109 protein-coding genes, 14 tRNA genes and 4 rRNA genes (2 of these 127 only partly in view) are annotated in these 115,343 nt (G+C 44.5%); 52 read left to right on the forward strand and 75 right to left on the reverse strand.

Annotated features, from left to right (window positions below):
• Both GZK95_RS12560 and GZK95_RS12565 read right to left on the reverse strand, forming a co-directional pair.
• Nucleotides 1–583 carry the 5' portion of an MJ1255/VC2487 family glycosyltransferase gene (locus GZK95_RS12560; protein WP_075713413.1) on the reverse strand. The gene continues 464 nt to the left of window position 1, outside the view, so the window shows 583 of its 1,047 coding nt (coding positions 1–583); the start codon lies at nt 581–583; its stop codon lies off the left edge, out of view.
• Complete coding sequence (locus GZK95_RS12565; RefSeq protein WP_075713411.1) at nt 584–1,114, reverse strand: phosphatase PAP2 family protein; 531 nt, start codon at nt 1,112–1,114, stop codon at nt 584–586.
• A 504-nt stretch (nt 1,115–1,618) separates the two neighbouring features.
• Here GZK95_RS12565 and leuA point away from each other — a divergent pair.
• The 5 genes from leuA (at nt 1,619) to GZK95_RS12590 (ending at nt 7,437) form a co-directional block, all read left to right on the forward strand.
• Nucleotides 1,619–3,166 carry a 2-isopropylmalate synthase gene (leuA, locus tag GZK95_RS12570; protein WP_075708880.1) on the forward strand — a complete coding sequence of 516 codons (1,548 nt, stop codon included), beginning with the start codon at nt 1,619–1,621 and terminating at the stop codon, nt 3,164–3,166.
• Nucleotides 3,167–3,246: 80 nt separating this feature from the next.
• On the forward strand, nt 3,247–4,338 hold the full coding sequence (gene leuB / locus GZK95_RS12575) for a 3-isopropylmalate dehydrogenase (RefSeq protein WP_075713409.1): 1,092 nt from the start codon (nt 3,247–3,249) through the stop codon (nt 4,336–4,338).
• Between the two features lie 191 nt (nt 4,339–4,529).
• Nucleotides 4,530–5,930, forward strand: a complete 1,401-nt coding sequence (gene leuC / locus GZK95_RS12580; RefSeq protein WP_075708916.1) for a 3-isopropylmalate dehydratase large subunit — start codon at nt 4,530–4,532, stop codon at nt 5,928–5,930.
• Between the two features lie 12 nt (nt 5,931–5,942).
• Nucleotides 5,943–6,545, forward strand: a complete 603-nt coding sequence (gene leuD, locus GZK95_RS12585) for a 3-isopropylmalate dehydratase small subunit (protein WP_075713407.1) — start codon at nt 5,943–5,945, stop codon at nt 6,543–6,545.
• 109 nt (nt 6,546–6,654) lie between these two features.
• Nucleotides 6,655–7,437 carry a DUF547 domain-containing protein gene (locus GZK95_RS12590; protein WP_075708877.1) on the forward strand — a complete coding sequence of 261 codons (783 nt, stop codon included), beginning with the start codon at nt 6,655–6,657 and terminating at the stop codon, nt 7,435–7,437.
• 323 nt (nt 7,438–7,760) lie between these two features.
• Here the strand turns inward: GZK95_RS12590 and rrf (GZK95_RS12595) are convergent.
• From rrf (GZK95_RS12595) to GZK95_RS12670, 16 genes are all read right to left on the reverse strand, one after another.
• Nucleotides 7,761–7,876: ribosomal RNA gene (gene rrf / locus GZK95_RS12595) — 5S ribosomal RNA — on the reverse strand.
• Nucleotides 7,877–7,894: 18 nt separating this feature from the next.
• A tRNA-Thr gene (locus GZK95_RS12600) sits at nt 7,895–7,970 on the reverse strand.
• A gap of 101 nt (nt 7,971–8,071) precedes the next feature.
• Nucleotides 8,072–8,188: ribosomal RNA gene (gene rrf / locus GZK95_RS12605) — 5S ribosomal RNA — on the reverse strand.
• 93 nt (nt 8,189–8,281) lie between these two features.
• Nucleotides 8,282–11,173, reverse strand: a 23S ribosomal RNA gene (locus GZK95_RS12610).
• Between the two features lie 304 nt (nt 11,174–11,477).
• Nucleotides 11,478–11,553, reverse strand: a tRNA-Ala gene (locus GZK95_RS12615).
• Between the two features lie 42 nt (nt 11,554–11,595).
• A tRNA-Ile gene (locus GZK95_RS12620) sits at nt 11,596–11,672 on the reverse strand.
• A 64-nt stretch (nt 11,673–11,736) separates the two neighbouring features.
• Nucleotides 11,737–13,286, reverse strand: a 16S ribosomal RNA gene (locus GZK95_RS12625).
• Together the 16S, 23S and 5S rRNA genes with 3 tRNA genes alongside form the textbook arrangement of a ribosomal RNA operon.
• A 478-nt stretch (nt 13,287–13,764) precedes the next feature.
• Nucleotides 13,765–15,021 (reverse strand): HD-GYP domain-containing protein, encoded by a 1,257-nt coding sequence (locus tag GZK95_RS12630; protein ID WP_075709059.1) that lies wholly within the window; start codon nt 15,019–15,021, stop codon nt 13,765–13,767.
• A gap of 109 nt (nt 15,022–15,130) precedes the next feature.
• Nucleotides 15,131–15,532 carry a VOC family protein gene (locus GZK95_RS12635; RefSeq protein WP_075709057.1) on the reverse strand — a complete coding sequence of 134 codons (402 nt, stop codon included), beginning with the start codon at nt 15,530–15,532 and terminating at the stop codon, nt 15,131–15,133.
• A gap of 70 nt (nt 15,533–15,602) precedes the next feature.
• The gene (locus GZK95_RS12640) at nt 15,603–16,601 is read right to left on the reverse strand and encodes a LacI family DNA-binding transcriptional regulator (RefSeq protein ID WP_075716031.1); all 999 of its coding nucleotides are present in this window, start codon (nt 16,599–16,601) and stop codon (nt 15,603–15,605) included.
• 101 nt (nt 16,602–16,702) lie between these two features.
• Entirely contained in the window at nt 16,703–17,443 is a 741-nt protein-coding gene (gene chbG, locus GZK95_RS12645; protein ID WP_075716030.1) for a chitin disaccharide deacetylase, read from the reverse strand.
• A gap of 32 nt (nt 17,444–17,475) precedes the next feature.
• Nucleotides 17,476–18,798 (reverse strand): 6-phospho-beta-glucosidase, encoded by a 1,323-nt coding sequence (locus tag GZK95_RS12650; protein ID WP_075716029.1) that lies wholly within the window; start codon nt 18,796–18,798, stop codon nt 17,476–17,478.
• A gap of 12 nt (nt 18,799–18,810) precedes the next feature.
• The gene (locus tag GZK95_RS12655; RefSeq protein WP_075709053.1) at nt 18,811–19,119 is read right to left on the reverse strand and encodes a PTS lactose/cellobiose transporter subunit IIA; all 309 of its coding nucleotides are present in this window, start codon (nt 19,117–19,119) and stop codon (nt 18,811–18,813) included.
• A gap of 33 nt (nt 19,120–19,152) precedes the next feature.
• On the reverse strand, nt 19,153–20,487 hold the full coding sequence (locus tag GZK95_RS12660) for a PTS sugar transporter subunit IIC (RefSeq protein WP_075709052.1): 1,335 nt from the start codon (nt 20,485–20,487) through the stop codon (nt 19,153–19,155).
• 106 nt (nt 20,488–20,593) lie between these two features.
• Nucleotides 20,594–20,899 (reverse strand): PTS sugar transporter subunit IIB, encoded by a 306-nt coding sequence (locus GZK95_RS12665; RefSeq protein WP_075709051.1) that lies wholly within the window; start codon nt 20,897–20,899, stop codon nt 20,594–20,596.
• A 266-nt stretch (nt 20,900–21,165) separates the two neighbouring features.
• Nucleotides 21,166–21,846, reverse strand: coding sequence for a serine protease family protein (locus GZK95_RS12670; protein WP_139315091.1), 681 nt, complete (start codon nt 21,844–21,846; stop codon nt 21,166–21,168).
• Nucleotides 21,847–22,146: 300 nt separating this feature from the next.
• Between GZK95_RS12670 and GZK95_RS12675 the strand changes: the two genes are divergently transcribed.
• Complete coding sequence (locus tag GZK95_RS12675) at nt 22,147–23,076, forward strand: Gfo/Idh/MocA family protein (protein WP_075709049.1); 930 nt, start codon at nt 22,147–22,149, stop codon at nt 23,074–23,076.
• An 84-nt stretch (nt 23,077–23,160) separates the two neighbouring features.
• Here GZK95_RS12675 and GZK95_RS12680 read toward each other — a convergent pair whose 3' ends face one another.
• The gene (locus tag GZK95_RS12680; protein ID WP_075709048.1) at nt 23,161–23,601 is read right to left on the reverse strand and encodes a MarR family winged helix-turn-helix transcriptional regulator; all 441 of its coding nucleotides are present in this window, start codon (nt 23,599–23,601) and stop codon (nt 23,161–23,163) included.
• A gap of 473 nt (nt 23,602–24,074) precedes the next feature.
• Between GZK95_RS12680 and GZK95_RS12685 the strand changes: the two genes are divergently transcribed.
• Together GZK95_RS12685 and metC are read left to right on the forward strand one after the other, a co-directional pair.
• Nucleotides 24,075–25,307 carry a dicarboxylate/amino acid:cation symporter gene (locus GZK95_RS12685; protein ID WP_075716027.1) on the forward strand — a complete coding sequence of 411 codons (1,233 nt, stop codon included), beginning with the start codon at nt 24,075–24,077 and terminating at the stop codon, nt 25,305–25,307.
• Between the two features lie 22 nt (nt 25,308–25,329).
• A complete protein-coding gene (gene metC, locus GZK95_RS12690; RefSeq protein ID WP_075709046.1) occupies nt 25,330–26,520 on the forward strand; it encodes a cystathionine beta-lyase in 1,191 nt (396 codons plus the stop codon).
• Nucleotides 26,521–26,815: 295 nt separating this feature from the next.
• On the opposite strand, the gene GZK95_RS12695 is transcribed toward metC, so the two are convergent.
• A tRNA-Leu gene (locus GZK95_RS12695) sits at nt 26,816–26,900 on the reverse strand.
• 190 nt (nt 26,901–27,090) lie between these two features.
• Here GZK95_RS12695 and GZK95_RS12700 point away from each other — a divergent pair.
• Entirely contained in the window at nt 27,091–27,567 is a 477-nt protein-coding gene (locus GZK95_RS12700) for an RDD family protein (protein ID WP_075709045.1), read from the forward strand.
• A 59-nt stretch (nt 27,568–27,626) separates the two neighbouring features.
• Here GZK95_RS12700 and luxS read toward each other — a convergent pair whose 3' ends face one another.
• The 24 genes from luxS to pncC form a co-directional block, all read right to left on the reverse strand.
• The gene (gene luxS / locus GZK95_RS12705) at nt 27,627–28,154 is read right to left on the reverse strand and encodes an S-ribosylhomocysteine lyase (protein WP_075716026.1); all 528 of its coding nucleotides are present in this window, start codon (nt 28,152–28,154) and stop codon (nt 27,627–27,629) included.
• Between the two features lie 17 nt (nt 28,155–28,171).
• Nucleotides 28,172–28,783 carry a transglycosylase SLT domain-containing protein gene (locus GZK95_RS12710; protein ID WP_075716025.1) on the reverse strand — a complete coding sequence of 204 codons (612 nt, stop codon included), beginning with the start codon at nt 28,781–28,783 and terminating at the stop codon, nt 28,172–28,174.
• 2 nt (nt 28,784–28,785) lie between these two features.
• The gene (gshA, locus tag GZK95_RS12715) at nt 28,786–30,354 is read right to left on the reverse strand and encodes a glutamate--cysteine ligase (RefSeq protein WP_075716024.1); all 1,569 of its coding nucleotides are present in this window, start codon (nt 30,352–30,354) and stop codon (nt 28,786–28,788) included.
• Between the two features lie 123 nt (nt 30,355–30,477).
• Complete coding sequence (locus GZK95_RS12720) at nt 30,478–33,336, reverse strand: M16 family metallopeptidase (RefSeq protein ID WP_075716023.1); 2,859 nt, start codon at nt 33,334–33,336, stop codon at nt 30,478–30,480.
• A 9-nt stretch (nt 33,337–33,345) separates the two neighbouring features.
• Entirely contained in the window at nt 33,346–33,807 is a 462-nt protein-coding gene (locus GZK95_RS12725) for a YqaA family protein (protein ID WP_075709040.1), read from the reverse strand.
• Complete coding sequence (locus GZK95_RS12730; RefSeq protein WP_075716022.1) at nt 33,801–34,751, reverse strand: NADP-dependent oxidoreductase; 951 nt, start codon at nt 34,749–34,751, stop codon at nt 33,801–33,803. The genes GZK95_RS12725 and GZK95_RS12730 overlap by 7 nt, the downstream gene beginning before the upstream one ends.
• Before the next feature lie 144 nt (nt 34,752–34,895).
• A complete protein-coding gene (locus GZK95_RS12735) occupies nt 34,896–36,026 on the reverse strand; it encodes a sodium ion-translocating decarboxylase subunit beta (protein WP_075709038.1) in 1,131 nt (376 codons plus the stop codon).
• Nucleotides 36,027–36,035: 9 nt separating this feature from the next.
• Nucleotides 36,036–37,817 carry a sodium-extruding oxaloacetate decarboxylase subunit alpha gene (gene oadA / locus GZK95_RS12740; protein ID WP_075709037.1) on the reverse strand — a complete coding sequence of 594 codons (1,782 nt, stop codon included), beginning with the start codon at nt 37,815–37,817 and terminating at the stop codon, nt 36,036–36,038.
• Between the two features lie 29 nt (nt 37,818–37,846).
• Nucleotides 37,847–38,101 carry an oxaloacetate decarboxylase subunit gamma gene (locus GZK95_RS12745; RefSeq protein ID WP_075709036.1) on the reverse strand — a complete coding sequence of 85 codons (255 nt, stop codon included), beginning with the start codon at nt 38,099–38,101 and terminating at the stop codon, nt 37,847–37,849.
• A 439-nt stretch (nt 38,102–38,540) separates the two neighbouring features.
• Nucleotides 38,541–38,617: transfer RNA gene (locus tag GZK95_RS12750), tRNA-Arg, on the reverse strand.
• A gap of 54 nt (nt 38,618–38,671) precedes the next feature.
• Nucleotides 38,672–38,748, reverse strand: a tRNA-Arg gene (locus GZK95_RS12755).
• 52 nt (nt 38,749–38,800) lie between these two features.
• Nucleotides 38,801–38,877: transfer RNA gene (locus GZK95_RS12760), tRNA-Arg, on the reverse strand.
• A 54-nt stretch (nt 38,878–38,931) separates the two neighbouring features.
• Nucleotides 38,932–39,008 (reverse strand) — tRNA-Arg (locus tag GZK95_RS12765).
• Between the two features lie 52 nt (nt 39,009–39,060).
• Nucleotides 39,061–39,137 (reverse strand) — tRNA-Arg (locus GZK95_RS12770).
• Between the two features lie 69 nt (nt 39,138–39,206).
• A tRNA-Arg gene (locus GZK95_RS12775) sits at nt 39,207–39,283 on the reverse strand.
• A 68-nt stretch (nt 39,284–39,351) separates the two neighbouring features.
• Nucleotides 39,352–39,444 (reverse strand) — tRNA-Ser (locus tag GZK95_RS12780).
• A 28-nt stretch (nt 39,445–39,472) separates the two neighbouring features.
• Nucleotides 39,473–39,549, reverse strand: a tRNA-Arg gene (locus tag GZK95_RS12785).
• 64 nt (nt 39,550–39,613) lie between these two features.
• Nucleotides 39,614–39,706 (reverse strand) — tRNA-Ser (locus GZK95_RS12790).
• 184 nt (nt 39,707–39,890) lie between these two features.
• Nucleotides 39,891–40,088: a carbon storage regulator CsrA gene (gene csrA / locus GZK95_RS12795; RefSeq protein WP_004415691.1), complete on the reverse strand. Its 198-nt coding sequence runs from the start codon at nt 40,086–40,088 to the stop codon at nt 39,891–39,893.
• 93 nt (nt 40,089–40,181) lie between these two features.
• A complete protein-coding gene (locus tag GZK95_RS12800) occupies nt 40,182–41,369 on the reverse strand; it encodes an aspartate kinase (protein WP_075706943.1) in 1,188 nt (395 codons plus the stop codon).
• Nucleotides 41,370–41,523: 154 nt separating this feature from the next.
• Nucleotides 41,524–44,106 carry an alanine--tRNA ligase gene (gene alaS / locus GZK95_RS12805; RefSeq protein WP_075715367.1) on the reverse strand — a complete coding sequence of 861 codons (2,583 nt, stop codon included), beginning with the start codon at nt 44,104–44,106 and terminating at the stop codon, nt 41,524–41,526.
• A 339-nt stretch (nt 44,107–44,445) separates the two neighbouring features.
• Nucleotides 44,446–45,837, reverse strand: a complete 1,392-nt coding sequence (locus GZK95_RS12810) for a tyrosine phenol-lyase (RefSeq protein WP_075706947.1) — start codon at nt 45,835–45,837, stop codon at nt 44,446–44,448.
• 1,404 nt (nt 45,838–47,241) lie between these two features.
• Nucleotides 47,242–48,282, reverse strand: coding sequence for a recombinase RecA (gene recA / locus GZK95_RS12815; protein ID WP_075707075.1), 1,041 nt, complete (start codon nt 48,280–48,282; stop codon nt 47,242–47,244).
• A 190-nt stretch (nt 48,283–48,472) separates the two neighbouring features.
• Complete coding sequence (gene pncC / locus GZK95_RS12820; RefSeq protein WP_075715366.1) at nt 48,473–48,964, reverse strand: nicotinamide-nucleotide amidase; 492 nt, start codon at nt 48,962–48,964, stop codon at nt 48,473–48,475.
• 303 nt (nt 48,965–49,267) lie between these two features.
• On the opposite strand from pncC, the gene mutS reads away from it, so the two are divergent.
• The 9 genes from mutS to yacG all read left to right on the forward strand — a co-directional run bounded on the left by mutS (nt 49,268) and on the right by yacG (nt 57,944).
• Nucleotides 49,268–51,844, forward strand: coding sequence for a DNA mismatch repair protein MutS (gene mutS / locus GZK95_RS12825; protein WP_075715365.1), 2,577 nt, complete (start codon nt 49,268–49,270; stop codon nt 51,842–51,844).
• Between the two features lie 230 nt (nt 51,845–52,074).
• Nucleotides 52,075–52,491: a pilin gene (locus GZK95_RS12830; RefSeq protein WP_075706953.1), complete on the forward strand. Its 417-nt coding sequence runs from the start codon at nt 52,075–52,077 to the stop codon at nt 52,489–52,491.
• A complete protein-coding gene (gene pilB, locus GZK95_RS12835) occupies nt 52,491–54,170 on the forward strand; it encodes a type IV-A pilus assembly ATPase PilB (RefSeq protein WP_075715364.1) in 1,680 nt (559 codons plus the stop codon). Before GZK95_RS12830 ends, pilB begins: the two co-directional genes overlap by 1 nt.
• Nucleotide 54,171: 1 nt before the next feature.
• Nucleotides 54,172–54,975, forward strand: a complete 804-nt coding sequence (locus GZK95_RS12840) for a type II secretion system F family protein (protein ID WP_083626249.1) — start codon at nt 54,172–54,174, stop codon at nt 54,973–54,975.
• Nucleotides 54,972–55,394: a type II secretion system F family protein gene (locus GZK95_RS12845; protein ID WP_083626247.1), complete on the forward strand. Its 423-nt coding sequence runs from the start codon at nt 54,972–54,974 to the stop codon at nt 55,392–55,394. Before GZK95_RS12840 ends, GZK95_RS12845 begins: the two co-directional genes overlap by 4 nt.
• Nucleotides 55,395–55,441: 47 nt before the next feature.
• On the forward strand, nt 55,442–56,311 hold the full coding sequence (locus tag GZK95_RS12850) for a prepilin peptidase (protein ID WP_075715363.1): 870 nt from the start codon (nt 55,442–55,444) through the stop codon (nt 56,309–56,311).
• 1 nt (nt 56,312) lies between these two features.
• Nucleotides 56,313–56,921: a dephospho-CoA kinase gene (coaE, locus tag GZK95_RS12855; RefSeq protein ID WP_075706961.1), complete on the forward strand. Its 609-nt coding sequence runs from the start codon at nt 56,313–56,315 to the stop codon at nt 56,919–56,921.
• Between the two features lie 33 nt (nt 56,922–56,954).
• On the forward strand, nt 56,955–57,695 hold the full coding sequence (gene zapD / locus GZK95_RS12860; protein WP_075706963.1) for a cell division protein ZapD: 741 nt from the start codon (nt 56,955–56,957) through the stop codon (nt 57,693–57,695).
• 54 nt (nt 57,696–57,749) lie between these two features.
• Complete coding sequence (gene yacG, locus GZK95_RS12865) at nt 57,750–57,944, forward strand: DNA gyrase inhibitor YacG (RefSeq protein WP_075706965.1); 195 nt, start codon at nt 57,750–57,752, stop codon at nt 57,942–57,944.
• Between the two features lie 323 nt (nt 57,945–58,267).
• Here the strand turns inward: yacG and rplS are convergent, their stop codons facing one another.
• The 5 genes from rplS to ffh form a co-directional block, all read right to left on the reverse strand.
• Complete coding sequence (gene rplS / locus GZK95_RS12870) at nt 58,268–58,621, reverse strand: 50S ribosomal protein L19 (protein WP_038173824.1); 354 nt, start codon at nt 58,619–58,621, stop codon at nt 58,268–58,270.
• A gap of 42 nt (nt 58,622–58,663) precedes the next feature.
• Entirely contained in the window at nt 58,664–59,407 is a 744-nt protein-coding gene (gene trmD, locus GZK95_RS12875) for a tRNA (guanosine(37)-N1)-methyltransferase TrmD (RefSeq protein ID WP_075706967.1), read from the reverse strand.
• A gap of 25 nt (nt 59,408–59,432) precedes the next feature.
• A complete protein-coding gene (gene rimM, locus GZK95_RS12880) occupies nt 59,433–59,981 on the reverse strand; it encodes a ribosome maturation factor RimM (protein ID WP_075715362.1) in 549 nt (182 codons plus the stop codon).
• Between the two features lie 27 nt (nt 59,982–60,008).
• The gene (gene rpsP, locus GZK95_RS12885; protein WP_005593968.1) at nt 60,009–60,257 is read right to left on the reverse strand and encodes a 30S ribosomal protein S16; all 249 of its coding nucleotides are present in this window, start codon (nt 60,255–60,257) and stop codon (nt 60,009–60,011) included.
• Nucleotides 60,258–60,468: 211 nt separating this feature from the next.
• Nucleotides 60,469–61,851, reverse strand: a complete 1,383-nt coding sequence (gene ffh / locus GZK95_RS12890; protein ID WP_075706971.1) for a signal recognition particle protein — start codon at nt 61,849–61,851, stop codon at nt 60,469–60,471.
• Nucleotides 61,852–62,033: 182 nt separating this feature from the next.
• Between ffh and GZK95_RS12895 the strand changes: the two genes are divergently transcribed.
• Entirely contained in the window at nt 62,034–62,828 is a 795-nt protein-coding gene (locus GZK95_RS12895) for a cytochrome C assembly family protein (RefSeq protein WP_075715361.1), read from the forward strand.
• A 127-nt stretch (nt 62,829–62,955) separates the two neighbouring features.
• Nucleotides 62,956–64,230: an HlyC/CorC family transporter gene (locus GZK95_RS12900; protein ID WP_075706975.1), complete on the forward strand. Its 1,275-nt coding sequence runs from the start codon at nt 62,956–62,958 to the stop codon at nt 64,228–64,230.
• 86 nt (nt 64,231–64,316) lie between these two features.
• Here the strand turns inward: GZK95_RS12900 and rpoS are convergent, their stop codons facing one another.
• The 11 genes from rpoS to folB form a co-directional block, all read right to left on the reverse strand.
• Nucleotides 64,317–65,300: an RNA polymerase sigma factor RpoS gene (rpoS, locus tag GZK95_RS12905; RefSeq protein WP_075706977.1), complete on the reverse strand. Its 984-nt coding sequence runs from the start codon at nt 65,298–65,300 to the stop codon at nt 64,317–64,319.
• Between the two features lie 73 nt (nt 65,301–65,373).
• Nucleotides 65,374–66,294, reverse strand: coding sequence for a peptidoglycan DD-metalloendopeptidase family protein (locus GZK95_RS12910; protein WP_075715360.1), 921 nt, complete (start codon nt 66,292–66,294; stop codon nt 65,374–65,376).
• A gap of 2 nt (nt 66,295–66,296) precedes the next feature.
• Nucleotides 66,297–66,923, reverse strand: coding sequence for a protein-L-isoaspartate(D-aspartate) O-methyltransferase (locus GZK95_RS12915; protein ID WP_075706981.1), 627 nt, complete (start codon nt 66,921–66,923; stop codon nt 66,297–66,299).
• 2 nt (nt 66,924–66,925) lie between these two features.
• A complete protein-coding gene (gene surE / locus GZK95_RS12920; protein ID WP_075715359.1) occupies nt 66,926–67,684 on the reverse strand; it encodes a 5'/3'-nucleotidase SurE in 759 nt (252 codons plus the stop codon).
• A complete protein-coding gene (gene truD, locus GZK95_RS12925) occupies nt 67,681–68,727 on the reverse strand; it encodes a tRNA pseudouridine(13) synthase TruD (RefSeq protein WP_075706985.1) in 1,047 nt (348 codons plus the stop codon). Before truD ends, surE begins: the two co-directional genes overlap by 4 nt.
• Before the next feature lie 33 nt (nt 68,728–68,760).
• Complete coding sequence (gene ispF / locus GZK95_RS12930) at nt 68,761–69,240, reverse strand: 2-C-methyl-D-erythritol 2,4-cyclodiphosphate synthase (RefSeq protein ID WP_075715358.1); 480 nt, start codon at nt 69,238–69,240, stop codon at nt 68,761–68,763.
• Nucleotides 69,241–69,243: 3 nt separating this feature from the next.
• On the reverse strand, nt 69,244–69,951 hold the full coding sequence (gene ispD, locus GZK95_RS12935; RefSeq protein ID WP_075706989.1) for a 2-C-methyl-D-erythritol 4-phosphate cytidylyltransferase: 708 nt from the start codon (nt 69,949–69,951) through the stop codon (nt 69,244–69,246).
• 1 nt (nt 69,952) lies between these two features.
• The gene (gene ftsB / locus GZK95_RS12940; RefSeq protein WP_075706991.1) at nt 69,953–70,234 is read right to left on the reverse strand and encodes a cell division protein FtsB; all 282 of its coding nucleotides are present in this window, start codon (nt 70,232–70,234) and stop codon (nt 69,953–69,955) included.
• 108 nt (nt 70,235–70,342) lie between these two features.
• A complete protein-coding gene (locus GZK95_RS12945; RefSeq protein WP_075715357.1) occupies nt 70,343–71,146 on the reverse strand; it encodes an undecaprenyl-diphosphate phosphatase in 804 nt (267 codons plus the stop codon).
• A gap of 24 nt (nt 71,147–71,170) precedes the next feature.
• A complete protein-coding gene (folK, locus tag GZK95_RS12950) occupies nt 71,171–71,653 on the reverse strand; it encodes a 2-amino-4-hydroxy-6-hydroxymethyldihydropteridine diphosphokinase (protein ID WP_075715356.1) in 483 nt (160 codons plus the stop codon).
• The gene (gene folB, locus GZK95_RS12955) at nt 71,650–72,003 is read right to left on the reverse strand and encodes a bifunctional dihydroneopterin aldolase/7,8-dihydroneopterin epimerase (protein WP_075706997.1); all 354 of its coding nucleotides are present in this window, start codon (nt 72,001–72,003) and stop codon (nt 71,650–71,652) included. The genes folK and folB overlap by 4 nt, the downstream gene beginning before the upstream one ends.
• Before the next feature lie 157 nt (nt 72,004–72,160).
• Here folB and plsY point away from each other — a divergent pair, with 157 nt between their 5' ends.
• Nucleotides 72,161–72,784: a glycerol-3-phosphate 1-O-acyltransferase PlsY gene (gene plsY / locus GZK95_RS12960; RefSeq protein WP_075715355.1), complete on the forward strand. Its 624-nt coding sequence runs from the start codon at nt 72,161–72,163 to the stop codon at nt 72,782–72,784.
• Nucleotides 72,785–72,865: 81 nt separating this feature from the next.
• Here plsY and GZK95_RS12965 read toward each other — a convergent pair whose 3' ends face one another.
• Nucleotides 72,866–73,684: an alpha/beta fold hydrolase gene (locus GZK95_RS12965; RefSeq protein WP_075715354.1), complete on the reverse strand. Its 819-nt coding sequence runs from the start codon at nt 73,682–73,684 to the stop codon at nt 72,866–72,868.
• Between the two features lie 73 nt (nt 73,685–73,757).
• Nucleotides 73,758–74,774, reverse strand: coding sequence for a tRNA (adenosine(37)-N6)-threonylcarbamoyltransferase complex transferase subunit TsaD (gene tsaD / locus GZK95_RS12970; protein ID WP_075707003.1), 1,017 nt, complete (start codon nt 74,772–74,774; stop codon nt 73,758–73,760).
• 460 nt (nt 74,775–75,234) lie between these two features.
• Between tsaD and rpsU the strand changes: the two genes are divergently transcribed.
• From rpsU to GZK95_RS13005, 7 genes are all read left to right on the forward strand, one after another.
• Entirely contained in the window at nt 75,235–75,450 is a 216-nt protein-coding gene (gene rpsU, locus GZK95_RS12975) for a 30S ribosomal protein S21 (protein ID WP_001145625.1), read from the forward strand.
• Between the two features lie 25 nt (nt 75,451–75,475).
• Entirely contained in the window at nt 75,476–75,919 is a 444-nt protein-coding gene (locus GZK95_RS12980; RefSeq protein WP_075707005.1) for a GatB/YqeY domain-containing protein, read from the forward strand.
• A gap of 138 nt (nt 75,920–76,057) precedes the next feature.
• A complete protein-coding gene (dnaG, locus tag GZK95_RS12985; protein ID WP_075715353.1) occupies nt 76,058–77,821 on the forward strand; it encodes a DNA primase in 1,764 nt (587 codons plus the stop codon).
• A 98-nt stretch (nt 77,822–77,919) separates the two neighbouring features.
• Nucleotides 77,920–79,782 carry an RNA polymerase sigma factor RpoD gene (rpoD, locus tag GZK95_RS12990; RefSeq protein ID WP_075707009.1) on the forward strand — a complete coding sequence of 621 codons (1,863 nt, stop codon included), beginning with the start codon at nt 77,920–77,922 and terminating at the stop codon, nt 79,780–79,782.
• Nucleotides 79,783–79,925: 143 nt separating this feature from the next.
• Nucleotides 79,926–80,001, forward strand: a tRNA-Ile gene (locus tag GZK95_RS12995).
• A gap of 98 nt (nt 80,002–80,099) precedes the next feature.
• Complete coding sequence (locus GZK95_RS13000) at nt 80,100–81,191, forward strand: site-specific integrase (RefSeq protein WP_075715352.1); 1,092 nt, start codon at nt 80,100–80,102, stop codon at nt 81,189–81,191.
• A 256-nt stretch (nt 81,192–81,447) separates the two neighbouring features.
• Entirely contained in the window at nt 81,448–81,861 is a 414-nt protein-coding gene (locus GZK95_RS13005; protein ID WP_075714524.1) for a hypothetical protein, read from the forward strand.
• A gap of 240 nt (nt 81,862–82,101) precedes the next feature.
• Here the strand turns inward: GZK95_RS13005 and GZK95_RS13010 are convergent, their stop codons facing one another.
• From GZK95_RS13010 to GZK95_RS13020, 3 genes are all read right to left on the reverse strand, one after another.
• The gene (locus GZK95_RS13010; protein ID WP_075713722.1) at nt 82,102–82,533 is read right to left on the reverse strand and encodes a hypothetical protein; all 432 of its coding nucleotides are present in this window, start codon (nt 82,531–82,533) and stop codon (nt 82,102–82,104) included.
• A 1-nt stretch (nt 82,534) separates the two neighbouring features.
• Nucleotides 82,535–83,368, reverse strand: a complete 834-nt coding sequence (locus tag GZK95_RS13015) for a TIR domain-containing protein (RefSeq protein ID WP_075713720.1) — start codon at nt 83,366–83,368, stop codon at nt 82,535–82,537.
• Nucleotides 83,369–83,501: 133 nt separating this feature from the next.
• The gene (locus GZK95_RS13020) at nt 83,502–84,137 is read right to left on the reverse strand and encodes an AbiV family abortive infection protein (protein WP_075713718.1); all 636 of its coding nucleotides are present in this window, start codon (nt 84,135–84,137) and stop codon (nt 83,502–83,504) included.
• Nucleotides 84,138–84,364: 227 nt separating this feature from the next.
• Here GZK95_RS13020 and GZK95_RS22100 point away from each other — a divergent pair, with 227 nt between their 5' ends.
• From GZK95_RS22100 to GZK95_RS22415, 15 genes are all read left to right on the forward strand, one after another.
• A complete protein-coding gene (locus GZK95_RS22100) occupies nt 84,365–84,529 on the forward strand; it encodes a hypothetical protein (protein ID WP_170296239.1) in 165 nt (54 codons plus the stop codon).
• Between the two features lie 893 nt (nt 84,530–85,422).
• Entirely contained in the window at nt 85,423–85,662 is a 240-nt protein-coding gene (locus tag GZK95_RS13025) for a MerR family transcriptional regulator (protein WP_075713716.1), read from the forward strand.
• A gap of 1 nt (nt 85,663) precedes the next feature.
• On the forward strand, nt 85,664–86,008 hold the full coding sequence (locus GZK95_RS13030) for a TraK family protein (RefSeq protein WP_075713714.1): 345 nt from the start codon (nt 85,664–85,666) through the stop codon (nt 86,006–86,008).
• 258 nt (nt 86,009–86,266) lie between these two features.
• On the forward strand, nt 86,267–86,629 hold the full coding sequence (traJ, locus tag GZK95_RS13035) for a conjugal transfer transcriptional regulator TraJ (protein ID WP_075713712.1): 363 nt from the start codon (nt 86,267–86,269) through the stop codon (nt 86,627–86,629).
• Nucleotides 86,630–86,634: 5 nt separating this feature from the next.
• Nucleotides 86,635–87,078: a relaxase/mobilization nuclease domain-containing protein gene (locus tag GZK95_RS13040; RefSeq protein ID WP_225623936.1), complete on the forward strand. Its 444-nt coding sequence runs from the start codon at nt 86,635–86,637 to the stop codon at nt 87,076–87,078.
• A gap of 275 nt (nt 87,079–87,353) precedes the next feature.
• Nucleotides 87,354–88,328, forward strand: a complete 975-nt coding sequence (locus tag GZK95_RS13045; protein WP_232061563.1) for a thymidylate synthase — start codon at nt 87,354–87,356, stop codon at nt 88,326–88,328.
• Nucleotides 88,329–88,394: 66 nt separating this feature from the next.
• Nucleotides 88,395–88,952: a P-loop NTPase family protein gene (locus GZK95_RS13050; RefSeq protein WP_151148793.1), complete on the forward strand. Its 558-nt coding sequence runs from the start codon at nt 88,395–88,397 to the stop codon at nt 88,950–88,952.
• Complete coding sequence (locus GZK95_RS22285; RefSeq protein WP_232061564.1) at nt 88,942–89,325, forward strand: nucleotide kinase domain-containing protein; 384 nt, start codon at nt 88,942–88,944, stop codon at nt 89,323–89,325. Before GZK95_RS13050 ends, GZK95_RS22285 begins: the two co-directional genes overlap by 11 nt.
• Nucleotides 89,326–89,478: 153 nt before the next feature.
• Nucleotides 89,479–89,964 carry a nucleotide kinase domain-containing protein gene (locus tag GZK95_RS22290; RefSeq protein ID WP_232061565.1) on the forward strand — a complete coding sequence of 162 codons (486 nt, stop codon included), beginning with the start codon at nt 89,479–89,481 and terminating at the stop codon, nt 89,962–89,964.
• A gap of 30 nt (nt 89,965–89,994) precedes the next feature.
• The gene (locus GZK95_RS13060; RefSeq protein WP_075714212.1) at nt 89,995–90,486 is read left to right on the forward strand and encodes a TIR domain-containing protein; all 492 of its coding nucleotides are present in this window, start codon (nt 89,995–89,997) and stop codon (nt 90,484–90,486) included.
• A complete protein-coding gene (locus GZK95_RS22395; protein WP_269472831.1) occupies nt 90,480–90,782 on the forward strand; it encodes an Nmad2 family putative nucleotide modification protein in 303 nt (100 codons plus the stop codon). The genes GZK95_RS13060 and GZK95_RS22395 overlap by 7 nt, the downstream gene beginning before the upstream one ends.
• Before the next feature lie 4 nt (nt 90,783–90,786).
• A complete protein-coding gene (locus GZK95_RS22400; protein ID WP_269472843.1) occupies nt 90,787–90,933 on the forward strand; it encodes a hypothetical protein in 147 nt (48 codons plus the stop codon).
• Nucleotides 90,899–91,144 carry a hypothetical protein gene (locus tag GZK95_RS22405; RefSeq protein ID WP_269472832.1) on the forward strand — a complete coding sequence of 82 codons (246 nt, stop codon included), beginning with the start codon at nt 90,899–90,901 and terminating at the stop codon, nt 91,142–91,144. Before GZK95_RS22400 ends, GZK95_RS22405 begins: the two co-directional genes overlap by 35 nt.
• Before the next feature lie 60 nt (nt 91,145–91,204).
• Nucleotides 91,205–92,125 (forward strand): SIR2 family protein, encoded by a 921-nt coding sequence (locus GZK95_RS22410; protein WP_269472833.1) that lies wholly within the window; start codon nt 91,205–91,207, stop codon nt 92,123–92,125.
• Between the two features lie 16 nt (nt 92,126–92,141).
• On the forward strand, nt 92,142–92,648 hold the full coding sequence (locus GZK95_RS22415) for a hypothetical protein (protein WP_269472834.1): 507 nt from the start codon (nt 92,142–92,144) through the stop codon (nt 92,646–92,648).
• Between the two features lie 354 nt (nt 92,649–93,002).
• On the opposite strand, the gene GZK95_RS13075 is transcribed toward GZK95_RS22415, so the two are convergent.
• Nucleotides 93,003–94,370 carry an NCS2 family permease gene (locus GZK95_RS13075; protein WP_075713235.1) on the reverse strand — a complete coding sequence of 456 codons (1,368 nt, stop codon included), beginning with the start codon at nt 94,368–94,370 and terminating at the stop codon, nt 93,003–93,005.
• A gap of 357 nt (nt 94,371–94,727) precedes the next feature.
• Between GZK95_RS13075 and GZK95_RS13080 the strand changes: the two genes are divergently transcribed.
• The 6 genes from GZK95_RS13080 (at nt 94,728) to GZK95_RS13105 (ending at nt 101,548) form a co-directional block, all read left to right on the forward strand.
• A complete protein-coding gene (locus GZK95_RS13080) occupies nt 94,728–95,171 on the forward strand; it encodes an exoribonuclease R (RefSeq protein WP_075707013.1) in 444 nt (147 codons plus the stop codon).
• A gap of 324 nt (nt 95,172–95,495) precedes the next feature.
• Complete coding sequence (locus tag GZK95_RS13085; RefSeq protein ID WP_075713237.1) at nt 95,496–96,566, forward strand: TRAP transporter substrate-binding protein; 1,071 nt, start codon at nt 95,496–95,498, stop codon at nt 96,564–96,566.
• A 516-nt stretch (nt 96,567–97,082) separates the two neighbouring features.
• Nucleotides 97,083–99,038, forward strand: coding sequence for a PTS mannitol transporter subunit IICBA (locus GZK95_RS13090; protein ID WP_075713239.1), 1,956 nt, complete (start codon nt 97,083–97,085; stop codon nt 99,036–99,038).
• A 105-nt stretch (nt 99,039–99,143) separates the two neighbouring features.
• Complete coding sequence (locus GZK95_RS13095) at nt 99,144–100,292, forward strand: mannitol-1-phosphate 5-dehydrogenase (protein WP_075713241.1); 1,149 nt, start codon at nt 99,144–99,146, stop codon at nt 100,290–100,292.
• 48 nt (nt 100,293–100,340) lie between these two features.
• Nucleotides 100,341–100,871 (forward strand): MltR family transcriptional regulator, encoded by a 531-nt coding sequence (locus GZK95_RS13100; RefSeq protein WP_075707021.1) that lies wholly within the window; start codon nt 100,341–100,343, stop codon nt 100,869–100,871.
• A 38-nt stretch (nt 100,872–100,909) separates the two neighbouring features.
• Nucleotides 100,910–101,548, forward strand: a complete 639-nt coding sequence (locus GZK95_RS13105; RefSeq protein ID WP_075713243.1) for an HAD family hydrolase — start codon at nt 100,910–100,912, stop codon at nt 101,546–101,548.
• A gap of 48 nt (nt 101,549–101,596) precedes the next feature.
• On the opposite strand, the gene GZK95_RS13110 is transcribed toward GZK95_RS13105, so the two are convergent.
• The 3 genes from GZK95_RS13110 to GZK95_RS13120 all read right to left on the reverse strand — a co-directional run bounded on the left by GZK95_RS13110 (nt 101,597) and on the right by GZK95_RS13120 (nt 106,202).
• On the reverse strand, nt 101,597–102,730 hold the full coding sequence (locus GZK95_RS13110; protein ID WP_151148789.1) for a porin: 1,134 nt from the start codon (nt 102,728–102,730) through the stop codon (nt 101,597–101,599).
• An 815-nt stretch (nt 102,731–103,545) separates the two neighbouring features.
• On the reverse strand, nt 103,546–105,378 hold the full coding sequence (gene glmS, locus GZK95_RS13115) for a glutamine--fructose-6-phosphate transaminase (isomerizing) (protein ID WP_075707027.1): 1,833 nt from the start codon (nt 105,376–105,378) through the stop codon (nt 103,546–103,548).
• A gap of 62 nt (nt 105,379–105,440) precedes the next feature.
• Entirely contained in the window at nt 105,441–106,202 is a 762-nt protein-coding gene (locus GZK95_RS13120) for a DeoR/GlpR family DNA-binding transcription regulator (protein ID WP_075712903.1), read from the reverse strand.
• A gap of 461 nt (nt 106,203–106,663) precedes the next feature.
• Between GZK95_RS13120 and pykF the strand changes: the two genes are divergently transcribed.
• Complete coding sequence (gene pykF / locus GZK95_RS13125) at nt 106,664–108,076, forward strand: pyruvate kinase PykF (RefSeq protein ID WP_075707031.1); 1,413 nt, start codon at nt 106,664–106,666, stop codon at nt 108,074–108,076.
• Nucleotides 108,077–108,245: 169 nt separating this feature from the next.
• A complete protein-coding gene (locus GZK95_RS13130) occupies nt 108,246–108,905 on the forward strand; it encodes a GntR family transcriptional regulator (RefSeq protein WP_075707033.1) in 660 nt (219 codons plus the stop codon).
• A 26-nt stretch (nt 108,906–108,931) separates the two neighbouring features.
• Here the strand turns inward: GZK95_RS13130 and GZK95_RS13135 are convergent, their stop codons facing one another.
• Both GZK95_RS13135 and GZK95_RS13140 read right to left on the reverse strand, forming a co-directional pair.
• On the reverse strand, nt 108,932–109,627 hold the full coding sequence (locus tag GZK95_RS13135) for an oxidative stress defense protein (protein WP_075707035.1): 696 nt from the start codon (nt 109,625–109,627) through the stop codon (nt 108,932–108,934).
• 97 nt (nt 109,628–109,724) lie between these two features.
• The gene (locus GZK95_RS13140; RefSeq protein ID WP_075712901.1) at nt 109,725–110,621 is read right to left on the reverse strand and encodes a LysR family transcriptional regulator ArgP; all 897 of its coding nucleotides are present in this window, start codon (nt 110,619–110,621) and stop codon (nt 109,725–109,727) included.
• Between the two features lie 122 nt (nt 110,622–110,743).
• Here GZK95_RS13140 and GZK95_RS13145 point away from each other — a divergent pair, with 122 nt between their 5' ends.
• Nucleotides 110,744–111,373 carry a LysE/ArgO family amino acid transporter gene (locus GZK95_RS13145; RefSeq protein ID WP_075712899.1) on the forward strand — a complete coding sequence of 210 codons (630 nt, stop codon included), beginning with the start codon at nt 110,744–110,746 and terminating at the stop codon, nt 111,371–111,373.
• An 80-nt stretch (nt 111,374–111,453) separates the two neighbouring features.
• Here the strand turns inward: GZK95_RS13145 and mscS are convergent, their stop codons facing one another.
• From mscS to epd, 4 genes are all read right to left on the reverse strand, one after another.
• A complete protein-coding gene (gene mscS / locus GZK95_RS13150) occupies nt 111,454–112,320 on the reverse strand; it encodes a small-conductance mechanosensitive channel MscS (RefSeq protein WP_075712897.1) in 867 nt (288 codons plus the stop codon).
• A gap of 351 nt (nt 112,321–112,671) precedes the next feature.
• Nucleotides 112,672–113,748, reverse strand: a complete 1,077-nt coding sequence (fbaA, locus tag GZK95_RS13155; RefSeq protein ID WP_075707043.1) for a class II fructose-bisphosphate aldolase — start codon at nt 113,746–113,748, stop codon at nt 112,672–112,674.
• A gap of 156 nt (nt 113,749–113,904) precedes the next feature.
• The gene (locus tag GZK95_RS13160; protein WP_075712895.1) at nt 113,905–115,065 is read right to left on the reverse strand and encodes a phosphoglycerate kinase; all 1,161 of its coding nucleotides are present in this window, start codon (nt 115,063–115,065) and stop codon (nt 113,905–113,907) included.
• A gap of 151 nt (nt 115,066–115,216) precedes the next feature.
• Nucleotides 115,217–115,343, reverse strand: the final stretch of a protein-coding gene (gene epd, locus GZK95_RS13165) for an erythrose-4-phosphate dehydrogenase (protein ID WP_075707047.1). It continues 899 nt past the right edge of the window; the window shows 127 of its 1,026 coding nt (coding positions 900–1,026); its start codon lies beyond the right edge, outside the window — the gene reads right to left on this strand; it ends in the stop codon at nt 115,217–115,219.

Genomic DNA, 115,343 nt, shown 5'->3' on the forward strand with positions numbered 1-115,343 from the left:
CACTAATGTCATCAATATTCTCGAAAGGCAGATAGACCAATACTGATGTATCCGACTCAACCTCTTCAGGCTGAGTGTGTACGATCGGCGGTAAAATCGGCTGATCAAAGTGGTGCCAATGCAAGCCTATGTTTCGGCGACTGGGTGCAAAATAACGAATTACGCACTTATCAATCCAACTCGCCCCACGCAATGGAACAGAGTAACGAAAGGCGTTTTGATGACTAATGCTAATCACCGTTTTGCCCTGCCGCTTGGCGGCCCACGCGGAAACCGGCTCAAAATCATTGAGGATAAGATCGTACTCAGACAAATCTAACTGCGTCACCTCTCGCCAAAAACAACTTAGGTTGTTACTCATTACCGTTTTAAAATAGCTCACCTTTCCCTTGTCAGCAGTAAACGTTAGCCCACGACAGAGCTGGTAATCACCAAAAGGATCCATGGCAAAATATTTGTTGGCCTCGCGCCCAGAAAAAAGAAAATCAATCGCTATCCCGCGTTGTTTGAATGCGGAACACATCGCTCGCGCTCGCGCGATATGCCCATTGCCAGTGCCTTGAACACCATAAAGAATCTTCATCTATTGCACTCCTAACCAATGCAATGATGCACTCGCACAACTCAAACCAAGCAACGCACCAAAAACAATATCCGTAAGAAAATGTACACCTAATAAAATGCGCGACAGAGCAATTAGCCCTGCCCACATAAAGGCGAATTCTGTCACGCTAGGGTAAAATTGACTGAGTAACGTCGCGATGAGGAACGCAGCCGCAGTATGCCCAGAAGGCAGGCTGTAACGATCGGAAGGCGTGATAAATGAGGGAATCAATGGACTAAGCTCAGTTGGGCGCCGACGCTTAAATAGATTTTTACTCAACCAGTAGATCGGTAGCTCAAGCATAAAAGCCAGCACTCCAGCAAGTAAAAACCGCTGACCAACCTCACCATCTAACCACCATGCCAATGTCCCTATTACCAAATACAAGTGTCCATCTCCTGTATGGGATATCGCTCGGCTAACGCGAGAAATGGGCTGACTGAAACGGTTTTGCAGACAAAAAAGTGAAAAGGCCAAATCAAGCTTGGCAATCGATTCCATTGAGCGCATGCACTATCTCCGCTTTTATTGCACTAGCGATAAAGTTAGAAGAGAACAATGACAGCGCGGTGACGCTTTCGCGTGATTCTGATGACATTTTACTCAAGCATCCGCTTAGGGCTTAGTGATAGATATCGCTAATACGTACCCACTGAGCAATTGATAATAAGCTAGCGATAAATGTCGCACTGCACTGATGAGTGGAAAAAAAATAACCAATTTTGTCATTTACGGTTGACTCATCATGCTGAGTACGGTACTAATTCTATTAACTTAAATATGTGGATTCATTAACTCTCATAGGAAGTAGTTAACAATGACAATGCATTTCTCTATTCTGCTGAGCCTCCTCCTGATCGTGAACACATCGCGCGGGTAGGCTGTGGAAGAGAAATAACCACACGGAATTACAAAAAACCCGCAACAGATTGCGGGTTTTTTTATGTTCAAATACAGGAAGTAAACGTTTAAATCCCCGTAGCAAGCGGATAAACGACGGATAAGGAAGCAATTATGAACGATCAAGTCATCGTCTTCGATACCACTTTACGTGATGGCGAACAGGCATTGTCAGCCAGTTTGACGGTAAAAGAGAAACTGCAAATCGCCTATGCCTTAGAGCGTCTTGGTGTTGATGTGATTGAAGCCGGTTTTCCTGTCTCCTCACCGGGTGATTTCGAGTCCGTGCAAACTATCGCACGTAATATCAAAAATAGCCGAGTTTGTGCATTATCTCGTGCAGTGCCTAAAGACATCGATGCCGCGGCAGAAGCATTAAAAGTCGCCGATGCTTTTCGCATACATACCTTTATTTCTACCTCTACTGTACATGTACAAGACAAGCTAAGACGCAGTTACGATGACGTCGTTGAGATGGGCGTCAAAGCCGTCAAACACGCTCGCCAATATACGGATGACGTTGAGTTTTCGTGTGAAGATGCTGGTCGAACACCAATCGATAATCTTTGTCGCATGGTCGAAGCGGCGATCAACGCAGGCGCAACTACTGTGAACATCCCTGATACCGTCGGTTACACTGTTCCAAATGAGTTTGGCGGCATCATCGCGACTCTATTTAATCGTGTTCCGAACATCGACAAAGCAATCATTTCCGTGCATTGCCATGATGACTTAGGGATGTCGGTTGCAAACTCTATCGCTGCAGTTCAAGCGGGGGCTCGTCAGGTAGAGGGAACCATCAATGGTATTGGTGAGCGTGCGGGTAACTGCTCGTTGGAAGAGATTGCGATGATCATCAAAACTCGCCAAGAGTTGCTAGGGGTTCATACCGGTCTAAAACATGATGAAATTCATCGCACCAGCAAGCTCGTCAGCCAGCTATGTAACATGCCTATTCAAAGCAACAAAGCCATTGTGGGTGCCAACGCTTTTAGTCACTCATCTGGAATTCACCAAGATGGCATGCTTAAAAACAAAAATACCTATGAGATCATGACGCCAGAGTCAATTGGTCTTAAAAACCAAGCCCTTAATCTAACCTCTCGCAGTGGTCGCGCTGCTGTTAAAAGCCATATGGATGGCATGGGCTATAAGGAAGATGAGTACAATTTAGATGCCCTGTATGCAGACTTCTTGAAACTAGCAGACCGTAAAGGACAAGTCTTTGATTACGACCTAGAAGCGCTAATGCACTTCTCTAACCTGCGTGAAGAAGATGACTTCTATAAATTGAACTATCTAAGCGTTCAGTCAGGTAGCGTGATGGCGACAACCAGTATCAAAATTCAATGTGGTGATACCGAGAAGAGCGAAGCCGCGGTAGGCAATGGCCCCGTCGATGCCCTTTACCAATGCATTTACCGCGTGACGGGTTACGACATTGTTTTGGATAAGTTCGATCTAACCGCCAAAGGCGAAGGTGAAGATGGTTTGGGTCAAGCCGACATCATCGCTAACTATAAAGGGCGTAAGTACCATGGTACTGGTGTCTCGACCGACATCGTCGAAGCTTCAGGACAAGCATTGCTGCACGTAATCAACAGTATCCATCGTGCAGATGAAATTGAACAAATGAAGCAAAAGAAGATTGCCACTGTATAGGGTGACAAACAAACACTGCCTATAGCGGTGTTTGAATAAATTAAAAAAGCAGCACAACGCAAAAAAGTTAAAGGACGACCATGACAGACAAGAGATACAAGATCGCAGTACTAGCTGGCGATGGGATTGGCCCAGAAGTAATGGTACAAGCTAATAAAGTGCTTGATGCCATCGAAAAGAAACATGCCATTCATTTCGAACGCGAAGCGCACGATGTGGGCGGGATAGCAATTGATAACCATGGCACACCTCTACCTGACAGTACGGTCAAAGCCAGTGAAGCAGCCGACGCAGTCCTATTTGGTTCTGTCGGTGGGCCGAAATGGGAGCATCTGCCACCCAATGATCAACCTGAGCGTGGCGCCCTGCTACCTCTGCGTAAACACTTCCAGCTATTTTGTAATCTGCGCCCGGCACAAATCCATTCGGGCCTAGAAGCCTTCTCACCTTTACGCGCTGACATATCTGAACGTGGTTTTGATATTGTCGTGGTACGTGAGCTAACCGGTGGTATTTATTTCGGCCAACCTAAAGGGCGTGAAGGCGAAGGGGCAAATGAAAAAGCCTTTGATACCGAGGTTTATCATCGTTTTGAAATTGAGCGCATCGCAAAGATTGCTTTCGAATCTGCTCGCCTACGTCGTAAAAAAGTCTGCTCAATCGATAAAGCTAACGTACTACAAAGCTCTATTCTATGGCGTGAAGTGGTTGAAGAAATCGCCAAAGATTACCCGGATATCGAGCTTTCACATATGTACATCGACAACGCGACGATGCAGCTTATCAAAGATCCTGCGCAATTCGATGTGATGCTATGTTCCAACATCTTTGGTGACATCATTTCCGATGAGTGTGCAATGATCACTGGCTCAATGGGTATGCTTCCCTCGGCCTCTCTAAACGAAAGTAAGTTCGGTTTGTACGAGCCTGCTGGCGGCAGCGCACCTGATATCGCAGGCAAAAATATCGCTAACCCAGTCGCGCAAATCCTATCTGCAGCACTGATGCTACGTTACAGCTTAGGTGAAGAAGCCGCAGCTCAAGATATTGAAGCAGCGGTAAGCAAAGCCCTAGCAGCAGGTGAACTCACCGCAGATCTCGCTGGCAATAAACCGGCGCTGTCGACCTCTGAGATGGGCGATAAGATCGCAAGCTACATTCTAAATTCATAATCAAACACAACAGAATAATTAAAGTCGTTAGACAATACACTGAAGCCAATGCCTTAGACATTTCCTCTAAGTCATTGGTGCTGCAACAAGGCAGCGATATCAATCAAACCCGGGAGCTGAGCACACTCAATGACCGGAAGGATTAAAAGAGCTAACGCGGTTGCAGTGACAAGGACGACGGGGAAAAATAAATGGGCAAAACATTATATCAAAAAGTCTACGACGCACACGTTGCTGTCGCAGCGGAGGGTGAAAACCCGATTTTGTATATCGACCGACATTTAGTGCATGAGGTGACCTCACCACAAGCATTTGATGGGCTACGCGAGAAAGGACGTAAAGTACGTCAAGTGAGCAAGACCTTTGCCACTATGGACCACAACGTATCAACCACAACCAAAGATATTAATGCTTCCGGTGAAATGGCGCGTATCCAGATGGAAACGCTGTCTAAAAACTGCGAAGAGTTTGGCGTTACCCTTTACGATATCAATCATAAATACCAAGGCATTGTGCATGTCATGGGACCAGAGCTAGGCATTACTCTGCCAGGTATGACTATCGTCTGCGGTGACTCACACACCGCCACACACGGAGCTTTTGGTTCACTGGCATTTGGTATCGGTACATCAGAAGTTGAGCATGTACTAGCAACACAGACGCTAAAACAAGCTCGTGCCAAAACCATGAAAATCGAGGTACAAGGCAAAGTTGCTCCGGGTATTACGGCGAAAGATATCGTGTTGGCGATTATCGGTGAAACAACAGCCGCTGGCGGTACAGGCTATGTGGTTGAGTTCTGTGGTGAAGCAATTCGTGACTTAACCATGGAAGGCCGTATGACTGTATGTAATATGGCGATCGAACTGGGCGCAAAAGCGGGCCTGATTGCACCGGATGAAACCACCTTTGACTACGTTAAAGGGCGTAAATTTGCACCAACTGGAGCAGATTGGGATGCTGCGGTTGAGTACTGGCAAACCCTACGCACTGATGAAGATGCTGAATATGATGCGGTCGTCACTTTGCAAGCTGCCGATATCAAACCTCAAGTCACTTGGGGAACCAACCCGGGTCAAGTTATCGCAGTAGATGCACCGATTCCCGCGCCAACAAGTTTTACTGATCCAGTTGAAAAAGCTTCAGCTGAAAAAGCACTGGCTTACATGGGTTTGGAAGCGGGTAAATCCCTGTCTGACTACTCTGTCGATAAAGTGTTTGTTGGCTCTTGCACCAATTCACGCATTGAAGATATGCGTGCCGCCGCCGCGGTAGCAAAAGGGCGTAAAGTCGCCTCTCATGTTCAAGCGCTGATCGTGCCAGGTTCAGAACAAGTTAAAGCGCAAGCGGAAGCGGAAGGTCTAGATACCATCTTTAAAGACGCTGGTTTTGAATGGCGCTTACCAGGATGCTCAATGTGTTTGGCAATGAATAACGACCGCTTGGGGCCTCATGAGCGCTGTGCTTCCACCTCAAACCGCAACTTTGAAGGTCGACAAGGGCGTGATGGTCGTACCCATCTAGTGAGCCCTGCGATGGCCGCTGCCGCTGCGATTGCGGGTCACTTTGTTGATATTCGTGAATTGGACTAAGGAGAATCAAACATGTCAGGTTTTAAACAACATACTGGTTTGGTTGTCCCATTGGATGCAGCCAACGTCGATACCGATGCCATCATCCCAAAGCAATTTCTACAGAAAGTATCGCGCTTAGGTTTTGGTAAACACCTATTTCATGACTGGCGTTTTCTTGATGACGCGGGTGAACAGCCAAACCCTGAATTTGTAATGAATGCACCACGCTATCAAGGCGCTTCAATTTTACTTGCCCGTGAAAACTTCGGCTGTGGTTCTTCTCGTGAACACGCCCCTTGGGCGCTCGCTGACTACGGTATTAAGGCGATGATCGCCCCAAGCTTTGCCGATATCTTCTACGGTAACTCAATCAACAACCAAATGGTACCGGTGCGCCTAACCGAGCAAGAGGTCGATGAGATTTTCCAATTTGTTGACGCCACCGAGGGTGCGCAAGTAGAAGTGGATCTGGAAGCCAACGTGGTTAGAGCAAATGGCAAAGAGTACGGTTTTGAAATCGATAGCTTTCGTCGTCACTGCTTGCTCAATGGTTTAGACAATATTGGACTAACCCTGCAGCATGAAGAGAAGATCGCTGAGTATGAGAGTAAAATCCCGAGCTTTTTAGCTTAAAAAATACCTCTAAAGGTTGGCAATCGCCAACCTTTTTTATCTCATTTGAAATATTTGTTTCTTGGTATAGGTCTAATAGATAACGTGTTCAAAACATAGAGTAATATCGATGCCTAGATTCGCTATTGTCACCCTTGCGCTATTTTCACTACCACTGTACGCCGCACCAGAGGCGAAACTTTGGAGTTATTGGCAACAAAGTAATGAAAGCAATTCTACCGAGATCTCCCATCAAGCTTGGCAAGAGCTCCTCAATCGCTATATCTCTGAACAAGGTGAACACAACCTTTTTGCGTACAAAGCAGTTACGCAAGAAGATAATGCAAAGCTCGACAACTACTTAAACCAAATGGCCCAAGTAAACCCACTGCAATACTCGAAAGATGAACAGTATGCCTATTGGGTTAATCTCTATAATGCGATTACCGTTGATCTTATCTTAGAAGCATACCCAGTGAGTTCTATCACCAAGTTGGGTGGTCTATTTAGCTTCGGACCTTGGGACGAAGATGTGATTACCATCAACGGTAAAACGATCACCCTTAATGATATTGAGCATCGAATTTTGCGCCCTATCTGGCAAGAGCCCCGCACTCATTACGCGGTTAACTGTGCCAGTTTAGGTTGCCCTAACCTACAACAACAAGCGTTTAGCGCCGATAACACTGAGCAATTACTTGAGAGTGCCGCAATAAGCTTTATCAACAGTAATAAAGGCGCTCAGGTTGAAGGCAACAAGTTAGTCATCTCTTCAATTTATGATTGGTTTGGTAAGGACTTCGCAATTGATGGTGGAGTAAGGGCGCATATAGAAAAGTATCGACCAAGTCTAACAAACGCACCTGACAGCATTGATTATGAATACAACTGGTCGCTGAACGAAAAACGTTAACGACTAAAACGAAAAAGCCCCGACCTAATGGTGGGGACGCCTAGTCCAGGGCTCTAAAATATTACCTGGCGATGTCCTACTCTCACATGGGCGGTGCGATGGTTCGACACTTCGACGTTTCGCAAACACACTCTACCTTTCCAAGTTCTAACTCACTAAAACGAGAAAGCCCCGACCAAAAGGTCAGGGCTCTAAAATATTACCTGGCGATGTCCTACTCTCACATGGGCGGTGCGACGTTTCGCAAACACACTCTACCTTTCCAAATTTTAACTCGCTAAAACGAGAAAGCCCCGACCAAAAGGTCGGGGCTCTAAAATATTACCTGGCGATGTCCTACTCTCACATGGGGAAGCCCCACACTACCATCGGCGCTACTTCGTTTCACTTCTGAGTTCGGCATGGAATCAGGTGGGTCCAAAGCGCTATGGTCGCCAAGAAAATTCTTTTTTGTAACTGGTGCTGATACCCAGAATCGAACTGGGGACCTCATCCTTACCAAGGATGCGCTCTACCGACTGAGCTATATCAGCACACAAAATCTGTGTCCTAGGGGACTAAAAAAGCCCGTTCTTGCAAACGGGCTTTTTTAACTGTTGTCTTCACCTTTAAAAAGGCAAAAACCAAAATTAAAGCCTGGCGATGTCCTACTCTCACATGGGGAAGCCCCACACTACCATCGGCGCTAATTCGTTTCACTTCTGAGTTCGGCATGGAAATCAGGTGGGTCCAAATCGCTATGGTCGCCAAGCAAAATTCTTTAATTCGGAAAGCTGTTTTTGTGTTCTCTACACAATCAAGTTTTGTTCTTTCTTTGAGTCCATCAAAACCCCTTGGGTGTTGTATGGTTAAGCCTCACGGGCAATTAGTATCAGTTAGCTCAATGCCTCACAGCACTTACACACCTGACCTATCAACGTCGTAGTCTCCGACAACCCTTTAGGATACTTAAAGTATCAGGGAGAACTCATCTCAAGGCTCGCTTCCCGCTTAGATGCTTTCAGCGGTTATCGATTCCGAACTTAGCTACCGGGCAATGCGTCTGGCGACACAACCCGAACACCAGAGGTTCGTCCACTCCGGTCCTCTCGTACTAGGAGCAGCCCCTTTCAATTCTCCAACGCCCACGGCAGATAGGGACCGAACTGTCTCACGACGTTCTAAACCCAGCTCGCGTACCACTTTAAATGGCGAACAGCCATACCCTTGGGACCGACTTCAGCCCCGGGATGTGATGAGCCGACATCGAGGTGCCAAACACCGCCGTCGATATGAACTCTTGGGCGGTATCAGCCTGTTATCCCCGGAGTACCTTTTTATCCGTTGAGCGATGGCCCTTCCATACAGAACCACCGGATCACTATGACCTACTTTCGTACCTGCTCGAATTGTCATTCTCGCAGTTAAGCGGGCTTATGCCATTGCACTAACCACACGATGTCCAACCGTGTTTAGCCCACCTTCGTGCTCCTCCGTTACTCTTTGGGAGGAGACCGCCCCAGTCAAACTACCCACCGGGCACTGTCCGTAACCCCGATTAGGGGTCGACGTTAGAACATCAACACTACAAGGGTGGTATTTCAAGGACGGCTCCACACATACTGGCGTACGTGCTTCAAAGCCTCCCACCTATCCTACACATGTAGGGTCAATGTTCAGTGCCAAGCTGTAGTAAAGGTTCACGGGGTCTTTCCGTCTAGCCGCGGGTACACTGCATCTTCACAGCGATTTCAATTTCACTGAGTCTCGGGTGGAGACAGCGTGGCCATCATTACGCCATTCGTGCAGGTCGGAACTTACCCGACAAGGAATTTCGCTACCTTAGGACCGTTATAGTTACGGCCGCCGTTTACCGGGGCTTCGATCAAGAGCTTCGACCTAAGTCTAACCCCATCAATTAACCTTCCGGCACCGGGCAGGCGTCACACCGTATACGTCATCTTACGATTTTGCACAGTGCTGTGTTTTTAATAAACAGTTGCAGCCACCTGGTATCTGCGACTCTCAATAGCTCCATCCGCAAGGGACTTCACCGTCAAGAGCGTACCTTCTCCCGAAGTTACGGTACCATTTTGCCTAGTTCCTTCACCCGAGTTCTCTCAAGCGCCTTGGTATTCTCTACCCGACCACCTGTGTCGGTTTGGGGTACGATTCCTTACAATCTGAAGCTTAGAGGCTTTTCCCGGAAGCATGGCATCAATGACTTCACTACCGTAGTAGCTCGACGTCGTGTCTCAGCCTTAAAAAAGAGCCGGATTTACCTAACTCTTAAGCCTACGCACTTGAACCGGACAACCGTCGCCAGGGCCCACCTAGCCTTCTCCGTCCCCCCATCGCAATTGTAAGAAGTACGGGAATATTAACCCGTTTCCCATCGACTACGCCTTTCGGCCTCGCCTTAGGGGTCGACTTACCCTGCCCCGATTAACGTTGGACAGGAACCCTTGGTCTTCCGGCGAGGAGGTTTTTCACCCCTTTATCGTTACTCATGTCAGCATTCGCACTTCTGATACCTCCAGCATGCTTTACAACACACCTTCAACGGCTTACAGAACGCTCCCCTACCCAATAACTAAAAGTTATTGCCGCAGCTTCGGTTTATAGCTTAGCCCCGTTACATCTTCCGCGCAGGCCGACTCGACTAGTGAGCTATTACGCTTTCTTTAAATGATGGCTGCTTCTAAGCCAACATCCTAGCTGTCTAAGCCTTCCCACATCGTTTCCCACTTAGCTATAATTTGGGACCTTAGCTGGCGGTCTGGGTTGTTTCCCTCTCCACGACGGACGTTAGCACCCGCCGTGTGTCTCCCGGATAGTACTTACTGGTATTCGGAGTTTGCAAAGGGTTGGTAAGTCGGGATGACCCCCTAGCCTTAACAGTGCTCTACCCCCAGTAGTATTCGTCCGAGGCGCTACCTAAATAGCTTTCGGGGAGAACCAGCTATCTCCGGGGTTTGATTGGCCTTTCACCCCTAGCCACAAGTCATCCGCTAATTTTTCAACATTAGTCGGTTCGGTCCTCCAGTTGATGTTACTCAACCTTCAACCTGCCCATGGCTAGATCACCTGGTTTCGGGTCTATATCCAGAGACTGAACGCCCAGTTAAGACTCGGTTTCCCTACGGCTCCCCTAGATGGTTAACCTTGCCACTGAATATAAGTCGCTGACCCATTATACAAAAGGTACGCAGTCACAGGACAAGCCTGCTCCTACTGCTTGTACGTACACGGTTTCAGGTTCTATTTCACTCCCCTCACAGGGGTTCTTTTTCGCCTTTCCCTCACGGTACTGGTTCACTATCGGTCAGTCAGTAGTATTTAGCCTTGGAGGATGGTCCCCCATATTCAGACAGGATAACACGTGTCCCGCCCTACTCGATTTCACTGAACACACATCGTCAACTACGGGACTATCACCCTGTATCGTCGGACTTTCCAGACCGTTCGTCTAACGTGTATAAAGCTTAAGGGCTAGTCCAATTTCGCTCGCCGCTACTTTCGGAATCTCGGTTGATTTCTTTTCCTCGGGGTACTTAGATGTTTCAGTTCCCCCGGTTTCGCCTCGTTATGCTATGTATTCACATAACGATACTTACTTATGTAAGTGGGTTTCCCCATTCGGAAATCCCAGACTCAAGTGGCTTTTACTGCCTAATCTGGGCTTATCGCAAGTTAATACGTCCTTCATCGCCTCTGACTGCCAAGGCATCCACCGTGTACGCTTAGTCACTTAACCATACAACCCGAAGGAGTTTCGAGTTGATGTTCAAATCACCAAAGTTGTCTGCAATTTTTATACATGATGCAGACTCGATTTTGCCGGACTCAAATATTTCTTTTGCTTTCTAAAAGCGAAAACAAAAGCCAAGAACACTTGAATGTGTTTTTGTGTATTCAATAAATGAATACTTTGAGAACTTTACAAACAACAATAAATTGTTGTTTTGTCAGCTTTCCCAAATTGTTAAAGAGCTAGATTTTACTTTCTACTTAAAGAAAGAAACCATTTTTAAGAACACTTAATCAAATGTGCTTAGAGATGGTGGAGCTATGCGGGATCGAACCGCAGACCTCCTGCGTGCAAGGCAGGCGCTCTCCCAGCTGAGCTATAGCCCCATCAGGTGTTGATACTGTGTGCCAATTCCTTGGGATGGGAATTGGTGGGTCTGAGTGGACTCGAACCACCGACCTCTCGCTTATCAGGCGAACGCTCTAACCACCTGAGCTACAGACCCAGTATCGTCTCTTAATTACAAACCGTATCAATCTGTGTGAACACTCATCGCAATAATCATCGTATAAGGAGGTGATCCAGCGCCAGGTTCCCCTAGCGCTACCTTGTTACGACTTCACCCCAGTCATGAACCACAAAGTGGTGAGCGTCCTCCCGAAGGTTAAACTACCCACTTCTTTTGCAGCCCACTCCCATGGTGTGACGGGCGGTGTGTACAAGGCCCGGGAACGTATTCACCGTGGCATTCTGATCCACGATTACTAGCGATTCCGACTTCATGGAGTCGAGTTGCAGACTCCAATCCGGACTACGACGCACTTTTTGGGATTCGCTCACTTTCGCAAGTTGGCAGCCCTCTGTATACGCCATTGTAGCACGTGTGTAGCCCTACTCGTAAGGGCCATGATGACTTGACGTCGTCCCCACCTTCCTCCGGTTTATCACCGGCAGTCTCCCTGGAGTTCCCGACATTACTCGCTGGCAAACAAGGATAAGGGTTGCGCTCGTTGCGGGACTTAACCCAACATTTCACAACACGAGCTGACGACAGCCATGCAGCACCTGTCTCATAGTTCCCGAAGGCACCAAAGCATCTCTGCTAAGTTCTATGGATGTCAAGAGTAGGTAAGGTTCTTCGCGTTGCATCGAATTAAACCACATGCTCCACCGCTTGTGCGGGCCCCCGTCAATTCATTTGAGTTTTAATCTTGCGACCGTACTCCCGGCGGTCTACTTAACGCGTTAGCTCCGAAAGCCACGGCTCAAGGCCACAACCTCCAAGTAGACATCGTTTACGGCGTGGACTACCAGGGTATCTAATCCTGTTTGCTCCCCACGCTTTCGCATCTGAGTGTCAGTATCTGTCCGGGGGGCCGCCTTCGCCACCGGTATTCCTTCAGATCTCTACGCATTTCACCGCTACACCTGAAATTCTACCCCCTCTACAGTACTCTAGTCAGCCAGTTTCAAATGCAATTCCGAGGTTGAGCCCCGGGCTTTCACATCTGACTTAACTAACCACCTGCATGCGCTTTACGCCCAGTAATTCCGATTAACGCTCGCACCCTCCGTATTACCGCGGCTGCTGGCACGGAGTTAGCCGGTGCTTCTTCTGTCGCTAACGTCAAATCCATACGCTATTAACGCATGAACCTTCCTCACGACTGAAAGTACTTTACAACCCGAAGGCCTTCTTCATACACGCGGCATGGCTGCATCAGGCTTGCGCCCATTGTGCAATATTCCCCACTGCTGCCTCCCGTAGGAGTCTGGACCGTGTCTCAGTTCCAGTGTGGCTGATCATCCTCTCAGACCAGCTAGGGATCGTCGCCTTGGTGAGCCCTTACCTCACCAACTAGCTAATCCCACCTAGGCATATCCTGACGCGAGAGGCCCGAAGGTCCCCCTCTTTGGCCCGTAGGCATTATGCGGTATTAGCCATCGTTTCCAATGGTTATCCCCCACATCAGGGCAATTTCCTAGGCATTACTCACCCGTCCGCCGCTCGCCGCCCATAGACGCACCCGAAGGATTGTTTATGTCGCTGCCGCTCGACTTGCATGTGTTAGGCCTGCCGCCAGCGTTCAATCTGAGCCATGATCAAACTCTTCAATTTAAGATTTTGTTCGACTCAATGAATACTGAACATTACATAGTAATGTTTGAATTGACTGTGCTGCTATTTCTAGCAATGGTCACTTCGTTTCATTGAAATCTAATTTGAAGCCTAAGCTTCTAATTTGGATTATCATCAACGAGTGCCCACACAGATTGATAGGTTTGAATTTTTAAAGAGCTTGCTTTGAAAGTTTCTCTCAAAGCGGAGGTGAATTCTAACGAGATAATTGAAAGAGTCAAATACTTTTTTCAATTTATTTTCTCAGAAGCTTTCACTTCCCTGACTATCGCTGAAGCCTTGTGGCGTCTGCCCTGTCAGTGGAAGCGCATTATAGGGAGCTTAAATTTATTGGCAAGCCCTATTTGCATTTTTTTCCACAAAAAATGCTTAACTGAGCAATAGTTAAACAGCAACTAGTTTACACCCACATTAACCTCAGGTTACTCAGTGCTTATGCACAAAATCCTGTGTATAACTAATCTTCGCTATCAAAGAAATATGAAATTCTCGCTCGAGGATTTAGGTACTCTTTTACTTTATCAGGCAGTTTATTGGGTAAAACTGCGTTAACTATCTTTATCTCTTTTTGCGCGAGGTCGATAATTGGTGCCTGTGCTCTTGGCACAGATGGATCGTAAACCAGTACATTAGGGTAAAGTAGATTCGCTGAGTTAACCGAAATCACCATACCCACCATATTATTCGACAGTTGAACAACCGTACCCGGTGGATAGACCCCCATAAACTTAATTAATATGCTCAGATTCTCACTGTTATAGAGATGCTTGCAGTTCTTATATAAATGAGACAATGCGATGTACGGGATTTTTTGCTTTGCGACAACTTGGTTATGGCAAAGCGTGTCGTAAGCATTTGCTACTGCAACAATCTGTGTAAAACAGTCTATCTGATCCCCTTTCAAACCCGCCGGATACCCTGAGCCATCAATTAACTCGTGATGGTTCGCGATGACAGTTAATGCGCTTTCTGGAAAACTCTCAATATGTTGAGCCAACTCCAGGCCATACTTGGTATGCAATTTCAGATAATTGCTTTCTGGTTCTGTAAGAGGAGTGGTCTTGCGTAAGATAGCTGTGGGTATTTTGACTTTACCCATATCATGAAATAGAGCCGCAAATGCCAACTGCTTAATCGCTTCGGCATTCATCTTCTTGGCTTTACCAATCAACATGGATAAAACCGCTACGTTAAGCGAATGAAAATAAATATCTTCAAACTCACTTTTGCCGTTCATCATATGTAACGTGACATCTTCGTCGGATAGCAGTCTGTCAACAATGTCTTCAACTAGCAGTGTCGCTTCATTAACCGCCTGTTCAGGTCGATTACGAATCTTGGTCATCACTGCTCGCATTCGGGCAAGGGAGCGCTCAAACTCTTTCTCACAGTCAACTACGCGTCTACGATAAGCACTCATTGTCTCAATGCGCTGAAGTTTCTCTTCCCACAATTGATTGGCACGCTTATCCATTGCTTCATTGGTTTCTGCTTCAATAGCCTCTACGACCTCTTGGACAGGAAGAGGATCCGTATCGCTTTGCTGCATGTTTACGTAGACGTACTTAATTCCCAAGTGACGAATGATTCGCACTTGTTCATGACTTTTGATTTTGAAGCTATTAAAAAGGAAAGGGTGATCGTTCCATTTGACTGGCAATCTGACATGCAAGCCAGGTTGAATACGATCGACCGTGATCTTGATACTTGCCACGCTTGTAAAACTATCCATCAACCAAAACGTGGCACATTCTAGGTTATCGACTGACTAAATTCATCTCTATATCTTATAAGTGAGACGAAAAGTCGGTTTATTCCATAAATTAGTGGTCACAATGGAGCATCCAACGCACACCAAACTGATCCTCTACTTTCCCAAATCTTGCCCCCCAAAAAGTATCAGCAAGTGGCATCATGATGTGTCCACCATGGGAAAGCTTATCAAACAAGCGCGCTTGTTCGTCGAGATTATCCATCACTATGGACAGTGCGACATTATTACCCGCGACCTCATTAACGACCATACCGTCTGACAACATCAACTTAAGACCAAAAGCTTCAATCTCAGAGTGCATGATCCAATTGGGGTTTGCCCCCTCGATGGGTTGGGGCGCATCGCGAAAGTACTGCTTGGTTAAAACCACGCCTTCAAAACAACGGGTATAGAACTCTAACGCTTCTTCGCAGCGCCCTGCAAAAAAAAGATATGGTGTTAACTGATACATAGCTTCCCTCAAACTCGTTGTTTTAAATAAGGATAGCTAACTCTCAGTAGAAGTAATTAGGACTTTAGTCCTAACTCAAATAGCGATCAGCCTTACCCACGACTAGTTGCGGGGTAAACTCATGTGTGTGCTTTTTGCCATTACCCGCGAGTAAATCCATCAAAACCTGTACCGCAGACTGAGCCATATCGTTAATTGGGAAACAAACGGATGTCACGGCTGGGTATAGCTCCTTGCACCGCTCGACACTATCAAAACTGACAATAGAAATATCTTCTGGCACCTTAAGACCTTGCTCATGCAAATACTGCATGGCCCCCACCGTCATTTCTTCGCTACAAGAAAAAATGGCGGTCAGTTCGGGGTGTCGTTCAAGCAACTTCTCAGTCGCCTCATAGCCACTTCGAGCCCCATAGTTTCCCTCTTCACACCATGACTCGTTGACGACAATACCTGCTTGAGACATTGTATCGAGATAACCTTGCTTACGCTGCAAACTATTCTCACGACATGTCGGCCCGGTAATACAACCAATTAATCGATGATTCTGCTGCAATAAATGAGTAACTGCCATTGAACTTGCAGTATGGTGGTTAAAACCAATGCAGCGCTCCTCAAGGCTTGGAACGACTCGGTCTAACAATACGAATGGAGGGTGTTGCTTGGCAAGTTCAACTAAATCGTCATCACTTAAATGGCGGCTATGAAGAATATAGCCATCACAACGTAAATCATGAAAACGCTCTATCGCATCTCGCTCCCCCTGTTTAGAGTGATGCCCCTGAGCTGTAATTAAGAATTTAGCGTGTAGATCAAGTTCACTTTGAACCTGCTCCATCATTGCGCCAAAAAAGCCACCCGTGTAGTAGGTAACCAGTAACCCCATCATATTGCTTGAAGATGTCGCTAAAGAGCGAGCTATCGCGCTAGGACGGTAGTTTAACTCGGCCATTGCCTGTTCAACTTTCTTACGCGTTTCCTCTTTAAATTTCCCCTCACCATTAATGATTCTTGAAACTGTTGAACGGTTTACGCCCGCAAGCGCCGCAACATCTTTGATTCTAGCCATATAACCTTCATGAAAAATGAGTGAAAGAGAAAAAAAGCTGCCAGTAACTAAACGTTAGGGGGAAATGAAACTGACAGCAGTTATGATACACAGAGATAGTGCTACGAATAAGTAAGAGCAGAGTAATCCGTGACTTGGATATCACGCTCGACTAAGAATGAGATGAACTCTTCTGAGGTTAAGGTTTGCAGTTCTTGCTCCCTCGGAGCAAGATAACTACTCATTGCTCTTAGTTGGGCATCGACCTGAGCTGGATGGCACATCACCTCCAAGACATCACATTCCTTTTGATACTCTAACATTAACGCGACAGCATCTTTCACTGTGGTTTTATCATCATAAAATTTTTCGGTGAATTGATAGCGCACCGTGCTTTCTTGGTCGTTAACCAAACCAATACCACGCAATGGCACACCATAATGCTTTGCAACACGCATCACGACTGGAGCAATTTGTGGATGCGTGTGGGCATGATGATGACCATCAATATGACTCAAGGTCAATCCAAGCGCTAAGTAGTGCTCAACTTGAGCGACAACTTCAGCGTGGATTTCGTCTGGGTCAAAATCGCGCTTTTGCCAAAATTTAGGAATCGCGGGGAAAAGACCATGCTCATCAACGATTGTACGACCATTTGTTAGCGGCTTACCTGCGGTAAATCGCAGATGCAGTCCGATTTTCAGGTCAGGCATACTAGCAGCCAACTTTACCGCATGCTTTTCTCCTGGCATATCAACCATAAAGGTTGTAGAACGAACAACGCCATGACGGAAAGCGGCAGCCACTCCATTGTTCACCCCTTCCGTTAAACCAAAGTCGTCAGCATTAAAAATAACTTTCATCTTTTCCCCAACTACGTTTCCTAATTATTACGCTACAGCGTAGTAAGCCTAAACTGAGGTAGATACTCTGCGTTTTCACGTAAAATATCGTTCAGGATCGCCTTGGCACGTTTTATATCCGGAACCAATGGATTATTCGCCAATGCCATCAAAGCTTTGTCGTAATCACCAAACACAGCAGCATCAATAGTTAACTGCTCATAAGCTTTAACTTGATGAAGCAAGCCCAGTACGTTTGCTGAAAGTTGACCAACTGATACAGGCTTCGCCCCCCAGTTGCCCACAACAGCACTACACTCAATGACTGCATCATCGGGAAGTGTGTTAATCGCGCCGTTATTTGGAACATTAACGACATGGATTCCGTTGCGGTTGTTATAGATGGCATCGACTAAGTTAAGTGATGCATCTGAATAATAAGCACCACCTCGCTCCTCAAGCTCTTTTGGCTTAACATCAAGATTCACATCTCGATAGAGCTCAAACAGCGCTTCCTCCGTCACCATAACCTGTTCAGCACGCGTACCTTTTTCTGTCGCACTCTCCTTTTCTTCCGCTAGCATCGCATCTGTTTGATAGAAGTAACGATGGTACGGACATGGAATGGCACCCAAGGCTTTTAGGAAGTCCGGATCCCACGGCTCTTCAAAAATATTCTTCATACTGAAGTTGGCACCATCACCCACTTTTTCGATGACAGTTTCGGTAATGTCCTCACCATTTAACCACGCTTTATGTACCCACACTAAATGGTTTAGCCCGGCAAACTCTAGCTGAAGTTCTTGCGGTTCACACGCCATCATTTCAGCAACCATCATACGCATTGATACAGGAACGTTACATAAACCAATGCTCTTTACTTTGGTATGCTTGTTGACTGCCTCGGAAACCAAACCTGCCGGATTAGTAAAGTTTAACATCCAAGCATTTGGCGCCAGTTCCTCAATATCTCGACAGATATCAAGAATAACAGGAATGGTTCTTAACGCTTTGGCGAAACCTCCTGGCCCGGTTGTCTCTTGACCAATAACATCGTACTTAAGCGGAATACGCTCGTCACTGGCGCGAGCTTTTAAACCTCCGACACGAAACTGCGTCATTACAAAGTCAGCCCCTTTGATAGCCTCACGGCGATCTGTACTGGCTTTGACAATAATATCCGCGCCAACTTTGTTAACCATACGCGTCGCCAACGCGTGAATTATCTCGAGTTTTTCTTTACCTGCGTCAATATCCACTAAGTGAATTTCTCGTACAGGCAAAAACTCGCGACGCTTAATGACACCTTCAATAAGCTCAGGTGTGTAACTACTACCACCGCCTATGATGGCGAGCTTTAGTGCACCTCTTGCCATATTACCACTCCACTATCCAACAGACTTTTGATGTAAGGCGACGATTTCCGTCGCCAGTTCGTGGGCAAGAATGGTTGTCATGAGGTGATCTTGCGCATGCACCATAACCAAAGTCATTGGCACTTTACCTTGACCTTCGTCTGCTTCAATTAGCTGAGTCTGCATCAAGTGCGCTTTATTTAAACACTCTTTTCCAAGTGCTAGTTTTTCTTGTGCTTGGTCGAAATCATCTTGTCGAGCTAACTTCAGCGCTTCATAACATAGGCTTCGTGCTTCACCTGCATTACAGATAATTTCCATCACAACCATTTCTTGGTCCATGTTTCCTCCCGAAAAATAAAACTAAAATTTTAATTATGCTGTTACGCCTTGACCTGACACTTCTTGCTCTGCTGGCTTGTCTTTTGTTGCACCTTCTTCTTCCTCAAGAATCTGTTTCTCAAACATCTTGAAGAATGGTAGGTACAAGAAGATATCTAAAATAATCAATGCAATAACCAGTAATACCGGTGCGAATGTCCAACCGCTACCCCACGATGCACCAATAATGGCAGGTGTTGTCCATGGTGTGGTTGCAACCCCCATCCCTACAAATCCCATGTGCACAGCAAAGTAAGCGATGGTTGCATTAAGCATCGGTACCAAAACAAATGGCAGGAACAATGTTGGGTTTAAAACTAAAGGTGTACCAAAAATAACCGGTTCGTTGATCTGGAAGAAACCAGGCACCACACTCATTCGACCAATACTCTTCAAGTGAGCTGAGCGACTAAATGCCATCAACAGTACTAAGGCCAAAGTTGCACCCGAACCACCGATGAAAATGTAGAAGTCCCAGAAAGGTTGAGTGAACACGTTTGGAATAGGTTCACCCGCAATAAAGGCTGCGGTGTTCGCACCAATGTTGGTAAGGAAGATTGGCGATAGCAAACCAACCACAATTGCCGCACCATGAATACCCGCAAACCAAAGTAGTTGACACAAGAGAAGAGCGCCAAGAATCGCTGGTAGAGAATTTGATGCACTGACCAAAGGCTTAAACGCTTCCAGAATCAAGTCAGGGATCAACATGCCAAATTGCGCTTGCACAAAAATACTCAGAGGATAGAGCGTGACAAACACAGCGAGAACTGGCAACAGTACTTCGAATGAGCGCGCAATAGCCGGTGGAACCTGCTCAGGCATACGAATGGTAATATTGTTCTTTTTCATAAATCGGTATAGTTCAACCGCAAAGAAACCACACAGCACGCCAGTAAACACACCTGTACCACCCATATGTTGGGTTGGCAGTCCACCATCTTTAAGTGGTGATGCCACGAGTAAGTAGCACATCAGTGAAAGCGCAGCACTTGTAATACCATCCATCTTGTAGGCTTTAGCTAAGCTGTAGGCCACGCCCAAGGAGATGAAAATCGTCATAATGCCCATCGTCATATTGAACGGCATCATAATGGTATCAAAATGAGTAGAGGCAAAATCTAACCACGCGCGTCCAAATGCATTCTGCGTATCTGGGTCAAATGGTGGGAAGGCGAAAATCAATATAAAACTACCGACGATAATAAAAGGCATTGCGACGATAAAACCATCACGCATTGCTCTTACATGGGGTTGGTTACCCACTTTTATTGCCAAGGGTGCTATATGTTTTTCGACAAATCCTAATATCGAATCATAAAGCTTCATAGTGTCCATCCTTATTTTTGGCACGAAAAAGCCTGCACCATAAGAGTGAAAATTATGGTGAGATTGCTTTGTGCTTAATATTTAATTTTTAGTTTTTTGGAATAATTTAATTAATGAGCGATAACGCTTGATCAAGCACCGCATCACCTTTCATCATTCCATAATCTTGTGGCGAGATAGCCGCAACATTCTTACCGTGCTCATCCGCAACCTTCTTCAGTTCTTCAAGTTGAAAACGTACTTGAGGTCCAAGCAAACACACGTCGTATTCTTTGATAGCATCATTGAAAGCATTCACAGCGAGAGCCTCTATATGGCACTCTAAGCCACGGCTTTCTGCTGCTTGTTCCATCTTTCTAACTAGCATGCTCGTAGACATACCAGCGCTACAACAAAGTAAAATCTTTTTCATCACCCAGCTCCGTTATTGGTTATTTATCAACCTGACAGAACTGTAGCAAAAATGTGCAGAACAAAAAAGCGCAACCGGTTGCATCAAGCGTGAACACAATCCCATTTTTTGACATTTAAGTGTTTTTCATCGCTATAAAGGAGATCGGAAATTCGGTGAAATATAAAGAAAACTCATTTACTAATGAGTATTAATTTGCCGCAGTTTATTAAATTACAACTTCATCAATAATAAGCAGAGTCATTATTTTAGAAAGGGTTATATTGTCATCTATTCCTATTTTGAATATTGCGCTTCATAGCTTCAGTGTCGAGCAAGAAATCAGTTGAGAGCAGGGCTTGGCTTTGCCCACTCGATTGTTGGGTAGACGCATAAAACTCAGCCAGTTCATCTATCAGCCACCCTCGAACGAATAACAGCGGCACAAACAATGATATGCGTTCTGTTTCTATCTTGGTTCCATCTTGCAGGCGTACTTCATACACTTTTGCCGAAATAATCCCAACCAACTCTGAATTCGAATTATAAACGCCACCGCCGCTCATTCCTGATTGAACTGGTGCATCAGCAATACTCGCAGGGCACTGTTCAAACAGCTCATGGCCGGGTAAATAGATATCACGGTAATATTGCCCTTCTCCTATCAATGTATTGCCAAACATATCTTTGCCTACGGTCATCACGCTTTGGTATGAATAAATAATGCCAAGGGTTGGCAGAGGTTTAGTGCGATTGTCTTGCTCAATTAGCGCCAAATCACAGTGAGGGTGATAAGCAATAACCCGACTGTAATCGAGCTCTGCGACATGCTTGGCCGTCAGGCTAACTTCGGACGTTAGTGGTACGCTAGTACCATGACCACCAAATACATAAGGGATGCCGATTGGCAAATAGTGGACAAAGGGAGCATCACTACCTGCTTGCGCGAGCTTTCCATTTGAACTCACGCAACCCTGTAGAACTAACAAGATAACCAAACTCGTAAGGTGAAGAACATTCATCAATATAGAGATCTAGATCACAATACATCTTAAAACCCTAGTTAATGACCGATTAATCAACAAGGTGAAAACCAATTTTTATCCCATTAACTAATGTGAGGTAAATCAATTAGCGGATACATCGATTCAACGATTGCAACTAACTAATGAGTAATTGATTACTTATTTGTGACTAATTCGAGGTTTCTCAGTGACGGGAATATGCATGATTTACTCTCCTGTAAGAACAAGATTGAGGCAGTAAAAATGAAAGTAGCACTGATTGGTCTAGGAGATATTGCAACCAAAGCGTATCTGCCCGTTCTTAGCCAAATACAAGATATTGAACTGATCCTATGTACTCGCAATGAGCAAGTACTAACAGCACTTGCTCATCAATACCGGATAAAGACGTTCGTCAGCGATTACAAGAAGCTTATCGCTCTTAATATCGATGCGGTGATGGTTCATTCTGCCACCTCAACACACAGTGAAATCGCGTCATTTTTCTTAAGTCATGGCATCGCGACCTTTGTCGATAAACCTCTAGCGGATCGATATCAGCATGTAGAAATGTTATATGAACTGGCAGAACGGCATCAGGTTCCGTTGTATGTCGGCTTTAATCGACGCCATATCCCACTTTACAATCATCACCTACCGACCCTGCAGCAAGGAAATATTGCAGATATTTTGAGCTTTAGGTGGGAGAAAAACCGCTTTCAATTACCGGGTGAACTGAATACTTTTATCTTTGATGACTTTATTCATCCATTAGATAGCGTCAACGTAACAGCAAAATCAACCCTAGATGATGTGTATGTCACCACACAGCGCCAAGGCAATCAATTAGCTCGCCTTGATGTGCAGTGGCAACAAGGACAAACCCTACTCCATGCCTCAATGAATCGGCAATTTGGGATCACCACCGAACGGGTACAAGTGTGTTTAGAAAACCAAGTTTATGAGTTTGACTCTTTCACATCGGGCGTGAAATTAAGCGAAAGTAAGCAAGAAAAGATAGCGGAGAAAGATTGGACGCCAATGCTAAAGGGGAAAGGTTTTCATAGCATGATGGATGATTGGTTTAGTGTCGTACGCAATAACAAACTCGATAACCAAGTTGTTCAGCGTAACCTCGCAAGTCATCACTTAGCTGAGTTGTTGTATCAGAAAATACGAAAAGAGATCGCTTAAAAACCAAGAGGTCGCATTCAAAACGACCTCTTCATTAATTGAGTTATCGAGAAAATATTACCATCCTGATAAGCCTTAGAAAAATTATAGCTTAAAGATAGTCTTGAGAATTTCGTTTGCCTTATGCAGATCTTCATCAGTGACATTACTCAATCGGTCTTGATAACGAGAATAAGCCACAAGGTCTTTTTCTCTATGGTGCTCGTAAACCACCATTCCTTTTTCCGTTAATATGAGTCTTTGCTTACGTTTATCTGCTGGGTGCTCCGTTCTATCAATCAGCCCTAGCTCAGCAAGCTTATTTAGAGTCTGGGAAATTGCCCCTTTGGTTTTGTAGGTAACAGCTACGATATCTGATGCAGTAACGATGTCATGTCTACCGATATAATCAATGATATGCACTTCATGAACCAGCAAATTATCTTCCGTTCCATACGGTCGACTGACCTTGCCATACGCTGAGATTTTATCTGCCACAATATTAAGCGTATCCATTAATTGGCTAATTTCTGTTAGGTCCTTCATCGAAGCTCACTTTTTATTAATTTTCAGTAATATAAGTCGTTATCCACGCGACTTCAAGACAACTAATTGGGTCGACTACAAGTATAAATCCTTTATCTCGTAAGCCCTGTCGTTACTTACATTATCGATAAATATCACCTATACCGAATGTTTTCGCTGGCAATGTAAAGCTTTTCTCCACCAGCGGCAATCTTTCCTCATAGCACTCTGCGAAAATCACTTTTGCACGTTCCTTTGCTCCCATTGCGAAAGCTCATTTAATGTTAACAACAGTCGCTCAACAATTAACCAGTGTTAATATTAATCATCAGTACTGTAACCAGCCACATGTTACCCCGATCACGCTTTGCGGGTTTATTTAGATTTCTATCACTAATTGCTTATTCATGCTTTGCTGAATTAGTTTAGCGACTGTACCATTTTAGTGTAGTCACTAAACCATTTTAGTCTTATAACAAAATGAGTAAAAAATTATGTGGAAAAAACTAGAACCCTACCGTTCATCAATAGTACTGCTACTTGCGCTTGTTGCGGGGGCAACACTTGGCATCGTTTCTCCTGAACTTGCGCTAAAAGTTAAGCCTATCGGCCAAATTTTCTTAAACCTTTTATTTATGATCATCGTGCCTCTAGTCGGTATTAGCGTAATGTCATCAATTGCTGAGATGACTGACCTTAAAAAGCTAGGCAAGCTACTAGGTTTGGTACTGATCGTCTCTATCACGATGGCGGCAATTCCTGCCCTTGGCATCATTGGTGTCGCTTCTATTTTCGATCCAGCGCAAGGCGTTGTCATCGACCTAAATGAGAAATTCACTGGTGGTCAAGGTGGCATGGACTTCGTCAGCATGTTCACCACTAACGACTTTGTCGGTCTGCTATCTAAATCAAATATCTTAGCTTTGATCATTATGTCGGTACTTGGCGGTATCGCGATTGGCCAAGCAGGTGAACGCGGTAAGGTAATCGCTGAGCTACTTAAGAGTGCCAACGAAGTTGTAATGAACATTGTGGGCCTCATCATGAAAGGGGCACCATTAGGTCTTGGTGCATTCTTCGCGGCAACTATGGCAGAGCAAGATACTGAGCTATTGAGCACTTTTGCTAGCGCATCTATTTTGTTCTTCGTTACTGCTGCAATTTACTTTGTGATTGGTTCAATTGTGTACTCGTACATTGGCGGAGGCGTGAAAGGCGTTAAAGCTTTCTGGAAAAATGCAGCTGAGCCTTCAATCACAGCTCTCGGAACCTGCTCTTCTCTGGGAACTCTGCCTGTCACTATTCGTGCAGCAAAGAACATGGGTATCAAAGAAGAGATCGCCGATATCTGTCTACCATTGTTGGTCAACCTAAACAAAGGTGGCGTAGCGATGATTGCAGCACTGAAGATCGTATTCATTTATGCCGTACTAGGCATGCCATTCACCTTTGATGTGTTCATCACCACAATGATTATTGCCATCCTTTCGGCAATCATCGTCGGCGGTGTACCTGGTGGCGCTTTCCTCGGCGAAATCTTTATCGTCACTACGCTCGGTTTACCGTTAGAAGTGATTCCTATGCTAGTGGTGATCGGCACCATCACCGATGCCCCAGCAACCCTACTCAATGTGATTCACGACCTAAACGCGACGCAAATTGTCGAACGTTTCATGGGTAAAAAAGACTCGCAAACCCAAGAAAATCCTCAAAAGCAATTAGCATAATCAATATTAAGAGACAAATCCTATGACTAGTAAAAATATGGAAACCAAATTAGTAACAGCAGGCCGTAAACCTCGTTTTCTGCAAGGTTCTGTAAACCCTGTTATTCAACGTGCATCGTCTCTGGTATTTGAAAGCGTTCAACAGAAAAAGCATGCAACTGCCAATCGCGCCAAAGGTGAACTGTTTTATGGTCGCCGCGGCACCCTAACCCACTTTGCATTCCAAGATGCAATGTGTGAATTAGAGGGCGGCGCGGGCTGCTATCTATATCCATGTGGTGCTGCGGCTATCTCTAACGCTATCTTAGCGTTTGTAGAGTCCGGCGACCACGTTGTAATGACCGGCGCAGCCTATGAACCAACACAAGACTTTTGTAATGTTGTCTTAAAAGATCTCGGTGTTGAAACGACCTACTATGACCCGACTATTGGTGAAAAGATCGCAGAACTTGTTCAACCAAACACCAAAGTAGTATTTCTCGAGTCACCAAGCTCGGTCACGATGGAAGTACAAGATATTCCAGCGATCGTTAAAGCGGTAAGAGCAATCAATGAAGAGATCATTATCATGATCGATAATACTTGGGCTGCTGGTATCTTATTCCCTGCACTAGAACATGGCATCGATATTTCGATCCAAGCGGGCACCAAATATATCGTAGGGCACTCGGATGCAATGCTTGGTACGGCGGTAAGTAACCAACGTTGTTGGGATCGTCTAAGAGAACGCTCTTACCTTATGGGACAAATGGTTGATGCCGATACTGCCTATGTCGCATCTCGTGGTTTACGTACAATGGGAATTCGCCTAGCTCAACATGAGAAGGCCAGTATTGAAGTAGCGAAATGGCTAGCAGAACGTCCAGAAGTGGCAGTGGTCAATCACCCAGCACTACCGAGCTGCAAAGGGCATGAATTTTATGTTCGCGACTTCAAAGGTTGTAATGGTCTATTTAGTTTTGTACTAAACAAGAAGCTATCTTCAGAAGAGTTAGCGTTGTACTTAGACAACTTCGAGCATTTCTCTATGGCCTATTCTTGGGGTGGTTTCGAGTCATTGATTCTAGCCAACCAACCTGAAGAGCTTAATGCAATTCGCCCAGCAAACCCTGTTGATTTCGAAGGAACCTTGATTCGTATCCATGTTGGTTTAGAAAACGTTGGTGATCTTATTGAAGATCTCGCGGCTGGCTTTGATCGCATTTACAAATAATCGCAACACTCTCTAGACTAAATGCCCAGACTTCGTTCTGGGCTTTTTTACATTCCTTTCAACCTGAAAGTCAGTGAGAACTAATAACACAGGCACTCCTGACGCCACTCCGGGTTGGAATTCACAAACCTCAGATACAACAAAGCCCCGACTTTCATCGAGGCTTTATCGTATAAATAGGGTACCGGTGGGCGACTTGACTGGGCAGGCACTCCTGACGCCACGCTGGGTTGGAATTCACAAACCCCAGATACAACAAAGCCCCGACTTTCGTCGAGGCTTTATCGTATAAATATGGTACCGGTGGGCGGACTTGAACCGCCACGCCCGAAGGCAACGGATTTTGAATCCGTCGTGTATACCAATTTCACCACACCGGCATCTTAAGGCTGTTGCCTCTTGATGTTTGGCATTATACGTAACAATGCGTAACGTGCAAGTGCAAAAGACTGAAACTATTATCGTTTGCTGATAATTTCGCCACAAAGCATTAAGCTGTGCGCAAGCTCTCTTTTCACAACGGGAGTGAACTATTATCCTGACGCCTATTTTCCATCTTGAGTGACGAGTATGAGCAACCAACAGCCACTTCCACCAGCGGGTCTAATGCGCCGCCTTGGGGCTTTGTTTTATGACAGCCTGATTATTCTTGCAATTGAAATGATGGCAGCGGGCGTCGTTATTGCAGTATTGCACGCGCTTATCGCCATGAATCTATTTGACGTTGCACCCTATGTTGATGTGAGTGATCTTCTTACCAAGCATCCAATATGGAGTCCGATCTATACTTTCTATCTTGCTGCTGTATGGATTTATTTCTTTGTTTACTTTTGGACAAGAGCAGGCCAAACGCTAGGAATGCGAGCATGGAAAATCCAAGTACGCAATTTACAGGGTGGTCGAATTACAGTGACTCAAGCACTAATTCGACTCGCAACGTCTGGTTTTGGTCTGGCAAACTTTACCGTGCCACTTGACCCACAAAAACGTGGTTTTCACGATATTTGGGCAAAAACCCAAGTCGTGGTATTACCCAAAGTGCAATAAACCAGTAATCACAGTGACAAAAAAGGAAGGCATCTGCCTTCCTTTTATTTGTTCAACACTTACTTGTACTGATCAACACGCAGTTCTTTCAACATCGCTTCTGGCAAAGCGAGCTCATCATTTTTGTTAACCGAGATACCCGCAGCAATAATTGCCTGTGCGATTTGCTTAGCTTCATCTAATGAGTGCATCGCTGCTGTACCACATTGATACTCGTTAAGTTCAGGAATCTTGTTTTGATCTTCGACCTTGAGTACATCTTGCATTGCCGCAAGCCAAGCTGCTGCAACTTGCTGTTCGTCAGGTGTACCAATCAAACTCATATAAAAGCCGGTACGGCACCCCATTGGTGAGATGTCGATAATTTCTACACTATCACCATTCAAATGATTACGCATAAACCCAGCATATAGGTGCTCTAGCGTATGAATCCCTCTCTCAGACAAGATATCTTTGTTTGGTGCGGTAAAGCGTAAGTCAAAGACCGTGATGGTATCACCTTTTGGCGTCGTCATGGTTTTGGCGACTCGAACCGCTGGTGCATTCATACGTGTGTGATCAACAGTAAAGCTATCTAGTAATGGCATCATCCCTCTCTTTCTGGCTAGAAAAACCAGCTTCTATTATTTTCCAACTCTTGTCGGCACTGTTTAAGCTGCCAACCATAATCCTTTGCTTGTTGCTCCACTTTTCGTGCCACACGAATCAGTGAAGGCTTGCCTTGATAGGTTTTACGTTTATAACCACCTCGGCCTTCGTGATACGCCAAGTATTGGTTGTATGGATCCCACTTTGAGATACCTAATTGTTTTTGTGTCTCGGAGGTATACCAACCAATAAACATTAACGAATCATCAAAACTGGTGCGAGAGCCGCCATGATCGGTCGCTCTTTGAAAGTCTTCCCATGCCGGATCTTGTGCTTGCGCATAACCATATGCGCTACTGACGCGTCCCCAAGGAATAAAACCTAACAGGTAATCTTTTGGCGGTCTAGCGTCGTGTCGAAAACTACTTTCTTGTTTTACAAACGCCATTGCCACATTTATTGGCGTGCCCCACTCTTCTTGCATATCCACTGCATCACTGTACCAATCAGGGTTTTGACGAAATATGGAACAAAGATTACTTTGATCTGAAGGAGGAGACGTAGCGCAGCCACCTATACTGGCTGCACTAATGAGTAAAGCGAGTTTTAGAATCCTTTCTTTGGTCATAATTACGCTTTTAAATAGGAGAAATAGTCAGTAAGAAAGTCATCAAAACTGAGTGTATCCGCTTCTTCTTGTGCTCGCTGATCGGCTCTAGAACGCGCAACCTCGGCTTCCATCTTCTCTTGAGAGTACTCACGGTAATGATGTGCTAGATGCTGCTTGATATATTTGCGCCCGAGAGAACGACCAAGATTCCCTAGCCCTTCATGTGCTTTGGTGTCAGCCAATACTTGACCAGATAAAGTCAGCTCTGGGTTGTCTATCCATCCCTTCAGCTTGTCACAAACTGCTTGATATTCATTACCACCCAGCACTTGGTCCATCTTCTCTGCCACTAGAGTCAGCTCAACAAACACGCGTTTTGCCCACTCTTGCAGAGTCAGAACTTCGCCTTTACAACCAATCTGCAGTTCAAGACCCACTTTACGACCTTCAAGTACCACCTTATTCCAGTTTTCACGCCAGCAAGCTTGCTCGCAGAAATCCATCGGCTCAGAGTCACTCAACGCTGCCCAAGTCAAAAACAAGTCAAGGAAGCGAACTTGGTCTTCATTAATGCCAATCGCACTATATGGGTTCACATCAAGCGAACGAACTTCAATATACTCTACCCCGCCACGAGTTAAGGCTTCTGACGGCTTTTCACCTTTTTGCGTTACACGCTTAGGGCGAATAGGGGCATACAACTCGTTTTCGATTTGCAGCACATTGCTGTTCAGTTGGCGATATTCTCCATCAACTTTGACACCGATTTTGGCAAACTCTTCTGATGGCAAACGGATCGCACCGTTTAAGCCCTCTAGATACTCTTCAATGCTGTTGAAACCAATTTTAAGTACACTTTGTTCACTACTGGTGTAACCGAGGTCGCTTAATCGTAACGAGGTCGCTTGTGGCAAGAAAAGCGTCTTACCAATGTTTTCAAACGGCAACTTAGTTTCTCTTCCTTGGATAAAGGAGGAGCACAAAGCCGGTGATGCGCCAAAGAAGAATGGGATCAACCAGCCAAAGCGGTAATAGTTGCGAATCAAAGCAAAGTAGCCCGCTGACTTCGTCGCTTGGCGTTCTTCTTCATCTTGCTCACCATGCAAAGCATCCCAAAATGCATCAGGGAATGAGAAGTTAAAGTGCACTCCAGAGATTATCTGCATCAAACTACCATAGCGGCGTTTCAAACCTTCTCGGTAGAGGGTTTTCATTTTGCCTGAGTTCGATGTGCCGTATTGAGCTAGGTTGATAATGTCCTCATCTGAAACGTAGCATGGCATCGACAACGGCCACATTTTCTCACCGTCTAACTGAGTTTGTGTGAAGTGGTGAATATCTTCTAGCTGTGCCAGTAGAGTATCGATATCTTGTGATACAGGAGTAATAAATTCCAATAACGACTCGGCAAAGTCTGTGGTAATCCAGTTATTGGAATATGCGGAACCTAAACCTGCAGGATGTGGGGTGGTCGCCAGATTCCCACCTTGTTTGTAGCGAAGGGTTTCTCGTTCTACGCCGCGCCCAAAGTTCTTAAATACTTTAGGATCACGGGCAACTTTCTCTAAACGCGCAGCAAAATCTGTCAAAACGGAGTCGCCTTAATCTGTGGTTCATCACTGCATAGTCAAATCTATGCGGTGCGAACTGGCTTAATACATACTGTAGGGCGATATATACCGCCCTACTAACATGCTCTCTTTATGTGTCCTTTACTGGACAATTTCAAGCTGTTTGATAGGAATCTGTAACGATTCCAGCTGTGGTTTTAACTTTTTAGCATCACCAACAACAACTATTTGGTAATCTTCTGGATTAAACCACTTCTTCGCCAACGCATCTAGTACATCCTTGTTGACCGTTTCGACAATTTTGTTCCTTTGTTGTAGATAATCCTCATCTAAACTGAAGGTCAAAATACTTCCCAGTAGCTGGGTCTTCTGTGATGGCGTTTCATACTTGAGCGCATCTTGTTGACCGACCGCCAAACGCATAAAGCTCAACTCTTGGTCAGTCATGCCTTGTTCACTATACTGTTGCAGCTCTTTTTGCATCTCAATAATCGATGGAACGGTTGCATCGGCACGAACCTGAGCAGAAAAGATCACCGCGCCAACTTCGCGGTTAGACGCAAGGTAGCCACTTGCCCCATAAGTGTAGCCTTTCTCTTCACGCAAATTCTGATTCAGGCGGCTATTAAAGTTCCCTGCTAAGTTAAAGTTGGCGAGTTGCGTTAGGTACACTTCACCGGTTGCGTCAAATGGTAGCCCTTGGCGCACCATACGCACAACGCTTTGAGGCGCTCCAGGCTTGTCGACTAAGTAGATAGCCTGACCCGAAACTGGTCTCACTAATTGCGGGCTTAATAACGGGGGTACATCACCTTGCCATGCTTCGATGGAGGCTAACTGCGCAACAATATCATTTTTGGAAAGATCGCCAACCACCACAATTTGTGCACCTTGCGGGGTGTACTGCTTGTGGTAGAAATCTTTGACATCTTGCAAAGTTAAGTTGCTGATAGACTCCACACTACCATCGCTCGGGCGCTGATAAATCGAACCGGCAAACAACACTTGTCTCGTCGCTTGCGATGCCAACCAACTCGGTTGTTGATGTTGATACACCATTCCCTCTAGCATCTGTTTTTTCACGCGTGCGAAATCTGCTTCTTTGAACGCAGGCTCAAATAGCACTTCATTCACGATAGCCAGAGTTTGTGGCAAGTTCTTTTCTAAGCTCGCCAACGAAATCGTCGTGGTGTAATTGCCAGCATTTATCGACACACTGCTACCCAATTTATCCAGACGAGCCTGAAGCTCTTCAAGCGTCGACTGTTGCGTCCCTTCTTGCATCATCGCAGCCGTAAGGTTAGCAATTCCCTCTTTGCCTGAAGGCGCATAACGCTCTCCGGCTGGCAAACGAATATCCAATTGCACTGTTGGCGTTTCATCGCTAACGGTGCCTAACAACTCTGCACCATTATCAAAGTAGACTCGGTAGAGTTGTGGCATCTCCGCCTGTACGGCCTCGGCCACTTGCGGCATGATTGAACGATCGAAGCTATCCACCGGGCGGCGGTAGACAAGATCACTGTCTTTCACCTTCTGGTACTCTGGTAAGGTGCGCTTTGGGGTCGTGAAATTGCTCGGCTGCACAGCCATCTCTAATTTGCCACGCGGAACCACACTTAACGTCACTTTGTGGTGACCATTAATGTACTTCTTATAGGCTGCCATTACTGATTCTGGCGTTACCGCACGAATACGTTCTAGCTGACTCTGCAATCGGTCAGGCTGACCAAAAAACGTTTGATTGGCAGCGAGCTGGGAAACTTTGCCTTTGACACTTTGTAGCGCGAACACTGCCGATGACTCAGACATACCCGTAATTTGGTCAAGACGCTGTTGGCTAATACCTTGCTGTTCAAAGCCATTCAAAATCTGCATCATCTCTTGATACAAAGGTTTTAACTGCCCTTTCTCGCCCGATGGAGCCATGGCGTAGATGTAAAAATTACACGCCAACTCAGAACAATCTTGGAAAGCACCCGCATCGACCGCTTTTTGTGTTTTGACCAATTTTTGATACAGCAATGAGTTCGCACCGCTACCCAATGATGACGCTAATGCATTTAACGCCATTTCATCTTGGTGACCGCTGTACTGCGTTGGCCAGCCAATCAGCACCATAGGTTGCTGAATACGATCTTGTAAAGTGATGTACTTATCTTCGTTGAGTATTGCTGGCTGCTTAGGTGCTTGCTCTACTTCTGGACCACGAGGAATCGAACCAAAATATTTGCTTACCCATTCAAGAGTTTGATCGACGTCGATGTCCCCGCCGATAGTCAGTACTGCATTGTTTGGACCATACCAACGTAAGAAAAATGCTTTGAGATCATTAACGTCCACACGATTGAGATCTTCGATATAGCCAATGGTTTGCCATGAATATGGGTGACCTTCTGGGTACATTGCTTCACCCATCCGCTCCCACATCAAACCATAAGGGCGATTGTCGTAGTTTTGCGCCCGCTCGTTTTTCACCGTATCGCGCTGAATTTCAAACTTACGTTGAGAAACTGCATCAAGCAAAAAGCCCATACGATCAGATTCCAGCCACAGCATTTTCTCTAACTGGTTAGCAGGAACCGTCTCAAAATAGTTGGTACGGTCGCGGTTAGTGGTCCCATTTAAAGAACCACCAGCCTCAGTGATTAAACGAAAATGTTCTTGGTCACCAACATGTTCACTACCTTGAAACATCATGTGCTCAAAAAAGTGCGCAAAGCCCGACTTACCAATGTCTTCACGGGCAGAACCGACATGATAGGTAACGTCAACATGAACAAGCGGATCTGAATGATCCGGGGAAAGAATAACCGTCAACCCATTATCAAGTGTGTATTTACTGTAGGGGATGGTCGCTTTGCCAGCGACAGAGTCCACCTCTTCAACCAGTTTGACACCATGAGGAAGAGAGGAGAAAAACGGGGCGGAATAATCGAGATTCGAGGTGCAACCAAACAATGCGGTAAGAGAAACGGCACCAAGTAGAAACTTTCTCATCGTATTTCCTTAGAAAAAACCGTAGAACAAAGCAGCAAGTAAAGCGTAACGGCACGCTTTTCCAATAAGGATCAACCAAAAGCTTGGCCAAAACCTCATTCGAAGCCAACCTGCTGCAAGACATAAAGGGTCACCAATCACAGGCAACCAACTAAAAAACAGACACCAGTAACCATATTTTTGTAACCACTGGATGGCTTTATGACCATGTTTTTCGTTTTGAGTTCGATTAGGTAGCCACAGTCCTAACCAATAGTTCGTCAAACCACCTAGCGTATTGCCCAGCGTGGCGACGCAAATAACCCATGCAGGAGAGTATTGATTTAGGCTCAAAGTAGCAATTAAACCAGCCTCTGAGCCTCCGGGTAATAAGGTTGCGCTAAGTAGACCACTAAAAAATAGTACCCAGAGCGCGGAATCAGAAAACCATAATGCGATAGATTGAAACGCGGTATTAAACGTTTCTAGCATTGCATATCCAACAAAATCTTTCCTCTTGTACGCCCTGTTTCCATCTGTTTATGAGCATCAACTACCTGTTCCATTGGGTAGACTTGGTAAATTTCAGTTTTAAGCAAACCGATGCTGACTAAATACAACATCGCATCAAGCTGTTCTGGATTCGGATCCACTAACATGCCCGTTGCTTCAAAGCCGAGTAACTTCGCTTTTTCACAGATCAGTTCAGCACTTAAAGTTGGAACCGTCACGACCTTAGCGCCATCTTTTAAACATTTCAGGGCATCCAGCGCAGCGTCACCACCGACTAAGTCAACCAAAGCATCGGCCTCTTCAACGCGTTCTGACACAGGGGCGAATTCGTAATTAATAGCATGAGCACCAAGGGTAGCAAGGTAATCAAGATTACGCTCGCTGCATGTGGTAAAAACTTCCGCTTTTGCCGCAACAGCCAGTTGCACGGCAATATGACCGACGCCACCAGCGCCTGCAAGAATCAAGACTCGTTGCCCTTCTTGAACCGAGACCTTATCAAGAGCTTGAATCGCCGTTTGACCTGCAAGAGGCAAAGCCGCAGCTGCTTCAAGGGTCACCGCTTCAGGCACACGACTTAATACGGCTTCTGGTACGGATATATATTGACTATAGCCACCACCTTGCAAAGGAAAACCGATAAAGCCCGCAACCTTGTCGCCAACATCAAATTTCTGCGTCCCTTCACCACACTGATAAACCGAACCAGCGATGTCATAACCTAAGGCCCAAGGCAGGTTATCTTTATTCTGTGCCGCCGCCCAGCCAAGCCCGGCTCGCGTCTTTACATCAATCGGATTCACACCCGCAAAAGCGACTCTCACCACCACTTCACCAGGCTTTGCTTCGGGCATTGGTGAACTCTGGATTGTGAGTACTTCAGGCTCTCCAAAACTTGGGATGACAACTTGTTTGTTTTCCATAGCAACGAATCCTTATCGATATAAAAAAGGGATGCCGAAGCATCCCTTTGAATATATAACATTTTGTTTGCCTTGGTTAACCACTTGATCGCAATTTAACCAAGTTATTACCTCGGCAACTCCGCTCACGAGCGTCGCTGTGTTCTAGCCAACTAGAGCCAGCAAAATACCCGCAGCCACGGCCGAACCCAGAACGCCCGCGACATTGGGTCCCATCGCGTGCATTAGCAGGAAGTTTTGCGGGTTCGCCTCTAGACCTACTTTGTTCACCACACGAGCAGCCATTGGTACAGCCGATACCCCAGCTGCACCAATCAGTGGGTTAATGTCTTCTTTAGACAGCTTGTTCAACAGCTTCGCCATCAACACACCACCACCAGTACCAATACTGAAAGCCACAGCACCGAGCCCTAGAATACCCAAGGTTTCGAGGTTCAAAAACTCTTCTGCTTGCAGCTTGGAGCCTACGCCAAGTCCTAAGAAAATCGTCACAATGTTGATCAACTCATTCTGCGCGGTTTTCGACAAACGCTCCACCACACCCGCTTCACGCATCAAGTTGCCGAGACAGAACATCCCAACCAGTGGCGTCGCCGACGGCAAGAACAAGATGGTCATCATCAACACCGCAAGTGGAAAAAGAATTTTCTCTGTTTTTCCCACATGGCGTAGCTGAGCCATTTTGATCTTGCGCTCTTCTGGTGTCGTGAGCGCTTTCATAATTGGTGGTTGAATAATCGGTACCAGAGCCATATAGCTGTATGCCGCCACCGCGATTGCGCCAAGAAGATCTGGCGACAATTGGCTGGCAAGGAAAATCGCTGTTGGACCATCGGCACCACCTATAATCGCAATGGATGCCGCATCCGCCATGGAGAACTCCATACCAGGAACATAGTTAAGTAAGATCGCACCAAACAAAGTAGCAAAAATACCAAACTGTGCCGCCGCCCCAAGCCAAAGCGTTTTCGGGTTAGCAATCAAGGCGCCGAAGTCTGTCATTGCCCCTACACCCATAAAGATCAGTAGCGGGAAAACGCCCGAATCGATACCAATATAGTAAACGTAGTAAAGCATACCGCCAGGCTCGGTAAAGCCCGCATTGGGGATATTAGCCAAAATGGCGCCAAAGCCAATTGGCAACAGCAGTAACGGTTCAAAACCTTTTCGAATCGCTAAGAACAGTAGAACACAGCCGACAGCAATCATGCATAGCTGACCAAATTCAAAGTTAGCAATGCCAGTTTCAGACCAAAGTGTTAGTAATCCGTCCATGGTACTCCCTTACGCTAAGCTCAGTAGCGGGGCACCCACGACAACCGAGTCACCCTCTTTCACATGGAGATCCTGAACGACACCACCACGAGCAGCACGCACTTCTGTTTCCATCTTCATTGCTTCAAGGATGAGTAGTACATCGCCTTCAGCCACTTCAGAACCACTTTGCACATTAACTTTAAAAATATTACCAGCCAGTGGGGCTGGAACAGCCTCTGCGCTGGCACTCGGTGCAGCGGCAGGCGCAGCAGCTTGTGTCGAAGTGCTTGGAGTGACTGACGTTAGTTGCCCTTGAGGCCCTACTTCAACATCATAAACTTGCCCATCGACTTTCACGCTGTAAGTTTCAATACCACCTTGTACTGGTGCTGCTACTGGCGCAGCAGGTGCAGGTTGCTCTTTACCCGGCGCAGGTTCAAATGCATCAGGATTATGGCGATTTTTAAGGAACTTAAGACCAACTTGTGGAAATAACGCATAGGTCAGTACATCATCCACTGTATCTTGCGCAAGCGAGATGCCTTCCTGCTTAGCTTTTGCTAGCAAGTCATCGGTCAACTTATCCAGTTCCGCTTCAAGTAGATCGGCAGGGCGACAGGTGATTGGTTCTGCACCATCGAGTACTTTAGCTTGCAGTTCCGCATTCACTTCCGCAGGTGCGGCACCATACTCACCTTTGAGGACCCCCGCGGTTTCTTTGGTGATGCTCTTATAACGTTCGCCGGTCAGTACATTGATCACCGCTTGCGTACCGACGATCTGAGATGTTGGTGTTACAAGAGGGATATAGCCAAGATCTTGGCGAACACGTGGGATCTCTTCTAAAACCTCATCGATACGATCCGCTGCACCTTGCTCTTTAAGTTGCCCTTCCATATTGGTCAACATACCGCCCGGGACTTGTGCAATTAGAATGCGTGAATCAACCCCTTTGAGTGAGCCTTCCCATTTCGCATACTTCTTGCGTACTTCGCGGAAATAAGCCGCAATGGGCTCCAGTTGCTCAAGGTTGAGGTTAGTGTCACGCTCGGTGCCTTGCAGCATTGCAACAACGGTTTCAGTCGGCGTATGACCATAAGTACAACTCATAGAAGAAATTGAGGTGTCCAGAATATCGATCCCCGCCTCAACAGCCTTCACTGCCGTCGCCGTTGATAGCCCTGTTGTCGCATGGCAATGAAGTGCTAATGGGATTTCACAAGAAGCCTTAATCCGAGTGATCAACTCTTCAGCTTCATATGGCTTAAGCAAACCAGACATGTCTTTAATACACAGAGAGTGACAACCTAGGTCCTCAAGGCGCTTAGCAAGATCCACCCAAGTGTCGGCGTTGTGCACCGGACTGGTTGTGTAAGAGAGCGTACCTTGTGCATGAGCACCTACATCCACCGCCGCTTTCACTGCTTTCTGGAAATTGCGCACATCGTTCATCGCGTCAAAGATACGGAACACATCCATACCATTCGCGTGAGCACGCTCAACAAACTTTTCTACTACGTCGTCGGCATAGTGGCGGTATCCTAAAAGGTTTTGACCACGCAGTAGCATCTGCATCGGGGTATTAGGCATCGCCTTTTTAAGTTCACGTAGGCGTTCCCAAGGATCTTCACCCAAGAAACGGATGCACGAATCAAACGTCGCGCCACCCCAAGTTTCTAAAGACCAGTAGCCGACTTTATCTAGTTCAGCGGCGATCGGTAACATATCTTCGATACGCATACGTGTTGCAAACAACGATTGATGTGCATCGCGAAGTACCACATCAGTGATAGCTAGTGGTTTAGACATGCTCATTAACTCCTTTTAATCCTTTAATGCTATTTCGCAGCAGAAGTACGGTATTGGTGCACCGCTGCGGAAATGGCCGCTACGACCTTTGGGCTTACAGCAGCAGATGATTGAACTGGTTTACTCTGAAATGGGGTAGAGATCGGCTCTGGCACTTCCTCTGGCACTAACCGAGACATCAACCTAACGAGGTATACAAGAATTGTGAGGAAAATAAATACCACCGACATCCCTGTAAGCATCAGGGTGGCAGCATCAAATAGTTGGCTTCCAATATTGTCCATTTTGCGTCCTTTCTTTGTCATCCTGACAACTGCCTATTTGGTCAAGCTATTACGCTATACAACCTATCACTTAACCGAGGCGGCACCATAAGGTGCTCTACATTGCCGCTGGATGCATCCTATTATCCCGACAAGAGGACTAGGATTATCTCGATTGGTTAAACTTTGTCAATTTTGTTTAAGGCACACTTTATGATATTCCACATTTCTGGCGAAACATTCGTCACACAAATCACATAAAGCTGGATTATTCGGTGTTAAAAAGAACAATTAACTAGTGTTTTTACCACGTTATTCCAAGTAAAAAGAGATTACTGCGATTGGCTTAAAAAATCTGATATTTATGTTTCAAAAACAGATAGTTGTATATGAAAAGTAGGAATGTTGATAAGATTTTGTTAATAAAAAAGCCCCGCACGAATGCGAGGCTTTAGTATAATGGCGCGCTCGAGAGGATTCGAACCTCTGACCGCCTGGTTCGTAGCCAGGTACTCTATCCAGCTGAGCTACGAGCGCGCAGTTTTCGATATTAATTAATACTAACCAATATCAGGTCTGTAACCTAAAAAGTGGCGCGTCCTGGAGGATTCGAACCTCCGACCGCCTGGTTCGTAGCCAGGTACTCTATCCAGCTGAGCTAAGGACGCACGGGTTTTGATAATGACGTTATCACTATCAGGACTAGATAGCCCTAAATAATGGCGCGCTCGAGAGGATTCGAACCTCTGACCGCCTGGTTCGTAGCCAGGTACTCTATCCAGCTGAGCTACGAGCGCGCAGTTTTCGATATTAATTAACACTAACCAATATCAGGTCTATAACCTAAAAAGTGGCGCGTCCTGGAGGATTCGAACCTCCGACCGCCTGGTTCGTAGCCAGGTACTCTATCCAGCTGAGCTAAGGACGCACGGGTTTTGATAATGACATTATCACTATCAGGACTAGATAGCCCTAAATAATGGCGCGCTCGAGAGGATTCGAACCTCTGACCGCCTGGTTCGTAGCCAGGTACTCTATCCAGCTGAGCTACGAGCGCGCAATTTTCGATATCAATTAACACTAACCAATATCAGGTCTGTGACCCCTATTCTTTTCAAAAGAAAAGTGGCGCGTCCTGGAGGATTCGAACCTCCGACCGCCTGGTTCGTAGCCAGGTACTCTATCCAGCTGAGCTAAGGACGCACGGGATGTGAAGCTTATCACAAATTTTTAGTTTTGAAACAAAAAAATTGACCTGCCGGTCAATAAAATGGCGGTGAAGGAGGGATTCGAACCCTCGATACGGTATCAAGCCGTATACTCCCTTAGCAGGGGAGCGCCTTCAGCCTCTCGGCCACCTCACCGTTTTTTATTATTCTCTCCAAGAGAGAATGGCGCGCTCGAGAGGATTCGAACCTCTGACCGCCTGGTTCGTAGCCAGGTACTCTATCCAGCTGAGCTACGAGCGCGCATTTGCTTTGTTTCAAAGCTATGCTCCGAAGAGCAATTCTTCTAAAAAAGAAGAAGCAAGAATGGCGGTGAAGGAGGGATTCGAACCCTCGATACGGTATCAAGCCGTATACTCCCTTAGCAGGGGAGCGCCTTCAGCCTCTCGGCCACCTCACCGTCTTGCGGAGGCACATATTACGATTTACCGAAAATATGTCAATTACTTTCTTGGCAAATTTGACAGAAACCTCTCCAACCGTTGGCAAATTAACCAAATCGGTGTTTATTCATGCTTTTTCGAGAGAATTTCCACTATGTACCCACAAAAAAAGCTGACATTGTGCCAGCTTTTTTAAAGCAATTAGTAGTTGCCAGATGCAACGTTACCATTACCTTTTTCTGCCTGAATGCGCATGTAGATTTCTTCGCGGTGAACAGACACTTCTTTCGGAGCATTAACGCCGATACGTACTTGGTTACCTTTTACGCCTAGTACAGTTACAGTGACTTCATCACCAATCATTAGAGTTTCACCAACACGGCGAGTTAAAATTAGCATTCTGTGCTCCTTGAGTAATCTCTTAAAATTTCTTGCTACTAAGCTATTATCCAACAAAAGTTATATTTTCGTAAACTCTATTCTGCGGAGAATCTAGTTTAGAAAGGCATGTTTTTGTAGGCAAACGAGTGCTTTGCTCGGCTTGATATAAGCTTGATGCAATAAATTCGCCGCATAATCTACACTCTCTGGTAACAATGCAATAGTTAATGACCATTCATCCACTTTTTGATGAATCGTTACTATTTCATTACTGGCCAGCAGTTGCGATGAGGAATGCAATAACTCGTAAGTATTTGCCCCCACTGCGGTCAGTAAACTGATAGAGTGATGATCAGCGACTTTTCCCTGTAAAACCAACTCTAGTTTAGAGTAAGCATCTTGCTTGACAACAATAGCGAGCCAATCTGGGTGCTCAATCACATCCCAAATTGCAATACCGATAAGGCGGCACTGTTTTTCGATTAATTCTAGCGAACTTTTCGCTACCTTAATCAAATACATATCGCGTTGAATCGCTAAACCACTAACTGGATAAACGCATTCATCTCCTTTCACCAGACTGCCTTGATTGACGTCAAAGGTCGACAATACTCGTAAAGGCACCCGATTTTTCCACGCATATTGCACAGAAGGAAGATGAAGTACTTTGGCACCATTTTTTGCCATTGCTTCCATCGAGGGAAAATCAATTATATCAAGCTTTTGGGCATCTTGAACAACGCGTGGATCACAGGTATAGATACCATCAACATCGGTGAAGATCTGACACTCATCGGCACATAGTGCACCTGCAAGCGTGACTGCAGAAGTGTCTGAGCCACCACGGCCTAACGTGGTAATATCTCCGCGCTCTGTTATCCCTTGAAATCCAGCGACAATGACAATTTGGTCTTGTTCCAGTAATTCTGTGATTGGCGAAATATCAATATGCTTTATCGTCGCATCGTTGTGCTGATTGTCGGTAACAATATTTGCCTGAGCTCCGGTTAATGAGCGCGACTTATACCCCATTTTATTGAGCGTCATCGCGAGTAGTGCCATCGAAACCTGTTCACCAGCAGCAAGTAATACATCAAGTTCGCGAGCATCCGGTACGCTATCGACTTGCTTTGCCAGGTCAAGCAATCGATTGGTTTCTCCTGACATTGCAGAGACAACGACAACGACTTGATTGCCCGAGTTTTTAGCTTGAATGATGTGCTGTGCAACTTGATGAATTCGTTCAATCGAACCTACCGAAGTACCGCCAAATTTTTGCACGATAAGAGGCTTTTTCACCAGTCTTCACCTTCCCATGACCAAAGTCTCATTGCGCCACTCAGCTGAGTCAGTGAGTGGTCGTTTTAGAAATCAAATCCGACATATTGTCGGATTTTTATAAAAAAGAACGCTCAACCATAAATGATTGAGCGTGATTCAGTTTATTTCAGTCTTATAGACGCTCAGAAACCCAAGCTTCAACTGACTCTAGTGCACCCGGCAGTGCTGAAGCATCAGTACCACCTGCTTGCGCCATGTCTGGGCGACCGCCACCTTTACCGCCAACTTGCTGAGCAACCATGTTAACAAGTTCGCCCGCTTTCACTTTGCCAGTAAGATCTTTAGTTACACCCGCGATTAGACCTACTTTACCGTCTGCAACATTACCTAGCATGATGATGCCGCTGCCTAGTTGGTTCTTCAGTTCATCGACCATACCACGCAGTGCTTTGTTCTCTGCACCATCAAGTTGTGCAACAAGTACTTTAACACCAGCAATCTCTTTCACTTGGTTAGTTAGGCTCGCACCCGCTTGAGACGCTAGCTTATCTTTAAGTTGTTGGATTTCTTTTTCCAGTGCCTTCGCTTTGCTTGCTGCTTCAGAAAGCTTCGCTTCGTACTTATCTTGCTGTGCTTCAATTGCGTCTAGCGCTGCTTCACCCGTTACCGCTTCAATACGACGGATGCCTGCTGCGATACCACCTTCTGACGTGATCTTGAATAGACCAATGTCACCCGTGTTAGACGCGTGGATACCACCACATAGCTCAGTTGAGAAATCACCCATAGATAGTACGCGAACTTCATCATCGTACTTCTCACCAAATAGCGCCATCGCACCTTTCTGCTTCGCAGACTCAATATCCATGATATTGGTTTCGATGTTGTGGTTACGACGAATTTGCGCGTTGACTAGACGCTCAACTTCTTTCAGCTCAGCCGCTGTCACACCTTCTAGGTGAGAGAAGTCAAAACGTAGGTTTTCAGCTTTCACTAGAGAGCCTTTCTGCGTTACGTGCTCACCCAATACTTTACGTAGTGCTGCGTGTAGCAAGTGCGTTGCAGAGTGGTTCAATGTGATTGCTGCGCGGCGTACTGCATCCACTAGAGCTTGTGCTTTGTCGCCTTTCGCAATTACACCTTCAGTTAACTCACCGTGGTGTGCAATTGCATTACCTAGTTTCTGTGTATCTTCTACTTTAAATAGGCCTGATTCAGTTTTGATCACGCCAGCGTCACCACATTGACCGCCTGATTCTGCGTAGAATGGGGTTTCTTCAAGGATAAGTATCGCCTTATCACCAGCAGATAGTGACTCAACTTCGTTACCTTCAACAAACATTGCTGCGACTGCACTTGAACCTTCTGTCGCTGAGTAGCCGCAGAACTCAGTTTGTGCGTCAGTTTTGATTGCTGCGTTGTAGTCCGTACCGAATTGACCGGCTTCGCGAGCACGTTGACGTTGCTCTTCCATTGCTTTCTCAAAACCTTCTTCGTCGATCGCGAAGTCACGCTCACGAGCTACGTCGTTAGTTAAGTCAGCTGGGAAGCCGTAAGTGTCGTAAAGTTTAAATACGGTTTCGCCGTCTAGCACTTTGCCGTCTAGGTTATCTAAAGCTTCGTTTAGAATTGTCATGCCACGTTCAAGAGTACGTCCGAAGTTCTCCTCTTCGATACGTAGAACTTTTTCAACAACCGCTTGTTGACGTTTTAGTTCTTCGCCAGCTGTACCCATGATCTCTGCCAATACGCCAACCAACTTGTGGAAGAATGCGCCTTGAGCCCCCACTTTGTTACCGTGACGAACTGCACGACGGATGATACGACGTAGAACGTAACCACGCCCTTCGTTTGAAGGCATAACACCATCAACGATGAGGAATGAACATGAACGAATGTGGTCAGCAATTACACGTAGAGACTGGTTTGATAGGTCTTCACAACCTGTTACTTCAGCCGCTGCTTTAATCAGCGTTTGGAATACATCAATCTCGTAGTTTGAGTGAACGCCTTGCATGATTGCAGAAATACGCTCAATACCCATGCCCGTATCAACAGATGGCTTTGGAAGAGGTTCCATGGTGCCGTCTGCGTGACGGTTGAACTGCATAAATACGTTGTTCCAAATCTCGATAAAACGGTCACCGTCTTCTTCAGGAGAGCCTGGACGACCGCCCCAAATATGTTCACCGTGATCGTAGAAGATTTCAGTACATGGACCACAAGGACCTGTATCACCCATTTGCCAGAAGTTATCTGACTCGTATGCTTTACCACCTTCTTTGTCACCGATACGTACGATGCGATCCGCTGGAATACCAATCTTTTTATTCCAGATATCGAATGCTTCATCATCAGTCTCGTAAACGGTCACAAGAAGACGATCTTTCGGCAGTTTTAGTGTGTCTGTAAGGAATTCCCACGCGTACGCAATCGCGTCTTCTTTGAAGTAATCGCCAAAGCTAAAGTTGCCTAGCATTTCAAAGAATGTGTGGTGGCGAGCAGTAAAGCCAACGTTTTCTAAATCGTTGTGTTTACCACCTGCACGTACACAGCGTTGGGCCGTAGTCGCTCGAGTGTAGGCGCGTTTTTCTAAACCTAAGAAACAATCTTTAAATTGGTTCATACCTGCGTTAGTGAAAAGCAGGGTTGGGTCGTTATGCGGTACTAACGATGAACTTTCTACGATTTGGTGTCCTTTGCTTTCAAAGAACTTGAGGAACGCGTTGCGAACCTCATCTGTGCTCATGTACATGCAGCTCTTCCTGAAAATAGTCGAGATAGAATTTTGCTGTATTGTACACATAAGCGAGTACTAGATGCTATACCCAAGTCACCTCAAGATGCATGGTTTCGCACGTCTGAATGGCGGTTTTGATAAGGGGGGCGAGATCTCTATTAAATCCACTTTAGCCGCTTTTCCCTCCCCAAAGCTGCAAAAGCACATGTATACCAGTCAAAACAACCGATTAGTCTTGCTTTGAATGACTTTTAATCATGATTTGTCATTGCGCGCGTGGTTAATTTGCTCATAGCTGAAACGAAGAAAGCCCCCTACAAGAGGGGGCTTAGTAACTCAGCGAATAGCTAACTATTAACCTTCAATGTACTCGAAACGAGAAGTGAAGAAACGTAGTTGCTTAGGCTCGTATACAAAGTTTAGACCTTTGATAGTGTCACGTTTTTTGTATAGCTCGATGATACCTTCAGCTACTGCATCCATGTGTGCGTAAGTGTAAACACGACGTGGAATAGTTAGACGGATAGTTTCTAGAGCTGGACGGTGGTGATCACCAGTCTCACGGTTACGTCCTGCAGATACGATACCACGTTCCATTGTACGTACACCTGTCTCGATGTATACAGACGCAGCTAGAGTTTGCGCTGGACACTGATCTTGAGTTAGGTGTGGTAGGAAGCGACGTGCGTCAACGAATACTGCGTGGCCACCAACAGGTTCAATCATTGGAACGCCAGCTTCACGTAGCTTGTCACCTAGGTAACGGATTTGCTTGATACGGTGGTCAAGGTAAGGGAACTCTAGAGCTTCTTCTAGACCAACAGCTAGAGCTGCCATGTCACGACCAGCTAGACCGCCGTATGAAGGCATACCTTCGTATACTACTACTAGTTCTTTAGATTCTTCGAATAGGTGCTCGTCGCGTAGCGCTAGGAAACCACCGATGTTTGCAAGACCGTCTTTCTTAGAAGACATTGTTGCGCCGTCTGCGTAAGAGAACTGCTCAAGAACGATCTCTTTGATAGACTTGTCTGCGTAACCTTCTTCTTGCTCTTTGATGTAGTATGCGTTTTCTGCACAACGAGTTGCATCGTAGAATACTTTGATGCCGTTAGCTTTACAGATTTCGCTTACTGCACGCATGTTAGCCATAGATACTGGCTGACCACCTGCTAGGTTTACAGTGATTGCTAGACATACGTAAGCAATGTTTTCTGCGCCTTTCTCAGCGATAGCAGATTGTAGTTTGTCTAGGTCGATGTTGCCTTTAAATGGTACATCTAGTGCTGCATCGTGTGCTTCATCACGGATGATGTCGATGAATTTAGCACCGTTGTGCTCTTGGTGGAAACGTGTAGTTGTGAAGTACATGTTACCAAGAACCCATTGTTGACCTTTGTCTTTAGGAATTGCGATTTGAGAAAGGATGTTCTCTGCACCGCGACCTTGGTGAGTAGGAATTAGGTATGGGAAACCGTATAGACGTTGAACAGCTTCTTCTAGTTTGTAGAAATCTTTAGAACCAGCGTATGCTTCGTCACCAGTCATTAGAGCAGCCCACTGCTTGTCAGACATTGCAGATGTGCCTGAGTCAGTTAGTAGGTCGATGTAAACATCAGCACTGTTTAGAAGAAACGTGTTGTAACCAGCTTCTTTCATTTTTTCAGCACGCTCTTCGCGACCAATCATTGATACGTTTTCGATAGTTTTAATACGAAACGGTTCAGCAGGATAACGTTTATCCATTTTCTTACTCCAATTTATTTAATGGTCATATTCTTTATTTATTGGGTGTGTCCCCCAAACTTCGAAGCCATTAAAGTATTTTTTTCGGATTAAGGGAATAGCTCACCCAGCGGTATAATTTCGAAGTTTCGTATAGAAAAATAAACGCCAACTTTATTGCGAAAATAAGATATTACAGACGTTGTTTTTTCCATTTGTTTGATTGATCGGTATTGTACAACCCCTTTCAATTTGTTAGACAGTCACCATAATGAGAGTCAGTTAACACTTTAATGCGTACATTTTAATGTACTGTTTTTTTTACACCCCTACTATCTACTGGCAAATTGCGTCAAATAGCGTCTCTTTTTACACATTTCTAACAATAAGACCGAGTGAATTTAATCTTTCGTGCCGCAAAAATGAGTGAAAAAAGCCAAAAATATCTCTTGTTTTTCATCTGGCAGATCAAAACACCCCTACCTTTAGGTTGACCTCGATCTCATTTATAAATTACGACGAATTTTACATGAAAAACAAGCTCGCCTTATGTTAAAAATAATGATCTTTTTATTTATTATCCAAACAAAAATAATTAAAAAAAACCACCGAATTACCACAGTTAATATTAGCAACCGTTAATTTATCTCGATCAATATTTAAGCAAGGCTTAATTTAATTAAAATATATCGCCTTAATTATTAGACAAGCGAAAATATAGAGACAAATACACAGATATTTTATTTTCCTGAGGCGACATTAAGTGCTCAAGATCACATTTTATTTGGTTTTACTTCTATTTGATTATTTTGCAAAGCCCATGAACCTGCTTCGTAAGGCAAATATCAAGTTATCAGTCCCGATATCCGCCAAGAAGCCGCGAAAATTTCTGTTCATTTCCCATCACCAAGCCCCAAAAGCGCATATCGCGCAGTAATCAGCTAGCTTGTGAACGCTAAACTCCAGAGAGGCGCTGTCGTTTAAAGCCAATCAAACTAACCGGGCAGCATGAGAACACTATGGAATGGGTTTGGCAGCTCCCTTAAACAGATTAACTTTCTGTCTTCACAGCACGTTACTGCCATTGCCACTCTACAGGCGAGGAACTTAACGCTTTTTTGATTGTGAAAAGGCGGCTTTGTCGTAGTCAGTCACACCGTACTCACCTGCAGGAAAGTCATAGGAGTGAATGAGGGGCACTATTTTACTCAGGTCACCTCAAGGTGTGGGGTTCGGGGTAAATGACTTTGTGGTAGATATGGCAGCTAACCGCAGATTTAGTCACGCTTAAGCAAAAAGCGTTAACGACGTATACGGAGCAAACGAACTAGCCTTCGCGAGCAAGCGACTTAGTTTCAGCATGGCAGATAAAACAAAGCCCCGCATTCACGAGGCTTTATTGTCTATATATAGAGGGAAGTAAGATTAGAACTCTTCTTCTTGCGGCATCTCGCCGATTTCAGGCTCTTCAGGCTGAGCTGGAGTCAATAGCATCTCACGCAGTTTGCTATCGATAGTATGCGCCGCTTCTGGGTTCTCTTTTAGGTACTTACACGCGTTCGCTTTACCTTGGCCAATCTTATCGCCATTGTAGCTGTACCAAGCACCTGCTTTTTCTACTAGCTTGTGCTTCACACCTAGGTCGATCAGTTCGCCCTCACGGTTAAAGCCTTGGCCATAAAGAATTTGAGTTTCAGCTTGCTTAAATGGTGCAGCAATCTTGTTCTTCACCACTTTAATACGAGTTTCGTTACCTACAACTTCATCGCCTTCTTTGATAGAACCTGTGCGGCGAATATCAAGACGAACAGATGCGTAAAATTTCAGAGCATTACCGCCAGTTGTCGTCTCTGGGTTACCAAACATCACACCAATCTTCATACGGATTTGGTTGATGAAGATACACATACAGTTAGACTGTTTAAGGTTACCAGTTAGCTTACGCATTGCTTGAGATAGCATACGCGCTTGTAAGCCCATGTGGCTATCGCCCATCTCACCTTCAATTTCAGCTTTTGGTGTTAGTGCCGCTACCGAGTCAACCACGAGAACATCAATTGCGCCTGAGCGAGCAAGGGCATCACAAATTTCTAGTGCCTGCTCACCAGTATCTGGTTGAGAAACCAATAGTGCGTCAATATCAACACCTAGCTTCTTAGCGTAAATAGGATCAAGTGCGTGCTCAGCATCAATAAAAGCACAAGTTTTACCTTCACGTTGAGCTGCGGCAATCAACTCAAGAGTCAACGTTGTTTTACCCGAAGATTCTGGACCGTAAATTTCTACGATACGACCCATAGGTAAACCACCAGCACCTAGTGCGATATCTAGAGAAAGTGATCCCGTCGAAATGGTTTCTACATCCATTGTACGGTTATCACCAAGGCGCATAATAGAGCCTTTACCGAATTGCTTTTCAATTTGACCTAGCGCAGCGGCGAGGGCTTTCTGTTTATTCTCGTCCATCACTTTCTCCAAACTACCCATCATCGCTGATGAATATAAAATCTGATTGGTGTCGTTCAGCATCTGCCGAACAATTTATGAGTGTCATTATACTGTTGATTCATACAGTGTCCATAGCTGTATGGATTTTTTTTCGTTCGACGGGCTAGAGTACTGATCTCACGCGCATTTTAAACCCAAAGCAACAAAACTATGATCTCTCACCCAAATAGTCACACAGTATTGTCAGTGCATACTCTACGGCTTGTGTACGTACTTCGCTTCGGTCGCCGGAAAAATGTTGGGTTGAAACCATTAACCAGCCAGCACTGTCTGCAAAACCAAAACAAACTGTTCCAACGGGCTTCTCAACACTCCCACCCGCAGGGCCAGCGATACCGCTGATCGACACCGCCATTGTCGCGTTTGAATGTTGTAATGCCCCCAGCACCATTTCTTCAACGATGGGTTCACTCACCGCTCCCCATGTATCCAAAGTGCTTTCCTTAACCCCGAGCATCTCTATTTTCGCTTCATTACTATAGGTAACAAAAGCACGGTCGAACCAAGCTGAACTACCTGCAATATCCGTTACCGCAGTCGCGACACCTCCGCCAGTGCAGGATTCAGCGGTCGTCAAAACGTGTTGATGCGCTAACAATAATTTACCAAGGCGCGTGCTACTTGTGATATGTGTGGTCATGTCTTCCCCTTAGCTTAGCTCGATATCGCTCTACTATATACAGCGGTTCCATATAAGTTCAATGCTCTGCATGAGTTTGATTTGGTGAGACAGAATCGACATCAATTTTCGATTCCTATCTGATTTATCACTGAATATGCGCCCTTTCCCATTTCTCTAAATCGGGGGGATTTGATATCCTTCGCTGTCACATTTTTATGCTCTCGCGAAACAGAGCCATGACGTCACTTCGATAAAACCAGGTCAAGATGCCGTTACATCCGTTTAAACATATGAAATTTACTATTCATAGGTAAGAAAACCATGACGACAAAAAATAAAACCAATACACATACACCTATGATGCAGCAATATCTTAAGTTAAAAGCTGAGAATCCTGACATTCTGCTGTTTTATCGTATGGGCGACTTCTACGAGCTTTTTTATGACGACGCAAAACGCGCTTCACAACTGCTCGATATCTCATTAACCAAGCGTGGCTCATCAGCCGGCGAGCCGATCCCAATGGCAGGCGTACCTTACCACGCCGTAGAGGGCTACTTAGCGAAACTGGTTCAACTCGGTGAATCCGTCGCGATCTGTGAGCAAATTGGTGATCCAGCCACCAGCAAAGGCCCCGTTGAACGCAAAGTAGTGCGTATTGTAACTCCGGGAACTGTGACCGATGAAGCGCTGCTGTCTGAGCGCGTTGACAACCTGATTGCGGCTATCTATCACCATAATGGTAAATTTGGCTATGCCACATTAGATATTACCTCTGGTCGTTTCCAGCTCACCGAGCCTGAGAGCGAAGAAGCAATGGCAGCCGAACTACAACGCACCTCACCACGTGAGTTACTGTTCCCTGAAGATTTTGAACCTGTGCAATTGATGTCCTCGCGCAGTGGCAATCGTCGTCGCCCAGTATGGGAGTTTGAAATCGACACCGCCAAGCAGCAACTTAATCAGCAATTTGGCACCCGTGATCTAATCGGTTTTGGTGTAGAGCATGCCAAGTTAGGGCTTTGCGCTGCGGGTTGCTTAATTCAATACGTAAAAGATACTCAACGCACAGCACTGCCGCATATTCGCTCATTGACGTTTGATCGCCAAGATCACTCGGTGATTTTGGATGCCGCAACGCGCCGCAATTTAGAAATCACCCAAAACCTTGCTGGCGGCTTAGATAACACCCTAGCGGACGTCTTAGATAAAACGGCGACGCCTATGGGTAGCCGAATGCTCAAACGTTGGTTGCATCAACCAATGCGCTGTATCGACACCCTAAACCAACGCCTAGATGCGATTACCGATATTAAAGAGCAAAGCGTTTTCTGCGACTTGCAACCCGTATTGAAGCAAATTGGTGATATCGAGCGTATTCTGGCTCGTTTAGCACTGCGCTCAGCTCGTCCTCGTGATTTGGCACGTTTGCGACATGCGATGCAACAGTTGCCGGACTTGGCTGCGGTACTGGCTGATCTTAATCACCCGTATCTTGCTAAGTTAGCGCAATTTGCCGCCCCGATGGATTCTGTTTGCGATCTGCTTGAACGCGCCATTAAAGAGAATCCACCTGTAGTTATCCGTGATGGTGGTGTGATCGCAGAGGGCTATAACGCTGAGTTAGATGAGTGGCGTAATCTTGCCGATGGTGCCACTGAGTACTTAGAGCAACTGGAGCGAGAAGAACGCGAGCGCCATGATATTGACACGCTTAAAGTGGGCTATAACGCAGTCCATGGCTTCTTTATTCAAGTCAGCCGTGGGCAGAGCCATCTAGTACCCGCTCACTATGTGCGCCGTCAAACACTAAAAAATGCCGAACGCTACATTATTCCTGAGCTGAAAGAGCACGAAGATAAAGTTCTCAACTCAAAATCAAAAGCCCTTTCTGTGGAGAAAAAACTGTGGGAAGAGCTATTTGATCTTCTCCTTCCACATCTAGAGCAAATGCAGAACTTAGCCTCTGCAGTTTCACAATTAGACGTACTGCAAAACCTAGCCGAACGCGCTGATAGCCTAGACTACTGTCGTCCAACCTTGAGTCAAGAGCCGGGGATTTCGATTCAAGCGGGTCGCCACCCTGTCGTTGAGCAAGTCATGGATGAGCCCTTTATTGCCAACCCAATAGAACTTAACACTCAACGCAAAATGCTGATCATCACAGGTCCAAACATGGGGGGTAAATCAACCTACATGCGCCAGACTGCCTTGATCGCACTGTTAGCGCATATCGGCTCTTACGTGCCCGCAGAATCAGCACACATAGGCTCAATCGATCGCATTTTTACTCGTATTGGTGCATCAGATGACTTAGCTTCTGGTCGTTCAACCTTTATGGTCGAAATGACAGAAACAGCCAATATTCTGCACAACGCCACTGAACGCAGCTTGGTATTGATGGACGAAATTGGTCGAGGAACCAGTACATACGACGGTCTGTCACTCGCATGGGCAAGCGCCGAATGGCTGGCAAAGCAAATTGGGGCACTCACCCTTTTTGCCACCCACTACTTTGAACTCACCGAGCTACCAAACCAAATTGCCCACTTGGCCAACGTACATTTAGATGCTGTTGAACATGGTGAAAGCATTGCCTTTATGCATGCGGTGCAAGAAGGTGCTGCCAGCAAATCCTATGGTCTTGCCGTTGCAGGACTTGCTGGTGTGCCGAAAACCGTGATTAAACAAGCCCGTGCGAAGCTGACTCAGTTAGAGCAGTTAAGCCACGTAACTGAAGCCAATGCACCGCGCAGCAGCGCTGTCGATATTGCCAACCAACTCAGTTTAATTCCTGAACCAAGTGAAGTGGAAGAGGCGCTAGCAAACATCAACCCAGACGACTTAACTCCTCGCCAAGCACTGGAAGAGTTGTACCGTTTGAAAAAGCTGCTTTAACCTTTCGTCAGCATACGAATATAAGCCGCGCCTATTGCGCGGCTTTTTCTTTGCTTGGTTTAACAATGAGTGACATTTGACGAGCAAAATCAAACCTTCTAGCTATTTAATCTGCAACAGAAGTTGCCAATCATGCCTTACTGCTCGGAACTCCGTTGGTGACTGATACATCCCAAGCGATAGGACGCCTATGCTGAAATTTCCTCACAGACCAACCAATGGAAATTGTTATGCGCACCCACTCTATAAAGCAAATGCAAGGCTTTACTCTGATTGAGTTGATGATCGTTGTGGCAATCATCGCCGTGCTCGCCACTATTGGCATGCCGATGTACAACAACTACACAATTAGATCTAATGTCGTTGCAGCAATCGCCGAAGCGAGTTCGTATAAGACCGCTGTCGCCCTTTGCTACCAAGAAAATGGCGCCTTGTCATCTTGTGACGCAGGGAATGACGGTGTACCGAGTGCGGCTTCCAAAATTACCGGTATCACCGATGGAAAGATTACCCTTAATCCACAAGTCGACTGCGATAATGACTCATCAACCGACAATACTTTTGCCTATAGCCCCGATGTCGACACCGGTGGGATCATGACTTGGAACATTGCTGACGACCAAAGTAACTGCGGTCAATATCAATAATGCCCTTGCTTGAGATGCTACTGAGAGAGCGCTACCTTACCTCAACCCAACTTGCATCCTTGCCGATTGAACAACACACATCTCTGTGCGAGACATTGGTAAACTCTGGCACATTAAGCCATCAGCAACTTAGTATCGCCATGGCTCAACTCTTTAACCTTGAAGTGGTTGAGATCGAACACTTTGACTATCAATCCTTATGTCGCACTTTGGGATTAAGAGAGCTGATTACCCGTTACCAAGCTGTTCCGATAAAGAGAAATACTCAACAGCTCACTCTTGCCATTTTTGACCCAAGCCAAACCGGCTTGGAGCAAGAGTTTGGCTTTGCCACCCACCTTCAAGTTGTTTTGGTTATTGCGGATATTCGTGCAATTAAGAAAGCAATCAATAATTTATATGGCCGCAATAATCCCCATATCAATACATACCATAAGGAGATTGATACGACTGAACTCGAGCAAATGGTCGATCTTTCTCAACAAGAGCAAAACTCTCTCGACGAGTTAACCCAAGATGATGCTCCTATCAGCCGCTATATCCATCAGGTCCTACTCGATGCAATCCGTAAAGGGGCTTCCGATATTCATTTCGAACCATACGAAGAACATTTTCGAATTCGTTTTCGTTGCGATGGCCTCCTACTTGAAGCACACCACCCTCCAGTTTCGTTAGGGCGAAGATTAACAACACGAGTAAAAATCCTCGCTCAATTAAACATCGCGGAAAGGCGCTTGCCACAAGATGGACGCACCAAGCTAAAACTCAACGACGCCTTGTCGGCAGATATGCGTATATCCACTCTGCCAACATTATGGGGCGAAAAGGTGGTGCTGCGTTTACTGAACAATACACCAAGCGTACTCAACATCGACAAACTTGGATTTACTCAAGAACAACAACAGACTTACGTTCAAACGTTGAAGCGCCCGCAAGGACTCATCATGATCACCGGACCGACTGGCAGTGGTAAAACAGTCACTCTTTATGCAGGTCTCGCTACACTTAACACCCCTCAACGTAATATTGCGACCGCCGAAGATCCAATCGAAATGAATCTATTTGGCATAAACCAAGTGCAAGTCCAACCCCAAATTGGCTTTGATTTCTCCACGGCGCTACGCACATTTTTACGCCAAGACCCAGACGTGATAATGGTCGGAGAAATACGTGATTTTGAAACCGCTGAAATTGCCGTCAAAGCAGCACAAACGGGTCACTTAGTACTTTCGACACTACACACTAACTCTGCGGCTGAAACGCTAGTTCGACTGAATAACATGGGGATTCAACCATACAATCTCGCGGCTTCATTGAGCTTAGTGATAGCGCAACGCTTGGTTCGCCGTTTGTGTCCGTTATGCAAACAGAACGCCGAGCTCACTTTAGAGCAAGCCAGTTATCTCTCAGTCTCGCATCCTCAAGCCGTATATTGTGCCAACCACTCAGGCTGTGAACATTGTAATCAAGGCTACTTAGGCCGAATTGGTCTATTTGAAATCCTACCAATCAATCAAGAAATCAAACGCAAAATTCTCGCTCAATCTAATGCTTCGGAACTGCAACAGCAGGCAGTAGCACAGGGGATGCAAACTATAAAATCCTGTGCGACCGAGAAGCTACTTCAAGGCGAGACGAGCTTGGCTGAACTTGAGCGTGTTTTACTATTTGGGGAATAGTATGGCGCAAAGGCAGAGCAGCGAACTCAAAGTCTTCCGTTGGCGTGGCATTAGTCGAAATGGCAAACGTTGCCAAGGTCATGAATACGCGGCTACCTCATCACATGTGAGAGTTAAACTCACACAACAGAATATTCGAGTCACTCATTTACGCGTTGAGAAAGTTTCGCCGTTACAACGCTATAACCAACGAATCAAACCGTATGAGTTGCCTATATTTACCCGCCAGTTGGCGACGATGCTAACAGCGAATATACCGCTACTACAGGCAATTAAACTCATTCGAGACAATCAAAGACACGTGAGTTTTAAGTCCATCTTGCACAATATTGCTGCTGATATCGAGATGGGAATCCCCATTGCTGATGCTTTTCGAACACATGCTATATTTCCACCGAGCTATATCGACCTAATCACTTGCGGTGAAACATCAGGCAAGTTGACGGAAGTATTTCAGCAACTGGCCAAGCATCAAGAAAAAGCATTTAAACTCAGAAAGCAAATTATCAAGGCTTCTATTTATCCCTGTCTTGTTGTCATCGTCTCCCTCTCAGTGATCTATTTGATGCTCACTATGGTAGTGCCACAATTCAAAAGTATGTTTGCCAGTTTTGGGGCGGAACTGCCTTGGTTCACACAGCAAGTCCTCTCCATATCTAACGCAATTCAAGCTCACGCGGTCACGATTTTTACTCTCCTAATCTTTATCTTCCTAGTCCTTCGAGTACTGCGTGCCTCCTCACCCCAATTTGCCCTTTGTATTAGCCATGTTGTTCGCCGTTTACCGGTTGTAGGCAGGTTATGAGCAAGAGCTTTGTCGCTCAGTTTAGCCGGACATTGGCGACCAGTGTTTCGGCAGGGCTACCACTGCTGACTTGCCTAAACACCGCTAAGCAAAATCAGTATCCTCCATGCTATCAAGTCGCGCTCGCTGAACTATACACAAACACCTCGTCTGGAATGCCACTCTACCTTGCCATGAAACGCAGCAATCTCTTTTGCGAAATGACGCTACAAATGGTGATGATCGGCGAGGAATCCGGATGCTTGGATGATATGCTCAATCGCATTGCCTCTTTGCACGAAAATGAAATAGATGATCTGGTCGAACAGCTAGGTCAACTAATTGAACCTCTGGTTATTGTCGTGTTGAGCCTTATCGTAGGGAGCATAGTATTAGCAATCTACTTACCCATCTTTAACTTAATGAATGTTATGGGCTAAGATAGCGCCTTAAATCTCCCTCCCCTTATTGCGGATACTGAGTTCCTATGGCTATATTTTCTTACTACCCTTGGCTGTTCCCATTGTTAGCAACGGTTTTCGGCTTACTAGTCGGCAGCTTTCTTAATGTGGTGATTTACCGTTTACCGATTATGATGGAGCGAGAGTGGCGTAAAGAGTGCAGCGAGAGTTTTCCTGAAGCCAACCTGACCGTCGATCAAAGTCGTTTTAACCTAAGTGTGCCCCGCTCAGCATGCCCAAACTGTCATACGCCAATACGTGCATTGGATAATATCCCCGTGCTCAGTTGGTTAATGCTGGGTGGAAAATGTCATCAGTGCAAAACGAAAATCAGTGCGCGCTACCCTTTAATCGAGCTATTAACTGCAGGTATGTGTGGTCTAGTCGCATTAGAGTTTGGTTTTAGCTATTTTGCTATCGCACTACTTTTTTTCACCTTTGTGCTAATTGCAGCAACCTTTATCGATCTCGATACCATGTTACTGCCCGATCAATTGACACTACCGCTAATGTGGGCAGGGATCTGCCTTGCACTCGTTGGGATTAGCCCTGTCAGCCTACAAGACTCTGTAATTGGTGCCATCGCGGGTTATCTCTGCCTGTGGAGTGTCTATTGGGGGTTTAAATTGCTGACCGGCAAAGAAGGCATGGGTTACGGTGACTTCAAGTTACTAGCCGCGCTTGGCGCTTGGTTGGGATGGCAGTATTTACCCATGATTATTTTGCTCTCATCACTGGTTGGATTAGTGTTTGGCATTATTCAGCTCAGAATGCAAAAGAAAGGGATTGATATGGCTTTTCCGTTTGGTCCTTATCTTGCTATCGCGGGTTGGGTTGCCACAATGTGGGGCAGCGAGATCCTTCATCATTACTACCGTTTTTTACTAGGAGCGTAATATGGCATTAATCGTTGGACTGACTGGTGGTATTGCCAGCGGAAAAACTACTGTCGCCAATATTTTCCGCGATCAATTTTCAATCGATATCGTCGATGCCGACGTAGTCGCGCGCGAGGTGGTTGAACCCGGTAGTGATGGTTTAAAAGCGATTGTTGCACGTTACGGACAAGAAGTTTTGCATAGTGATGGCACATTGAACCGCCCAGCACTACGCACCATTATTTTTGCCCATCCAAGTGAAAAGCAATGGATCGATGCCCTGCTGCATCCGATGATTCGTCGCAATATGCAACAACAATTACAGCATGTCACCTCGGAATATGCTCTACTTGTGATACCCTTGATGGTTGAAAATGATCTTCAGCAACTCGCAGACCTCGTTTTGGTCGTCGATGTTGAAGAGGAAATACAGATTCAACGTACCATGAACCGTGATGGCGTCTCACGTCAACAAGCTGAATCAATCCTGCAATCTCAAGCCAGTCGTGAACAACGCCTTGCCATTGCTAACGATGTGATTAAAAACCATTCACAAAACCAACAACTTTTGCCCCAAATCACAGAATTACACAAAAAGTACCTAGAAATGTGCAGGGCAAATCTGTGAGAATAAAGCTACAAAATTTCAGGGCGACGCTTAATGACCACGCAATATTTCGAACATCCGCTGAATGAGAAAACCAGAATCTATCTACGTGTAGAGGCTTTGCTACATCAGTTGGATGTGTCATCGAGATTTAGTGATGATTTACAACATTTAAACTTCTTCCGTGGTCTATTTGACTTGCTTGAAATCTTTGAGCAAATCCAACTAAAAAGTGAGTTGGCAAAAGATATCGAAAAACAACGCCTGACTTATCGCACTTGGCTCAATGTTGACGGTGTGGATCAGGATATGCTGAGAAGCATTTTGCAAGAAGTTGATCAAGCCCATAGTGAATTAATGAGTGCCGAACGCTTTGGACAAAGCCTCAAAGAGGATCGCTTTTTAAGTGCGATACGCCAACGCTTTAATCTGCCTGGCGGCTCCTGTTGTTTCGACCTTCCAGCGCTACACCACTGGTTGCACCTACCATGTGAGCACAAACAGCAAGATGCTCGCAACTGGTTGGAGTCACTAAGCTCTTTATCCAACGCACTTAAGCTCTGGCTGCGACTCACTCGCGAGACTGGACATTTTCAAACTCGTGTTGCCCACAATGCATTTTTCCAAAGTGATGCCGAAGAAGCCAATATTCTACGCCTCAATATTCCAATGCATTACAGTGTGTACCCAATGATTTCAGGGCACAAAAACCGTTTTGCCATTAAATTTATTGAGTTCCAGAATGGTCAAGCTTATACCGGTGATGTGGAATTCAAACTGGCTGTTTGCTGCTAAGCAGACAACGAACCGCTATACTGCGTTTAATCAATCCAACTATTGACTGTTTTTATGAGCAAAATTACTAAAGTTGCCTGCCCACAATGTGGCACGGAAGTTATTTGGGGTGAAGAGAGCCCTTTTCGTCCTTTCTGTAGCAAGAAATGCCAAATGATCGATTTTGGCGAATGGGCAGACGAGGAAAACAGCATTGCAGGTGCGCCAGATATGTCGGACAGTGATGGTTGGTCGGAAGATCAGTATTGATAGATTCGAGAAACGAGAGCGCTACGCTTCGGGATTCGAGAACAAAAAGCTGATGTAATAACATCGGCTTTTTTGCTTTTGGAGAGCGTGAGAGCTAGATGACTGTCTCTTTTTAAAGATAAGTTCTGTCAACAACCCATATCCACTTCTAGCAGGGCGGAGCCCGATCCCGCTTTCCAAAAGCGAAGCGTTCCATAGGGCGTAGCCCATTCTAAAGTCCCGAAGGACGAAGTCCGCTCTCGAATCTCGCTTCTCTAAGCGAAGCGCACAAAAAAAGCGGAGACCAATGGCCTCCGCTTAATATGAGAACGCTAGTTATAGCATTACTTCTTAGCAAGTTTCTCTTTGATACGAGCTGACTTACCAGAACGCTCACGTAGGTAGTACAGTTTGGCACGACGTACTGCACCGCGGCGTTTAACTTCAATGCTATCAACGATAGGAGAGTGTGTTTGGAACGTACGCTCAACACCTTCACCGTTAGAGATCTTACGTACAGTGAAAGCAGAGTGTAGGCCACGGTTACGGATTGCGATTACAACGCCTTCAAAAGCCTGTAGACGCTCACGTTCACCTTCTTTTACCTTAACTTGAACTACAACAGTGTCACCTGGTGCAAATTTAGGTAGGCCTGATTTCATTTGCTCTTCTTCAAGAGCCTTGATGATGTTACTCATTTTAATAAATTCCTAGAATAAACTGATACTAATTAAATTAGGTTACTGTGCTTGATGCTCTTTAATGAACTCTGCCAGTAATTGTTCCTGTTCGTCAGTCAGAGCTAGGTTTTCCAGGAGTTCTGGTCTTCTTAGCCAAGTACGGCCTAGCGATTGTTGTAATCGCCAGCGACGAATGTCCTTATGGTTGCCTGACATCAGTACCGCTGGTACCTCTTTGCCATCCAACACTTCAGGGCGCGTATAGTGAGGGCAATCTAACAAGCCATTAGCAAAAGAATCTTCTTCTGCCGACGCAAAATCTCCAAGTACCCCAGGGATAAACCTTGAGACTGAATCAATTAACGTCATGGCCGGGATTTCTCCCCCCGTCATCACAAAATCACCGATTGACCATTCTTCGTCAACTTCGGATTGGATGATGCGCTCATCTACCCCTTCGTAGCGACCACAAATAAGAAGCAAGTTCTCGTTTGTTGCCAGCTCTTCAACCCCTTGTTGGTCGAGTTTACGACCTTGAGGTGATAGGTAAATAACTTTCGTCTTTCCCGGTGAAGCCTGTTTGGCTGTGTGAATGGCATCGCGCAAAGGCTGCACCATCATCAACATGCCTGGACCACCACCGTAAGGTCTGTCATCGACAGTTCGATGTTTGTCATGAGTGAAATCACGAGGATTCCATGTCTCAATCGACAATAGACCTTTTTTAACCGCTTGACCTGTTACTCCGAAATCAGTAACGCTGCGGAACATTTCAGGAAAAAGGCTAATTACGCCAACCCACATTGTTCAATCGCTCCGTTACAGGGAGTTAGAATCCAGGATCCCAGTCAACTTCGATCCGTTGAGCTTCGCGATCAACTTTGATGATCACTTGCTCTGTAAGGAACGGAATTAATCGTTCCTTTTGCCCGAAAGCATCTTTAAGATTTGCTTTTACTACGAGAACATCGTTTGAGCCAGTTTCTAGAATGTCAGAAACGACACCTAGATCGTAACCTTTAGTGGTTACTACTTGCATACCAAACAATTCACGCCAATAGAATTCTTCTGATGACAATTCTGGTAGTACTGCAGGGTCGATAGCAATTTCAAAGTTCGTCAGAAGTTGCGCTTCTTCGCGCACATCTAGACCTGCTAGTTTACATACATAGCCTTGACCATGACGCTTCCAGCTTTCTACTTTGTACTCAACCCACTCGCCTTTTTGGTTTAAAAACCAAGGGCTGTAATCAAAGATGTTTTCAGCATTGTCTGTGTAGGAAAAAACCTTAAGCCAACCACGAATGCCGTAAGTAGCACCAAACTTGCCTACAACAATCTTGTCATCGCTCATTGTTTCTTTACCTTTCATCGACATAAGCTAATTTCTACTTCTTGGTAAGAATTAAGCCGCTTTTTGAGCGTCTTTAACTAGCTTAGCTACGCGGTCAGATAGAGATGCGCCTTGACCAACCCAGTGGTTAACGCGGTCTAGATCTAGACGTAGGCCTTCTTCTTGACCTTGAGCTGTTGGGTTAAAGAAACCAACTTTCTCGATGAAACGGCCAGTTGATGCGTTACGGCTGTCCGCAACTACGATTTGATAAAATGGACGCTTTTTAGCGCCGTGACGTGCCAAACGAATGGTTACCATGTCGTCCTCTTTGCTTTCTCAAAAATAAAATTAACCCCAACAACCGTTCAAATAAGTAAACAGTTTGGGGTCTCGTGCCAAAATAAAGCTCCGGAATTTTACTCTTATTCCGGAGCAATGCAAGGTCTTTAGCTATTTTTTCGCCACCACAAATTGGCTAATAAGTATGTGAGCTAGCTAACACCTTGAAACTTCGATTGGGTACGGTGAATTAACGACCAAATGGATTAAAACCGCCACCACCGCCCATGCCACCCATCATGCCTTGCATGTTGCGCATCATGCCTTTCATGCCACCCTTTTGCATTTTCTTCATCATCTTCTGCATTTGGGTGAACTGCTTAAGCAAGCGGTTTACATCTTGAACTTGTACACCAGAACCTGCAGCAATGCGTTTCTTACGTGAACCTTTAATAATTTCAGGACGTTGGCGCTCTTTCATTGTCATTGAGTTAATGATCGCTTCCATCTGCTTAAACATCTTGTCGTCAACTTTGTCTTTTACATCAGAAGGAAGTTGAGACATGCCTGGCAGTTTGTCTAGCATGCCCATCATGCCGCCCATGTTCTGCATCTGACCAAGTTGCTCACGGAAATCTTCTAAATCGAAGCCTTTCTTCTCTTTGAACTTCTTCGCCAGTTTTTCAGCTTTTTCTTGGTCAACGTTGCGCTGTAGATCTTCAATCAGTGACAGTACATCACCCATACCCAGAATACGTGAAGCAACACGATCAGGGTGGAACGGTTCTAGAGCATCGGTCTTTTCGCCCACACCCAAGAACTTAATTGGTTTACCTGTAATGTGACGTACAGACAGCGCGGCACCACCACGAGCATCACCATCAACTTTGGTTAGGATGACACCGGTTAGAGGCAGAGCATCGCCAAACGCTTTTGCAGTGTTTGCAGCATCTTGACCTGTCATTGCATCAACAACAAACAGCGTCTCTACTGGATTAATAGCAGAATGGAGATCTTGAATCTCTGCCATCATCTGTTCATCAACCGCTAAACGACCTGCAGTATCGACAACCAATACGTCATAGAATTTCTTCTTCGCGTGGTCAATAGCCGCGTTAGCGATATCAATTGGCTTTTGGTCTGCGCTTGATGGGAAGAAATCTACCCCCACATCTGCCGCTAACGTTTCTAGCTGTTTAATCGCCGCAGGGCGATAAACGTCGGCAGAAACCACCAAGACTTTCTTCTTGTCGCGCTCAGTCAGCAATTTAGACAGTTTACCTACCGAAGTGGTTTTACCTGCACCTTGCAAACCTGCCATTAGAATCACAGCCGGTGGTTGAGCAGCAAGGTTTAACGCCTCGTTCGACTCACCCATCACCGCTTCAAGCTCAGCTTGAACGATCTTAATGAATTCTTGACCAGGAGTCAGAGATTTAGAAACCTCAACCCCAACGGCACTCTCTTTTACACGATTGATAAATTCACGTACGACAGGCAGAGCAACGTCAGCCTCAAGTAGCGCCATGCGCACTTCACGTAGCGTTTCTTTTATATTGTCTTCGGTAAGACGCCCTTTACCACTGATGTTTTTCAGGGTACGGGATAGGCGATCCGTTAAATTCTCAAACATCTTGTTCTCTTCGCTAAATTCGGCGATAAATTACTATGAGTATACCTTAGCCAACCCTCGCTTGGCACTAGTCGATTAGAATTTGATATCTCATCTCTCACAATTCAACCCTTATCTCCCATAGCCCAAAAGCTTGATGCAAGGTATAATTTGTTAAAAATCCACCAGCTTAATCGAGAGTAATGGACAACTTAGTCGCAGTCAGCGCAGCAATTCTCTATATATTGGCGATTGCCACCATCATTCCTGGCTTGGTTCATCAAACAGGGATAAGAGCAAAAACCGTCTTGGTTAGTGCTGTTCTTGCGTTGATATTTCACGCGTGGTCATTAGGCGATCTTATTCTTTCAGGTTCAGGTCAGAACCTGAGTATCCTCAATGTCGCGTCATTAATTAGCTTTATTATTTCGCTGGTGATGAGTGTCGCGATGGTAAAAACGCGCATCTGGTTTTTATTACCCGTGGTGTACAGCTTTGCCGCGCTCAATCTACTTGCTGCCACGCTATTACCAAGTAGCTATATCACTCACTTTGAGAATGACCCAAAGCTGCTCATTCATATTTCGTTGGCGCTGTTTTCATATTCCACATTGACTATTGGCGCCTTGTACGCGCTGCAACTAGCATGGTTGGACAACCGACTTAAAGCGAAAAAGGCACTGGCGATTAACCCCAATGTCCCGCCATTAATGTTGATTGAACGTCAGTTGTTTAAGATTATCCTGATTGGTAACTTACTTCTGACCGCGACACTGCTGACTGGCTTTACCTTTGTTCAGGATATGATCGCCCAAGGTAAAGCCCATAAAGCGATTCTCTCTTTTGTCGCGTGGGTCATTTACTCCGTACTGATTTGGGGTCACTACCACAGAGGATGGCGCGGTAAGAAAGTAACATGGTTTGCCATTGCTGGTGCAACCTTGCTCACCATTGCCTATTTTGGCAGCCGCTTTGTGCGTGAGATCATTCTCAGATAATTGAAGGTGCAGAAATGCACCTTTTTTCATTCCTGAGCTTTAGGATATACCATTCTCTATTCATCATTGACTTACCGATATAGTTAGGTCATAAATTAAGCTAAACATCTCAAGGAACAGGTACGTTTTGGACGACATATCAACGGGTATCTTATTTGCGCTACTCGCGTGTCTCATTGTCATTTCAGGTTATTTTTCAGGTTCAGAGACGGGCATGATGGCTTTGAACCGCTATCGATTAAAACACTTATCCAACAGTGGTCATAAGGGTGCCAAACGCGTAGAGAGGTTGCTCGACCGACCCGATCGTTTGATTGGGCTGATTCTGATTGGCAATAACCTCGTCAATATTCTCGCTTCTGCCATCGCCACGATTCTCGGCATGCGTCTCTACGGTGATATCGGCGTCGCCATCGCCACTGGTGCTCTCACCTTAGTCATACTCGTCTTTGCCGAGGTTACCCCGAAAACACTCGCTGCACTTTATCCAGAACGCGTCTCCTATGCGAGCAGCATCTTGCTCTCAATACTGATGAAAGTCCTCTCGCCGCTGGTTATCTTAGTCAACTTTATCACCAACGGATTTATTCGCTTACTTGGTGTCAAAGTAAGTCATGGTGATGATGACCACCTCAGTTCTGAAGAGCTACGGACTGTGGTTAACGAAGCAGGAAGCCTTATCCCTCGTCGCCACCAAGATATGCTGGTGTCAATTTTGGATTTGGAAAATGTCACCGTGAACGACATCATGGTGCCACGTAATGAAATCACAGGTATTGATATCAATGACGACTGGAAGTCGATTGTTCGCCAGTTAACGCATTCACCGCATGGTCGTGTGGTTCTCTATCGCGACCAAATTGATGAAGCCGTAGGAATGCTGCGTCTGCGTGAAGCTTATCGCCTAATGTTGGAAAAAAACGAGTTCACCAAAGAGCGCTTATTACGAGCAGCCGATGAAGTCTATTTTATCCCTGAAGGTACACCGCTCAATGTACAACTGCTTAAGTTCCAACGTAAGAAGCAACGTATTGGTTTAATTGTCGATGAGTACGGCGATATTATAGGTTTGATCACCTTGGAAGATATTTTAGAAGAAATCGTTGGGGAGTTTACCACCTCAATCGCACCGAGCTTATCCGAGGAAATCGTGCCACAAGATGACGGTAGTTTCTTGATTGAAGCTAGCGCTAACATCCGCGATATCAACAAGGGCCTTAAATGGAAGTTGCCAACCGACGGACCACGCACTTTAAACGGTTTGATACTTGAGCACTTAGAAGATATTCCAGAAAGCCATTTGAGTGTGCAGGTTTCAGGTCATCCAATGGAGATCGTTGAGCTGGAAGAAAACCGCATAAAGTTGGTGAAGGTCTTCCCTAAAATTAAGAAAGCGAGCTAAGCAGACTCTTTACTCGCTTAAGTTCGATAACTCAAAACAAAAACGCCTTGGACAACCAAGGCGTTTGCGTTTAATCAGAACAGTGATTAATCGTCTTCGACGCTAAACAAGTTTTCCATACTCAAACCTTGCTTAACTAGGATTTCACGTAGGCGACGTAACCCTTCAACTTGAATTTGGCGTACTCGCTCACGAGTCAGGTTGATTTCTCTACCGACTTCTTCAAGCGTTGATGGTTCATATCCAAGCAAACCAAAACGGCGTGCCAAAACTTCTTTTTGCTTTGGATTTAGCTCATCAAGCCAATTAATTAGTGAATCCTTGATATCGTCATCTTGCGTCGACACTTCTGGATCTGAGTGCTTCACATCAGGAATGATATCTAACAGTGCTTTCTCACCATCACCACCAATTGGTGTATCCACTGAACTGATACGCTCATTTAGACGTAGCATTTTGCTGACATCGTCAACTGGCTTATCGAGTTGTGTGGCAATCTCTTCTGCGGTTGGCTCATGATCAAGCTTTTGCGATAGCTCGCGCGCGGTTCGCAAGTAGATATTAAGCTCTTTCACCACGTGAATCGGTAAGCGAATGGTGCGAGTTTGGTTCATTAGCGCACGCTCAATCGTTTGACGGATCCACCAAGTGGCGTAAGTTGAAAAGCGGAAACCTCTCTCGGGGTCAAATTTTTCGACCGCTCGAATCAAGCCAAGGTTACCCTCTTCAATTAAATCAAGTAGAGCGAGTCCTCGATTACTGTAGCGACGAGAAATTTTAACCACTAAACGCAGGTTACTCTCTATCATACGCTTACGCGCCGCTTCATCACCACGCAAAGCGCGACGTGCATATAGCACTTCTTCTTCTGCAGTGAGGAGTGGAGAGAAACCAATTTCGCCAAGATAAAGCTGAGTCGCATCGAGATTCTTATTCGATACCTCGTACTCTTCTTTGCTGGTCTCATTTACTGGTGTGGATTTTTGTTCGAGTTGTGTCTCGACATCGAAACCTTCCATGTTTTCAATATCAAACTCTTGTACTTTTGCTGCTGTGTTGCTGATACTCATAGCGCCTCCCCCTGGCGAGCTAGCAAGACATTTAATACATCTAATGTCCTTCGATGGATATTTCTAGCAAAGTTTACGGCAAGTAGCGTTTAGGATTCACTGACTTACCTTGATAGCGAATTTCAAAGTGCAAGCGAACACTGTTGGTTCCAGAACTGCCCATAGTTGCAATTTTTTGGCCTGATTTTACACTTTGACCTTCTTTTACTAGCAACTGATCGTTATGCGCATATGCGCTTAAAAATTTATCGTTATGTTTTATAATGACGAGGTTGCCATAACCTCTTAAAGCGTTTCCAGAATATACGACGGTGCCGGCAGCGGTGGATATGATGGATTGACCTCGCTGTCCTGCGATATCAATACCCTTATTCCCTTGGTCTCCCGTCGAGAAATTTTTAATTACTCTCCCTTTAGTTGGCCACAACCATTTGGTAACGTTAGCGTTAGCATGTGTCGATTTACTGACATTATTGTTAACATTCTGTTTACCTTTAGAACCAACATACTCCTTTGGTTTAGATTGTTCAACCCCTTTTGTCGCAGTTTTTTGTGCTACTGGTTTAGTATTGGTGGTGCTTTGCTTTGTAACCCCTTGATTCGAGTTTTTACTCGAAGTTGTCGGTTTGGCTGCAGCCACCGCAGAACCTGTTGCTACCGCTTTAGTTGAGGAGCCACCAGCGCCTGTACCCGCATAAGCCGGTGGACGATAGGCAGGCTGCCATAGTTTTAGCTTTTGTCCTGGGTAAATCGTGTAAGGGGCTGAAAGACGGTTGTAGCGGATGATCTCATTTACATCTTTATCTGTAACGTAAGCAATAAAGTAGAGCGTATCGCCCTTCTCTACTTGATAGTAACTGCCTCGATAGCTGCCACGCGGAATGGAATCATAATCTTTATTCAAACTTGATACAGGCGCAGGGGAATGAGCCGAACATCCAGCTAGAATGCTACTCAGAGTAAATATCAATAATGAATGAGACTTAATATGCATGATTAAGCAAGATCACCCGCGACTAAAGGTACGAAGCGCACCATTTCTATTACTTCAGATAAATAACCATCTCCCTGACGAGAGATTTTTAACAACTGTTGCTCGTCTATTCCTACTGGAATGATAAGCACACCGCCATCATTTAATTGCTCAAGCAGCTGTTGAGGAATGCTCTCTGCCGCTGCCGTGACAATAATGGCATCAAAAGGGGCTTTCGCTGCCCACCCTTGCCAACCATCGCCATGTTTAGTGGATATATTATAGATGTCCAACTGTTTCAGACGACGTTTTGCCTCCCATTGCAACGCTTTGATGCGCTCGACGGAATAAACATGATCCACTAACTGGGCAAGCACCGCCGTTTGATAGCCGGAGCCTGTACCCACCTCTAGGACTTTACTCTCAGGTTTAAGTTCCAGCATCTCCGTCATTTTAGCGACGATGTACGGTTGAGAAATTGTCTGTCCATGACCAATCGGTAGCGCATTGTTGTCATACGCTTGGTGCATCATTGCTTGAGAAACGAAACTTTCCCGAGGCAATGCGTGTATTGCTTCCAGTACCGCTTGATCTTTAATGCCACTCGCGACAAGAAACTGCATCAATTTGTCGGCATGTGGGTTTGCCATTACTACTTACCTTTTAACCAATGAGACATTGCGCCGATAGACTCATGAGCTGTCAAATCCACTTGCAGTGGCGTAATGGAAACAAATCCATGTTCTATCGCATAAAAATCTGTGCCTTCTCCGGCATCCTGCTCTTTACCTGGAGGACCTAACCAATAAATATCATGCCCGCGAGGATCTTGCTGCTTAATCATGTCTTCAGCGTGATGACGCGCACCCAAGCGTGTTACTACTGTCCCGGTTAACTCGTTATAAGTACGATCCGGGATATTGACGTTCAATAATCGGTTGGTAGGGATTGGCTGTTTTAAGTGCTGTTCAACCAGCTCAACCGCGACTTGAGCGGCGGTAGCAAAGTTGACCTTCCCAGCTAAAGATAGAGCAATCGACTGCACACCTAAGAAGTGCCCCTCCATCGCGGCAGCCACGGTGCCCGAATAGAGGACATCATCACCAAGGTTGGCACCATGATTAATGCCTGATAACACCAAATCAGGTAAATCATCCTTCATCAGCTCGTTGAGCGCAAAGTGCACACAGTCTGTCGGAGTCCCTTGGACAGAGTAGATTTGAGGCGCAATCATTGTCACGCGGAGCGGTTGCTCGAGAGTCAATGAGTTAGATGCACCAGAACGATTGCGATCAGGAGCAACGATCGTGATATCGGCAAATGGCTGCAATGCTTTGGCTAAGGTGTGAATGCCCTCGGCATGCACACCGTCATCGTTACTCAGTAATATTCTTAGCCGTGACTCACTCATGAGTAGCTGCGCTCCACTTCCACTTCTTCAATCAGTTCACGCACGATCGCGGTAGCAAAGCAACCGGAGTCTAAGGCGAAGCGCAATGTGATATTGTCGCCTTCAACTTGCCAAGTAAGATTTTGTGCTTTAAGTGCGATCTCACGGCGATCATGACGCATGCGATTACCACGAATCAGTGCCATCAGATCCGGCTCTGCGTCCAACTGAGGCTGTTCCAACTCAAGTGCTTGAGCCTGAGTTGGCAGCGCATTGTCACCCGCCATAGCAGCAGTAATAAGACACTCACCAGTTGCAACTTTCTCGCCCAATTCAACGATATTGCTTGATTCAACCAGTTGTTGTTCTCGGCCCGCTTGCAGCACATCCCCATCCAATAGCTGGGTAAAAGCGCCTTGCTCGATACGAGCAGAAACGATGTTATTAAAAATCCATGAACGGGCTGCCGACAAGTAGAGGCTACGTTTATTCTGGTTACGAGTACGTACGTTCTCACGGCCCCAACGGCGCGCTTCAAGCACATTATTGCCATCGTGACCAAAACGCTGATTACCAAAATAGTTTGGCACACCAGTTTGTGCGATCTTCTCTAGACGAGCGATCACTTGCGCCACATCTGTCACTTCAGCGAGTGTTACGACAAACTCATTACCAACCAAATCGCCTGGGCGTAACTTCTTGTTGTGGCGGTCTGTCGCGACAATCTCAATCGATGGGTATTGAGCAAGGAAAGCACTAAAGTCTGGCGTTTCACCTTTTGGTAAATGCACACTCAGCCACTGTTCAGTGACGGCATGACGGTCTTTTAAACCAGCCCAGCTCACATCTTTCGATTTCACACCGCAAGCTTTCGCCAGCTCATTAGCAACGAAGCTGGTGTTTTCACCCGTTTTACGCACGCGCACCATCAAGTGCTCGCCTTCACCCGTAAAATCAAAACCTAGGTTTTCATACACTTGAAAATGCTCAGGCTTGAGTTTCAATTTGCCTTGAGCGGTTGGCTTACCATTTAAATAAGCGAGCGAAGATAAAATATCTGACATGATTGATTCCATCGCCAACAGCGGCGACTTAAATTAATTTTGTTTGATCAATAGCACCACCGCTTCACACGCGATGCCCTCTTTGCGACCAGTAAAACCAAGACGCTCTGTTGTTGTCGCTTTGACGTTAACATTGCCAATCTCAGTCTCTAAATCTTGAGCAATAGCAGCACACATACTCTCGATATGAGGCGCCATCTTTGGCGCTTGCGCCATAATAGTCACGTCTGCATTGCCTAATACGTAGCCTTGCTCTTTGACGCGACGATATACATCACGCAGCAACATACGGCTATCTGCACCTTTCCATTTATCATCCGTATCCGGAAAGTGACGACCAATGTCCCCTGCCGCGATAGCACCTAACAGTGCGTCACTTAACGCATGTAGCGCAACATCACCATCTGAATGAGCAATTAAACCTTGCTCATAAGGAATGGCAACACCACCAATAATAACCGGGCCTTCGCCGCCAAATTTATGTACATCGAATCCGTGACCAATTCGCATCATGGGTTATCCTTTATTTCGCTCAAGATAGAACTCAGCTAACGCAAGATCTTCAGGTTGAGTAATCTTTATATTATCCGCCGCGCCTTGGACGAGTGCAGGTTGCAACCCCGCCCATTCAAGCGCTGATGCCTCATCAGTAATGATAGCACCCGCAGCCAATGCATCAGACAATGTGCGTGTGAGTTGAATCGTTCTAAACATTTGTGGGGTTAACGCATGCCACAATGCTTCCCGCTCAACAGTATGAGCAATCTCTTGCTGGCTGTTGGCGCGCTTCATCGTATCACGTACTGGGGCTGCTAAGATGCCACCAACGGCATGAGCCTGTGATACTTCAATCAGTGTGTTTATATCAGCCTCACGCACGCAAGGTCGCGCCGCATCGTGCACCATTACCCAGTCACTGAGTTGATGCTTAGCAACGTACTCTAAACCGGACAACACTGAATCGGCGCGCTCTTGGCCCCCATCCACTCGCACCACATCAGGGTGAGTTGCAATGGACAGTTCTGGAAAATAAGGATCGCCAGCGGTAACCGCAACCACAACTTTGTGGATGTCTGGATGAGCAAGCAACTTATCAACCGTGTGTTCTAGAACTGTTTTCTGACCAATGGTGAGATACTGTTTCGGCATGTTGGCTTTCATACGGCTGCCAACACCCGCTGCGGGAACTATCGCAACGATGCCTTGAGTAGTTATTGTTGTCATGTTACTGATGTTCCTCTCCAATCATGCGATAGAAGGTTTCCCCCTCTTTCACCATACCAAGCTCATGCCTTGCACGTTCTTCGATTGCATCCAACCCTTGGCGCAAATCATCAATTTCAGCGAACATTTCACTATTGCGCGCGGTTAGATTCGCATTCACTTGGTTTTGCACCTCGATCTCAGAGCTAACGGTTTGGTAATCAGCCATTCCGTTTTTACCCAGCCACCAGGTGTACTGTAGCCAGCCCAAAAGTAACAATAAGATCAGAGCAAAAACTCGCATAAAATTTTGTTAGAGAAGAAAAAAGAAAGACCACATATATACCATAATGTCACGTTTGGCGCGAGATTAGGAATATGTGGTCTCAAAGAATAAGCGAAATTAACGCGGTTAGTTTAAAGCTAGGAAAGCAAATAAACCAAAACCTAAGATCAAACGATAGATAACAAATGGGGTCATGCCCATACGTGAAATCAGTTTTAAGAAGAAATGAATACAGATGTAGGCACTGATAAATGAGGTAATAATCCCCGTCATCAACACACCTAAATGCACTGGCTCACCACTGGTCACTAATTGCAGCCCTAAATATCCACCGGCAAGCAAAATGATTGGAATCGACATTAAAAACGAAAAACGCGCGGCAGCTTCGCGGGTAAAGCCTAAATATAACGCAGCAGTAATGGTTGCCCCAGAACGAGAAGTTCCCGGAATCATAGCCAGTGCTTGAGCAACACCAATAAACAGCGCTTTTTGCCATGTTGCTTGAAACTCGTCATCTTTCAGCGCTGACTTCTTATCGACGTACCACAACAACAAACCAAAAATAATCGTGGTCGTCGCAATAATCCATGCACTGCGCATATAGAGCGAGATAATGTCTTTCATAAACAAGCCAAATACGCATGCTGGAATCGTGGCAAGCAAGATCATCCAAGCCAATTTGGCTTCTTTGCTTCTATCACCTTTAAAGATTGATGCAAAAAAAGCGCTCAGTAAGCTAACGACTTCACTGCGGAAATAGATCATGACCGCGGCTAACGTACCAACATGGACTGCAACATCAAATGCCAACCCTTGATCTTCCCAGCCCAAAACAGCTGAAGGCAAAATCAAATGCGCCGAACTGGATATTGGCAAAAACTCGGTCAATCCTTGGATCAAAGCCAATATAAACGCTTCAAAATAACTCATGTAAGACTCATAAATAGATAAATACTAAAACCATGGTTCCACTGCTTTGAGCGACTCTCGATGACTCGCTTGGTGATAAATCTCTGCAATGGTGCGACCATCCTGTGGGACAATCAAACTTGGGCACAGTTCATTAAGTGGCTGAATAACAAATGCATATTGGTAGATGTCATCACGCGGTACTTGAGGATGTTTCTGAGAGGTTTGCTCACCAAATAGAATGATATCCAAGTCTAAAGTGCGAGGTTCGAACTTCATCGCATTCACTTTGCGTCCCCATTTCAGTTCGATTTTACGCAAAGCATGTGAAAAATCCGTCAACGACATTGAGGTCGACATTTCTACGACGAGATTGTAAAAAGGCAGTCCATCAAAACCAACCGCTTCACACTCATAAATTGTGGAAAGGCGTAGTTTGTCTCCAATTCGAGACAATTCAACAATGGCCGCTTCAATATGTTTCTTGCGTTCCAAGTTTGAACCAACGCCAATATAGGCGGTGATCATAGTTGCCCTCTTTCAATCACCACGCCTACGCCTTTTGCTTGTGGCACGGCACCAGGTTTCGTTAAACGAATTTTTATCCATGGTACGTTAAAGCGAGACATGACAAGTTCTGCCACCTCTTCTGCCACTCGCTCAACCAACAGAAAACGACCCGTGGTGATGTGGTTGATTACCGCTTCGCTGACTTGCGCATAATCCAAAGCATCTTGTACGTCATCGCTTTTACCTGCCGGGCGGTTGTCATGAGCCATTTCGATATCAAGCACTAACTTCTGCTTGATCGCCTGTTCCCAGTCGTAAACGCCAATCGTCGTGATGACTTCGAGTTGTTCAATAAATACTTTGTCCATGCTTTGCTGCTTCCTATACAGGTCGGATACCCAACGAGGAGAAAAAATCGTACTATTCTGCTATCAAATGGTTGCTGTGAGTAGTTTGCTCATAGCAAGCGCGATATGATACCAACTACTTGCACTTTAGACATCTGTTTCATCGAGTTGAGCACCTATGACGCCATTAGCACTTGCCATGATCTTTTCAGCCTATTTGTTAGGCTCGATCTCAAGTGCGGTTTTGATCTGTCGACTGCTGCGTCTGCCTGATCCACGCGAAGTGGGATCCAATAATCCTGGCGCGACCAATGTGTTACGTATTGGCGGGCGTAAAGCCGCGGTAGCGGTTCTATTGTGTGATATGTTGAAGGGCACGATTCCTGTTTGGGGAGGTTACTTCTTAGATATAGAGCCTATCATGCTTGGTATTGTTGCTATCGCCGCCTGTCTTGGGCATATGTACCCGCTGTTTTTCCACTTCAAAGGGGGAAAAGGCGTTGCTACCGCACTTGGAGCGATCGCGCCGATCGGTTTGGATCTTACTGCCATGGTGATCGTTACTTGGCTCACTGTAGCGCTGATCTTCCGCTATTCATCACTGGCGGCACTCGTGACTGTGTTGTTGACCCCCATGTACACTTGGATGATCAAACCACAATATACTCTGCCCGTCGCCATGTTGTGCTGCCTAATTGTATTTAAGCATCACCAAAACATTCGCCGTCTCTATGAAGGGAGTGAGCCGAAAATTGGTGATAAGAAACTCAAACAGAATGAAGTAAAACAGGCCTCTGAATGAGGCCTCCCGTTCAATCATACACCCGCGTTATCACCAGCTAGCCCCACGATGAGCATCAGTCAGATCGTTGGCTAATCGGTACTAATTACTGTGAATGCGACTAAGAAAATTGTGCAGCATATCGGTGACAAATTGCGGCTGCTCTAAGTTAGAAATATGCCCAGCTTGAGGAATTTGAACTAACTCAGCACCATCAATGCAGTCTTGCATCAAGTAAGATTCTAATACTGGACGCGGCTTATCTTCTTGGCCAACCGCGATTAATGTTGGCAGGGCAAATTTCTCAACTTCTTCAATTAAGTCTCGACGCCCAAACACCATACGCCCGATTCTCGCCACCTCTGAAGCTTGCTCTCCTTTGAGCGCCAAAAGATGCTGCTCAAAATTTGCCACCAATTGCGGGTTTACCTCACGAACCTGATTAGCAAAGAAAAGAGGTACAACCGCCTCAGCGATAACCGCGGGAACGCACTGTTGTTCATCAATCGTGTTTAACATTGCAAAATACTTGTTGTGCGCAACCTCTGGCTCTAAGCCGACAAAGGTATCCATAAGCACTAGGCCTTTAATGCGCTGTGGCGCAAGAGAAACCAGTTCAGCGCCCCACATACCACCCACAGATAAACCGACGATCACACACTCTTCAATTGCCAGATGATCAAGCAATGCCAATACTTGCTGCGCATAATCCTGCAACGTTCGTGTCGACTGGGGAGCAAAATCTGACTCACCGTGTGCCCAAAGATCCGGAACAATACAGCGGTAGTGTTGGCTTAATCGCTCAACCTGTGGTGCCCACATATTGCTATCCCAAAGATAACTGTGACCAAATAGTACTGCCGGACCTTGACCAACGTCGAGATAAGCCATCTGCTGACCATCAATCGTAAATTTTTTCATACTTCTATCCATTGATTATTATTTTAAGTTGAGGGCATAAAAAAGGTCGCCAATGCGACCTTTACAGCGAGTTCTACGCGATAGGATCCAATTGATCAATCGGCCAACGAGGAACCGCCTGAACCGAAAGATCCGCCACTTCACCATTTTTTAGACGCTGCATACCAGCGTAAGCGATCATTGCCCCGTTATCGGTACAGAACTCAGTACGCGGGTAATAAACCTCACCACCGATTTTCTTCGCTAACTTCTCTAGTTCAGCACGAAGACGCTTATTTGCACTTACGCCACCAGCAATGACAATACGTTTAAAGCCAGTTTGATCCAATGCACGCTTACATTTGATCACTAATGTGCCACAAACCGCTTCTTCAAAAGCCAAAGCGATATCTGCTCGAGTTTGCTCATCATCACCATTGGCGGCGATGGTATTGGCAGTAAAGGTCTTTAGACCTGAGAAGCTCATGTCTAAACCAGGAACGTTGGTCATTGGACGTGGAAACTTAAAGCGCCCCGGTGTCCCTTTCTCTGCAAGTTTAGAAAGCAATGGACCACCCGGGTAATCTAGCCCCATCAGCTTTGCCGTTTTATCAAAAGCTTCGCCTGCGGCATCATCAATAGACTCACCAAGGATCTTGTACTCACCGATGCCTTTCACTTCCACCATCATTGAGTGACCACCGGAAACCAATACCGCGACAAATGGAAATGGCGGTGGATTGTCTTCAAGCATTGGCGCTAATAAGTGACCTTCCATATGGTGGACAGGTACAGCAGGTACACCCCATGCGTAAGCAAGGCTGCGACCAATCGTCGCTCCCACTAACAGCGCGCCAACTAATCCTGGCCCAGCGGTATAAGCAATACCGTCAATGTCTTTTGGCTCTAAGTTAGCCTCGGCCATTGCCGCTTTGATCAATGGGATCGTTTTCTTTACATGATCACGCGATGCAAGCTCTGGCACTACACCGCCGTAATCCGCATGCAGTTTGATCTGGCTGTAAAGCTGGTGAGAAAGCAATCCTTTCTCGTCATCATAAATAGCTATGCCTGTTTCATCACAGGAAGTTTCGATACCGATAATACGCATGATCTACTCGGGGTGTTTCTTGATTATTTGCAAATTGGCGGCAATCTTAACTCGCCTTCGCTTTGCAAACAAATTTTGTACAAAAAGGCTGAACACTTTTAACCCCGGCATAATTGTTTTTCGGTGAAAGTGACGAGCGAACTTTGCCATTCACCCAGCCAAACCTCTTAGCCAATAACCGAGTCAATTTGCTTAAAATCGCTGATGCTATTTGCCGACTAAAGTGCTGATTTAGAAAATATAAGCCAATAGAGAGCCTTAAGCCTTGGGGAATAAAGCTTGTTGACTTCCACTACCCCATAGCAATACATGGGTATATACTCGACAAAGTGCTTTACAAAGCCATAGTGATCGGATTAAAATTCCGCACCATTTTTGATCAAGCTGGTTATAGACCGAACAAAGCCGTTCGGACTGCCAATGCCAGCGTTAACGAATTAACCCCTGAGGTGAAAGGCATATGCCAGTAGTTAAAGTACGTGAAAACGAACCGTTCGACGTTGCACTACGTCGTTTCAAGCGCTCATGCGAAAAAGCAGGTATCCTTTCTGAAGTGCGTCGTCGTGAGCACTACGAAAAACCAACTACAGTTCGCAAACGCGCTAAAGCAGCTGCTCAAAAGCGTCACGCTAAGAAGCTAGCTCGCGAAAACGCTCGTCGCGTTCGCCTGTACTAATAGCTAAGTCCTAAAGGATATAGTTATGGCTCTGATTGATAAACTCAAAGACGAGCAAAAATTAGCGATGAAAGCCAAGGACAAATTGCGCCTTGGTACTATTCGTTTAGCTCTGTCAGCAATTAAGCAACGTGAAGTTGACGAACAGATCACTCTGAACGACGACGACATTCTTGCTGTGCTGACCAAAATGGTTAAACAACGTCGCGACTCTGTCGCTCAATACGAATCAGCTGGTCGTCAAGACCTAGCCGATGTGGAAAGCGCTGAAATTACTGTACTTGAGGACTTTATGCCTCAACCGCTTACAGATGAAGAAATTGCTGAGCTGATTGAAGCTGCAATTACTGAATCTGCACCTGCGGGCATGCAAGACATGGGTAAAGTAATGGGTGTTCTTAAACCGCAAATTCAAGGGCGCGCAGATATGGGTAAAGTAAGTGGTTTAGTTCGCGCTAAACTGGCTTAATTACCCAACCCTATTGCAGCAAGCCGTGCTCTCCATTGGATCGCACGGCTTGTTTGTATTTGGCAGATGGAATTTCCAAGATAGTTCACTGTATTATATAGTTACCCAACTTATCACTTTCTTTTTTTGTTAGGTTTTATGGCTGGACACATCCCACGCAGTTTTATTGATGACCTTCTAGCTCGACTCGATATCGTCGATATTATCGACGCGCGAGTAAAACTTAAGAAAAAAGGCAAGAACTATGGTGCTTGCTGCCCATTTCACAACGAAAAGACCCCTTCATTTAGCGTAAGCCAAGAGAAACAGTTCTATCACTGTTTTGGCTGTGGTGCGCATGGCAATGCCATCGACTTTTTGATGGAGTACGAACGCCTAGAGTTTGTCGAAGCCATCGAAGAGCTCGCTTCATTCCTTGGCTTAGACGTACCACGCGAACAACGCCAAGGGGGCAGTTTTCACAAAGATCAACCGCAAGCGAGCAGTGATCAAAAGCGTAGCTTGTATGATCTTATGGGCAGTATCGGCCAGTTCTACCGAGATCAACTTAAGCAATCGAGCAGTAAGATCGCGATCCAATACTTAAAAGATCGCGGGCTTTCAGGCGAGATCGTGCAGAAATTTGGTATTGGTTACGTGGCTGATGAGTGGGACTTAGTCCGTAAAAACTTTGGTCAGCACAAAGTCGCTCAAGATATGTTGGTCTCAGGTGGTATGCTGATCGAAAACGATAATGGCAACCGTTATGACCGTTTTCGTGGCCGTGTTATGTTCCCAATCCGAGATCGTCGTGGACGAGTGATCGGGTTTGGTGGTCGCGTGATTGGCGAAGGTACTCCCAAGTACTTAAACTCACCAGAAACACCGATCTTCCACAAAGGCAAAGAGCTATACGGCCTCTATGAAGTATTACAAGCATATCGTGAACCACCTCGAATCTTAGTCGTAGAAGGCTATATGGATGTTGTGGCTTTGGCGCAATATGGCGTCGATTACTCTGTGGCATCATTGGGTACTTCCACAACCGGTGATCATCTGCATGTGCTATTTCGCCAAACCAGTACCGTCGTTTGTTGTTACGATGGTGACCGAGCAGGACGAGAAGCGGCTTGGCGAGCGATGGAAAATGCACTGCCCTATTTAACCGATGGGCGACAACTGAAGTTCATGTTTTTGCCCGATGGCGAAGATCCCGATACTTACATTCGTCAATATGGCAAAGAGGCATTTGAGCAACAGATTGAAGCCTCGATGTCTTTGTCTGACTTTATGTTTAGCTCTCTGATGCAACAGGTTGATGTCTCCAACCGCGAAGGCATGGCAAAACTAACCAGCCTCGCCGTTCCTTTGATTGATAAAGTACCGGGTGGTACTTTGCGTTTATACTTGAGAGACTTACTCGGCAAACGCTTAGGTTTAATGGATGAGCGCCAACTGCAGCAGCTCATTAGTAAAGAAGGGCAAAAAGAGACTCGTGTTTTGCCTCATCAAGAGATAAAACGCACGCCAATGCGTGAGGTAATCGCTTTGCTAATTCAAAATCCGAGCTATGCTGAAATGGTACCGGATTTAAGTAGTGTGAAGAACCTAACAGTTCCGGGACTAAGTTTATTGTTAGAAGTGCTTGAATATTGTCAACTTCACCCCAATATCACTACAGGTCAATTGCTAGAGCAATGGCGAAATAGTAGCCAATCGGCACTTATGCTGCGTCTCGCGGGATGGGAAATTCCCCTCGATGACGACAACGAAAAAGATATATTTCTAGACTCATTGGACAGAATACTCTCCCAGTGCGTCGAAAAACAAATTGAAAATCTGCAAGCCAAAGAAAGAAGCGTCGGTTTATCAGCCGAGGAAAAAAGGGAGCTGCTAGCGTTAATGCTAGATTTGAAAGCGTAACCCTGTTTGTATAGGCAGCAATCAATTAATTTGTTAACATATATGGTTTGCATCTCGCATACTAATTCCTTCACCAAATACTAAGTTGGATACCGTCTATGGATCAAAATCCGCAGTCACAGCTAAAACAACTTGTCATTAAAGGCAAGGAACAAGGCTATCTGACCTACGCAGAAGTTAACGACCACCTGCCAGCAGAAATCGTAGATTCTGAGCAGGTTGAAGACATCATTCAGATGATTAATGACATGGGTATCCGAGTGGTGGAAACTGCTCCGGACGCTGATGATCTTGCGCTAAATGATGATGACACCATTACCGATGAAGATGCAGCAGAAGCTGCAGCGGCAGCGCTTTCAAGCGTAGAAAGCGAAATCGGTCGAACCACAGACCCAGTGCGCATGTACATGCGTGAAATGGGTACGGTTGAACTACTAACTCGCGAAGGCGAAATCGACATCGCGAAGCGTATCGAAGATGGTATCAACCAAGTACAAAACGCCGTTGCGGAATACCCAGGCACCATCCCATACATCTTAGAGCAGTTTGATAAGATTCAAGCAGAAGAACTTCGTTTGACAGATCTTATCACTGGCTTTGTCGATCCTGATGCTGATGAAACGGCAGCACCAACGGCGACACACATCGGTTCTGAACTTCAAGAGTCTGATCTTGATGATGAAGATGACGATATCGATGAAGAAGAAGATGGTGATGATGACGATTCTGATGACTCTGAAGAAGATACTGGTATCGACCCAGAAGTTGCATTAGAGAAGTTTACTGCACTGCGTAATACTTTCCAGAACTACCAATTAGCGGTCAATGAGCACGGTCAAGAAAGCCCGAAAGCTCAAATCGCTCACGAGTTGGTTCTAGACGTATTCAAAGAGTTCCGTCTAACACCTAAGCAATTTGACTACCTAGTCGAAGAGTTGCGCACTTCTATGGAACGTGTACGTACTCAAGAGCGCCTAATCATGAAGGCGACCGTTGAATACGGCAAAATGCCTAAGAAGTCATTCATTACACTATTTACGGGTAATGAATCGACTGAAGCATGGTTAGATGAAATCCTTGCGTCTGATAAACCATACGCAGACAAGATCAAGCTAAGTGAAGAGGACATTCGTCGTTCTATCACTAAGCTACGCATGATTGAAGAAGAGACGTCTTTGACTGTTCAAAGCATCAAAGACATCAGCCGTCGCATGTCTATCGGTGAAGCAAAAGCTCGCCGTGCGAAGAAAGAGATGGTTGAAGCGAACTTACGTCTAGTAATCTCGATTGCGAAGAAATACACCAACCGTGGTCTACAGTTCTTGGATCTAATCCAAGAAGGTAACATCGGTCTAATGAAAGCCGTTGATAAGTTTGAGTACCGTCGTGGTTACAAGTTCTCAACTTACGCAACTTGGTGGATTCGTCAGGCGATTACTCGTTCAATCGCAGACCAAGCTCGTACTATTCGTATTCCGGTACACATGATCGAAACGATCAACAAGCTAAACCGTATCTCGCGTCAAATGCTACAAGAGATGGGTCGTGAGCCGTTACCGGAAGAACTGGCAGAACGTATGCAGATGCCAGAAGATAAGATCCGTAAAGTACTGAAGATCGCAAAAGAGCCTATCTCAATGGAGACACCAATCGGTGACGACGAAGATTCGCATCTAGGCGACTTTATCGAGGATACCACTCTAGAACTACCACTAGACTCAGCAACGGCAACAAGCCTAAAAGCTGCGACTAAAGATGTTCTAGCAGGTCTAACACCTCGTGAAGCTAAAGTACTGCGTATGCGCTTTGGTATCGACATGAACACTGACCACACTCTAGAAGAAGTGGGCAAACAGTTCGATGTTACCCGTGAGCGTATTCGTCAGATCGAAGCGAAAGCATTGCGTAAACTACGTCACCCAAGCCGCTCAGAAACTCTGCGCAGCTTCCTTGACGAGTAAGAACTACTCTGTTTAGCAAAAAGGTGAGCATTGGCTCACCTTTTTTGTATACGGTTGGTTTAAATGGATAAAAACTAAGCGGAATTACCCTTAGTAGTGGCTAGACACTCCAAGCCGCTTCCCCTATAATCGTTGACCTATTCGGCCCCTTAGCTCAGTGGTTAGAGCAGTCGACTCATAATCGATTGGTCCCCAGTTCAAGTCTGGGAGGGGCCACCATTCAAATCAAGCACTTACCGCTTACCTTCTTTTGAATGTTGCCTTTTATTCCGTCCCGAGGTACAAAATCAGTACAGTACGCATTCGGGAGTACTCACATGGCAACTTTAGTTAAAACTACTTCAGGTACTTGGAAAGCCGTTATTCGAAAAACCGGCTGGCCGACGACGTCCAAAACTTTTCGTCTCAAACGCGATGCCGAGGATTGGGCAAGACGCACTGAAGATGAAATTGTGCGTGGCGTGTATATAAAACGTTCCTCGTCTGAACGACTCACCATTGAAGAAGCATTAAAACGCTACCTGGCAGAAATCTCACCGACCAAACGACCGGCGACCGCTGCCTGTGATGCAAGACATTCCAAACCGATTATCAAAGCCCTGGGGAAATATTCCCTGGCCGCCCTGACGCCCGAAATCATTGCCAAGTATCGAGACGACCGGTTAGCTGGCCTAGACCGTTGCGACGCCAGAGGTAACTCGGCCCCTAAGCCACGCTCACCTAACACCGTGCGCATTGACCTGGCCCTGCTCAGTCACCTGTACAACATTGCGATTAAAGAATGGGGCATCGGCCTGGCAATTAACCCAGTCCAGAATATTCGTAAGCCCTCCCCGCCTTCTGGCCGGGAACGACGCTTAACTGAGGAAGAAGAGTTACAGCTCCTGGAAGCCGTTGAGGCGCACACCAACCCGATGCTGGCCTGGATTGTTCGTATCGCGCTGGAAACCGGTATGCGTTCTTCTGAAATCACTTCTCTGCGCCGCTCTCAGGTTGATTTGAAAAAGCGTGTGGTTTTCCTGGTCGAAACCAAAAACACCATGCCGAGAACCGTTCCGCTTTCTCTCCTGGTGTTAGAATTCTTTAAGCAGGCGATTAATAATCCGGTACGGCCCATTGATACCGACCTGATTTTCTTTGGCGAACCAGGCAAAGACGGCAAGCGACGCCCGTACAACTTCAACAAAGTGTGGATGAAGATTAAAGCCAAGATTGGCCTGAAGGATTTTAAATTCCACGACCTGCGCCACGAGAGCGTCAGCCGCTTGGTTGAAGGTGGGCTAAGTGATCAGCAAGTCGCCGCCATCAGCGGCCACAAATCGATGCAGATGCTACGCCGCTACACGCACCTCAGAGCCGAAGACCTGGTTGAAGAGCTGGACGCGATTGCGAAAGGGAAAAAGGCTTAGACAACTCTGCCCCTCAAGTGTCAATGAAATGAGGATTAAGCCGATGTAGTCTGGCTGTGAGCAATGATCAGGACTGGTTTATTGACACTTGGGGGGCAGTAATACAGAAAGAACTCTAATTGTTACATTCAATACATTTCTAACCCTTTCACAGTTAAAGCTTAACGTGATTTAACACTCAAACTAAATGCTGGATCATGTTTAATATTAAACCTAAAGAGAATCATCTTTGTTTAATAAAACTTAGTGAGACACTATGGATAACCTATTAAAACTACCAGCCATCAAAAGCGTTGCAAATGATTTAGTATTTCCTTCATTAGCCGCAGCATACATGAGCTACTTCCCCGCATCCTTAGCTCAAGAAAACGACATTGCACTTTTGTATAGCCTATGGCCTGAAGCTGGGGTTATTGTAAATCTATTCCTAGCCTTGATTGTAGCAATTTTCGGTTATGCGGCTCTTTTTTCATTCGCTAACTATTTTGAGTCTTATCATTCCATTCCAATGTTCATGATTACAGCGGGCCTAATGTTATCTGTCGTAGTCGCTGCCACATTTGGAATTAGTGAGTTTAGCTGGGTAAATACACCTCTTTCTTTTGCTTTAGCAACTGTTAGCATGACATTTTTCTCTGTGATAGAAAGATCCCAAAAGAATCGTCAATAAATACCGTACATAAGTCGAACGAATGCAGCAAAATGGCACCCACAGCAGGACTGAAAACCGAGTAGGATCACTAGACCAGTGATCTCAGGCGGGAGTGACACGAAGTAAAGTCTCTATACTAGAGATATAAATTAAAATCGCCTACAAGCAACTAATTGAATTCAAAAAAACCTGTAAACAATACAGGGTTTCTGGTTTCTGGTTTCTGGTTTCTGGTTTCTGGTTTCTGGTTTCTGGTTTCTACGATAATGCTCTGATTATCGGGAAAGCTATAAATAGAACAAACAGTTGAACAACGTAAATTGACCAGACTGCATTTTCCTTCATGACTTGCCAACGTATTGAGCACTTTTGCTTTTTTTCTACTCTTCTGTCTACAAGTAGATTGGGATCAAGACTAAAGAGGTCTTCTGTTTTAAAGCTGTCACTTTTAGCATAATCGTAAATGTCACGATATTTTTTTTCTTGATAGAAAAAGAACGCATCAAGCCACCAGAAAAGTAGAACTGGAATGATTGATATTACACAAAAGATTTCATTCTTAGTCCCTCCAGCCAAAGCCAGCATAGCTGTAGTAAGGCTAATAGACCATCCCTTGATAAGAAATGCGTTATTAGCCATTCTGCTAACCACACCTTGTATCAAAGCGAGATAATCACTATTAGGGATCATGTTACCTGTCCTCGTCAATCATAGAAAAAGTATATAGAACATCTAGCGCATCGAACTCTTTCTTTTCGTTGCGAATACATTGAATCCATTGGCTTAAACTGCCAGTATCGTACTCCACGCCACAATCTTCTACCCACTTCGATAAGTTACTTTTATCTAATTTAAGCAGATGTTCTGTAGGCACTGAAAAAGAAAAGCTAGCACTTTTTTCCAGCGATTCGAGACCAGCGCTTTCCAATAAACTCTCTTCTCTATCTGAACTATAGCGCCGACGGATCATAGCGGACGTTTTTAACTCATGCATAATCCATGGCGAGGCGGTTCTTGACTCTTCCTGGCTACCTTTTATCTGCATGTTTTCGAGGGCATTTTCTGTATTAATAAAAAATAAACACTCGGACTTGTCGATTGCCTCTGCTAATGCCGTTGATAGCATTAAGTAAACGTGAGCTGCATTAGAAATTGCAGGCTCATATGCATAAGTTTCTTCTCCATGTCTAGCGTATTTTTCATTCAAATCTTTCAGTAAGTTATTTGCGTACCCCCATACATGAGAGTCCAAAAATGAAGTCAATTTAAACTTCTCATACAGCCAGTTTGCTAATTGCTCTGCCAACTCTAAATCTTTATGAGAATGAGAAATAAACACGTGATACTGTCCTGATGGAAACCATTCTTCTATGATTTTGTCCGCATCAATTTTCCCATCACTAAGCAAGACCTCATTAAACGTGTCGACTATTTTTTCCTGCCTCTTTCTAAGCAATGCACTATACCGCCCGGAATTTGCCAAGAAATCCGACTCACTCAAAGTAAGCTCGAAGCCTTTAAACATTTTATTCTCCCTATAGGTTCTATCTAGCCCCATCACTCATTAGGAGAGAGCACTTCAAATAATATCTCAGCCGCCGAAAGGCACGTTATGCGCAAGATACTGTATAGTGATACCATGTCTAATAATCACTAGTTCACTTTTTAGGAGTCTTCTGAAGAATATCTGAGGCTGCCTGCAATATTGCTTTGTGATCACTATGCGTCATTGAGTCCACTTTAGAGATGTCTGGTAATTGCGTAGGATCCATTTTCGATAATTTTCCGACCTTAGCTTGAAAATTGATTTCTTCTGTATAAGCAAAACGAGCTAACTCTAAATTACGTTGGGCTCTTGCCATATCTATCACACGTTCTGGACATGAAATCTTTCCATCAGTGGATACACCGACATATAAAGAGTTGTTTTTGTATTCATTACGCAAATCTGAAGAAGCCTTAAATGACCGCATTGCATCATTGTAAACTTGCTCATTTCCGCCGATAAAGCACAACGCTGCGTTGCTTACAGTTTCTTGGTTCAATTTGGACTTATGGTCTCTAAGGCGTTTCATGGTTTGCTTCCAATTAACATCAATACCAGCAATTACTCTACGCCCAGCTGCATAAAGAATTTGGCATTTGGCAAGTTCTTCCCTCGCTATATGAGACAAAGTAAAAGAACGGGCATACGCTTTTTTCTTAAAAAGTAACTCAGACTCTCGAATGAGTGCTTTTGCGTTGGTTACTAACGCTTGCATATACTCGTCGATTTGATCGATATTAAGCGACATTAGTATCTCCATGGACTTAACTGTCGTTAGCTTACCAGTTCAACCTATTGACTATACAACGATTTTTTCATAAATTCTCAAGGTAGTAGATTTAGGCAGAAGTTTGGAGTTCAATTCTCCACTTCGGCACCCTAGACATAATAGCCGTACTCATATTTGTAATTATTACACTAAATTACATCAATAATTTGTTAGTTCCACATCCAACAAATAACCGAGGAGGTTTTATGGGAAGTTTTGTTCAAAACGTAAAGTATTTCACTTCAGCAGTAATAAATGGGGTGAGCGCGGTTTGTTCTGGTGTTGTCGCAACTGGTGTAACTTCAGGGTTGAACCTAGAGAGTGTAAGCTCTCTGGGCTTCTTCCTAAATCCACTACATCTAATCAAATAAATCTCCGCCCGATTAACTTCGTAAGCTCACAACTCACCTAAGCATATGAATTTTTGTTAGACGTACGTTTTTCAAGCTTTGTATTAGTTTTAAGATGTTCATGACACTGTTACGCAGGCAAAAGTCTTGGCGAAACCGTTAAACGAGATTTAAGACACTTTCCCGTCTGAACTCTTAGGTCGCCTCATTATAAAACCATAATCATATCTTTGTCGGATGATATAGCTGAGCAGCCCATAAAGCGTCCCCCCATCAAAAACGCCCCTCATATGTCAGCAACACGTCTATAAAAACTTAGGTACCAATCAATCGTTTCAGAAACACAATTAACGACACTTTAGAGACATAGCCATGAGTTCTGAAGACATAGGAACACCTTTGAATCGAAAAAAGATAGCGATTAAAATCACAAAAAACTAGAACATTTAGGAATAAATAGGGTTAGATTAAGAATCTATAGCAATTTAACTACAACTTTTCTTATTCTAGTCACTATCTCTATCAATTCACCGTTTAGCCCTTAAACCTTCTATGTACCCCTCCCTTTTAAACCGTTAACAAATCAACACAAAAATAAAACAACCCAATAAAAACAATTTATTAAACAAACAAAATTGCTAATAAATCATTTAATTTCGATATACCGAAATCAATATATCCCTCGGACGAATTTTAGCGGCTAAAAAACCGTTTAAAAATGGTGAAAACAAAATCAAAAAAAGAAAAGCATAGCTAAACTTCGCCCAAAATCGGCGAAAATAAAGCAAAATCCAGCAATTTGACGCCATTATCAATTTATGATTATCTCAAAACACTTCCCCACGCCACACCCAAGACGCGAACATAAAATGGTGTCCTATTGAGCCGTTACGAACTTTAGGAAGGAGATCAACATGACTACTGAAGAATGGTTATACAGTAAATACGGAAATTCACCGCTGCTTTCGTTTACTCAAGTCGCAGAGATCCTGCATCGCAGCCCTGAAGGATTGAGAATTACTCTTCGCACGAACTGCGATTTAGCCAACAAGCTAAAACCCAATCGACTCAAAATAGGCAGACGCGTGTACTTCAAAGTCTCCGATATCGCCAACTTAATTGACCAGGCTACCCCGGACAATATGGAGGCTTGATATGTCGGATTACGTCAAAGAGCTGCAAGCCTGGATTATTCAGCGCCAGCCTAATACTCGCCGTCCCACCAAGCAGGAAGTCCTTGCAACCTTCCTTGGCGTTCAATCCTTCGTCGAGGAAAGCATAGAGGCCGGATATAGCCTCAAAACCGTTTGGGAGTACCTGACGGAGCAGAAATATATCTCGTTCCGCTATGAAACATTTCTGCGCTACGTAAAGCAGTACATCACGACAGTCCCCAAGCCCAGCACAACCGATAAGCCAGCGAAAGAGAAGCAAAACGTTTCGCGTAAAATCAGTGGATTTTCGCTTGATGCCAAGCCCAATAAGCAGGACTTGATATGAATACGCAGCCACGCTGTTTAAGCGCTGTCAGCTCGCAGTCGCGGCGCTACCAACGCGCAATTGCGCGATAGCAGCGCAGCATACCTGCGATATCCAAAACACAGTTGCGGGTGATATTGCGGGCAGGATAGGTGAAGTGGTCCCCCCGACAAGTCGGCGGTTACCACTTCACTTCCCTTATTCGCGCCAGGGCGCTCAACGGTAATCCTGCCCTGCGGGGCCGAGTCAGTAACAGACGGTTCGAGACGGAGACAACACATGAATCATTCACAGAAAGTCACCAGAAAGAATACGACGCCAATCAAAGTCTATTGCCTGCCGGAAGAGCGTGAACGGATTGAAGCCAACGCCAAACAAGCCGGGCTGAGCGTATCCACTTATCTGCGCAGAATTGGTCAGGGACGCCAAGTGAAAAGCGTCGTCGATTCTGAGCAAGTGCGGGAACTGGTTAAGGTAAACGGCGATCTTGGCCGTCTTGGCGGTTTACTCAAACTCTGGCTGACCAACGATGTTAAAGCCGCGCAAATCGGTGTGCCGACCATCAAGGCCGTGCTGAACCGGATTGATACCACCAAAGATCAAATGAGCACCATCATGGAGTCGGTCCTGCGCCAAAGGTGATAGTCATGATTGTTAAACACATTCCGATGCGTTCCACGCACAAATCTGATTTTGCCGGCTTAATTGATTATCTCACCGATGCTCAGAGCAAAGAGCACCGCTTGGGACACGTAAAGCTGACGAACTGCCACGCCGATTCGGTCCGGGATGCAATCAGCGAAGTGCTCGCCACTCAGCAGTCGAACACCCGGGCAAAGAACGATAAAACCTATCACCTGATCATCAGCTTCCGAGCCGGTGAACAGCTTGCTCAGAACGTGCTTTCAGAGATTGAAAAACGTGTGTGTGACAGCCTTGGATTTAACGGACATCAACGTATCAGCGCCGTTCACAACGACACGGACAACCTGCATATCCATGTTGCCATTAATAAGATTCATCCCACGCGCCACATCATGCATGAACCGTATGCCGCCTATCGAACCTTGGCCGAACAATGTGATAAGTAGTAGACAAATATGCAATTCATCACTTCACTCCCCCCAAAACGCACAATATGATAATAGTAGATTATAAACTGGAAACATCGTATGACTTAGAGTTCCTTAAAGGCTGTTACATTTTATAGAAACAAGCCATTTGTAGGTTTACAAGGGACCTCTTTAACCTAGAGAGCCATGCGACGGAGACTATTGAAGCAGTTTATCAACTAAAAATGCCAACTTAAAAGCATGAGGTTCCGGTTATGCATATCGTTTATGGAGATACTATTAACGATGTAATAATGAAAATCCTAGAAAAGGTACTCACTGAAGGCACCTGCCTATCAACGAGGAACGGAGATGCTTTAACCATCTATGATGCTAGTTTGATCTTACATAATCCAAGATCAAGGCATCTAAGTCTATTGGGCAGGAAAAACAATATCTTTTCCACTTTTGCTGAAGCTATGTGGGTTCTCGCTGGTGATAACCGAATTGAACCATATCTAAAGTTTTTTCTCCCAAGAGCACCTAAATATTCAGATGACGGAGTAGTTTGGCGCGCAGCCTATGGAGAAAGGCTATATGCTCATGGGCAACTAGAGAATGTCATAAATCAATTCAAAAAAGATGGCATTTTCACACGACGAGCCGTCCTTAGTTTATACATGCCTGACAGAGACACAGACGAAAGTCTAAAGAATGTATATAACTTACAAAACAGTGTAGATATTCCTTGCAATAACTTAATACATTTCTTCGTTACTCCGGACAAAAAATTAAATATAAAGATCATACAAAGAAGTGGGGATCTTATATTTGGTATAAGTAATATCAATATTTTTGAATTTAGTCTACTTCAAGAAATAGTAGTATCAGTTTTACAAAACGAAGTAGATAGTGAAATTAAAGTTGGATATTTACATCAATCAGTAACAAATCTACACATATATAAAAAAAGAATAGAACAAGCCAAAGATATATATAATAACAAGGAGAAACAACAAACCAATATACTAAACAATGACGAAATAAAATTCCCTAACTCACTACCTAAAATAAAGTCATTATTCATTGATATAGTTGAATTTTTTAATACTCTCATTACAGAAAACCATAATAAAGAAAGAATTCCAGAAGAAGTTAAGATTTTAGAAGGTATTTTTGACAAGTATTGCGTAGAGAAAGAAAAAAAACTACTTTGGGGATACGCAGAAGCGGTTTCTATCATATATACATCAAGAAAAATTCAATCAACCCATTGTGATAAAAAATGAGTTCAGTGATGACTTTAATCTCAGTATAAGTTCAAATCACTTCAATAAAACCAATAAGGAAAATATATGAAAATTGCATTCATGGGAGTGTCCGGAAGTGGTAAAGATTTTCTAGCTAGATATCTAATAGATGAACATAAATTCATTAGATTATCTTTCAGTGATCAATTGAAAAAACTAGCCAACCACATTTACCCATGGATGGAAAAGGACTATTTTCCCGAAGAAAAAACGTTACCAATAAACATTACATTGCCCACTGGTGAGTCAATCAAACACACCCCAAGAGACATTTGGCTACATCTTAATAAACTCAGAGAAATAGAAGATAGAATATTCATCAGAATGCTATCAGAAGAATTAATTAACTTGGAAGAGAGATACAAAGAAAATCAAAACATAATCATTACTGATATAAGATCTAACGAAGAATTTATATGGTGTAAGAATAATGGATTCATAGTAGTTTACATAGAAAGAAGTAACAATAATTATGAAAAATATGACATTGACAAATATATAAATTTAAATAAATCAAAAACGGATTATCAGTTTATAAATAATGAAGATGGAATGGGTAATTTTAAAACCTTCATAGAAGAGGTGTTATCTAGTGGATATTAAAAATGATCAGCTCTTCTGTAATGTAAGAGAAAGGAAGATAAAAAACTCTAAACCAGTTTTAAATGATAGTGTTATTCGAGAATGGTTTCATCATCAAAGGGAGAGAACATCAATCTATTACAAAAAAATACTTTGTCTCCCACCTTATTGGACAGATGATGAAATATTGAAAAATTACAAATTTGTAAATACAAAAAGAACTTGGGATAGAGAAACGAAATGGTTGTTAAAAAATATCATCAACAACCATTCAGTAAGCTATGATAACAAAATACTCAACTCATTTTTATTTCGAGTTATAAACAAAAGTGATACTTTAAGAGAAATCAATGCACCATTTGATTTTTTCAAAAATGAACATCAAATACATTAATGAAACAATCAGAGAACAGCTCAATAATATATCTTTAAAAAATCCAAACTATGTTTTTTTTCAGTGCAGCCTACATTCTTGGAGGACCCAAAGTTAACTTTGGTAAATTTCTAGAGGAAATAGAAGGTAAAACTGAAAAACATGATTTTAAGGATGATAAAATTTGTTTTTTACAACCAAGATAAAATAGTAAATGGCGTAAATGTTTCTGCAAACCAACTAGAAGTATTTAATCACCTAAAGTCATTTTCAGGAATTGGTAATTTTCTCGCCTACCAAATTTTCGTAGACTTAACATATATAAATAAATTTCCTTTTACAGAGATGAATTTTGTCGTATCAGGTCCGGGATGTGAAAGGGGAATAAATTGGATATTTTCCGACAGAGACGGAATGAATAGCGAAGAATGTCTTTTCTGGTTTACTTTAAATCAAAATAAAATATCAGAAGAGTATAAAGAAAAATGGGATATGGATGAAATATTCCACTTTCTCCCCAAAGAAGAAAGAACATATACATTAATGGACATGGAAAATAGCGGTGCATGTGAGATCGATAAAAGATGTCGAACTAAGTTTAATAATAAGAGACCAAAACAAAAATATTATTACCAAGATAATAATTTAAAATTATTTTAATGAATATAAATAACCAATAAGGGTTGTCTAATGGTTAAAGAAGTCAAGAAAAATGTTTTTGTGAGCCATCATCACAAAGATGATGCTAGTGTTGATGGAATATCACGTCTAGCAGCAGGAAAAGGTTACCAGTTACGAAATAGTTCTGTAAGAATGAAACCTGAAAACGAGAGACGTGTTGAAGAAAAAAAGGTTAGTGATAGGACTATAGCTCGCTTGCTTAGAATGAAAATGAGATGGGCAAGTCAGGTAATAGTTGTTATAGGGAAAGAAACACATACTAGACCGTGGGTAAACTGGGAAATTCAAGCTGCTCATCAACTTGGAAAACCTATCATTGGTGTGTACGAGAATGGTTTAACAGGAAATGTAACACTACCCGAAAACCTCGAAAAATATGCAACATCTATCGTTTCTTGGAGAAGCGACGCTATTATAAACGCATTAGAAGGAAAAATTAGCTTTCAAAAACCCGATGGTACGGAGCGTGATAATGTACAAGGGGGTAATGTCGTATGCTAATTGAACCTAGCTCTATTCTTTATGCTTATGCAATAACGCGAGATTTTGGTTTCGCCCCTAACCCATTCCATGGTTTTTGTACCTTAGCAACATGTAAACCAGGCATTAGAAACACTGCTAAGGTAGGTGACTGGATACTAGGAGTTGGTGGAGCAAACTTAAAGAACGCGAAAAAGAAGTGCATTCTATTAATGAAAGTTACTGAAAAAATGAGCTTTGATGATTATTGGGATGATCATAGGTTTTCTATAAAAAAAACCAGCAAGGAATGGGAGTCGTGTTCAGGTCTTAGGTGATAACATATATCATAAAGATAAAAATGGTGAATGGATTCAAGAAGACTCTCATCATAGCAATCCTGATGGTTCATTTAATATGACCAATCTATATCGTGATACAAAAAGCGAACCAAGTGTTGATTTCAGACCACTTTTATTATTTCGGTGATAAGGCAATTGAAGTAGATTTAGGATCAATTGGGTATAATCGAATTAGAAACTATAAAAAAATCTCTTTAGATAAATCAAAACCCGCTAAAAAGATAATAGAAGAAATCGATATTAAATTTCACAGTGATAAAAACATTATTATTTCCGACCCGTGTCAGTTTTCTGACTTTTATAAAAGAGTGGACCAAGGTACTGGAGAGCTTTATTAAATTTTGGTTGTTATTTTGTATAAATAACCATTCTAAGATTAATGTAAAAATGGAATATCTATGATGGACTTACGGAAAAAGGCATTTCTAAGAGATTTGGAAAAAGAACTCGCTGAAGAGAATGTTGCTGTTTTTGCTGGAGCTGGAATGTCAGCTGGATCAGGTTTTGTTAATTGGGCCGAACTTCTTCGTCCTATAGCCGAAGAGCTAGGTTTAGATGTTGATAAAGAGAATGATCTCGTTGCTCTTGCTCAATACCATTGCAACGATAACGCTAACAATCGAAGCCAATTAAATCAAAGACTGATAGATGAGTTTTCACGTAAATCTATAGAAACAGAAAATCACCGAATTTTATGCCGCCTACCAATACGGACTTACTGGACAACCAATTACGATAAAATAATCGAAAATGCGCTTGAAAAGTCAGGAAAAGTTTCTGATGTTAAGCACACTAATGATCATTTATCAACAACAAAGCCAAAGCGTGATGCTGTTGTATACAAGATGCATGGTGATGTAGAACATGCAAGCCAAGCTGTATTAACAAAAGATGACTATGAACGCTATCATGTAAAGATGGATCAATATTTGGCCAATCTTAAAAGTGACCTCATCTCTAAAACATTTATATTCATAGGTTTTAGCTTCACCGATCCAAACTTGGATTATATTCTTAGTCGAGTTAGAGTTGCTTACGAAAACAATCAAAGAAGACATTATTGTTTCATTAGAAACGTAAAGAAAGATAAAAATGAGGAAGAAGCAGACTTTGAATACAGAAAAAGAAAACAACTTTTTTTCATCAAAGATTTAGAGAGATTCAATATAAAGACAATTCTTGTAGATGAATATGAAGAAATTACTGATCTTCTTATAAAACTAGAAATAAAATACAAATCAAGAACTATATTCATTTCTGGAGCTGCTTGTGAGTATGGAGATTTAGAAGAAAAAAGAAGCATTAAGGTTTGTCTATGATCTAAGTAAAATGCTAGTGAAAAATAATTTAAGAATTGTTTCTGGCTTTGGTGTTGGAATTGGCAGTACTGTAATTTCTAGCGTGCTTGAGGAAACCTTTAATAACAAATTGGCAAAAATTGAGGACCATCTTGTCTTACGGCCTTTTCCTCAGTCCACAGAAGGAGAACAACCTTTAAGCTCTCTATGGACAAAGTATCGCGAAGATATGATTAATTATGCGGGCATTGCTTTATTTTTATTCGGTAACAAACAAGCTGGAAACGATATTATTTTATCAAACGGCATGCGTGAAGAATATGAGATAGCAAAAAAGCAAGGACTTCTTCTGCTTCCGGTTGGCTCTACAGGTTACATGGCTGAAGAGCTTTGGACTGAGTTAAACTCTGAGATCCAAAAAAGAACAGACCTGTCGTTGAGAATGAAAGAGCTATACAAAAAATTAGGGACTGAAAAATTTAATGCTAATAACGTAATTGATATAATCATGGAGATTATATCTTTAAGAGACGAAGAGCAGTAGAAGCCTTACCCAGCACAATCAACGTAAGGTACACAGTGTAGGCTATAGGTACACTAGAGGTACAGTCACTAGTTTTGACACCTTTACCAAAACTACGCTAAACTACTGTTTAGTAAATACTTTAATGTATTTTTAGTTACGCTTAATTTACCTCGGTTTTCCTAGATTTCCTGCGTTAGTGGCTAACTCATAATCGATTGGTCCCCAGTTCAAGTCTGGGAGGGGCCACCAAATTTTGAAAGCCTGATGAAGAAATTCATCAGGCTTTTTTTGTTTTTATCACCAACACTTTTTACCGATACAAAAAAGGCTGACGATATCGTCAGCCTAAATTCAGACCGTCTTCGATTTAGCTTAGATAGCCCAACCGCCCGCGTAGAAGCCAACCAGAAGCAGAGTCAGTAACACAATACCGACACTTAGCTTCTTCCACTCACCAGCCACGATGCGTCCGCAAACTAGGCACAAGAAGCCAAGCATAATGCCCGTAACAATATTGGCCGTTAAGACGATAAATACCGCACACACAAGCCCAGATAAGGCATCGATTGAATCACTGAAGTCTAGTTTGCTGACATTACTCAGCATCAGTAAACCAACATACATTAATGCCGGTGCTGTCGCGTAGCTTGGTACTAAGTAGCTAATTGGAGAAATAAACAGTACCAATAAAAACAGCAGGCCAACCACAACCGCCGTCAAGCCCGTTTTACCACCAGCAGCCGTACCAGCAGCAGATTCAATATAAACCGCTGCAGGAGAGCCACCAAAGAAGCCAGATGCAATACTCGCTACTGAGTCTGAGGTTAACGCTTTACCACCATCAATAATATTGCCATCTTTATCCAGCAAGTTGGCTTGGCCCGCCACTGCGCGAATCGTACCTGTGGCATCAAAAATCGCCGTCATAACTAACGCTAATACGCTTGGTAACACCAGTGGGCTAAATGCCCCCATAATATCCATCGCGCCAAAAAGTGAATGCTCACCACCAAACTGTGGCATCGCAAAAAAGCCTTGGTACTCAACATTAGGATCGAAAATCAAACCAAATACCGAGATGGCTACAATCACCAACAGAATGCCGCCCGGCACTCGGCGCTTCTCCAAACCAAAAATAGCCGCAAGTCCCAGAACCGACATCAGCACAGGCAGAGAGGTGAAGTCACCAAACTTAACCGGTAGACCTGCTGCTGGGTTCTTTTCAACTAAACCGACACCATTGGCAGCGATAAGCAATAGAAAGAGACCAATACCGATACCAGTACCATGAGCAATGCCGACTGGAAGGTGAGTAAGTATCCACTGACGTAAACCCGTTACGGTAATCGCAGTAAACACTACCCCCATCAAAAATACCGCGCCTAAGGCCACAGGGATAGAAACACCTTGCCCCAAGACTAAACTGAACGCGGTAAACGCGGTTAATGAGATCGCACAACCAATGGCCATCGGTAAGTTAGCCCAAAAACCCATTAGCAATGAACCAAAAGCAGCCACTAAACAGGTCGCGATAAATACGGCCCCCTGATCGAAGCCAGCTGCACCCAGCATACTTGGAACGACAATTACGGAGTAGACCATTGCGAGGAAAGTCGTAAGACCCGCCAACACCTCCTGGCGAACATTACTGCCACGAGCAGAGATGGAGAAGTACGAATCTAGCTTACTCTTGCGGGTCGCTAACTCGTTATGAGCGGATGTCGGAGTCTGATCTGACATGGTTTTACCTATCTATAATTGGAGACTCAGTACCAGAAAGGCATCAAAGCCCTACTGGTTAAAATCGGTCTTGATGAAAATTTAACAAAGCGAAAAGTTCGGCTTTAGCGATGAACTAATGTATTAGTCAGGCTATTTAAAGGCGACGAAATTACTCCTTTCTCACCTCAATGACAAGTGATTTAAACCTTTGCCGCAAACGTTATCGTCAAGCAAATTGAGGATCTTGTACCGCTGAATTTACAACTGCGAAAGTTTCGATATCGAATTCAATCACTAATAAGGAAAATGGGGGATTAGATACAGCGACGGTCAAACACGCTACAATAAAGACAAATCGTACATATGAGAGCAATCATGCAGCAAGATTACACCTTTGATTACCTGTCCACTACCCCTCGAGAAGAGCTTGAAGAACTGAGTTTACGCTTAATCAACCGACTCATATCTGACGACGAAATGAGCGAACTGTTTACTTTTGATGGCGATGAGACGGAATCGGAAGACAAACTGCAAGAGGCGCAACTTGATGCAATGCTACGACTCAATGCGATAGCAATAAGCCAACTTCCTGCACTGTTTGCTGAGTCAGAAAACGCTAAGCAAAACATACTACGAATGCAACGTTTGCTCCTTTGGCACTTTTACGCCATCTCTTTTCGTTTAGAGCGTGCCATTCCACTGGAAGTACACTGCAATCATGTTGAAACCATCTTAAAACAAAGCCCTGAGCATACCCTTGAATGGGTAACCACTCTGACCGATTTACTTCGTCAGTACGCTAAGATTGCTCAATCTTAATTTGTAAGAGCAGCCAATGTTACCTTGGTTGCTCTTTTGTTTGTCTCACAACATGCCAATCATCGCTCTTAGTTCCCACCACAAAACTCCTCGCGTGATCCACTCGATAGAATTAAAAATACGATGATGAGCTACTGATTTGACTTTCTATGTCATGAAGACAAAGCGGTTGAGTTTCGAGCAACAGAGATCGCTATACGATACTCTCATCACCACAACTTATGCTGCAACGTACCGAAGAAGTCGCCCGATAATGACTTGACGGAGAAAAAAAGAACTTTAACCCTACAGGCGATAAAGTAGTCAATACAGGAAGTTCTTATAATGAATAAATGGATCAATCAAGCATGGGTAGTCCTCGCAGCCGTATCATTCGGCTTCGGGGCAACCCATGCTGTTGCACAAGAAAAAATCTACCGTTTAAAGCTCGCTGAAACTTGGGGACCAAATACACCCATCCTCGGTGACGCTTCAAAAAACATGGCGAAGTTAGCCGCAGAAATGTCAAATGGACGCCTACAAATTCGCATTGATTCTGCCAACAAACACAAAGCCCCCTTAGGGGTTTTCGATATGGTGAAGTCAGGTCAATACGATCTCGGTCACTCCGCTTCTTATTACTGGAAGGGCAAAGTACCTAACACCATGTACTTCTCTGCAATGCCATTTGGCATGATGTCTACCGAGCAATACGCTTGGTTCTATCATGGGGGCGGAATGGAACTGATGCAGGAAGTGTATGCACCACACAACCTACTCTCTTTTCCCGGTGGAAACTCAGATATTCAGATGGGTGGATGGTTTCAAAAAGAGATCAAGAGCATCGATGATCTAAAAGGTCTCAAGATTCGCATCCCTGGTTTTGCCGGAGAAGTAATGGCACGCGTCGGAGCGAAGCCAACCAACATTGCCCCTGGGGAGCTATACACTTCATTAGAACGCGGAACGATTGACGCCCTTGAATGGGTTGGCCCCGCCTTTGACTTGCGCATGGGCTTTCAAAAAGTCGCCCCGTACTACTATACCGCTTGGCATGAACCTGGCTCTGAGACCCAGTTCTTAGTCAACAAGAAAGTATGGGAGAAACTACCAAGCGATCTTCAAACCATTTTAGAAACGGCCTTTCGTGTCGCTGCGTTTGACATGTACACCCAAGCAATTGATGCCAACGCAAATAGCTGGGCTTCAATGAGCGCTGATTATCCCGAAATTAAAGTCATGAACTTCCCACCAGAAGTGATTCAACGCCTTAATCAGGAAAAGGAGAAGCTATTAGACGAGTTCGCAGCCAACGATCCTTTAGCCAAGCGAATTATCGACTCGCAACGTCAATATCTAAGCAAAGTTCGTCCATGGACAGATATCTCGACTAAAGCTTACCTTAATAGCAACTAATCCAATTCAATATCCATTAAGGTTCGGTATTAAATCGAACCTTAATTACCACTTTAGGGCTAGCACAACGCCCCTCATCATCGCAACCCTAGCAATGTTATTAAATTTCAAAATAACAATAAACTCGACACAAATCACATTACACCCAAACATCACCAGAAGAGTAAACCCAACACAGATCACATTTCATGATTATCTCGAGATCGATGTTAGCAAATAAGTGATCCAGATCGACTTAAATTTATATGTGAAAAATTTATTTATGAGAAGTTAAGCAACTTAAAGTTGTTGACTTTTTATACAGAGGGGTTTTGTTGGAAAATTACACAGCACAGTTTTGACACTGGTCACGTAAAAAATATTTGGTCGGGCAATTTCTTTGCTAGTGGTCACAAAAAACCCGTTGTCAGTTCTAAAATTAAATCGTGTGGTAAATTGATTGGGTACTAAGCAATCAGCGGCTTTTGCCGAGCCGTTACTCAACAACCTAATCAGAACGTCGAACGGGGAATCCTTATGATATCACCAGACACTAAGATCAAGATACAAAATTTTGGTCGCTTCCTATCCAATATGGTTATGCCCAATATCGGCGCGTTTATCGCGTGGGGCTTTATTACTGCACTTTTTATTCCGACCGGATGGCTACCTAACGAAACACTCGCTTCGATGGTCGGCCCTATGATTACCTACCTACTGCCTCTCCTAATTGGTTACACGGGCGGTAAATTAGTCGGTGGCGATCGCGGCGCTGTAGTAGGTGCCATTACGACGATGGGTGTCATTGTCGGCACAGATATCCCAATGTTTATGGGCGCGATGATGGTCGGTCCAATGGGCGGCTGGGCTATTAAGAAGTTCGATAACTATATTGATGGCAAGGTTAAAAGTGGTTTTGAGATGTTGGTTAACAACTTCTCTGCCGGCATTATCGGTATGCTGTGTGCCATTCTAGCCTTTTTCTTGATTGGTCCTTTTGTCAAAGTGCTTTCTGGTACACTTGCAGCTGGCGTTAATTTCCTTGTCTCTGCTCACCTACTTCCTTTGACCTCTATTTTTGTTGAGCCAGCGAAAATTCTGTTCCTCAACAACGCCATCAACCATGGTATTTTCTCACCATTAGGTATCCAACAGGCTTCAGAAACAGGCCAATCAATCTTCTTCTTGATTGAAGCGAACCCAGGTCCTGGTCTTGGTATTTTGCTCGCCTACATGGTATTTGGCAAAGGTACGGCTCGCCAAACTGCCGGTGGTGCATCCATCATCCACTTCTTCGGTGGTATCCATGAAATCTACTTCCCGTACATTCTGATGAACCCTCGTCTAATTCTTGCTGCGATTGCAGGCGGTATGACAGGCGTGTTCGTGCTGACTATGTTCAATGCTGGTATCGTTTCTCCAGCTTCTCCGGGCTCAATCTTCGCGATTTTATTGATGACACAAAAAGCGTCGATTGTTGGCGTGTTGGCATCAATCTTCTCAGCAACAGCAGTCTCATTTGCTGTCGCAGCACTGCTAATGAAAACCCAATCAACGACAGAAGAAGATGGTGACAAAGCCGCATTAGACAAAGCAACAAGCCAAATGCGTGAGATGAAATCAGGCGATAAAGCGCAAGGCGATGTCGTCAGTGCAAAAAGCAAAAATAATATCGATATGGCAACAGTCCAAAGCATCATAGTGGCCTGTGATGCCGGCATGGGGTCTAGCGCGATGGGCGCAAGCATGCTGCGTAAGAAGGTTCAGGATGCTGGTTTAAACATCCATGTAACCAACCTAGCTATTAACAATTTGCCTGAGAGTGTCGATATCGTGATTACCCATAAAGACTTAACTGATCGTGCTCGCAAGCACGCACCGAATTCAACGCATATTTCACTCACCAACTTCCTAGATAGTGAAATGTACAACCAACTTGTGACTAAGCTACTCGCCGCACAAAAGCAAACTGCAGCAAACGATGACCAAATGATTAAAGTATCGGTACTGGCTGCCAACGACGATAGCTTTGAGCCACAGCAACCTTCAGTATTCCAGATTCAAGCAGAAAACATTCATCTTGGTTTGCAAGCAACAAGCAAACAAGAAGCGATTGAATTTGCAGGAAATAAACTCGTAGAACTGGGCTATGCAGAACCAGAGTACGTTGCGGCAATGTTTGAACGTGAAAAACTTGTCCCTACCTATCTTGGTGAGTCTATTGCAGTGCCACACGGAACTATCGAAGCAAAAGACAAAGTTAAGAAAACCGGCATTGTTATTTGCCAATACCCATCCGGTGTCCAGTTCACCGATGATAAAGAAGACGTTGCGAAGCTAGTGATTGGTATCGCAGCTAAAAATGACGAGCATATTCAAGTCATTACCACAATAACTAACGCACTCGATGAGCCTGATGCCATCGATACGCTGACCAGTACAACAGATGTCAATCAGATTCTCGACATTCTGTCCGGCACCAAAGCCGCTTAATCAGCAATAAACACGCTCCTGAGCGTCCTTGAGGTCGACTATCACCCCCTATGTGGTTGACCTCAACCTAAAACCGTCGTTAGTAAATTATGAGTAGGTAAGATTATGAAAAATGCAGTTCATTTTGGTGCAGGTAATATTGGTCGTGGCTTTATTGGCAAACTACTTGCTGATGCAGATGTCGCAGTGACATTCGCAGACGTCAACGAACCTTTGGTTGATCAAATCAGCCACAAGCAAGAATACAAAGTTAAAGTGGTTGGATCACAGTGCACCGTTGATACGGTGACCCATGTCACCGCAGTAAACTCCGCCAGCAATGATGTTATCGAACAGATTGTAAAGACCGATTTGGTGACCACCGCTGTTGGCCCGAACGTGCTGGATATTATCGCTAAAACCATCGCTAAAGGGATTGAGAAACGCCTCGAAGCGGGTAATGAACAACCACTGAACATTATCGCATGTGAGAACATGGTACGCGGCACTACCCATCTTAAAGGCGAAGTGTACCAGTACCTTGATCCACAACTTCATGCCAAAGTGGATGAACTGATTGGTTTTGTAGATTCTGCCGTTGACCGTATTGTGCCACCAGCAGAAGCGGCAAACGATGATCCGCTTGAAGTCACCGTCGAAAGCTTTAGTGAATGGATCGTTGATGAGCAGCAATTTAAAGGCGAAGTGCCTCAAATCAGCGGCATGGAAAAGACCGACAATTTAATGGCTTTTGTTGAACGTAAACTCTTTACGCTCAATACCGGTCATTGCATTACGGCATACTTGGGCAACTTAAAAGGCCATCGCACGATTCGTGAAGCCATCGAAGATGCTGAAATTCGAGCCGATGTAAAACAAGCCATGTGTGAGAGTGGTGAGGTGCTCATTCGTCGTTACGGGTTTGATCGCGCATTGCACGCCGCCTACATCGAGAAAATTTTGGGTCGTTTCGCCAATCCTTATCTGATTGATGAAGTTGACCGCGTAGGTCGTCAACCTATCCGTAAATTAGGTGCAAATGATAGATTAATTAAGCCGTTACTAGGTACAATTGAGTATGGCATTGAAAATAAAACGCTTTTGAAAGGTATTGCCGCAGCACTGAAGTACACCAATGACAGTGACCCTCAAGCAATCGAACTTCAAACCTCTTTGCAAGAAAATGGTGTTAAGAAAACCCTTGCCTACTATACGGGGTTAAATGAAAACAGCGCGGAGCTGACTCAAATCGAAGCGCTTTATCTACAACTCTAACAACATCAGGGGAGCACTGCTCCCCTATTAATTTTTTTAGATCAGTTTATGGCAGATAAAATCAACGAAACCGAGATCATTGAACGATTGAATAGCGCGACGTCGGTTCGCGGATTCTTTGTCGCCGCCGTTGATGTGTTTAACGACTCAATTGACGCACTTGTGCAACGAATTTTCCGCAAAGATAACTTCGCAGTGCAGTCGGTAGTGGGTCCACTATTGCAGGACTCAGGACCACTCGGTGATCTTTCCGTACGTTTAAAGCTCCTTTACGGACTCGGTGTACTCCCTGACGACGTCTACCACGATATCGACAGTATTATCAAACTCAAGAACAAGTTGAATAGCGAGGACTCTGACTTTGAGTTTACTGAGCCCAAAATACTCGACGCGATAAAACAGCTCCATCTGGTAAAAAAAATGAGCATGGTGCAGTTAGAAGTTCGTGAGCCCGACGACGACATTGACCTTGAGTTTTATCAGCTTCAACTTCAGCGACAGCAACAGGTAATCAAATCAGGGCTGTCATTGGCCATCGTGAGCATTTGCAATGAACTCGATAAAGAGAGTCCATTCTAATCTCACGATGTTAGCGCGCTCAGTTAGGGAGTGATTTGATGTTAAAAGCTGTACTGTTTGATATGGACGGATTAATTTTTGATACCGAACGTGTCTATAAGCAAAGTTGGCAATATGCTGCACAACAGCAAAACCTGCATCTTAGTGATGAGTTCTATCAGCAGTTTATCGGTGTTCAAGACGCGGATTGCGAAAGAAAGTTACTCGAATATTTTGCCGACGATATTGATATGCCACGTTATGTCCAACAACGCGATCAGCATTTCCATCGTCAACGAAATCAAGGGATAGCCCTAAAAACAGGCTTTTCTGAACTCTTCAACCACATTAAACAGCGCGGTCTTATGACGGCCATTGTCACCTCCTCTCAGCGAAAAGAAGTCGAGTTCAACTTTGCCTCAACCGCTTATTTGGCGCAGTTTGACATCATTATTACCGCAGAAGATGTGCCAAGGGGCAAACCTCACCCTGATTGCTACCTGCTTGCCTGTCAACGCCTCAATATTCCACCCAATCAAAGCCTAGTATTAGAAGATTCCAACCAAGGAATTCGCGCTGCTTTGGCCGCAGGTTGCCAAGCGGTAATGATCCCTGATTTGGCACCGCTTGAAGCAGACTTAGTCAACCAGATTGAGGTCTATGATTGCCTTAAGCAGGTGATTTCACGACTTGATTAGATAAAAAAATGGGCCTCTTGAGTGAGACCCATTGAACATTGAGTTCGCTTAGAAAGCGTAGATTACTGTGATACCAGAAATGGTATCATCGCGCTTGCCAGTTACTCCTAAATCTTCTTCTTCAACTCCGCGTACTTCACCAGAAATAATAAAGTTAGGTGCAGCGTGGTAGCTTAGACCCATAGAGTAAATACTACGCTCACCTTTTGTTGCCGCAGTATCACCATCAAAGTCTACATTAGATAGGTAAATGTATGGGCGCAGACCAATGCTAAAGTAGTACTCTGCATAGATATCCATCGCCTGAGCATCAGCATAGTTATTTTTCTTTAGAGGGTTACCAAAACCATAAGCTAGGTAATCAGTCTCATGCGCCTTGGTACCATCAGTATAAGCAGCCGCTACTTTGAAAGCCTCATATGAGTATTTTACCGCAAGCGTGGTGATCTTTTGCTCGTCACTTGGGTCCAGATTCATCGTAGGAGAACCATCGACAGTTTCAACTTTATTGACTAAGTGCGTAGCACCAATGCTTAGGCCAAAATCAAAGTCATAGCTGGCAGCAAACGCGTAGTTTGACTCACGAGCTACGTTTGAGCTACCAGGCGAAGTCAAATTACCAGGTGAGTTTTCTTCAAAACCATATTGCGCAGAAAGATTTAAGTTAGCGAAGCTATTGCGGTAAGTCACTAGGTCATCACCACGTGCGGTGCCCATAAAACCGCCGTCTTTAGTATCACTAAAGATAGGAGTTGCATCTGGATCGAAAACAATAAGGTTATCCATATAGCCAGCAACATCATGGTAAGCCGAGTACTGTTTACCAAAGCGCAAGCTACCAAAATCTTCGTGGTGTACTGAGAAGTAACCTAGACGAGTACGGAACTGATCACCAGAGCTAGATACACCTTCTGTCGGTGCGCTGGTTAAGTTATCCCACTCTAACTTCACATCTCCAGACCAACCATTGCCGAACTGATGTTCAACACCAAAACCTAGTGTACTACGGCTAGTATTAAAATCATGATCGTCGAAGAACTGAACTGGTTGCCAGTAGTCCATTAAGAATGCACCAGAGATATCGACTTTGGTTGTATCATTTTTATATACGGTTACAGCAAACGCTTGGCTAGACAGCGCTAAGCTGGTCAGAAGTACAATCTTCTTTTTGTTAAATTTCATTTCACGCTCCAAACTTGGATATTATTTTTATTCTACCCATCGGCAGAGTTATATTTACAGGCAGTAGTTATCGAATCAAAACAAAATCAATTAATCATTTGTAAGTGAAAGAAATTTATAAACTCCAACTAAAATTTCCACCACAAAAGAAAATTTACGTTTAAATTTATATTTAATAAAATTGGCTTAGTGTGACTTTTCTTAAGTAAAAGAATACTTAGAACAGAGAGTTAGATTTGCTGGCAAGAAGGCAGGATAGAGAGTTTAAAGTCCAGTGTGTACCAGGCTCTAAATATAGAGTTCCGCCTATACTTGGTTTTAAAAACAGTTTTCATATCACTTCTCATGACTTGATTTATTTCCATTCGACCGTTCAATAATCAAACAAAAAACTTATTAATCGAATAGAATTAACAGTTAAGTGTGATCATTCTCTTCCACCCTAAAATAAAAACATCATAATTATCACAAAAATAAATAGCCCGATATTCAACCAGACACAGTGACTTTTTTTGTTGTTTTGATAAACAGTTATTTTTAAATTAGACAATAAAATATTTCCGAAATTAAAATAATTAAATTTTAATAATTAATTAACTTCTATAATTTACACATATGCTTTACTGGCATAACTCCTATTCAATGATATAGATTGGAAATCACACCATTCCCTCTAAAACAGAGTCATTAGACGGGTGTGTAAGGTGGCAATAAAAATAAGCGAGCAGAGAAGAATCAAAGGCTGAGCGGCAATAAAAAAGCCTCCGAGATGTATCATCTTCGGAGGCCTAAAACTAAATTAACTTAGAAAATTATTATTCTACCGTTACCGCTTTCGCGAGATTTCGGGGCTGATCCACATCCGTCCCTTTAATCAATGCGACATAGTAAGAGAGTAACTGCATTGGAATCGTGTAGTAGATTGGCGCGGTGATCTCACTCACATGTGGCATGGTGATGATCTTCATCGTCTCGTCCGCTTCAAAGCCTGCATTTGCATCAGCAAATACATACAGTAAACCACCACGAGCACGAACTTCTTCAATATTTGATTTCAGTTTTTCAAGCAGTTCGTTACTCGGGGCCACCACCACCACCGGCATATCGGCATCAATAAGCGCAAGAGGCCCATGCTTCAGTTCGCCTGCTGCGTAAGCTTCCGCATGAATATAGGAAATCTCTTTGAGCTTTAAAGACGCTTCCATCGCGATTGGATAGTACTCGCCACGTCCTAAGAAAAGCGTATGGTGCTTGTCGGCAAAGTCTTCTGCGAGCAACTCAATCTCTTTCTCAAAAGAAAGCGCTTGGTTGATTTGATTTGGCAACGCATGCAATGCTTGGACAATCTCTTTCTCACGAACTTTATCGATTCGACCTTGCTGTTTACCTAAAGCGGTAACAAGCATTAGTAGGGCAGATAACTGGGTTGTAAAGGCTTTGGTTGATGCCACGCCAATCTCTACCCCTGCGCGCGTCATAAAGGCAAAATCAGATTCACGCACTAAAGACGAACCAGCAACGTTACAAATTGTCATCGCTGCCATATAGCCTTTTTCTTTTGCTAAACGCAGGGCTGCTAATGTATCCGCCGTCTCACCAGATTGAGACAAGGTGATCAATAGACTATTTGGGCGCGTCACAAACTTGCGGTAACGAAACTCTGAGGCAATTTCCACATCACAACTTACACCTGCAATATCTTCAAACCAGTAACGGGCAACCATACCCGCGTTGTATGAGGTACCACAGGCAACAATCTGTACGTGCTCAACTTTATTAAGGATTTCTGCAGCTTTAACACCAATCGCATCCGTCACCACAGCATCGGCGGTAATACGCCCTTCCATTGTGTTAATTAACGCCGTAGGTTGTTCGTAGATCTCTTTCTGCATAAAGTGGCGATACTTACCTTTATCACCCGCATCATGCTCCGCATTGGATTCGCTAATTTCGCGCTCAACTGGCTCGCCATTTTCAGCAAAAACACTGACTTCACGACGAGTGATCTCGGCAACGTCTCCCTCTTCAAGGTACATAAAGCGACGCGTCACATTCAACAGCGCCAATTGATCAGAGGCTAAGAAGTTCTCACCGACACCAAAACCGATCACAATTGGGCTACCAGAGCGCGCAACCACAAGACGAGATGGATCTTTACGATCCATCACCACTGTTCCGTATGCTCCATCAAGCTGCTTAACGGTTTTTTGTAATGCTTCCAGCAATGATTCAGAGGTACGCAGTTCCCACTCCATTAGATGCGCAATAACTTCAGTGTCTGTCTGAGATTCAAATACATAACCACGCTCACGAAGCAGCGCACGCAACTCTTCATGGTTTTCGATGATGCCGTTGTGAACCACCGTAATATCACCAGAAATATGCGGGTGAGCATTGATTTCAGAAGGCTCACCATGTGTTGCCCAACGCGTATGTGCGATACCGGTGCCTCCTTTAACTTCGGCACTCTCAACTGCGTCAGCCAGTTCTTTCACTTTGCCTAAACGGCGCAGACGAGTCAGGTTTAGTTCCGCATCAACGACAGCGACACCCGCTGAGTCGTAACCTCGATATTCTAAACGTTTTAATCCTTCGACTAGAATTTCTGCTACATCACGTTGCGCTACGGCACCTACGATTCCGCACATAAAGTTTCTCCAATTTAATCTCTATCCATAGGGCAGCAAGCAAAGGGCCCTAAATTTCTTAACTACGCAAGAATGACTCTCACGCCATGTGATTCAATTTGTTGCTGATATTCAATTGCCAAATCTTGGTTGGTAATCAAGACATCAATCGCATCCCAACTTAATTCTAAGTTCGGGATTTTTCGCCCGATCTTTTCTGACTCCACCATTACGATGACTTCGCGCGACACTTCAGCCATAACCTTGCTCAAGCCAACCAGTTCATTGAAGGTCGTGGTACCTCGATCAAGGTCCACACCATCGGCCCCGATGAATAACTGGTCAAAGTCGTAAGATCGCAAGACTGTTTCAGCGACTTGACCTTGAAATGATTCCGAATGCGCATCCCAAGTTCCGCCAGTCATTAATAGGTGAGGTTCACTCTCAAGCTCATTGAGAGCGTTGGCAACGTGTAGGGAATTTGTCATTACCACCAAGCCACGTTTGCCATTTAATTGTTGGATCAGTGCCGCTGTGGTACTACCGCTGTCGATCACGATACGGTTGTGATCACGAATCAAGTTCGCCGCAGCCATTGACAACTCAACCTTTCGAATCGAAACCTTTCCATCCAACTCTTCACTAACCACTTCCGAAGGTAACGCGATCGCACCACCGTATCGGCGCAATAATTGACCGTTTTTCTCCAGTGACGCCAAATCCTTTCTAATTGTGACTTCTGAGGTTTCAAACTTAGTAGAAAGTTCTTCTACACTCACTTCACCTTTACTGTTCACCAAAGAAGAAATTGCGTGTCTGCGTAGTTGTGTGTTTCGTTTTGACATGTTTTAAAAAATACAAAGTTTCGATTCAAAACTAATTATAGTCACTTCGAAACTTATTCGTCCATTTATTTCGATGCAAAAAATTAATATTTAGAGAGAAAACCTTGTCCTAAGACAATTCTTAAGCAGTGATATTGAATTGATTCGGTGGTAGAATTCGCAACGGAAAAGAAAAAAAATTACAGAATTCAGCATTATTTTTGTAATCAAAGACAGTTAAAGTGGTCTAAATCACAAAATTAGCGGTCTTGATAGCGTCAAAATGGTCATAAAATGACTAAATTAGACAAAAGACTTTCAAAACTGGAGCAAATCAAGAAGGCGTAGCTACACTGATAACTTGCAGGCACAAAATGCAGTTCTCAGCATTTGTTTCAGAGAGAAAGTGTTCGAGAGAAAGAACATTTTCACAAACCAAGTTTAAAAATCGTAATCATCTTATTTACCGGAGAGTATCTTCCATGAAAAAGACCAAAATCGTATGTACGATTGGCCCTAAAACTGAATCAGTAGAGAAGCTAACTGAACTTGTAAACGCAGGCATGAACGTAATGCGTCTAAACTTCTCTCACGGTGACTACGCAGAACACGGCACTCGTATCGATAACTTCCGTAAAGTAATGGAAGTTACTGGTAAGCAACTTGCTATCCTTCTAGATACTAAAGGTCCAGAAATCCGCACTATCAAACTAGAAGGCGGCAATGACGTTGATCTAGTTGCTGGTCAAGAATTCACTTTCACAACTGATACTTCTGTTGTAGGTAACAAAGAAACTGTAGCAGTAACTTACGCAGGTTTTGCACAAGACCTAGCCGCTGGTAACACTATCCTAGTTGATGACGGCCTAATTGAAATGGAAGTTATCTCAACAACTGAAACTGAAGTTAAATGTAAAGTGCTTAACAACGGTGCTCTAGGTGAGAACAAAGGTGTAAACCTTCCTGGCGTTTCCGTTCAGCTTCCAGCTCTATCTGAAAAAGATAAGAACGACCTTAAGTTTGGTTGTGAGCAAGGCGTTGATTTCGTTGCTGCATCTTTCATCCGTAAAGCATCTGATGTTAAAGAAATCCGTGAAATCCTAACGGCTAACGGTGGCGAGCACATCCACATCATCTCTAAGATCGAAAACCAAGAAGGTGTTGATAACTTCGACGAGATCCTAGAACTTTCTGACGGTATCATGGTTGCTCGTGGTGACCTAGGTGTTGAAATCCCTGCTGAAGAAGTAATCTTCGCGCAGAAGATGATGATCGAAAAATGTAACCGCGCACGCAAAGTAGTTATCACTGCAACGCAAATGCTAGATTCTATGATCAACAACCCACGTCCAACTCGTGCTGAAGCGGGTGACGTTGCGAACGCAATCATGGATGGTACTGACGCAGTAATGCTTTCTGGTGAAACTGCTAAAGGTAAGTACCCAGTTGAAGCTGTTTCTATCATGGCTCAAATCGCAAACCGTACAGACTCTGCACTAAAAGCTGAGCTAGGTTCTCGTCTAGACAGCCCACGTCTACGCATTACTGAAGCAGTATGTAAAGGCGCTGTAGACACTGCTGAAAAACTAGCTGCACCACTTATCATCGTGGCAACTGAAGGCGGTAAGTCTGCTCGTTCAGTACGTAAGTACTTCCCAACTGCAAGCATCGTTGCTCTAACAACTAACGCGAAAACTGCAGCGCAACTAGTACTAACTAAAGGCGTTCGTCCAGTTCTTGTTGACTCTATCGACAGCACTGATGACTTCTACAAAAACGGTAAAGAGTACGCACTAACTTCTGGTTTCGGTAAGAAAGGCGATATCGTTGTTATGGTTTCTGGTGCTCTAGTCGCTTCAGGCACAACAAACACAGCTTCTGTACACGTTTTATAATTTTAAAATACGTACCAGCGAATAAACAAAAAGAGGGCTATGCCCTCTTTTTTTATATACCCGCTTGCCTCGTTATTCAGTACGCTGTATATTCGCGCAAAAGTACTACGTACCGTTAAATCAGATTCAAGGTTGAAGCAGCTCTGATTGCTATAGCGAGGATTGTATAGTGCCAAGCCCGACGTTAACTGACAAAGTCGCTAAGATGATCCGACAGGATATCTTAGTGGGAAATTTTGCCCCTAGTGAAAAACTAGTTGTTGCCGAGCTAAAGAAGCGATATGACGTAGGTGCGTCACCTATTCGCGAAGCATTAGTTCAACTTTCATGGTCTAAATTTGTTGTGGTTGAACCGCAAAAAGGATGCTGGGTCGCCCCTATTTCAGCATCAGAGTTGGCTGACCTACACGAAAGTTTACATGTCATAACTCCCGTATTACTCAAGCAAGCGATTAATCATGGCGATGAAAGCTGGGAACTTGAGTTACTCACTGCATACCATAAGCTATCACGCTTAAAATCGATGCAAGAGGAGTATGATTGGATGGAATGGCAAGATAGACAGCGCCACTTCCATGAATGTTTGCTCAACGCAGCGACATCAAAAATCATGCTATCTTTTTTTGCCGATCTGCTAAACCAAGTCCAGCGCTATAATTTCCACGCTATTAATCAAGGACTTAACATTAGTAGTTTTGATATTGATGAGTATGAAGCGATTGTGAAATGTGTCTTAGCCAAAGACACGGATAGTGCAGTGAGCAAATACGAACGCTATATTTCAAACATGGTTTTGCAACTGGACCAAGCGGTTAGCCCAGCTGCATAAAATGCCAAGTTCATCGGCTTGAGGCATTAGTCTTCAAGTCGGTAAACCACGTCAACTCGATCACGAATTACGATGGTCGAGTCTTGATAACCGTTCGATTCCGACTTCATATCCATACTCATTGCGCGCATCAGTACTGGTCTTGCGCTCGGTGAGTTGTATGTCACTTGCCAAACATGGCCAAGCTCTTGGTCAAAACCTTTCGCTAATGATTGCGCCTTTTCTTTGGCATCATTGATCGCCGCCATTCTAGCCTGCTGTTGATACTTAGCTTCATCTCTGACTTTCAGGGTGATGTTATCCACCTGATTAATCCCAGAACTCAAAGCAATATCTAAGTAGCTATTTAGATTTTCCAGCTGCTCAACGGTCACCGTAATTGAACGACTCGCACGGTAGCCAACCAGTTCAGGTTGCCCTTTCTTTGGGTAGTGATACTGAGGTGAAAGGTATAAGTTAGTGCTAGTGATATCTTCAGCCACCACACCTTTTTGCTTCAACTGCTCAAGAAAAGCCGCAACCGCTTTATCGACACTTTGCTTTGCCTGCTCCGCCGTCATCGTGGTTTCAACCACTTGAACAGAGAACTCAGCCATATCGGGTTTTGCCACCACTTCCCCATAACCGGATGTCGATAGATGCGGAAAGCTCGGTTCATTTGCTAACGATGCAAAACTCAACGTCGAGGACAGCGCGAGAACTGCCAAAGATAACTTATTCATATCTATCACCTTGTTCGTATAGTTGGTCAGTACATAATAAGAAATTATCGACGTTTCACCAGCCAAAGGGAGATAAAATGACATAAAACTAACTCTGTCAACTCGGCAAAATATCTCGAGAATGGGCAATAATCGCATCCGACATCGCTTTCAAAATACCGGTTTCCAACTGCCAGTGATGCCAGTAGATTCGATGGGAAAGAAAAAATCCGGGCGTAATATCCACCAGCGAACCGTTGTCGAGTTCATCTTCAATTTGCAGTTTTGGGATCAGGCAGTAGGCGACGCCAGAAAGCGCCAGTTTCACAAAAGCTTCTGAGCTTCTAACGGTATGTTTTAGGACACTCCCTTTGGGTAGATTGAAGTGTTGATGGATAAAACGGTCATTCATATCATCATGGTGATCAAAAGCTAAGGTCGGCGCTTTGAGCAATGATTCTCTATTTACTCCATTAGGAAAGTAGTGCTGGCAAAACTGCGGACTGGCAACACATAGATAATCGACTCGCCCAAGATAGTCAGCATCACAACCAGGAATAGATTGAGACTCCAAGCTAATCGCCCCAGCTACCTCACCACTTTTTAACTTCTCTAGGGTTCGCCCTTCATCATCCACCACTAAGTTAAGCGCCACTCGCTCACGTTGCAGCAACTGCGTGAGTGCGGGCAGCAACCATGTTGCCAAGCTGTCTGCGTTGGTCGCAATTGAGAGTTGTAACGGTTGGAAACTGGCATCGTTGCGCAGTTCAGGGACCAACTCACTTTCCAGCAACCTTACGCGGCGATAGAGACCCAACAATTTTTTCCCGATTGGCGTCGGCTTAGGTGGCTGTTCACGAATCAACGCGGGTTGAGCAAGGAATTTTTCTAACTGTTTTATTCGCTGAGAGACCGCAGATTGAGAAATATAAAGCTGTTCAGCAGCATGTTCAAAACTGCCAAATTGCACGATAGCATCTAATGCTTCTATCCATTTGTAATCTAAACCACGCACCGTTTTCCCCTAACTGAATGCTACATAAGCAAAACTTATATTACATTAAAATCATTAAATATACTTATTTAATGGTTGCCGTTATCTTCGCTGCATATTAAACCTCACTTTGGAGAAAAACAGTGAACTTTTGGGTGTTACTACAAGGCTTTGGGCTCGGCGCAACGATGATTATTCCTATTGGCGCACAAAACGCTTATGTACTTAGTCAAGGGATAAAACGCCAGCATCACCTTACAACAGCGATGACATGTAGCATTCTAGACACTATTTTTATCTCTCTTGGTGTGTTTGGTGGCGGCGCACTACTGTCGCAAAATGAGCTTCTGCTTAATGCAGTAACACTTGGTGGTATCGCGTTTTTAACTGTCTATGGTTTGATTGCGCTTAAAAGTGCTTTTCGCGATCCAGCCAAATCTGAGCAAACTCAGCATGTGCTTGCCCGTGGTCGTCGTACAGTGATTCTTGGTGCGATGGCAGTGACGATTCTTAACCCACACCTCTACTTAGATACCGTGGTGATCTTAGGGTCGATTGGCGGTCAGTTTGAGGGGCAAGATAGAATTGCCTTTGCGATTGGCACGATGATGGCGTCGTTTGTTTGGTTTCACGTACTCTCAATTGGTGCTGCCAAACTGGGGCCAACGCTTTCAAAGCCTAAAGTGAAAAAAGGTATCGACATTCTCGTTGCGACTATGATGTTCACGATTGCCGCAATGCTGACCAATGGGCTAATTGAAAAATATTGGTAAGCCAACTACTAAACGGTCAAAAAAGCGAGGCTCTTAGGCCTCGCTTTTGCTATGTATTCCGCGTTATTTCAGAGAAATAACTACGCTTCCACCTTGTTGAGGTGAACATCCATTTGCGGAAATGGGATCTCGATACCGTTGGCATCTAACGCTTCTTTGATTGCTTGGTTTGAATCAAAGTATACATCCCAGTAATCAGCCGTCTTACACCATGGGCGAACCACAAAGTTTACTGATGAGTCTGCTAGTGCTACCACACCGATGGTGATGTCGTGATCTTTCAAGATACGCTCATCTTTCTCTAGTGCTTCTTGGATTACTTTCTTAGTCAGTTTTAGGTCTGAGCTGTAAGAAACACCGATCGTTAGGTCTACACGGCGTGTATCATGGCGCGAGTAGTTAGTAATTGGCGAGCCAATGACACCTGAGTTAGGCACAACAACCATCTTGTTATCTGGTGTTTTTAGTACAGTTTGGAAAATTTGAATCGCTTCAACGCTACCTGCTACACCACCCACTTCAACATAGTCACCTGACTTAAATGGACGGAAACCAACAATCAGCACGCCTGCTGCAAAGTTTGATAGTGACCCTTGTAGAGCAAGACCAATTGCTAAGCCTGCCGCACCAATAACCGCTACCACAGAAGCTGTTTGTACGCCGATTCGGCTTAGCGCTGCAATTAGAACGATCACAAATAGCGTGTAACGTACGATGCCATGAAGAAACTCAACAACTGCTTTATCCATTTTCTTCTTATCAAGCATCTTAGCAACGCTATTGGCAACCGCCTTAGCGATGATGTTACCGATAAATAGAATCAGTACTGCAGAAATAATGTTCACACCGTACTGGATTAGTAGGTCTGAGTTATCATTTAACCAAGTTTGAGCTTGAGAAAGGCTATCTACCAATGGAGCTTCAATCCCCGTTGACTCACCTGCCATATCAATTTCCTCTTAAATAAATACGTGACTAACCCTTTAGCTCACGCGCTGCTTTTATATAACGACAAATATCACCCAAGCTGCCGCAGCGACTTGAATATCTATTTACTGAACGAATGCCAGTTTGCCGGCAAGATAGCCCAGATTGTTTGTTTAGAAAAGTAAAGATTGTGCAAAGACAATCGAAAACAAAGGCTTATTTGCCTATTTTATTATCGGCAAGTTAAAGCCTACGCATTTGAGTTACATTTCGCCACATTTTTTTAGCACAAATTTTGACTATCTTAGTTTTTAGGCATAAAAAAACCCGCTCGTTGAGCGGGCTTCAATAATACGAATTCGACTAACGAATTATAGTACGTCGATTGCGTTTAGGTCAGCGAAAGCTTTCTCTAGACGAGCAACCATTGACGCTTGGCCTGAACGTAGCCATACACGTGGGTCGTAGTATTTCTTGTTTGGCGCAGATTCACCAGTTGGGTTACCGATTTGACCTTGTAGGTAATCACGGTTTTCAGCTTCGTAAGTACGGATACCGTCCCAAGTTGCCCACTGTGTATCAGTATCGATGTTCATTTTGATAACACCGTAAGAGATAGACTCTTTGATTTCTGCTTCAGTTGAACCAGAACCACCGTGGAATACGAAGTTTAGCGCGTTTGGTGCAATACCAAATTTCTCTGCACAGTATGCTTGAGAATCACGTAGGATAGTTGGAGTCAGTACAACGTTACCCGCTTGGTAAACACCGTGTACGTTACCGAAAGATGCTGCGATAGTGAAACGGTGGCTGATTGGGCTTAGTTTCTCGTATGCGTATGCAACGTCTTCTGGAGAAGTGTATAGCTCAGACTGATCCATATCAGTGTTGTCTACGCCATCTTCTTCACCACCAGTACAACCTAGTTCGAATTCTAGAGTCATACCCATTTTTTCCATGCGCTCTAGGTACTTAGCACAGATTTCGATGTTCTCTTCTAGAGACTCTTCAGAAAGGTCGATCATGTGAGAAGAGAATAGTGGCTTACCAGTTTGAGCGAAGAACTCTTCACCCGCGTCTAGTAGACCGTCGATCCAAGGAAGTAGTTTCTTCGCAGCGTGGTCAGTGTGAAGAATTACAGGAACACCGTAAGATTCAGCTACAGCGTGTACATATTTAGCACCCGCTACAGCGCCAAGAATTTGTGCTTCTTGACCTTCAAGTTTTAGACCTTTACCACAGAAGAAGCCAGCACCACCGTTAGAGAACTGAACAACAACAGGTGCTTTAACTTTAGCAGCAGCTTCAAGTACACCGTTGATTGAGTCTGTGTTAACTACGTTAACAGCTGGAAGTGCAAAGTTGTTTTCTTTAGCAACTTCAAAAACTTTCTGAACGTCATCACCAGAGATTACACCTGGTTTTACGAAATCGAAGATCTTAGACATGGGATGTAGTCCTATTTATCTGTCGTTTTAAAAATTAAAACTTACTAATTTAAAATTTTGCAAACGTTTGCTCACAACTGACGCCATTCTAGCAGAGAATATTGTGACATGCAGCAAACAACAGAGCGGGAGATTACTCCCCCGCTCTTTTCATTCTTACTTTGCGCGTGCTTCTAGCATTTCAACTGCAGGAAGAACTTTACCTTCAACGAATTCAAGGAAAGCGCCGCCGCCAGTAGAGATGTATGAAACGTCAGCTTTGATACCAAACTGGTCGATAGCTGCTAGCGTGTCACCACCACCTGCTACAGAGAATGCTGCAGATTTAGCGATTGCTTCAGAGATACCTTTAGTACCCGCTTCGAAGTTCTTGAACTCGAATACACCTACAGGGCCGTTCCAAAGGATCGTTTTCGCGTTTGCGATGATTTCAGCTAGAGCTGCAGTTGAATCTGGACCTAGGTCGAAGATCATGTCGTCATCTTGAACGTCAGCAACGTTTTTGATTTCAGCTTCTGCGTTTTCATCGAATGCTTTTGCACAAGCAACGTCAGTTGCAACTGGAATTGCACACTCTTTCATTAGTTTTTGTGCAGTTTCAACTAGGTCTGCTTCGTATAGAGACTTACCTACGTTATGACCTTCAGCTGCGATGAACGTGTTCGCGATACCACCACCAACAACTAGTTGGTCAGCGATTTTAGATAGCGACTCAAGAACAGTCAGTTTAGTAGAAACTTTTGAACCACCAACGATAGCCACTAGTGGACGCTCTGGGTTGCTCATTGCTTTACCTAGTGCTTCTAGTTCAGCCGCTAGTAGAGGGCCAGCACATGCAACTTCAGCGAACATACCAACGCCGTGAGTTGAAGCTTGTGCACGGTGAGCTGTACCGAATGCATCCATTACGAAAACGTCACATAGTGATGCGTATTTCTTAGATAGCTCTTCTTCGTTCTTCTTCTCGCCTTTGTTAAAGCGAACGTTTTCAAGAACAACTAGTTCACCAGCATTTAGCTCTAGGCCGTCTAGGTAGTCTTTCGCTAGTTTCACTTCGCAGTCTAGTGCGTCGTTTAGGTAGTTAACTACAGGTTGTAGAGAGAACTCTTCTGCGTATTCACCTTCAGTTGGACGACCTAGGTGAGAAGTAACCATCACTTTCGCGCCTGCTTCTAGGCATAGTTTGATAGTTGGAAGTGATGCGATGATACGTGCATCTGAAGTTACTTTACCGTCTTTTACTGGCACGTTAAGGTCAGCACGGATGAATACACGTTTACCTGCTAGATCCAGGTCAGTCATCTTGATTACAGACATGATTTGTCCTCTCAAATAATAAATAAAGTTTTTGACAACTCGGCAGCCCTGCCAAGCCTGTGAATTCTTTAAACTGATAATGAATATGGAGATAGGTCTAATTTATTTCAAGGGTAAAAATAAATTATTTCTCCATATTCATTGAGGGGACCTATTTCGCTGCTTGCATAGCTAGAGCAGTATCAAGCATGCGATTCGCAAAGCCCCACTCATTATCACACCACACTAGCATTTTAACTAACTGACCGTTGCTTACCCTAGTCTGGGTACCATCAACA

The sequence above is a fragment of the Vibrio panuliri genome, assembly GCF_009938205.1.
Classification (GTDB): domain Bacteria; phylum Pseudomonadota; class Gammaproteobacteria; order Enterobacterales; family Vibrionaceae; genus Vibrio; species Vibrio panuliri.

What these genes read in the sequence shown, in the direction of transcription:
- GZK95_RS12655 (WP_075709053.1), bottom strand. Translation starts at nt 19,119, where the DNA reads ATGGACCAAGAAATGGTTGTGATGGAAATTATCTGTAATGCAGGTGAA.
- GZK95_RS13000 (WP_075715352.1), top strand. Translation starts at nt 80,100, where the DNA reads ATGGCAACTTTAGTTAAAACTACTTCAGGTACTTGGAAAGCCGTTATT.
- ispD (WP_075706989.1), bottom strand. Translation starts at nt 69,951, where the DNA reads ATGACAACAATAACTACTCAAGGCATCGTTGCGATAGTTCCCGCAGCG.
- GZK95_RS13060 (WP_075714212.1), top strand. Translation starts at nt 89,995, where the DNA reads ATGGTTAAAGAAGTCAAGAAAAATGTTTTTGTGAGCCATCATCACAAA.
- GZK95_RS13040 (WP_225623936.1), top strand. Translation starts at nt 86,635, where the DNA reads ATGATTGTTAAACACATTCCGATGCGTTCCACGCACAAATCTGATTTT.
- ispF (WP_075715358.1), bottom strand. Translation starts at nt 69,240, where the DNA reads ATGATGCGAATTGGTCACGGATTCGATGTACATAAATTTGGCGGCGAA.
- GZK95_RS13120 (WP_075712903.1), bottom strand. Translation starts at nt 106,202, where the DNA reads ATGTCAAAACGAAACACACAACTACGCAGACACGCAATTTCTTCTTTG.
- GZK95_RS12830 (WP_075706953.1), top strand. Translation starts at nt 52,075, where the DNA reads ATGCGCACCCACTCTATAAAGCAAATGCAAGGCTTTACTCTGATTGAG.
- GZK95_RS12965 (WP_075715354.1), bottom strand. Translation starts at nt 73,684, where the DNA reads ATGAAAAAATTTACGATTGATGGTCAGCAGATGGCTTATCTCGACGTT.
- GZK95_RS12910 (WP_075715360.1), bottom strand. Translation starts at nt 66,294, where the DNA reads ATGCATATTAAGTCTCATTCATTATTGATATTTACTCTGAGTAGCATT.
- fbaA (WP_075707043.1), bottom strand. Translation starts at nt 113,748, where the DNA reads ATGTCTAAGATCTTCGATTTCGTAAAACCAGGTGTAATCTCTGGTGAT.
- mscS (WP_075712897.1), bottom strand. Translation starts at nt 112,320, where the DNA reads ATGGCAGGTGAGTCAACGGGGATTGAAGCTCCATTGGTAGATAGCCTT.
- trmD (WP_075706967.1), bottom strand. Translation starts at nt 59,407, where the DNA reads ATGTGGGTTGGCGTAATTAGCCTTTTTCCTGAAATGTTCCGCAGCGTT.
- GZK95_RS13135 (WP_075707035.1), bottom strand. Translation starts at nt 109,627, where the DNA reads ATGAATAAGTTATCTTTGGCAGTTCTCGCGCTGTCCTCGACGTTGAGT.
- luxS (WP_075716026.1), bottom strand. Translation starts at nt 28,154, where the DNA reads ATGCCATTACTAGATAGCTTTACTGTTGATCACACACGTATGAATGCA.
- GZK95_RS12850 (WP_075715363.1), top strand. Translation starts at nt 55,442, where the DNA reads ATGGCTATATTTTCTTACTACCCTTGGCTGTTCCCATTGTTAGCAACG.
- yacG (WP_075706965.1), top strand. Translation starts at nt 57,750, where the DNA reads ATGAGCAAAATTACTAAAGTTGCCTGCCCACAATGTGGCACGGAAGTT.
- rpsP (WP_005593968.1), bottom strand. Translation starts at nt 60,257, where the DNA reads ATGGTAACCATTCGTTTGGCACGTCACGGCGCTAAAAAGCGTCCATTT.
- GZK95_RS12680 (WP_075709048.1), bottom strand. Translation starts at nt 23,601, where the DNA reads ATGAAGGACCTAACAGAAATTAGCCAATTAATGGATACGCTTAATATT.
- GZK95_RS12840 (WP_083626249.1), top strand. Translation starts at nt 54,172, where the DNA reads ATGGCGCAAAGGCAGAGCAGCGAACTCAAAGTCTTCCGTTGGCGTGGC.
- leuA (WP_075708880.1), top strand. Translation starts at nt 1,619, where the DNA reads ATGAACGATCAAGTCATCGTCTTCGATACCACTTTACGTGATGGCGAA.
- recA (WP_075707075.1), bottom strand. Translation starts at nt 48,282, where the DNA reads ATGGACGAGAATAAACAGAAAGCCCTCGCCGCTGCGCTAGGTCAAATT.
- folK (WP_075715356.1), bottom strand. Translation starts at nt 71,653, where the DNA reads ATGATCACCGCCTATATTGGCGTTGGTTCAAACTTGGAACGCAAGAAA.
- mutS (WP_075715365.1), top strand. Translation starts at nt 49,268, where the DNA reads ATGACGACAAAAAATAAAACCAATACACATACACCTATGATGCAGCAA.
- pncC (WP_075715366.1), bottom strand. Translation starts at nt 48,964, where the DNA reads ATGACCACACATATCACAAGTAGCACGCGCCTTGGTAAATTATTGTTA.
- GZK95_RS13075 (WP_075713235.1), bottom strand. Translation starts at nt 94,370, where the DNA reads ATGTCAGATCAGACTCCGACATCCGCTCATAACGAGTTAGCGACCCGC.
- metC (WP_075709046.1), top strand. Translation starts at nt 25,330, where the DNA reads ATGACTAGTAAAAATATGGAAACCAAATTAGTAACAGCAGGCCGTAAA.
- GZK95_RS13110 (WP_151148789.1), bottom strand. Translation starts at nt 102,730, where the DNA reads ATGAAATTTAACAAAAAGAAGATTGTACTTCTGACCAGCTTAGCGCTG.
- chbG (WP_075716030.1), bottom strand. Translation starts at nt 17,443, where the DNA reads ATGAAAGTTATTTTTAATGCTGACGACTTTGGTTTAACGGAAGGGGTG.
- GZK95_RS13020 (WP_075713718.1), bottom strand. Translation starts at nt 84,137, where the DNA reads ATGTCGCTTAATATCGATCAAATCGACGAGTATATGCAAGCGTTAGTA.
- zapD (WP_075706963.1), top strand. Translation starts at nt 56,955, where the DNA reads ATGACCACGCAATATTTCGAACATCCGCTGAATGAGAAAACCAGAATC.
- GZK95_RS12915 (WP_075706981.1), bottom strand. Translation starts at nt 66,923, where the DNA reads ATGGCAAACCCACATGCCGACAAATTGATGCAGTTTCTTGTCGCGAGT.
- pilB (WP_075715364.1), top strand. Translation starts at nt 52,491, where the DNA reads ATGCCCTTGCTTGAGATGCTACTGAGAGAGCGCTACCTTACCTCAACC.
- GZK95_RS13090 (WP_075713239.1), top strand. Translation starts at nt 97,083, where the DNA reads ATGATATCACCAGACACTAAGATCAAGATACAAAATTTTGGTCGCTTC.
- GZK95_RS12700 (WP_075709045.1), top strand. Translation starts at nt 27,091, where the DNA reads ATGAGCAACCAACAGCCACTTCCACCAGCGGGTCTAATGCGCCGCCTT.
- GZK95_RS13045 (WP_232061563.1), top strand. Translation starts at nt 87,354, where the DNA reads ATGAAAATCCTAGAAAAGGTACTCACTGAAGGCACCTGCCTATCAACG.
- glmS (WP_075707027.1), bottom strand. Translation starts at nt 105,378, where the DNA reads ATGTGCGGAATCGTAGGTGCCGTAGCGCAACGTGATGTAGCAGAAATT.
- GZK95_RS13005 (WP_075714524.1), top strand. Translation starts at nt 81,448, where the DNA reads ATGGATAACCTATTAAAACTACCAGCCATCAAAAGCGTTGCAAATGAT.
- alaS (WP_075715367.1), bottom strand. Translation starts at nt 44,106, where the DNA reads ATGTACATGAGCACAGATGAGGTTCGCAACGCGTTCCTCAAGTTCTTT.
- GZK95_RS12845 (WP_083626247.1), top strand. Translation starts at nt 54,972, where the DNA reads ATGAGCAAGAGCTTTGTCGCTCAGTTTAGCCGGACATTGGCGACCAGT.
- rimM (WP_075715362.1), bottom strand. Translation starts at nt 59,981, where the DNA reads ATGTCGATGAAAGGTAAAGAAACAATGAGCGATGACAAGATTGTTGTA.
- truD (WP_075706985.1), bottom strand. Translation starts at nt 68,727, where the DNA reads ATGTCAGATATTTTATCTTCGCTCGCTTATTTAAATGGTAAGCCAACC.
- oadA (WP_075709037.1), bottom strand. Translation starts at nt 37,817, where the DNA reads ATGTCTAAACCACTAGCTATCACTGATGTGGTACTTCGCGATGCACAT.
- GZK95_RS13010 (WP_075713722.1), bottom strand. Translation starts at nt 82,533, where the DNA reads ATGATCCCTAATAGTGATTATCTCGCTTTGATACAAGGTGTGGTTAGC.
- plsY (WP_075715355.1), top strand. Translation starts at nt 72,161, where the DNA reads ATGACGCCATTAGCACTTGCCATGATCTTTTCAGCCTATTTGTTAGGC.
- dnaG (WP_075715353.1), top strand. Translation starts at nt 76,058, where the DNA reads ATGGCTGGACACATCCCACGCAGTTTTATTGATGACCTTCTAGCTCGA.
- GZK95_RS22100 (WP_170296239.1), top strand. Translation starts at nt 84,365, where the DNA reads ATGGGAAGTTTTGTTCAAAACGTAAAGTATTTCACTTCAGCAGTAATA.
- GZK95_RS12565 (WP_075713411.1), bottom strand. Translation starts at nt 1,114, where the DNA reads ATGCGCTCAATGGAATCGATTGCCAAGCTTGATTTGGCCTTTTCACTT.
- rpsU (WP_001145625.1), top strand. Translation starts at nt 75,235, where the DNA reads ATGCCAGTAGTTAAAGTACGTGAAAACGAACCGTTCGACGTTGCACTA.
- GZK95_RS12660 (WP_075709052.1), bottom strand. Translation starts at nt 20,487, where the DNA reads ATGAAGCTTTATGATTCGATATTAGGATTTGTCGAAAAACATATAGCA.
- GZK95_RS22410 (WP_269472833.1), top strand. Translation starts at nt 91,205, where the DNA reads ATGATGGACTTACGGAAAAAGGCATTTCTAAGAGATTTGGAAAAAGAA.
- rpoS (WP_075706977.1), bottom strand. Translation starts at nt 65,300, where the DNA reads ATGAGTATCAGCAACACAGCAGCAAAAGTACAAGAGTTTGATATTGAA.
- leuC (WP_075708916.1), top strand. Translation starts at nt 4,530, where the DNA reads ATGGGCAAAACATTATATCAAAAAGTCTACGACGCACACGTTGCTGTC.
- GZK95_RS12675 (WP_075709049.1), top strand. Translation starts at nt 22,147, where the DNA reads ATGAAAGTAGCACTGATTGGTCTAGGAGATATTGCAACCAAAGCGTAT.
- GZK95_RS13015 (WP_075713720.1), bottom strand. Translation starts at nt 83,368, where the DNA reads ATGTTTAAAGGCTTCGAGCTTACTTTGAGTGAGTCGGATTTCTTGGCA.
- GZK95_RS13105 (WP_075713243.1), top strand. Translation starts at nt 100,910, where the DNA reads ATGTTAAAAGCTGTACTGTTTGATATGGACGGATTAATTTTTGATACC.
- traJ (WP_075713712.1), top strand. Translation starts at nt 86,267, where the DNA reads ATGAATCATTCACAGAAAGTCACCAGAAAGAATACGACGCCAATCAAA.
- GZK95_RS13085 (WP_075713237.1), top strand. Translation starts at nt 95,496, where the DNA reads ATGAATAAATGGATCAATCAAGCATGGGTAGTCCTCGCAGCCGTATCA.
- GZK95_RS12640 (WP_075716031.1), bottom strand. Translation starts at nt 16,601, where the DNA reads ATGGCTAGAATCAAAGATGTTGCGGCGCTTGCGGGCGTAAACCGTTCA.
- GZK95_RS12685 (WP_075716027.1), top strand. Translation starts at nt 24,075, where the DNA reads ATGTGGAAAAAACTAGAACCCTACCGTTCATCAATAGTACTGCTACTT.
- GZK95_RS12725 (WP_075709040.1), bottom strand. Translation starts at nt 33,807, where the DNA reads ATGCTAGAAACGTTTAATACCGCGTTTCAATCTATCGCATTATGGTTT.
- GZK95_RS13030 (WP_075713714.1), top strand. Translation starts at nt 85,664, where the DNA reads ATGTCGGATTACGTCAAAGAGCTGCAAGCCTGGATTATTCAGCGCCAG.
- rplS (WP_038173824.1), bottom strand. Translation starts at nt 58,621, where the DNA reads ATGAGTAACATCATCAAGGCTCTTGAAGAAGAGCAAATGAAATCAGGC.
- pykF (WP_075707031.1), top strand. Translation starts at nt 106,664, where the DNA reads ATGAAAAAGACCAAAATCGTATGTACGATTGGCCCTAAAACTGAATCA.
- GZK95_RS13050 (WP_151148793.1), top strand. Translation starts at nt 88,395, where the DNA reads ATGAAAATTGCATTCATGGGAGTGTCCGGAAGTGGTAAAGATTTTCTA.
- GZK95_RS12710 (WP_075716025.1), bottom strand. Translation starts at nt 28,783, where the DNA reads ATGACCAAAGAAAGGATTCTAAAACTCGCTTTACTCATTAGTGCAGCC.
- GZK95_RS12720 (WP_075716023.1), bottom strand. Translation starts at nt 33,336, where the DNA reads ATGAGAAAGTTTCTACTTGGTGCCGTTTCTCTTACCGCATTGTTTGGT.
- GZK95_RS13095 (WP_075713241.1), top strand. Translation starts at nt 99,144, where the DNA reads ATGAAAAATGCAGTTCATTTTGGTGCAGGTAATATTGGTCGTGGCTTT.
- GZK95_RS22395 (WP_269472831.1), top strand. Translation starts at nt 90,480, where the DNA reads ATGCTAATTGAACCTAGCTCTATTCTTTATGCTTATGCAATAACGCGA.
- surE (WP_075715359.1), bottom strand. Translation starts at nt 67,684, where the DNA reads ATGAGTGAGTCACGGCTAAGAATATTACTGAGTAACGATGACGGTGTG.
- GZK95_RS13160 (WP_075712895.1), bottom strand. Translation starts at nt 115,065, where the DNA reads ATGTCTGTAATCAAGATGACTGACCTGGATCTAGCAGGTAAACGTGTA.
- folB (WP_075706997.1), bottom strand. Translation starts at nt 72,003, where the DNA reads ATGGACAAAGTATTTATTGAACAACTCGAAGTCATCACGACGATTGGC.
- GZK95_RS12650 (WP_075716029.1), bottom strand. Translation starts at nt 18,798, where the DNA reads ATGGCAAGAGGTGCACTAAAGCTCGCCATCATAGGCGGTGGTAGTAGT.
- leuD (WP_075713407.1), top strand. Translation starts at nt 5,943, where the DNA reads ATGTCAGGTTTTAAACAACATACTGGTTTGGTTGTCCCATTGGATGCA.
- rpoD (WP_075707009.1), top strand. Translation starts at nt 77,920, where the DNA reads ATGGATCAAAATCCGCAGTCACAGCTAAAACAACTTGTCATTAAAGGC.
- ffh (WP_075706971.1), bottom strand. Translation starts at nt 61,851, where the DNA reads ATGTTTGAGAATTTAACGGATCGCCTATCCCGTACCCTGAAAAACATC.
- GZK95_RS13025 (WP_075713716.1), top strand. Translation starts at nt 85,423, where the DNA reads ATGACTACTGAAGAATGGTTATACAGTAAATACGGAAATTCACCGCTG.
- GZK95_RS12745 (WP_075709036.1), bottom strand. Translation starts at nt 38,101, where the DNA reads ATGGACAATATTGGAAGCCAACTATTTGATGCTGCCACCCTGATGCTT.
- GZK95_RS13100 (WP_075707021.1), top strand. Translation starts at nt 100,341, where the DNA reads ATGGCAGATAAAATCAACGAAACCGAGATCATTGAACGATTGAATAGC.
- GZK95_RS12635 (WP_075709057.1), bottom strand. Translation starts at nt 15,532, where the DNA reads ATGTATCAGTTAACACCATATCTTTTTTTTGCAGGGCGCTGCGAAGAA.
- csrA (WP_004415691.1), bottom strand. Translation starts at nt 40,088, where the DNA reads ATGCTAATTTTAACTCGCCGTGTTGGTGAAACTCTAATGATTGGTGAT.
- tsaD (WP_075707003.1), bottom strand. Translation starts at nt 74,774, where the DNA reads ATGCGTATTATCGGTATCGAAACTTCCTGTGATGAAACAGGCATAGCT.
- leuB (WP_075713409.1), top strand. Translation starts at nt 3,247, where the DNA reads ATGACAGACAAGAGATACAAGATCGCAGTACTAGCTGGCGATGGGATT.
- GZK95_RS22290 (WP_232061565.1), top strand. Translation starts at nt 89,479, where the DNA reads ATGATAAAATTTGTTTTTTACAACCAAGATAAAATAGTAAATGGCGTA.
- GZK95_RS12810 (WP_075706947.1), bottom strand. Translation starts at nt 45,837, where the DNA reads ATGGATAAACGTTATCCTGCTGAACCGTTTCGTATTAAAACTATCGAA.
- GZK95_RS12980 (WP_075707005.1), top strand. Translation starts at nt 75,476, where the DNA reads ATGGCTCTGATTGATAAACTCAAAGACGAGCAAAAATTAGCGATGAAA.
- GZK95_RS12735 (WP_075709038.1), bottom strand. Translation starts at nt 36,026, where the DNA reads ATGGACGGATTACTAACACTTTGGTCTGAAACTGGCATTGCTAACTTT.
- coaE (WP_075706961.1), top strand. Translation starts at nt 56,313, where the DNA reads ATGGCATTAATCGTTGGACTGACTGGTGGTATTGCCAGCGGAAAAACT.
- ftsB (WP_075706991.1), bottom strand. Translation starts at nt 70,234, where the DNA reads ATGCGAGTTTTTGCTCTGATCTTATTGTTACTTTTGGGCTGGCTACAG.
- GZK95_RS12665 (WP_075709051.1), bottom strand. Translation starts at nt 20,899, where the DNA reads ATGAAAAAGATTTTACTTTGTTGTAGCGCTGGTATGTCTACGAGCATG.
- GZK95_RS12895 (WP_075715361.1), top strand. Translation starts at nt 62,034, where the DNA reads ATGGACAACTTAGTCGCAGTCAGCGCAGCAATTCTCTATATATTGGCG.
- GZK95_RS13080 (WP_075707013.1), top strand. Translation starts at nt 94,728, where the DNA reads ATGCAGCAAGATTACACCTTTGATTACCTGTCCACTACCCCTCGAGAA.
- GZK95_RS12945 (WP_075715357.1), bottom strand. Translation starts at nt 71,146, where the DNA reads ATGAGTTATTTTGAAGCGTTTATATTGGCTTTGATCCAAGGATTGACC.
- GZK95_RS12730 (WP_075716022.1), bottom strand. Translation starts at nt 34,751, where the DNA reads ATGGAAAACAAACAAGTTGTCATCCCAAGTTTTGGAGAGCCTGAAGTA.
- GZK95_RS12590 (WP_075708877.1), top strand. Translation starts at nt 6,655, where the DNA reads ATGCCTAGATTCGCTATTGTCACCCTTGCGCTATTTTCACTACCACTG.